104 protein-coding genes (2 of these 104 only partly in view) are annotated in these 112,862 nt (G+C 60.7%); 55 read left to right on the plus strand and 49 right to left on the minus strand.

Annotated features, from left to right (window positions below):
* The 7 genes from WKI89_RS00550 to WKI89_RS00580 all read left to right on the plus strand — a co-directional run.
* Positions 1-925, plus strand: the 3' portion of a protein-coding gene (locus WKI89_RS00550) for a site-specific DNA-methyltransferase (protein ID WP_337867262.1). It extends 2 nt beyond the left edge of the window; the window shows 925 of its 927 coding nt (coding positions 3-927); only part of the start codon is in view: it crosses the left edge, with 1 base visible at position 1; it ends in the stop codon at positions 923-925.
* On the plus strand, positions 922-1,470 hold the full coding sequence (locus WKI89_RS00555) for a BglII/BstYI family type II restriction endonuclease (RefSeq protein ID WP_337867263.1): 549 nt from the start codon (positions 922-924) through the stop codon (positions 1,468-1,470). The genes WKI89_RS00550 and WKI89_RS00555 overlap by 4 nt, the downstream gene beginning before the upstream one ends.
* A 58-nt stretch (positions 1,471-1,528) precedes the next feature.
* Complete coding sequence (locus WKI89_RS00560; protein WP_337867264.1) at positions 1,529-2,545, plus strand: homoserine dehydrogenase; 1,017 nt, start codon at positions 1,529-1,531, stop codon at positions 2,543-2,545.
* 231 nt (positions 2,546-2,776) lie between these two features.
* Positions 2,777-4,105: a threonine synthase gene (thrC, locus tag WKI89_RS00565; protein WP_337867265.1), complete on the plus strand. Its 1,329-nt coding sequence runs from the start codon at positions 2,777-2,779 to the stop codon at positions 4,103-4,105.
* A gap of 54 nt (positions 4,106-4,159) precedes the next feature.
* Positions 4,160-4,471, plus strand: a complete 312-nt coding sequence (locus WKI89_RS00570) for a hypothetical protein (protein WP_337867266.1) — start codon at positions 4,160-4,162, stop codon at positions 4,469-4,471.
* A gap of 19 nt (positions 4,472-4,490) precedes the next feature.
* Positions 4,491-4,838 carry a hypothetical protein gene (locus WKI89_RS00575; RefSeq protein WP_337867267.1) on the plus strand — a complete coding sequence of 116 codons (348 nt, stop codon included), beginning with the start codon at positions 4,491-4,493 and terminating at the stop codon, positions 4,836-4,838.
* The gene (locus WKI89_RS00580) at positions 4,835-5,602 is read left to right on the plus strand and encodes a nitrilase-related carbon-nitrogen hydrolase (RefSeq protein WP_337867268.1); all 768 of its coding nucleotides are present in this window, start codon (positions 4,835-4,837) and stop codon (positions 5,600-5,602) included. The genes WKI89_RS00575 and WKI89_RS00580 overlap by 4 nt, the downstream gene beginning before the upstream one ends.
* Here WKI89_RS00580 and WKI89_RS00585 read toward each other — a convergent pair.
* From WKI89_RS00585 to WKI89_RS00610, 6 genes are all read right to left on the minus strand, one after another.
* Positions 5,569-5,919 carry a hypothetical protein gene (locus WKI89_RS00585; protein ID WP_337867269.1) on the minus strand — a complete coding sequence of 117 codons (351 nt, stop codon included), beginning with the start codon at positions 5,917-5,919 and terminating at the stop codon, positions 5,569-5,571. The two genes, WKI89_RS00580 and WKI89_RS00585, sit on opposite strands and share 34 nt — an antisense overlap.
* A gap of 37 nt (positions 5,920-5,956) precedes the next feature.
* Positions 5,957-6,235 (minus strand): hypothetical protein, encoded by a 279-nt coding sequence (locus WKI89_RS00590; RefSeq protein ID WP_337867270.1) that lies wholly within the window; start codon positions 6,233-6,235, stop codon positions 5,957-5,959.
* Between the two features lie 270 nt (positions 6,236-6,505).
* Complete coding sequence (locus WKI89_RS00595) at positions 6,506-6,910, minus strand: hypothetical protein (RefSeq protein WP_337867271.1); 405 nt, start codon at positions 6,908-6,910, stop codon at positions 6,506-6,508.
* Between the two features lie 371 nt (positions 6,911-7,281).
* On the minus strand, positions 7,282-7,683 hold the full coding sequence (locus tag WKI89_RS00600) for a hypothetical protein (RefSeq protein ID WP_337867272.1): 402 nt from the start codon (positions 7,681-7,683) through the stop codon (positions 7,282-7,284).
* Positions 7,684-7,801: 118 nt separating this feature from the next.
* Positions 7,802-9,826, minus strand: a complete 2,025-nt coding sequence (locus WKI89_RS00605; protein ID WP_337867273.1) for a protein kinase — start codon at positions 9,824-9,826, stop codon at positions 7,802-7,804.
* The gene (locus tag WKI89_RS00610) at positions 9,823-10,581 is read right to left on the minus strand and encodes a protein phosphatase 2C domain-containing protein (protein WP_337867274.1); all 759 of its coding nucleotides are present in this window, start codon (positions 10,579-10,581) and stop codon (positions 9,823-9,825) included. The genes WKI89_RS00605 and WKI89_RS00610 overlap by 4 nt, the downstream gene beginning before the upstream one ends.
* A gap of 22 nt (positions 10,582-10,603) precedes the next feature.
* Here WKI89_RS00610 and WKI89_RS00615 point away from each other — a divergent pair, with 22 nt between their 5' ends.
* The 7 genes from WKI89_RS00615 to WKI89_RS00645 all read left to right on the plus strand — a co-directional run bounded on the left by WKI89_RS00615 (position 10,604) and on the right by WKI89_RS00645 (position 16,400).
* Complete coding sequence (locus WKI89_RS00615) at positions 10,604-12,403, plus strand: hypothetical protein (RefSeq protein WP_337867275.1); 1,800 nt, start codon at positions 10,604-10,606, stop codon at positions 12,401-12,403.
* Positions 12,404-12,744: 341 nt separating this feature from the next.
* Entirely contained in the window at positions 12,745-13,944 is a 1,200-nt protein-coding gene (locus WKI89_RS00620) for an MFS transporter (protein ID WP_337867276.1), read from the plus strand.
* Positions 13,945-14,297: 353 nt separating this feature from the next.
* Positions 14,298-14,612, plus strand: coding sequence for a YbaB/EbfC family nucleoid-associated protein (locus tag WKI89_RS00625; protein ID WP_337867277.1), 315 nt, complete (start codon positions 14,298-14,300; stop codon positions 14,610-14,612).
* A gap of 69 nt (positions 14,613-14,681) precedes the next feature.
* Positions 14,682-15,269: a recombination mediator RecR gene (gene recR / locus WKI89_RS00630; RefSeq protein ID WP_337867278.1), complete on the plus strand. Its 588-nt coding sequence runs from the start codon at positions 14,682-14,684 to the stop codon at positions 15,267-15,269.
* A gap of 144 nt (positions 15,270-15,413) precedes the next feature.
* Positions 15,414-15,746 (plus strand): roadblock/LC7 domain-containing protein, encoded by a 333-nt coding sequence (locus WKI89_RS00635; protein WP_337867279.1) that lies wholly within the window; start codon positions 15,414-15,416, stop codon positions 15,744-15,746.
* A gap of 10 nt (positions 15,747-15,756) precedes the next feature.
* The gene (locus WKI89_RS00640; RefSeq protein WP_337867280.1) at positions 15,757-16,110 is read left to right on the plus strand and encodes a roadblock/LC7 domain-containing protein; all 354 of its coding nucleotides are present in this window, start codon (positions 15,757-15,759) and stop codon (positions 16,108-16,110) included.
* A complete protein-coding gene (locus tag WKI89_RS00645) occupies positions 16,107-16,400 on the plus strand; it encodes a DUF3467 domain-containing protein (protein WP_337867281.1) in 294 nt (97 codons plus the stop codon). Before WKI89_RS00640 ends, WKI89_RS00645 begins: the two co-directional genes overlap by 4 nt.
* A gap of 397 nt (positions 16,401-16,797) precedes the next feature.
* Here WKI89_RS00645 and WKI89_RS00650 read toward each other — a convergent pair whose 3' ends face one another.
* The 4 genes from WKI89_RS00650 to WKI89_RS00665 form a co-directional block, all read right to left on the minus strand.
* Positions 16,798-17,058, minus strand: coding sequence for a hypothetical protein (locus WKI89_RS00650; RefSeq protein ID WP_337867282.1), 261 nt, complete (start codon positions 17,056-17,058; stop codon positions 16,798-16,800).
* Positions 17,059-17,140: 82 nt separating this feature from the next.
* Positions 17,141-17,533, minus strand: a complete 393-nt coding sequence (locus WKI89_RS00655) for a transposase family protein (protein ID WP_337867283.1) — start codon at positions 17,531-17,533, stop codon at positions 17,141-17,143.
* Between the two features lie 325 nt (positions 17,534-17,858).
* The gene (gene infC, locus WKI89_RS00660; RefSeq protein ID WP_337867465.1) at positions 17,859-18,416 is read right to left on the minus strand and encodes a translation initiation factor IF-3; all 558 of its coding nucleotides are present in this window, start codon (positions 18,414-18,416) and stop codon (positions 17,859-17,861) included.
* Positions 18,417-18,512: 96 nt separating this feature from the next.
* Positions 18,513-20,207: a M14 family metallopeptidase gene (locus WKI89_RS00665; protein ID WP_337867284.1), complete on the minus strand. Its 1,695-nt coding sequence runs from the start codon at positions 20,205-20,207 to the stop codon at positions 18,513-18,515.
* 53 nt (positions 20,208-20,260) lie between these two features.
* Between WKI89_RS00665 and WKI89_RS00670 the strand changes: the two genes are divergently transcribed.
* Positions 20,261-21,037 (plus strand): enoyl-CoA hydratase/isomerase family protein, encoded by a 777-nt coding sequence (locus WKI89_RS00670; protein WP_337867285.1) that lies wholly within the window; start codon positions 20,261-20,263, stop codon positions 21,035-21,037.
* A gap of 48 nt (positions 21,038-21,085) precedes the next feature.
* Here the strand turns inward: WKI89_RS00670 and WKI89_RS00675 are convergent, their stop codons facing one another.
* From WKI89_RS00675 to WKI89_RS00710, 8 genes are all read right to left on the minus strand, one after another.
* Positions 21,086-21,484 carry a DUF2089 domain-containing protein gene (locus WKI89_RS00675; protein WP_337867286.1) on the minus strand — a complete coding sequence of 133 codons (399 nt, stop codon included), beginning with the start codon at positions 21,482-21,484 and terminating at the stop codon, positions 21,086-21,088.
* A gap of 24 nt (positions 21,485-21,508) precedes the next feature.
* Positions 21,509-21,865 (minus strand): hypothetical protein, encoded by a 357-nt coding sequence (locus tag WKI89_RS00680; protein WP_337867287.1) that lies wholly within the window; start codon positions 21,863-21,865, stop codon positions 21,509-21,511.
* A 52-nt stretch (positions 21,866-21,917) separates the two neighbouring features.
* Positions 21,918-22,361, minus strand: a complete 444-nt coding sequence (locus WKI89_RS00685) for a hypothetical protein (RefSeq protein ID WP_337867288.1) — start codon at positions 22,359-22,361, stop codon at positions 21,918-21,920.
* A gap of 301 nt (positions 22,362-22,662) precedes the next feature.
* The gene (locus WKI89_RS00690; protein WP_337867289.1) at positions 22,663-23,448 is read right to left on the minus strand and encodes a hypothetical protein; all 786 of its coding nucleotides are present in this window, start codon (positions 23,446-23,448) and stop codon (positions 22,663-22,665) included.
* Between the two features lie 26 nt (positions 23,449-23,474).
* On the minus strand, positions 23,475-24,398 hold the full coding sequence (locus tag WKI89_RS00695; protein WP_337867290.1) for a DUF4097 family beta strand repeat-containing protein: 924 nt from the start codon (positions 24,396-24,398) through the stop codon (positions 23,475-23,477).
* Positions 24,399-24,445: 47 nt separating this feature from the next.
* Complete coding sequence (locus WKI89_RS00700) at positions 24,446-25,126, minus strand: hypothetical protein (protein WP_337867291.1); 681 nt, start codon at positions 25,124-25,126, stop codon at positions 24,446-24,448.
* A 5-nt stretch (positions 25,127-25,131) separates the two neighbouring features.
* Complete coding sequence (locus tag WKI89_RS00705) at positions 25,132-25,335, minus strand: hypothetical protein (RefSeq protein WP_337867292.1); 204 nt, start codon at positions 25,333-25,335, stop codon at positions 25,132-25,134.
* Between the two features lie 81 nt (positions 25,336-25,416).
* Complete coding sequence (locus WKI89_RS00710) at positions 25,417-27,183, minus strand: M3 family oligoendopeptidase (protein WP_337867293.1); 1,767 nt, start codon at positions 27,181-27,183, stop codon at positions 25,417-25,419.
* A 188-nt stretch (positions 27,184-27,371) separates the two neighbouring features.
* Here WKI89_RS00710 and WKI89_RS00715 point away from each other — a divergent pair, with 188 nt between their 5' ends.
* Positions 27,372-27,776 (plus strand): thioesterase family protein, encoded by a 405-nt coding sequence (locus WKI89_RS00715; protein ID WP_337867294.1) that lies wholly within the window; start codon positions 27,372-27,374, stop codon positions 27,774-27,776.
* A gap of 404 nt (positions 27,777-28,180) precedes the next feature.
* Here WKI89_RS00715 and WKI89_RS00720 read toward each other — a convergent pair whose 3' ends face one another.
* Both WKI89_RS00720 and WKI89_RS00725 read right to left on the minus strand, forming a co-directional pair.
* Positions 28,181-29,449, minus strand: coding sequence for a S41 family peptidase (locus WKI89_RS00720; RefSeq protein ID WP_337867295.1), 1,269 nt, complete (start codon positions 29,447-29,449; stop codon positions 28,181-28,183).
* Between the two features lie 58 nt (positions 29,450-29,507).
* Positions 29,508-30,227 (minus strand): hypothetical protein, encoded by a 720-nt coding sequence (locus WKI89_RS00725; protein WP_337867296.1) that lies wholly within the window; start codon positions 30,225-30,227, stop codon positions 29,508-29,510.
* Positions 30,228-30,405: 178 nt separating this feature from the next.
* On the opposite strand from WKI89_RS00725, the gene WKI89_RS00730 reads away from it, so the two are divergent.
* Both WKI89_RS00730 and WKI89_RS00735 read left to right on the plus strand, forming a co-directional pair.
* The gene (locus WKI89_RS00730) at positions 30,406-31,899 is read left to right on the plus strand and encodes a peptidase S10 (protein ID WP_337867297.1); all 1,494 of its coding nucleotides are present in this window, start codon (positions 30,406-30,408) and stop codon (positions 31,897-31,899) included.
* Between the two features lie 31 nt (positions 31,900-31,930).
* Entirely contained in the window at positions 31,931-32,452 is a 522-nt protein-coding gene (locus WKI89_RS00735) for a DJ-1/PfpI family protein (protein ID WP_337867298.1), read from the plus strand.
* Positions 32,453-32,496: 44 nt separating this feature from the next.
* Here the strand turns inward: WKI89_RS00735 and WKI89_RS00740 are convergent, their stop codons facing one another.
* Positions 32,497-32,694 carry a hypothetical protein gene (locus WKI89_RS00740; RefSeq protein ID WP_337867299.1) on the minus strand — a complete coding sequence of 66 codons (198 nt, stop codon included), beginning with the start codon at positions 32,692-32,694 and terminating at the stop codon, positions 32,497-32,499.
* 114 nt (positions 32,695-32,808) lie between these two features.
* On the opposite strand from WKI89_RS00740, the gene ychF reads away from it, so the two are divergent.
* A complete protein-coding gene (gene ychF, locus WKI89_RS00745; protein ID WP_337867300.1) occupies positions 32,809-33,927 on the plus strand; it encodes a redox-regulated ATPase YchF in 1,119 nt (372 codons plus the stop codon).
* Between the two features lie 2 nt (positions 33,928-33,929).
* Here ychF and surE read toward each other — a convergent pair whose 3' ends face one another.
* Positions 33,930-34,664, minus strand: a complete 735-nt coding sequence (gene surE / locus WKI89_RS00750) for a 5'/3'-nucleotidase SurE (RefSeq protein ID WP_337867301.1) — start codon at positions 34,662-34,664, stop codon at positions 33,930-33,932.
* Between the two features lie 102 nt (positions 34,665-34,766).
* On the opposite strand from surE, the gene WKI89_RS00755 reads away from it, so the two are divergent.
* From WKI89_RS00755 to WKI89_RS00770, 4 genes are all read left to right on the plus strand, one after another.
* The gene (locus WKI89_RS00755) at positions 34,767-35,486 is read left to right on the plus strand and encodes a glycosyltransferase (RefSeq protein ID WP_337867302.1); all 720 of its coding nucleotides are present in this window, start codon (positions 34,767-34,769) and stop codon (positions 35,484-35,486) included.
* Between the two features lie 104 nt (positions 35,487-35,590).
* Positions 35,591-36,553: an ABC transporter substrate-binding protein gene (locus WKI89_RS00760; RefSeq protein WP_337867303.1), complete on the plus strand. Its 963-nt coding sequence runs from the start codon at positions 35,591-35,593 to the stop codon at positions 36,551-36,553.
* Positions 36,554-36,805: 252 nt separating this feature from the next.
* A complete protein-coding gene (locus tag WKI89_RS00765; RefSeq protein WP_337867304.1) occupies positions 36,806-38,287 on the plus strand; it encodes an ABC transporter permease subunit in 1,482 nt (493 codons plus the stop codon).
* 40 nt (positions 38,288-38,327) lie between these two features.
* Positions 38,328-39,305, plus strand: a complete 978-nt coding sequence (locus WKI89_RS00770) for an ABC transporter ATP-binding protein (protein WP_337867305.1) — start codon at positions 38,328-38,330, stop codon at positions 39,303-39,305.
* 9 nt (positions 39,306-39,314) lie between these two features.
* Here WKI89_RS00770 and WKI89_RS00775 read toward each other — a convergent pair whose 3' ends face one another.
* Positions 39,315-41,204 (minus strand): polyphosphate kinase, encoded by a 1,890-nt coding sequence (locus WKI89_RS00775; RefSeq protein ID WP_337867306.1) that lies wholly within the window; start codon positions 41,202-41,204, stop codon positions 39,315-39,317.
* A gap of 257 nt (positions 41,205-41,461) precedes the next feature.
* Between WKI89_RS00775 and WKI89_RS00780 the strand changes: the two genes are divergently transcribed.
* The 3 genes from WKI89_RS00780 to WKI89_RS00790 are packed head-to-tail and all read left to right on the plus strand — an operon-like array spanning position 41,462 to position 44,005.
* Entirely contained in the window at positions 41,462-43,027 is a 1,566-nt protein-coding gene (locus tag WKI89_RS00780; RefSeq protein WP_337867307.1) for a Ppx/GppA phosphatase family protein, read from the plus strand.
* Positions 43,028-43,058: 31 nt separating this feature from the next.
* Positions 43,059-43,532: a hypothetical protein gene (locus WKI89_RS00785; RefSeq protein WP_337867308.1), complete on the plus strand. Its 474-nt coding sequence runs from the start codon at positions 43,059-43,061 to the stop codon at positions 43,530-43,532.
* 2 nt (positions 43,533-43,534) lie between these two features.
* Complete coding sequence (locus WKI89_RS00790; protein WP_337867309.1) at positions 43,535-44,005, plus strand: histidine phosphatase family protein; 471 nt, start codon at positions 43,535-43,537, stop codon at positions 44,003-44,005.
* Positions 44,006-44,370: 365 nt separating this feature from the next.
* On the opposite strand, the gene WKI89_RS00795 is transcribed toward WKI89_RS00790, so the two are convergent.
* The gene (locus WKI89_RS00795) at positions 44,371-45,234 is read right to left on the minus strand and encodes a type II CAAX endopeptidase family protein (RefSeq protein WP_337867310.1); all 864 of its coding nucleotides are present in this window, start codon (positions 45,232-45,234) and stop codon (positions 44,371-44,373) included.
* A 5-nt stretch (positions 45,235-45,239) separates the two neighbouring features.
* On the minus strand, positions 45,240-46,229 hold the full coding sequence (locus WKI89_RS00800; RefSeq protein ID WP_337867311.1) for a hypothetical protein: 990 nt from the start codon (positions 46,227-46,229) through the stop codon (positions 45,240-45,242).
* A 43-nt stretch (positions 46,230-46,272) separates the two neighbouring features.
* Between WKI89_RS00800 and WKI89_RS00805 the strand changes: the two genes are divergently transcribed.
* From WKI89_RS00805 to thrS, 3 genes are all read left to right on the plus strand, one after another.
* Positions 46,273-47,439: an MFS transporter gene (locus tag WKI89_RS00805; RefSeq protein ID WP_337867312.1), complete on the plus strand. Its 1,167-nt coding sequence runs from the start codon at positions 46,273-46,275 to the stop codon at positions 47,437-47,439.
* Between the two features lie 388 nt (positions 47,440-47,827).
* On the plus strand, positions 47,828-49,066 hold the full coding sequence (locus WKI89_RS00810) for an MFS transporter (RefSeq protein ID WP_337867313.1): 1,239 nt from the start codon (positions 47,828-47,830) through the stop codon (positions 49,064-49,066).
* Between the two features lie 817 nt (positions 49,067-49,883).
* Complete coding sequence (gene thrS, locus WKI89_RS00815; protein WP_337867314.1) at positions 49,884-51,842, plus strand: threonine--tRNA ligase; 1,959 nt, start codon at positions 49,884-49,886, stop codon at positions 51,840-51,842.
* Between the two features lie 8 nt (positions 51,843-51,850).
* On the opposite strand, the gene WKI89_RS00820 is transcribed toward thrS, so the two are convergent.
* Both WKI89_RS00820 and WKI89_RS00825 read right to left on the minus strand, forming a co-directional pair.
* Entirely contained in the window at positions 51,851-52,534 is a 684-nt protein-coding gene (locus WKI89_RS00820) for a DUF3800 domain-containing protein (protein WP_337867315.1), read from the minus strand.
* Positions 52,535-52,832: 298 nt separating this feature from the next.
* Complete coding sequence (locus WKI89_RS00825; protein ID WP_337867316.1) at positions 52,833-55,196, minus strand: penicillin acylase family protein; 2,364 nt, start codon at positions 55,194-55,196, stop codon at positions 52,833-52,835.
* A 303-nt stretch (positions 55,197-55,499) separates the two neighbouring features.
* Here WKI89_RS00825 and WKI89_RS00830 point away from each other — a divergent pair, with 303 nt between their 5' ends.
* The 7 genes from WKI89_RS00830 to WKI89_RS00860 all read left to right on the plus strand — a co-directional run bounded on the left by WKI89_RS00830 (position 55,500) and on the right by WKI89_RS00860 (position 68,784).
* Entirely contained in the window at positions 55,500-58,976 is a 3,477-nt protein-coding gene (locus WKI89_RS00830) for a tetratricopeptide repeat protein (RefSeq protein WP_337867317.1), read from the plus strand.
* Positions 58,977-59,486: 510 nt separating this feature from the next.
* The gene (locus tag WKI89_RS00835; RefSeq protein WP_337867318.1) at positions 59,487-62,027 is read left to right on the plus strand and encodes a C1 family peptidase; all 2,541 of its coding nucleotides are present in this window, start codon (positions 59,487-59,489) and stop codon (positions 62,025-62,027) included.
* Positions 62,028-62,055: 28 nt separating this feature from the next.
* Positions 62,056-62,838 (plus strand): hypothetical protein, encoded by a 783-nt coding sequence (locus tag WKI89_RS00840; RefSeq protein WP_337867319.1) that lies wholly within the window; start codon positions 62,056-62,058, stop codon positions 62,836-62,838.
* A 42-nt stretch (positions 62,839-62,880) separates the two neighbouring features.
* Positions 62,881-63,075 (plus strand): hypothetical protein, encoded by a 195-nt coding sequence (locus WKI89_RS00845; RefSeq protein ID WP_337867320.1) that lies wholly within the window; start codon positions 62,881-62,883, stop codon positions 63,073-63,075.
* 151 nt (positions 63,076-63,226) lie between these two features.
* Positions 63,227-64,840, plus strand: a complete 1,614-nt coding sequence (locus WKI89_RS00850) for a tail fiber domain-containing protein (protein WP_337867321.1) — start codon at positions 63,227-63,229, stop codon at positions 64,838-64,840.
* A 22-nt stretch (positions 64,841-64,862) separates the two neighbouring features.
* The gene (locus WKI89_RS00855) at positions 64,863-65,075 is read left to right on the plus strand and encodes a hypothetical protein (RefSeq protein WP_337867322.1); all 213 of its coding nucleotides are present in this window, start codon (positions 64,863-64,865) and stop codon (positions 65,073-65,075) included.
* A gap of 22 nt (positions 65,076-65,097) precedes the next feature.
* Positions 65,098-68,784: a PKD domain-containing protein gene (locus WKI89_RS00860; protein WP_337867323.1), complete on the plus strand. Its 3,687-nt coding sequence runs from the start codon at positions 65,098-65,100 to the stop codon at positions 68,782-68,784.
* Between the two features lie 511 nt (positions 68,785-69,295).
* On the opposite strand, the gene WKI89_RS00865 is transcribed toward WKI89_RS00860, so the two are convergent.
* Positions 69,296-70,549, minus strand: a complete 1,254-nt coding sequence (locus WKI89_RS00865) for a CaiB/BaiF CoA-transferase family protein (RefSeq protein WP_337867324.1) — start codon at positions 70,547-70,549, stop codon at positions 69,296-69,298.
* Positions 70,550-70,753: 204 nt separating this feature from the next.
* Here WKI89_RS00865 and galE point away from each other — a divergent pair, with 204 nt between their 5' ends.
* Together galE and WKI89_RS00875 are read left to right on the plus strand one after the other, a co-directional pair.
* A complete protein-coding gene (gene galE / locus WKI89_RS00870) occupies positions 70,754-71,758 on the plus strand; it encodes a UDP-glucose 4-epimerase GalE (RefSeq protein ID WP_337867325.1) in 1,005 nt (334 codons plus the stop codon).
* Between the two features lie 122 nt (positions 71,759-71,880).
* A complete protein-coding gene (locus WKI89_RS00875) occupies positions 71,881-72,696 on the plus strand; it encodes a hypothetical protein (RefSeq protein ID WP_337867326.1) in 816 nt (271 codons plus the stop codon).
* Between the two features lie 69 nt (positions 72,697-72,765).
* Here WKI89_RS00875 and WKI89_RS00880 read toward each other — a convergent pair whose 3' ends face one another.
* Entirely contained in the window at positions 72,766-73,797 is a 1,032-nt protein-coding gene (locus tag WKI89_RS00880; RefSeq protein ID WP_337867327.1) for a pectin acetylesterase-family hydrolase, read from the minus strand.
* Between the two features lie 90 nt (positions 73,798-73,887).
* Positions 73,888-74,286, minus strand: a complete 399-nt coding sequence (locus WKI89_RS00885) for a VOC family protein (protein WP_337867328.1) — start codon at positions 74,284-74,286, stop codon at positions 73,888-73,890.
* A 101-nt stretch (positions 74,287-74,387) separates the two neighbouring features.
* On the opposite strand from WKI89_RS00885, the gene WKI89_RS00890 reads away from it, so the two are divergent.
* Both WKI89_RS00890 and WKI89_RS00895 read left to right on the plus strand, forming a co-directional pair.
* On the plus strand, positions 74,388-74,603 hold the full coding sequence (locus tag WKI89_RS00890; protein ID WP_337867329.1) for a CDGSH iron-sulfur domain-containing protein: 216 nt from the start codon (positions 74,388-74,390) through the stop codon (positions 74,601-74,603).
* Between the two features lie 60 nt (positions 74,604-74,663).
* On the plus strand, positions 74,664-75,623 hold the full coding sequence (locus WKI89_RS00895) for an aldo/keto reductase family protein (RefSeq protein ID WP_337867466.1): 960 nt from the start codon (positions 74,664-74,666) through the stop codon (positions 75,621-75,623).
* Here the strand turns inward: WKI89_RS00895 and WKI89_RS00900 are convergent.
* The 4 genes from WKI89_RS00900 to WKI89_RS00915 form a co-directional block, all read right to left on the minus strand.
* Complete coding sequence (locus WKI89_RS00900) at positions 75,613-76,710, minus strand: glycosyltransferase (protein ID WP_337867330.1); 1,098 nt, start codon at positions 76,708-76,710, stop codon at positions 75,613-75,615. The genes WKI89_RS00895 and WKI89_RS00900 overlap by 11 nt on opposite strands.
* A gap of 191 nt (positions 76,711-76,901) precedes the next feature.
* The gene (locus WKI89_RS00905) at positions 76,902-77,318 is read right to left on the minus strand and encodes a hypothetical protein (protein ID WP_337867331.1); all 417 of its coding nucleotides are present in this window, start codon (positions 77,316-77,318) and stop codon (positions 76,902-76,904) included.
* A 417-nt stretch (positions 77,319-77,735) separates the two neighbouring features.
* Positions 77,736-78,134 (minus strand): hypothetical protein, encoded by a 399-nt coding sequence (locus tag WKI89_RS00910; RefSeq protein ID WP_337867332.1) that lies wholly within the window; start codon positions 78,132-78,134, stop codon positions 77,736-77,738.
* Between the two features lie 122 nt (positions 78,135-78,256).
* Entirely contained in the window at positions 78,257-78,688 is a 432-nt protein-coding gene (locus tag WKI89_RS00915; protein WP_337867333.1) for a hypothetical protein, read from the minus strand.
* Between the two features lie 162 nt (positions 78,689-78,850).
* On the opposite strand from WKI89_RS00915, the gene WKI89_RS00920 reads away from it, so the two are divergent.
* The 3 genes from WKI89_RS00920 (at position 78,851) to WKI89_RS00930 (ending at position 81,352) form a co-directional block, all read left to right on the plus strand.
* Positions 78,851-80,194: an FAD-binding oxidoreductase gene (locus WKI89_RS00920; RefSeq protein ID WP_337867334.1), complete on the plus strand. Its 1,344-nt coding sequence runs from the start codon at positions 78,851-78,853 to the stop codon at positions 80,192-80,194.
* 126 nt (positions 80,195-80,320) lie between these two features.
* On the plus strand, positions 80,321-80,536 hold the full coding sequence (locus WKI89_RS00925; protein WP_337867335.1) for a hypothetical protein: 216 nt from the start codon (positions 80,321-80,323) through the stop codon (positions 80,534-80,536).
* A gap of 174 nt (positions 80,537-80,710) precedes the next feature.
* Positions 80,711-81,352 (plus strand): HAD hydrolase-like protein, encoded by a 642-nt coding sequence (locus tag WKI89_RS00930; RefSeq protein WP_337867336.1) that lies wholly within the window; start codon positions 80,711-80,713, stop codon positions 81,350-81,352.
* On the opposite strand, the gene WKI89_RS00935 is transcribed toward WKI89_RS00930, so the two are convergent.
* The 10 genes from WKI89_RS00935 to WKI89_RS00980 all read right to left on the minus strand — a co-directional run bounded on the left by WKI89_RS00935 (position 81,342) and on the right by WKI89_RS00980 (position 93,443).
* Positions 81,342-82,358, minus strand: coding sequence for a hypothetical protein (locus WKI89_RS00935; RefSeq protein ID WP_337867337.1), 1,017 nt, complete (start codon positions 82,356-82,358; stop codon positions 81,342-81,344). The genes WKI89_RS00930 and WKI89_RS00935 overlap by 11 nt on opposite strands.
* Before the next feature lie 72 nt (positions 82,359-82,430).
* Entirely contained in the window at positions 82,431-82,964 is a 534-nt protein-coding gene (locus tag WKI89_RS00940; RefSeq protein WP_337867338.1) for a YceI family protein, read from the minus strand.
* 9 nt (positions 82,965-82,973) lie between these two features.
* Entirely contained in the window at positions 82,974-83,606 is a 633-nt protein-coding gene (locus WKI89_RS00945; RefSeq protein ID WP_337867339.1) for an SDR family NAD(P)-dependent oxidoreductase, read from the minus strand.
* Between the two features lie 364 nt (positions 83,607-83,970).
* Positions 83,971-86,457, minus strand: a complete 2,487-nt coding sequence (locus WKI89_RS00950) for an EAL domain-containing protein (protein WP_337867340.1) — start codon at positions 86,455-86,457, stop codon at positions 83,971-83,973.
* Between the two features lie 360 nt (positions 86,458-86,817).
* Positions 86,818-88,383: a cryptochrome/photolyase family protein gene (locus WKI89_RS00955; protein ID WP_337867341.1), complete on the minus strand. Its 1,566-nt coding sequence runs from the start codon at positions 88,381-88,383 to the stop codon at positions 86,818-86,820.
* Between the two features lie 3 nt (positions 88,384-88,386).
* Positions 88,387-89,676 (minus strand): alpha/beta fold hydrolase, encoded by a 1,290-nt coding sequence (locus WKI89_RS00960; RefSeq protein WP_337867342.1) that lies wholly within the window; start codon positions 89,674-89,676, stop codon positions 88,387-88,389.
* A gap of 92 nt (positions 89,677-89,768) precedes the next feature.
* Complete coding sequence (locus WKI89_RS00965) at positions 89,769-90,419, minus strand: DUF4397 domain-containing protein (RefSeq protein WP_337867343.1); 651 nt, start codon at positions 90,417-90,419, stop codon at positions 89,769-89,771.
* Positions 90,420-90,642: 223 nt separating this feature from the next.
* A complete protein-coding gene (locus WKI89_RS00970) occupies positions 90,643-91,302 on the minus strand; it encodes a DUF4397 domain-containing protein (RefSeq protein WP_337867344.1) in 660 nt (219 codons plus the stop codon).
* A gap of 188 nt (positions 91,303-91,490) precedes the next feature.
* Entirely contained in the window at positions 91,491-91,859 is a 369-nt protein-coding gene (locus tag WKI89_RS00975; protein ID WP_337867345.1) for a hypothetical protein, read from the minus strand.
* A gap of 282 nt (positions 91,860-92,141) precedes the next feature.
* A complete protein-coding gene (locus tag WKI89_RS00980) occupies positions 92,142-93,443 on the minus strand; it encodes a deoxyribodipyrimidine photo-lyase (protein ID WP_337867346.1) in 1,302 nt (433 codons plus the stop codon).
* Between the two features lie 132 nt (positions 93,444-93,575).
* Between WKI89_RS00980 and WKI89_RS00985 the strand changes: the two genes are divergently transcribed.
* On the plus strand, positions 93,576-94,568 hold the full coding sequence (locus WKI89_RS00985) for a membrane dipeptidase (RefSeq protein WP_337867467.1): 993 nt from the start codon (positions 93,576-93,578) through the stop codon (positions 94,566-94,568).
* A gap of 36 nt (positions 94,569-94,604) precedes the next feature.
* Positions 94,605-95,381, plus strand: coding sequence for a sulfite exporter TauE/SafE family protein (locus WKI89_RS00990; protein ID WP_337867347.1), 777 nt, complete (start codon positions 94,605-94,607; stop codon positions 95,379-95,381).
* A gap of 983 nt (positions 95,382-96,364) precedes the next feature.
* Here the strand turns inward: WKI89_RS00990 and WKI89_RS00995 are convergent.
* Together WKI89_RS00995 and WKI89_RS01000 are read right to left on the minus strand one after the other, a co-directional pair.
* Complete coding sequence (locus tag WKI89_RS00995) at positions 96,365-96,985, minus strand: ArsR family transcriptional regulator (protein ID WP_337867348.1); 621 nt, start codon at positions 96,983-96,985, stop codon at positions 96,365-96,367.
* An 8-nt stretch (positions 96,986-96,993) separates the two neighbouring features.
* The gene (locus tag WKI89_RS01000) at positions 96,994-98,043 is read right to left on the minus strand and encodes an Mrp/NBP35 family ATP-binding protein (RefSeq protein ID WP_337867349.1); all 1,050 of its coding nucleotides are present in this window, start codon (positions 98,041-98,043) and stop codon (positions 96,994-96,996) included.
* A gap of 198 nt (positions 98,044-98,241) precedes the next feature.
* Here WKI89_RS01000 and WKI89_RS01005 point away from each other — a divergent pair, with 198 nt between their 5' ends.
* From WKI89_RS01005 to WKI89_RS01045, 9 genes are all read left to right on the plus strand, one after another.
* Positions 98,242-98,679, plus strand: coding sequence for an ester cyclase (locus WKI89_RS01005; RefSeq protein WP_337867350.1), 438 nt, complete (start codon positions 98,242-98,244; stop codon positions 98,677-98,679).
* On the plus strand, positions 98,672-99,142 hold the full coding sequence (locus tag WKI89_RS01010) for a Rieske 2Fe-2S domain-containing protein (RefSeq protein ID WP_337867351.1): 471 nt from the start codon (positions 98,672-98,674) through the stop codon (positions 99,140-99,142). The genes WKI89_RS01005 and WKI89_RS01010 overlap by 8 nt, the downstream gene beginning before the upstream one ends.
* Before the next feature lie 117 nt (positions 99,143-99,259).
* Positions 99,260-99,907 (plus strand): ferritin-like domain-containing protein, encoded by a 648-nt coding sequence (locus WKI89_RS01015; RefSeq protein WP_337867352.1) that lies wholly within the window; start codon positions 99,260-99,262, stop codon positions 99,905-99,907.
* Positions 99,908-99,979: 72 nt separating this feature from the next.
* On the plus strand, positions 99,980-100,471 hold the full coding sequence (locus WKI89_RS01020) for a CHRD domain-containing protein (RefSeq protein ID WP_337867353.1): 492 nt from the start codon (positions 99,980-99,982) through the stop codon (positions 100,469-100,471).
* Positions 100,472-100,553: 82 nt separating this feature from the next.
* Entirely contained in the window at positions 100,554-101,231 is a 678-nt protein-coding gene (locus tag WKI89_RS01025; RefSeq protein WP_337867354.1) for a GGDEF domain-containing protein, read from the plus strand.
* A gap of 18 nt (positions 101,232-101,249) precedes the next feature.
* Positions 101,250-101,396: a hypothetical protein gene (locus WKI89_RS01030; RefSeq protein WP_337867355.1), complete on the plus strand. Its 147-nt coding sequence runs from the start codon at positions 101,250-101,252 to the stop codon at positions 101,394-101,396.
* 604 nt (positions 101,397-102,000) lie between these two features.
* Positions 102,001-104,994 carry a tetratricopeptide repeat protein gene (locus WKI89_RS01035; protein ID WP_337867356.1) on the plus strand — a complete coding sequence of 998 codons (2,994 nt, stop codon included), beginning with the start codon at positions 102,001-102,003 and terminating at the stop codon, positions 104,992-104,994.
* A 446-nt stretch (positions 104,995-105,440) separates the two neighbouring features.
* Positions 105,441-106,256, plus strand: a complete 816-nt coding sequence (locus tag WKI89_RS01040; protein WP_337867357.1) for a hypothetical protein — start codon at positions 105,441-105,443, stop codon at positions 106,254-106,256.
* Positions 106,249-108,855, plus strand: a complete 2,607-nt coding sequence (locus tag WKI89_RS01045) for a valine--tRNA ligase (protein WP_337867358.1) — start codon at positions 106,249-106,251, stop codon at positions 108,853-108,855. Before WKI89_RS01040 ends, WKI89_RS01045 begins: the two co-directional genes overlap by 8 nt.
* Positions 108,856-109,094: 239 nt before the next feature.
* Here the strand turns inward: WKI89_RS01045 and WKI89_RS01050 are convergent, their stop codons facing one another.
* Positions 109,095-109,661 (minus strand): hypothetical protein, encoded by a 567-nt coding sequence (locus tag WKI89_RS01050; RefSeq protein WP_337867359.1) that lies wholly within the window; start codon positions 109,659-109,661, stop codon positions 109,095-109,097.
* 169 nt (positions 109,662-109,830) lie between these two features.
* Between WKI89_RS01050 and WKI89_RS01055 the strand changes: the two genes are divergently transcribed.
* The gene (locus tag WKI89_RS01055) at positions 109,831-110,499 is read left to right on the plus strand and encodes a hypothetical protein (protein WP_337867360.1); all 669 of its coding nucleotides are present in this window, start codon (positions 109,831-109,833) and stop codon (positions 110,497-110,499) included.
* 49 nt (positions 110,500-110,548) lie between these two features.
* Here the strand turns inward: WKI89_RS01055 and WKI89_RS01060 are convergent, their stop codons facing one another.
* On the minus strand, positions 110,549-112,510 hold the full coding sequence (locus WKI89_RS01060; protein WP_337867361.1) for a DHH family phosphoesterase: 1,962 nt from the start codon (positions 112,508-112,510) through the stop codon (positions 110,549-110,551).
* A gap of 163 nt (positions 112,511-112,673) precedes the next feature.
* Positions 112,674-112,862 carry the 3' portion of a LapA family protein gene (locus WKI89_RS01065; RefSeq protein WP_337867362.1) on the minus strand. Its footprint extends 123 nt past the window's final position, so the window shows 189 of its 312 coding nt (coding positions 124-312); its start codon lies off the right edge, out of view; the stop codon is at positions 112,674-112,676.

A 112,862-nucleotide genomic window follows, 5' to 3' on the forward strand; every position in this document is an offset into this window, starting at 1 on the left:
GACAGAACTGAGCATTAAGAGCAGGTTTGACTCAGAAGCATATGTGGTGATCTATCCTGGCGACTGTGCAGAGTTGCTCAAAGAAATTCCAGACGCCAGCATCTCTTTGGTGATCACCTCGCCCCCCTACAACATTGGTAAGCCCTACGAAAGCCGTCAAGCCTTGGATGCTTATCTGGCCTGGCAAGAAAGCATTGTCAAGGAATCTGTCCGCGTGCTCAAACCAACCGGCAGTCTGGTGTGGCAGGTTGGGAATTACGTGGATAACGGTGAAATCCTCCCGCTGGATATACTTCTTTTTCCTATCTTTACCAATTTAGGACTAAAGCTTCGCAATCGCATTGTATGGGCGTTTGAGCATGGGCTTCATGCAAAGCGTCGTTTTTCCGGACGTTACGAGGTGGCTTTGTGGTTTACCAAAACTGACGAGTACACCTTTAATCTGGACAGTGTACGGGTTCCGCAAAAATATCCCAATAAAAAACATTTCAAGGGCCCCAAAAAGGGTGAACTCTCCGGCAATCCCCTGGGCAAAAATCCTGGTGACGTGTGGATATTTCCTAATGTTAAGGCCAACCACGTAGAAAAAACCGGCCACCCGGCACAGTACCCCGTGGAGCTGGTGGAGCGTTTTGTCCTGGCCTTAACGGAAGAAGACGACTGGGTTTTGGATCCGTTCGGCGGATCGGGAACCACCCTCATTGCTGCCTTGATGCACAGAAGGCGGGGGGCCATGGCCGAAATAATCCCCGATTACGTTGAAATTGCTCATCAGCGCCTCCGTGAAGCCTGGGAAGGCCGTCTGCGGGTAAGGCCCATGGAGCGCGAAGTGTATGATCCTTCCGGTAAAGGCGCTTACATTCCCCCTCGTGCCGTTGATCTACAAGCCATCTGGAACCCCCCCTTGCTGGTAGAACCCAAATGAAAATCGTCTATGAGTACTCCCATTTAGGCGGTCGAGAGATTCTCCAGGTGCGTTTTCCAATAGTGCTGGAAGAAATCTATGCCGTTATCAAAGAGGTAAGTGCTGTTCGGGGCAAAAAAAGTAAAGAAAAAACCAAACTGGGTAAAGAACTCTACGCACCCAAAATCATAAACCAGCGCCTGAAGGAGGCCTTCCACAAGCGAGGTTTTCGCGAACTCAGGGACTACTACGAGATTCGGCTGCCAGGCCAGGAGGAGCCGGTGGTTCGCGGAGCCTACAAGCAGATAGATTTCTTCAAAGAACGGGTTCTCGTCGAGGCTCAGTTTGGGAAATACGCATTTATGTTCTACGACATGGCTAAGTTCCAGTACTTCTTCAACGAAACCAGGGCCGATGTGGGGGTCGAAATTGTACCGGCTTATGCGCTGCACAAGGAAATGTCCTCGGGTGTGGCTTACGGTGAGCAGCTCATCTACGATATCGAGCGGCTAAAACGACACTTTCCCGCCGTGCCCGTTCACATCATTCTGATTGATGCGGACTGATTTGTTGTCATAGGCGTGCCTCTTTCGCAACGAGGCCAGTAGCGGTAGGCTTACCCCTATGGAAACCGTGCGTGTGGCCCTGATGGGGGGGGGGACAGTCGGGAGCGCTTTTGCACAGCTTTTGCCCGCGCACCAGGCCCGCTTTAGTGCGCTGGGCGTCAAGGTGGAGCTGGCTCGAGTGCTGGTGCGCGACATAGAGAAAAGCCGCCCTGGCATTCCCTCGAGGCTCCTGACCAACAACCCCAAAGGTTTTCTGGACGATGTGGACGTGCTGGTGGAGGTGGCCGGGGGCACCACCACCGCCGGTGACCTGGTCTTGCAGGCGCTGGAGAGGGGCCTGCCGGTGGTCACGGCCAACAAGGCCCTGCTGGCCGAGCGCTGGGACGAGCTGCGCGAATACGCCGAGCAGGGCGACCTGTATTACGAGGCCAGCGTGATGGCCGGAACACCCATCATCGGGGCCTTGCAAAGCCTGTGGGGCAACCAGACCCTGGAGATGCACGGCATTGTCAACGGCACCTGCAGCTACCTCATCCGGCGCATGGAAGAAGGCGCTACCTACGAACAAGCCTTCAAGGAAGCGGGCGACCTGGGCTACCTCGAGGCCGACCCCAACCTGGACGTGGGCGGCATTGACTCGGCCCACAAGATTTGCGTGCTGGGGCGGCTCACGGTGGACCCTGGGCTTTCCTGGCCCAAGGTCTTGCAGCGCACCCGGGGCATCCAGCACCTCACCCCCGCGATGCTCCAGCAAGCCAGGGCCGAAGGCCACGCCATCAAACTGGTGGCCAGCCTCTACCCCGAAAAGGGCGAATGGGTGGCGGCGGTACGTCCGGTGCGCCTGCCCGAGTCGCACCCCCTGGTCAGCATGGGCAGCGGGCGCAACGCCCTGGTCTACAAGGGCGACCCAGTGGGACAGTTGGTCTTCGCTGGGGCCGGGGCCGGGGGGGGCGTAACGGCCAGTGCGGTGCTAGGCGACCTGTACCGGGCGCTATTGGGCACACCCGGCCACCTGCCCATACCTGCAGCCGCGCCCATACCGGCGCAGGAGGTAGAAAAGCTCGTGGAGGTCTGAAGCCAACGAAAGTTTATGGGCTTTATACCGTTTCCGCTTGAATCCTTCACCGTAGGACGCAGTCAGAGGTGAAGGATTCAAGCCGACCGAAGGGAGTAGAAAAGCATTTCGGTAGTATCGTTTAGGCTTGTCAAAGTGAACGATACTGCCGAAATGCGTATTAGATGTGCTCAGCCGGCCACCCCTTTGCCCTGAGCCCAGCCTTTTGTCCAGGTATCATGAATACCCACTATGGTTCGCTATTACAGCACCCGTGACCCCCATAAAAACCTGGTACGCTTTGAGGAGGCCCTGCTTAAGGGGCTGGCCTCGGATGGGGGTTTGTATATCCCCGAGCGCATTCCTCAAATAGAGCCGAACGCCTGGATCAAGGCTAGCTCCCTCGCCGAGTTAGGGGTGGCGGTCTTGGGCGCGTGGCTCCGCGAGGACCTGCCCCCCGCCGACCTGGAAGCCATCGTGCGCGACGCCCTGAACTTCCCCTGTCCGCTGGTAAAGCTATCGGACGACCTGTACGTGCTCGAGCTCTTCCACGGCCCCACCCTTTCCTTTAAAGACTTTGGGGCCCGCACCATGGCCCGCCTGATGCAGTATTTTCTGCGCCAGCGGAGCGAGCGTCGCATCATCCTGGTGGCCACCTCGGGCGACACCGGCAGCGCCGTGGCCGATGGCTTCGCCGGGCAGGAGAACATCGAGGTGGTCTTGCTCTACCCTAAAGGCAAGGTGAGCGAGGTGCAAGAACGCCAGCTGATTACCCAGCGCCCCGGCGTGCGCAGCTTTGCGGTGGAGGGCACCTTCGACGACTGCCAGCGCATGGTCAAGGAGGCCTTCGTAGACCCCGAACTGGCCCACCTGCCCCTGAGCAGCGCCAACTCCATTAACATTGGGCGCCTGCTGCCCCAGGCCCTCTACTACCTGTGGGCCGCCTGTCAGATCAACAGCCTCCCCCTCTCCCCTACTGGGGGAGAGGGCCGGGGGGTGGGGGTGGACATCAATTTCTGCGTTCCCAGCGGTAACCTGGGCAACCTGATGGCCGGCATACTGGCCGCGCTGATGGGGCAGCCCGTCCACCGGTTCATCGCCGCCCACAACGACAACCACTTCTTCCCCGACTTTTTGCAAGGCAAGGTGGAGGCCTACCAGTTCCACCCCACCATCGCCACCCTTTCCAACGCCATGGACGTGGGCTCGCCCAGCAACTTCGAGCGCCTGTACACCCTACTGGGGCCGGAAAAGCTGCGGGCGTGGGTCTGGGGTACCGCGGTCTCGAATGAAGCCACCCTCGAGCGCATGAAAAAAACCTACGAGGCCACCGGCTATATGGCCTGCCCCCATACCGCGGTGGGCCTGGAGGCCCAGGCCCGCTACCGCCAGCAAACCGCCGACCCCACCCCTATCATCAGTCTGGCCTGCGCCCATCCAGCCAAGTTCCCCGAGGCCATATTGAATGCCCTGGGCCAGGAACCTACCAAAGAAGAGATGTTGGAAATCCTTTACAGCCGCCCAACCCTAGTCCAGACCATCAAGCCCACCCTGGAAGCCCTCAAGGCACAGTTGCTATAACTCAGAAGTGCCGAAACCCTCTAAAAACGGTAAGCTAGAGATCAGGTATAAACCATGGCAGAAAAAGCAACAGAAAAACCCAACAAGGAACCCTTTCCAGGCGCCTACTTGCTAGGTCTGGTGATTACCTTGGCCCTCCTGATTGTCATTGTGGCTGTTGGAGCCGGATTGCCCCCGGCCATTTCGGGCTTGCTGGTATCGGTGTTGCTGGGCCTGACGGTCAACCCCAAATATGCCCTTGGCTTCCTGAGTGCGGGGGTGCTGGCAGCTGTGTTGGGCCTTGCGGGCAGTGAACCCCAGGTGGCCTGGGGTGGTATCGGACTCATTTTATCGAGCCTCATCGTCTGGCGGTTTATTAAATCCTGATACCCTTTGGAGGCCGGGTTTGAGCAAGTTGGGCACATTCCTGGAGCGTTCACTGGCACCCGACCGCCTGGCCCGCACCCTGATCTACGCCGGCATCGCCGGTTTCATCTGGTTCTTCTTCCTTCAACCCAGCCCCTTTGGCTCCACCCTTTCCGTGACGACCCTGGTGGGGGCCGGGCTGGTGCAATACGGCAGCGATAAGCCTTTTATTATCCCCCTGTACATCTACGTGTTGGCGGCTTTGGTGTTGTTGCAACTGGTCGGGCTGGTACTGGGGGTGGGTGGACAATTAGGGGCTGCACTGCTGGGCAGCGCCCTGGGGCTGGGCCTGCCCTATCTGGCCTACCGCTTGCGGGAGAAAGCATGAAAATCGCACTGATCCATTTAGCCACCCGCGAAACCCCCCAGGCCACCCTGGAAAAAGCCCTCGAGCTCCTCCACCAGGCCCACCAAGCCGGGGCAAAGGTCGCGGTGTTGCCCGAGCTGTTCTCGAGCGGCTACCGCTACGGCGATGCCCTCTATACCCCCACCCTGCTTACACTGCTTCAGAACTTCTGTGCGCACAGCGGAATGATCTTGGTCGCTGGGGTGTTGGAACAAGCCGGTGAGCGTTACGCCAACCGGGCCAAGGTCATCGGGCCTGCAGGGGTACAGGCCAGCTACACCAAAACCCACCTGATTCCGGCTTTTGGCGAGCCCGAGACCATGATGGCGGGGCAGGATTTGGTCACGCTCGAGCTGGGGGGCTTCAAAGCTGGCATTGCCATCTGCTTTGATCTACGTTTCCCCGAGCTCTTCCGCATCTACGCGCTGCAAGGTGTAAACCTGTTCCTGATTCCCTCGGCCTGGCCCGCCAGCCGCGCTTACGCCTGGGAGCTTTTCTGCAAATCCCGCGCCGCCGAAAACCAGGCCTACCTGATCGCCGTTAATCACGCCGAAGAACCCTTTGGTGCAGCCAGTTTGGCCATAGACCCAATGGGCATGGAGATGCTGCGGGTCGAATCTGAGGGCGTTGGGCTAATCGAACTAGACCAGGCCTTCCCGGCCCGGCTGCGCCAGGAGTTCCGCGTGCTCTCCGAGCGTCGCCCCGACCTCTATCAAGGTCTCTTGAAAAACCCAACCAGCAAATAAAACCCTGCCCCCAGCATCAGGCCCTCGCCCCAGGCTGGGAAATAGGGCCACAGCATTTGCATCTCAAAACGACCCGCAATCAGCAGCGGCCAGGGCAGCAGGGCCCAGGCCAGCCCGTACTGCCGGAAACCCGTCGCTAGCAGAAAAGCCAGCCCCACCCCACGCAGGTAGAGCAGCCAGCCCTGCCCCAGCTCGTTTTGGTAGACAAACCACAACAGGTTGAGCCAGACCCCTACCACCCCCCAGGCCCAGCCCCAGCGGCGCACCGCCACGAATGCCAACAAGAACAATCCCAGCCCAACAAAAAAATCCAGCATTGCGGTTCATTCTATCGTGCGTATCTCTATTCTGAAGTTACGCAGCCCCAAGGAATCGTTGCAGCTCGAGCTGGGAGACCTTGAGCTTGCCGGAGATGAGCTGACGTCGCAACTTGTAGGGGGTGTTACGACGCTGGGATTTCTGCTGATCCAGGAAGAGGAAGGCCATCAGCCCCAGCGTGAGGTGACGGCGGTACGACGATACCGTCCTCTGCTGTACCCCCTCCCAGCCGCACGCCTGGTTTAGAATCTTGATTGCGGCGTTTGTAAAGCCCCCGCACTGCAGGCCAGTCCAGCTCCAGGTCGCTGCTGGCATAGAACTGGCTCCCTCGCCGGTACACCACCACCGGAATATGGCCCCTGAGATACCCCAGCCCTGACCAGTAATACCGTTTCCGCTTGAATCCTTCACCGTAGGACGCAGTCAGAGGTGAAGGATTCAAGCCGACCGAAGGGAGTAGAAAAGCATTTCGGTAGAATCGTTTAGGCTTGTCAAAGTGAACGATACTACCGAAATGCGTATAAGGCCCTCTGCGGAAATAGCGGAGCTGCCGACCATTCAAACTGCGGTTCTTCCTCCGTCGGGTCACAAAGGGCCAGCCTTGCTCCTGGAGGTAGTGCAACAAGCGGGCGCTGGCATACCAGGCATCCAACAACACATACGCCGGCTCGATGCCCAGCCACTTGGCCTGTCGCAGCAGTTGCAGGGCCAGCTCATGCTGTACTTTTCCTTTCCGCGGTAGAGGTGAAAACCCACCGGCACGGTGATGGTGCCATTCGTCCACAGCAGCACCACCTGTATCCCCAGAATGAAGCCCCCGGTTTTGCTATCCCTAACCTTGTGCGTACAGTCCAGACCCGTGGTGAACTTCTGTAGGGTGGTATCGTCCAGAATCAGGTATCCACCTTTCTGAACCAGCTTGTTGACCAAGCGTTGGAGAATCGCCAGCAACGGTATCTGTCCCGTCAGCAGGCGATGGAGTACCGGCATCGCCGGGGGCCTAGCGGCCCTTCACTGGAAGGTGTCGTGGCAGACGCCTTCAACTGCATCGGCAAGACCTACGCATGTGTGGTTAGAGACCGCAACCAACAAGGCTGAAGCTACTTTGCGACCGGTGCTAGACTCATCTGGGGCCTCCTGTAGCGGCAGGAAGCCCTATTTTATCGCTTTATACCTCTGTGCGTAACTTCAGCTTACACAAACTTCTACACGTAATTCCTTACACGACCGATTTGAGCGCTTCATTTTGGGAACTTCACAGCATATCAATCTTTAAACTCTTGACTTACCAAACCACTAAGCACAGCAATTGATTGTGTGGGTTGTGGTTTTGAAAGTTTACAATCCAGCACAGCCACGGTTTATGGCTCTTTGGAGTCATGGTAGTCGGCCTGTTGCGCCCGGCGCAAACGCGCACGCAAGGCCGCAGGGGTGTAGGGGGTCTTCTGATGCACAATAGCCCCAAAGCCCGCCATCAGCAGGGCTGGAATGAGCAACAACAGACCCTGAAGAGGGTCAGGCACATAGGGCATAGGAAACTGGGCCACCGAAGCCCATAGTTGTACCAGCGGCAGAATTCCCCCCATCAGAAGCCCGCTGAGCCACCACTGCCGGGGCCACCACCACCCCAGCAAAAACCCGGTCAACAGCAGCAGCGTTCCGGCAAAAAGCAGATCCACATTGCCCAAATCGCCCAGTGCCACCAGCAGGCCAACGCCGGTTGGAATAAGGTAGCGGAACGATTTCCGAATGTCTGGCGTCATGGTCTTTACAATACCCTGGTTTGGCCTAGGGGAAGTGAGCTGCCCGGCGAAGCAGCCTACTCGAGCGCCGATGTCCAGCACACCTGTAACGAGCCCTACAAACTAGATTGGAACCTATCTAATCAAAGGCCTGAGCTGAGAGATCTATGGGTGGTTCGGCCTTGGCCTTCAGGGTGTTATGCCAGAGCGCGATCCCGCGCAAGGGGGCGTAGACCTCGAGGCTCGGGAGGGATTGTCCACTGAGCTTTATGCGGTGAATTTTGGTGCCACCCCGCCGGATGGCATAAATGGTGTCGTCCAGCACCGCCATCTCGACCTGGCTGGTGGGGTCTTCGCCTTCGGCTACCGGCAGCGGCAGCGAGAGCAAGACTTCCCCCTCGAGCGATAGCTTGCGAATCTTCTGGCTGTCCGAATCGTAGATGAGCAGTTGCTCGTCGGGGGTCAGGCCCAGACCGCCCAGCAGCCGCAGTTCCTGGGATTCTCGGCTCTTGCGGAAAGCATAGCGCGAAACGTACTGGCCGCTGTGCTCGAGGCGCTGTACCTGGCGGTTGCCGTAGTCGAGCACGAATACATAGTTGCGGCTGGCCAGCAAGGCCCTGGGCGACTCAAAAGTACCCCGGCCCTGTCCCGAGCCGCCAAAGCGGGCTACGGGGTTGCCTTCCTGGTCGAAACGGGTGATGGTGCAGGCCTCGCCATCCAGCACCAGCAAGCCATCGGACATGGCCGCCAGCGAGACTGGATAGAGCAGCTCGCCCAGTTTCATCCCGTAGGGCGCAACCGAGTGGGTAATTTCGCCGTCCACATCAAAACGGTGTACCAAGCGAACCGCACCGCCACCGTACTCGAACAGGCTGATCCAGAAACCCCCATTCTTGTCTACTGCAATCGAGAGAGGGGGTGAGGGGAACATTCCGCGTCCACTGCCCACCCCGCTCCACATGCGCATCAGGGTGCCGCTCAGATCCATCAGGCGCAGGGTACCCTTCTTGGTCTCGACGGCCAGAGCCAGGTACACCGGCGCGGTGAGGCCAGGGTCTTCCTGCCACTTACCGCGCAACACTTCCAGCACCGCCTCCAAACTAGGGCGTTTTTCGGGGTCTTTCTCGAGCATCCGGTAGACCAGATCGGAGAGCACCTGGGGAATGTCAGGGTTGACTTGCTTGGGGGGGGCCGGCATCTGGGTGATCTGTTGATGAATCACGGCTTCGTAGGCACCTTGGAAAGGCGGCTGACCACACAGCGCTTCGTAGAACACCACCCCAAAGCTGTAGATGTCGGATTTGTGGTCAATGCGCTGGCCCTTGGCCTGTTCGGGGCTCATGTACACCGGGGTGCCGATGCGGGCCCCGGTGATGGTCAGGCGGGTCAAGACCTTGCCCGCTGCAATCCCAAAATCCATCAGGCGCACCCCACGGGCGTCTACGCTACCGTCGTCGCGCACTGCGTTCTTGAGCACCATGATGTTTCCAGGTTTGATGTCGCGGTGGATGATGCCCTGGGCGTGGATGTGCTGCAGGGCCTCGGCCACCCGGCTCATCACCTCCACAATGCTCTTGATGGAGAGGCGTTTGCTTTCAATCAGGCGATCGAGCCCCTCACCATCAAGGAATTCCATGGCGATGTAGTGGGTGTCACCCTGGTTGCCGTGATCGTACACCTTAACGATGCCAGGGTGGTCGAGGTGGGCCAGCAGCTCGGCTTCGCGGTGGAAGCGCCGCACAAAGCGAGGATCGCCCACATATTTTTCCTGGGGAATCTTGAGTGCAATCAGGCGACCATCTTTCTTGTTGCGGCCCTTGTAGACGGTAGCCATGCCGCCGATACCGACTTTTTCCTGGATATCGTAAAGGGCCTCGAGGCCCGTAACGCTGTTGCCCAGCGATACCTTGGGGTTGGGCTTGGTCTTGGGAGGGCGGGGCGCGGGCTTGGGACGCGGCTGGAAAGCCACCCGCGTGGATTTGGGAACCCACATCGAAGCCAACCCCAACAGCAACGCTGTAGCCAAGAGGAGTGGTTGGGCCCCCAACACCAGCAATCCACCCAGCGTCAGCAAAATCAACACAAACATCAGCCAGGTTCGCCCAGTACGCAATATTAGCGCTGTGGAAATGACGACCAACAACAAAGCAATCAGGTAGCTCATTTAAACCTCGCTGCAACCACCGTGATGTTGTCTGTTCCACCACGCACCAAAGCCTTGCCGACCCAGCCCTCGAGGGCCGCTTGCAGGTCGCCCGTGATTGTCCATTCCTCCGGCGGCACCAACCCATACAGTCCGTCGGTAGCCAGCACCAATACCTCACCTGGGGCAAAGTTCACCGCGGCAATATCGTGCCGCACATCGGAAAGGCCCAGCGCCTGGGTCAGCATGTGCTTCCAGGGGTGATCCTCGGCCTGGTCGGCGGTCAGCACCCCCTGGCGCACCTGCTGGGCCACCCAGGAGTGATCCTGAGTCAGAAGCGTCCAGCGCCCCGAGGAGTAGCGGTAGGCCCGGGTATCGCCCACGTGCCCGATCACCGCTTGCCGGTTCCACTCGGTCAGCATGACAGCCGTGAGGGTGGTACCCATACCTTTGCGCGACGGCACCCGTTCCCCCTCTTGCACAATTCGCCGCTGGGATAACTTGAAGGCTTTGTCCATGACCAGGTTGAGCCCCACGCCTGGGCGGCCAGTTGCAGCATGTTCGGCATACGACTTGGCTGCCGAGCTAACCCCCTCGATGGCTAGCTTGCTGGCCAACTCGCCCGCTTCGGCCCCGCCCATGCCATCGGCGACCGCCAGCAACACCAGGTTGCCGATAGGGGTCGGGTGTACCGCAACGCGGTGGAAGTCCTCGTTGTTTCGACGACGACGACCAATATTAGATTCTGTGGCAATTTCGAGCCGTGCCAATCGCATGACACCTTATAATACCGTCTGAATGAAGGCGGGCTTGGTTGAATTACTCGAGCTATATGAATACAAGGTGGACGACCTTGTTGCAGGCAATGAACCCAAAGGGGGGATGGCCGGCTTGACCCGTCTGCGCCAGACCCTAATCCAATCGAACCTGCCGGGCCCCCTAGCCAAGAAATTCCGCGATATTGACGGGCGCTTCAAAGCCCATCGGCCCGGCTACAAGACCACCGTGGACGAGGGCACCGCTCCCGACCTGGGCATGATCTTGATCGAAGAGGAAGGCACCGATGCCAGCCCTGAGCGCGAGGTGTTGGAGAAGCTGGCCGAGGCCGTGTACTGGAGCCGGCTCGAGCGCGACCTGCTGCGTACCGCCAAGTCGTTCAATCATGGCAAACGCGACGAGTTGCGCATGACCTATGCCATCCTGCAAAACCTCGAGGCCTATTCCAAAAGCCCACAGTTTTCCCAGGATTACAACCTTTCCCGTTTTGCCCTGGCCCACCCCATTCCCAGCGTTTCAGATCCGCGGGTACACCTAGAAAACCCCGATATCGCCAAAAACATGCTATTGGAGTTGTTCCGCGAGGCCTATAACCTAGCCGGTAAGCTCAAATTGCCCCCCGAAGAAACAGTGCCTTACCTCAGACGGTTTGCCCGACGTATACTGGAAAGTGAAGGTTCGCTCAAAACCAGCATCCGGGGCCCCAGCCTTGAAACTTTGCGCCGGGCGCTCGAGGAGGCCCATCGCCAGAACCTGAGCATTGGGGAAATTCGCACCCTGGAGGAACGCCTCCAGGCCGCCGCCGCTGAGGAGCGTCGTATGTCGCTGGTTATGGAGGACGATCGGGGCCGGTTCTCGGCGGCCATCGAGCGGCTGACCACCCTGCTTGCCCGCTACCTGCCCAGCCCCAGAGGAGAAGCCAGTTGGCCACAAATTCCGCAAAAAATTCTCGGCAGCCAGAGTGCAGAATATGGAACCCAGAGCGTTCCGTCGGATGCCAAGGCCCTCAACCTGCGCCTGATGCCGCAGCGCTTCTACTTCTGGAACCACGAAATTGGCATCTCGCAGGCGGGCAAGCTGTTTGGTCTGAGTGTGGATGGGCAGGAGCGGATGATCGAAGAAAACGCTGCTTTCAGCCTAACGCTACCCGATGCCGAGCTGCATGTGATCCGCTTCCAGGACTACCTGCACCTACGCCTCGAGCCCCGCGAGGCTGCCACCCTCTCGAACCTGTTGGCCGAAGGCCGCATACTGGCTTTTCTAATGTGGCCCGAGAACCACTTCGCCTACCTGCGCTTGCTGCGGGCGCTTTCGGCCCGGTTCAAGGGCGAGGTCAACTATGCGGTGTTTAGCCCCGAGTCCGCCAGCAAGTACGGGGAAGCTCCCATAGACAACCTTCAAGACTTTGCGCGCAAGGGCCTCGAGGTAGTCAAGGGCCGCATCGAAAAGAACTCGAGCTGGACAGCCTATCTGGCCGAGGTGGCACGGGTGCTCGAGCTGGAAAGCTACGCCCAGGTCCTGCGGCTCGAGCTCGCCGAATGGCTGGGATTCAGCCCTCCCTCTCGCGACACTCTGGGCGAGAACGTAGGCTCCACTACCGTAGGCGACAGCCCCAGCACAATCAAAGCGGGCAGTGCCGTACTTTCCCTCCGCTACCAAGACGACGCGGTATACGTCTCCTCCACCGGTCTGATCCCGCGCAAGCTACACGACTTGATGATCTGGATGATCCCCGAGGGTGGGGTGGTACTGGCACGGGAAGGGGCACGGGTGGCGCATAGCCTGGTCACCATTCAACCCCAGAATCGCGCAGTGCTCTAGTCCGCTTTTGCGCCAAAACCGAGCCTGAACCAAGCACTGGTTCCGCCAAGCCCAGCAAGGGATATAGATTAGGTTTCACAAAGACGCGCCGCCTTTTTGGTTTGCGTGGTTGTCTTTGTGGTAGTTATACCGGCTCCGCTTGAACCCTCACCTTTGGGTGTAAACAAAGGCGAAGGTTCAAGCCGATCAAAGGGAGTAGGAGGAATGTATTCCGGCAGAATCGTTTAGCCTTTCGGAAGTGAACGATACTGCCGGAATGACTAATATTCCTGTTAAGAAAAGCTGACTGTACTCAGTCTATGTTTACGATATCAGGTTGACAAGTTATGATGTACCCACCTATGTGGAGCGCATTACAACACCCTGGATTCCGCTGGCTGTTCTTGTCGAATCTGGTTTCCCTGGTTGGTAGCAAGATCCACCGTATTGCTTTGCTCTTTGTAGCTTATCAGGAGACCCAAAATGCAGTCTGGATATCCCTGATTTTGGGAGCCCAATTCTTGGCCAGCGCGGTGCTCGGGCCGCTCTTGGGACCGCTGGCCGACCGCTACGACCGCCGTATCCTGATGATCGTTTCCAACCTGGTACGGGCCCTGCTGGTAGCCTGCATCCCGCTTTTTGCCATCGGCTCGATGCCCCTCTTGATGGTCATCGCTTTTCTAATGGCAGCTTTTGAATCGGTGCACTACGCAGCCAGCAACAGTGTCATCCCCGAGATGGTGCCCGAGTCGGCGCTGGATGGAGCCAATGGCCTGATGGTCTTTGTGAACCGTTTTGCGGATGTGGCTTTTGTGGCGCTGGCAGGGGTGCTGGTTGCCAACGTGGGGCCGGTTCCGGCTTTCTGGATTGATGCCGCCTCCTACCTGATTGCCGCCGGGCTTCTGCTCCTCCTGCCCCCATTGCCCGGGAAAGCCGGCAAGGGTGGCTATTTTGCGGCGGTAGCAGCCGGAATTCGCCCCTTGTGGCAAAATCCCATCCTCAGGCGAACCATTGGGACGCTGGCTCTGGCCGCGGCTTTTGGTTCGGTGGAGTCGGCCCTGGGCATTGTGTATGCGGTGGGAGCCCTCAAAATTGGGGTGCAGGGCTTCGGGGTGTTGGAAGCGCTCATGGCCGGGGGGGCCATTCTGGGGTTGTGGGTGGCCATGCCGCTAATCAAGCGATGGTCGCGCGAATCGGCGTTTTTGTTTAGCCTGGCCGTATGGGGCCTGGCCTTCGCCTCGCTGGGCCTATTCCCCAACGTAATCTGGGCCGGCATCGCCACCTTCTTGATGGGGGTCTTGAACACCATGTTCATCGTGCCTGCCCGCTCGATCATTCAACTGGCGGCGCCTGCCGAACTGCGGGGCCGGATTATGGCTGCCTTTGGCGCCACCATGCAGAGTGCGGTTCTGGTGGGAACCTTTTTGGCCGGGGTTTTAGAGCCGCGGCTGGGGGTGCTGACGGTACTGGTGGTCTGTGGCTCGGCGGTATTTTTGGCCGTCTTTACAGTGTTCCTGCTGGGCGGCATCCCGCGCCAGCCCAGTGAAGCCAAGCCAGGCTGATACCAGATTCGGTTGGTTCTTCACCGGTGTAATACGCATTCCGGCAGTATCGTTCACTTTTGATACCAGATTCGGTTAGTTCGTCACCGAACGGTGGCGAACTAACCCGACCGAAGGGAGTGCTCTAGGATTCAAAAAGATAGCCACTCAAAGCTTATTGTTCGATGACTATCTTTTTGAATCCGGTATGAAAGCCTAAACGATACTGCGGGAATGCACTTCTACTGCCTTCGGTCGGCTCGAACCCTTCGCCTTTGGGTGTCATCAAAGGTGAAGGGTTCAATCGGAACTGGTATAACACCACGAAGCCTTGCTTGATGCAATAATGAATGGCGTTGTTGCGGAGGAACTGAATGAACATCCAGAAAATCATGAAAGAGGCCCAGAGGGCCCAAAAGAAAGCCGCTGAGGTACAGGAGAAGCTGGGCAATATGATGGTAGTGGGCAGTGCCGGGGGGGGCCTGGTGGAAGTCACCGCCAACGGTCACGGGCAGATTCAGGGGGTCAAGCTTAAGCCCGAAGCTGTAGACAAGGACGACCTCGAGGCCCTGGAAGACCTGCTGCTGGTGGCCATCCAGGACGCCCAGAAAAAGGCCCACGAACTCTCGGAAAAAGAGATGAGCCGCGAGCTGGGCGGCATTGGCAACATGCTGGGCAATATGTTCTAAGCTCGCCGGTGGCGCATAGCCTATAGCAATTTGGCTAACGGCTATCCACAACGAGTTATCGGCTTACTTATGCGCTACCCCGAGAGACTCCTCAAACTGGTGCGGGCCCTGGCGGGTCTGCCGGGGGTGGGGCCCAAAAGCGCCCAGAAGCTAGGGTTGTTTTTGGTGCAAAACCCCGATACGGCCTCAGAACTGCGGGGCAGCCTGGAAGCGGCCCAGGCCCTGCACCCCTGTCCGGTGTGCGGCAACCTGGCCGAGGACGCGCTGTGCCCGATCTGCGCCGACCCCGAGCGGGACAGGACGGTCATCTGTGTGGTCGAGACCATTTCTGACCTGATGGCCATCGAGCGCAGCGGCGAATACAACGGCCTCTACCACGTGCTGGGAGGAGCGCTCAACCCCCTCGAGGGGATTGGGCCAGAGCAGCTCTACCTCGAAAAGCTCTTTTCCCGCCTCGAGGGCGTGAGGGAAGTAATCCTGGCCACCGGTATGACCGTCGAGGGTGAGGCCACCGCAGGCTACTTGGCCGAGCGCCTGGGCCAGCAAGGCATCCGCTCGACCCGACTGGCCTATGGCTTGCCGGTGGGTGGAAGCCTCGAGTACGCCGACGAGGTGACCCTGGCCAGGGCGCTGGAGAACCGTCGGGGATATCAATAGAAGGGGCCCGCGCGCGCTGGCCGTTCGCTGTGGGCTGCTGTTTCCATTCCCACGTAACGCTTGGCTGTGCAAGTGCGCAGAACCCTGGCATGTGCTGTGCTAGTCTAAACCCTGTATGGGTTGGGATTTGCATGGGGGTAGTGCATGAAGATGCTCGAGACCCTCGTACCGTTGGGGGTGCGCCAGGCCATCCTGGCAGGCCAGGATGGATTGGTTATCGAAAGCGCAGGCAAAGAAACACCCGAACCTGAGCTGTTGGCTGCCGAGCTGGCCTCCCTCGCAAGGGCCAGCCGAACCCTGGCCAGAAGCCTGGGGGGCGACCTGCGGCGCTTCACCATCGCTACCGAACACCGGGAGGTGCTGGTGGTGGTTTTTAGTGGCTACTGCCTGGCAGCCGTGGTTGAGAAGGGTGCCGATCGCAAGAGCATCGGCCACGAGCTCTCACGTCTGGCCTTACGCCTGGCTCAAACCATTTAGGAGTGAAGATATGGTTCAAGAAGTGCTTGGCGAACTGCAAGTCACCAAAGGGGTGTTGGCCTCGGCACTGGTAGCCGAGGATGGTTTTGTGGTCGAGAGCGTCCGGGCCGATCAGGCCCCGGATGTGGATTTTTTAGGGGGCGCAGCCTCCACAGCGCTGGCTTCTGCCAGGGCTTTGTCGCAGGAGCTCGAGCGCGGTGAGGTGGAAGAAGTCATGGTAGAGTACCCCGAGGGGCCGCTTCTGCTGGTTCCGCTCGAGGGTGGGTACTTGCTGGTGGTGCTGATGGACTCCGTGCAGAGCCTGGGTCGGGTGCGCTTCCAGCTCAAAAAAAGTATTCCACGCCTCCAGGAGGCTTTATCGTGAGTGAAGTTTCACAGGTACCCGAGCTGCGCGTAGATATTGATCGCGAAACCGCCCTTGGCAAATACGCCAATTTCGCCATCTTCTCACACCAAAAAAACGAGTTCTACCTCGACTTCGCCCTGATGCAGCCCGGCGGACAGCCCAATCAGGTAGTGGCTGTGGTGACCAGCCGCATTATCACCAGCCCCCAGCACGCCAAGGCGCTGCTGCGCAGTCTGGCCGAGAACATCCAGCGCTACGAGGAGACCTACGGGGTCATCCCCGAAGAGCTGCCCGGCAACCGGGCGTAAAGCTCAAAGTAGAAGCTAAGGGACGCAGCGAGCTGCGTCCCCTGCTGTTTTGTGAAATGGTTGTTGTGAAGATTAAGAGGCGGATCGGTCAGGCCTTTATCACATACACCCATCAAGCCAGCGAAAGAGGGGCATGGGATTGGTGGAGAAGCTACGCACACTGCGAAGCACGGGGGCAGCAAGCTGGTACAGGAAACCCAGTAGCAGGTTGCGCAGGGCGGCCAGGGACTGGGCTGCTTTGCGGGTACGACAGGCATCCTCACCCAGGACGGTATCCCTTTTGTGACGCAGCCTGTTCTAGCTGGCCCAGTGGCCGCGGCTGAGGGAAGCCAGGGTGGCGGCATCGGCCTGTGCAGGGCTGGGGCTGGTAATGGCCAGGTCGCTTTCCTCGCAGGCTTCACCGGTACGTTTGTGGGTCTTGTTGCAGGCCAGGAAAGCCTAGCGCCGGGTCAGGTGGGATTTGGGCGGTGGTACGAACCCGCCAGACCCATAGCGCCCCGCTGCGCACCTGGTGGTAGCAGTACACATCGTCCGGCGGGTACTGCAGCAGGTGCGCTGCCCCATCCTTCAGCTCCGCCTGGTTATCCTTGAGCGCGAGGAAGTAGTGCCCCCCTTTGCAGGATCGCCTGGGCGGTCGGGGCCTCGGTATGGGCCGCATCACCCGTCCACACCCAGGGAATCCCGGCCTCCGCCCAATCAGCCCCAACCGGCTCAGATAAGCCGAGACCAGTACGATGGCTTTATCCCCTCCACCCCCCCGCGCGCTGCCCTTGAGGTGTTTGCCATCCAGGCTGACCTCCAGCAGTCCCCCTTCCTCGTGTTGCCCCAGGGTGCTGCAGGGCCTTTTCCAGGGCGACCACTTGCTGCTCCAGGGCCCACAAGAAGCGGTAGATAGTGGCCTGGGCCGGCAGGGCCGTGCGGGTTTTTCTTCGACCAAACCCCATCACCAACGGCCAGTCCCGCTGATCTTGCATCCACTGTGCGATCGCCAGGATGTTGGTGCGCCCGCTGCCCAAGGCCATCAGCACCAGCATGAACAACATCCGCCAGTCGTAGGTGGTGTTGTGGACCCGCAGGTCAGGTACTTGCAGCAGGTAAGGAATGGGGCTGGGTATGGGTTTGTTCAGTTTCATGCTGCATATAATAAGAGCCTGGCAACAACCCCAAAACTTTTGCGTTCACCTGTAGTCCCCCAAATTGATGTGCTTCCAAATTAATATGGCATTATGTTTAGGATTGTTTCTAAAACCCGGCAACTCAAAAAGCAATCCGGGAGCAAGCCAGCCATGCACACGGTTCGCGTATGCATCTCTGTACCCCACGGGAAGCTCCGCTTCTTGGCCCATCGCAGCAAACTGTGCTTCTGCGCGTCCCACGGGGCTCGAGGATTTGGGGAAAATCAGTGGTAGGGCACTTGAGAAAAACCCGCTCTCCCGAACCGGGTCTACTCCGGTAGCCTTATGCGGGATTGTTTGGATTAGCCGCGGGAGCGACCGCAGCGGAGGGCTTGGAGCCAGGAGCCATGACCATGTTCATGTCGCGGCCCAGCATTTCTGGGCGCATTTCTACAAAACCAATCCCCTCCAAATCCTTGGAGATGCGCTCCAAAAGCTTGTGTCCTAGCTCCTGGTGGGCCATCTCACGCCCCCGGAACATAATGGTGACCTTGACCTTGTGCCCTTCCTCGAGGAAGCGCCGAATATGCCCCACCTTGGTGTTGTAGTCGTGTGCCTCGATTTTGGGGCGGAGCTTCATGCTTTTGAGCTCGGTGCGCTTGGCTTTCTTGCGGGCCTCTTTCTCGGCCTGCTGCTGCTCGTAGCGCCACTTACCGTAGTCGAGCAGCCGGGCCACCGGCGGAACCGCGTTGGGTGAGACCAACACCAGGTCATATTCGCGCTCTTTGGCCATACGCAAGGCTTCGCGGGTATCCACAACCCCGACTTGTGTCCCCTGCTCGTCAATCAGGCGTACCTGACGCACCCGGATTCGTTCATTAACTGGAACATCTCTGGTTATAACTTCACCTCCGCAGGCAACAAACCCGGCTGAGTTTGGCTACCTACGCCCTCGAGTGTACACAAAAACCATAGCCTGGGGCAATTCAGACCTCGATCACTCCAGCCGGATCACCGCTCGCACCGTGCCTGCCCGCTGTCCAACCGCTTCCAACTGCACGCTGGTTCCTGCTGGAGCTTGCACCACCCACTCCAATTTCTTTTCCTGGTCGCCAAAAGGAGACCCAAACACCGTTTCAAACTTATTGGAGCGGCCTTCGATGTGGCCTACATCCGAAACTGCCTCGCCCGCAACCAGTCTGGCCCCTTCGGGTACTAGAAGCTTGACCCGGATGCCCTCCACCGCTTTTTTCTCGAGAGCCTTTGCGCTCGTGTAGGTCGGCAAAAAACCGGTGTTCTCCAGTATCACAACAATACGGAAGATATCGTTTGCGGCTCGGTCAACCTTGATTAGCCTGATGTTGAGCTTGGGTGATACTTCAGCATGCAAAAGGGAAAAGAGGGTGTTTTTGTGGGCGATTTCAGGCAAAAACTGGGCCGGGGCATTGCCCCAGAAGCGCTTGTAGTCCCAGCCACCAATCTCGACTGGCCCCAGTTGGGGGTGCTCAAAAGCGGTCCAATTTTTGAAGCCGTCCAGACCGTGTGCATCGTTGAACTGGAGGAGCTTCAAATCATCGTCTTCTGGATGGAAGCGGAACCAGCCAATAAAGTCGCGCTTGAGGATGCCGTTGGGCTGTTGTTCGCCAATCCCGGCCAGACTCACCACATCCCAAAGCTCGGTGGAGAAACCAAAAATACCCAGATCCTCGTAGAGCCAGTCGAAAAAACCACCTCGCAAAGTGGTCTTGGGGTCGTAGCGAAAACCGTGGTACACCGAAGTATCGGGATAGCCAGTAAGTTCCGTGCCCTTTTTGCCCAGGTGTTTGTAGACCGTCAGGTCGTGGGTGGGAAAGGCGTCGTCGGGCTTGCCCGAGTAGGGGCGCAAAATGACCCCCGAATAGGTGTGGTAGGCTTGTACACCGTTGATGTTTTTGTGTTTAGCAAAGAATTGTGCCAATGCCTGGGTCTCGGGTTCGGACACCGGGAATGGGCCCGCACCGCGCTGCTGGCTTTCGGGCCCCCAGTCGGCTGGAAACTGGCGGTTCAGATCTAGACCGTGTTTGGGCGGAGCGGCTCGAACGGTATAGCCATCGAAATTGCGTATCAAACCCTCAGGATAGAGGTGATAGTAGGTGCCTCCTTCGTCGCCCACTTCCCTCGGGCGCATCAAACGAGAATCCTTGTCGGAGACCTTCCAGGCTCCCTTGGGGTCTGGAAGGCGCATCTGCAAAATGCGCCCATCGCCATCCACATCTTCCAGATACAGACCTTCGCGCTCGTCCTCGAAGGGGTAGGGCCGTACCGACGAGCGGGCCTGGTAGGGGGTAGTCAGGTATTGCTCGACTCCATCAGGTGAAACCCTGGGACAGATATAGAACGCACTGCGATCGAGCAAGCGGGTCACCTGGGCATCAGAGCCGTAGTTGGAAACCAGGTACTGGATGGTGTACTGGGCCGTTGCCCCTCCCGTCACTTCCCCTGCATGGATATTGGCATCTATCCAGTAGGCCGGTTTTTCAGTATCCGAACCGGTGGCAAAGTTGGTCAGGGTGATCACCCAGATATCGCGGCCCTGGTAGCTCTGGCCGATGGATTCCAGTTTGGTCAGATAGGGATATTCGCTGACCACGTCGTTCAAAAAGGCCGTTAGCTCGTCGTAGGTATAGTAGCGACTCAGATCAAGTTTGGGCATCGTTTACCTCTGATATTTAGACCATACGAGTATAAGGCCGGTAGCATGGAGGCATGACGGTCACTGCATCCGACCATGAGGGTACCCGTATCCTGACCCTGAATGACCCCACCCGGCGCAACCCGCTTTCACCCACCCTGGTGAAGGACTTGCTGGAAGCGTTGGAAACTGCCGAGCGAGACGAGGCCATCCGAGCGCTGGTGTTCACCGGGGCCGGCCAGGCTTTTAGCGCCGGGGCCGATTTGGAATTCCTCAAGAGCGTGACTACTGCGGGCGCCGAGGCCAACTATGCCCACTCCCGCGAACTGATGCGCCTCTTTCAGCGGGTTTACACCTTTCCCAAACCCACCATCGCTGCCATTAATGGCCCGGCAGTGGCGGGCGGGGCCGGGTTGGCGACGGCCTGCGACCTGGCCATCATGAGCGAGCAAGCCCCAATCGGCTACACCGAGGTGAAAATTGGCTTTGTGGCCGCGCTGGTGGGGGTAATTTTGGTGCGCAATGTGGGCGAGAAACATGCCAAAGAACTACTCCTGACCGGCAAGCTGGTCTCGGCCCAGGAAGCCTACCGGATGGGGTTGGTTAACCGGGTAGTACCACCGGAGCAGTTGATGGAGGAGGCCCTGGCCCTGGCCCAAGAAGTCGGTGCCAACGCCCCCACCTCGCTCTCGCTGACCAAAGAGCTGCTGAATGCCTTGCCCGGAATGGGCCTCGAGGATGGCTTCCGGCTGGCCTCCATCGCCAATGCCTGGGTGCGCGAGACCGGTGACCTAGCCGAGGGCATCGCAGCTTTTTTTGAGAAACGACCTCCGGGATTTTCGAAGAGGTAAATTGGGTCGCACGCTAGGATATTTGGCGTTCAGCTTTGAGACACAACTTCAGCGTTTTTTCAAAGCCCGTAGCTGCTCGGCCGCCTGGGCCGCGCTGATCTGGCCTTTTTCCAAAGCAGCCAGGATGGCCTCTTTTTCTTCCGGAGAGGGGCCGGTTTCGGGGATGTCTTGGTACTCGTAACCCAGTACTTTGAGCAGCGTCTCGAAACGGGCCCGGATGGTGGGGTAAGACAGCCCTAAAATTCGCTCGACTTCCTTGAGGTTGCCCCGCACCTTGATGTAGAGGCGCAGGAATTCCAAATGTTCAGGCGGCAACAAGGCAAACTCGTTGGGCTGAAACTCGCCCCGAATCTCGGTACGGCATTCCGAACAGACCAGTCCGGTCACGTTCAGGCGCCCGTTGCAGCCTTGCACCGGGCATTGGGTAGGCATGGGAAAAACTCTCATACAGATTCCAAACCGGGCCTCTCCTCACCACAAGCCAATCTTGACATAGACCTGTTGAGGGGCTTTGACATCAAAGGCTTTGGGCCTCACTTCCACCTCCACCAAGGCAAAGGGTGGCATTTTGCGCAGTTCCCAGGTCTGGCCCCGCAGCGCCTGTAGGGCCTGCAAGGCAAAATCCATCTGGGGATCTCGAGTTACCGACTTGCGGATCAGCCAGGCGCCCAGCATCAAGAAAAACTCGAGCATCACCAACGGAGCAAACAAGAAGATGGGCAGCGGGATTTCTTTTACCCGCACCCACAGATACACAAACCGGGGGCGAACCAAGTTCAGTTTGCCTAGGAAGTCGAGTTCAGGAACCGCTCGAGACACTGCCACCATACTAATCGCTCCATAAGGGGATAGGGAGGGGCCAAAGACCCCTTCTTATTGCTCAGACCACTTCGATCAAAACCTTCATGGGGCCAGATATTTTGGATTCGCCATCGCTCATCTTAGCCACGTCGTTGATCTCAACATCCACCAGACGGCCTTCGGGCAACTCACCTTTGAGCATGTCGAGAATGCCCGCAATGTCAATGCCCTGGGCGGTCAACTGGCGTTGCGCTTCGGGTGGGATAAAGTTGGAGGCAAACTTGGCGAGTGCTGCGGGGATATTGACCTTGATTTTTACATCCTCGCCATCCACTACGATGCGAACCATCCGGGCAATACCCCTGGTGGGCGGGGGGGTGGTGGCGACCGCGTAGGCGTATCCTGCGCTGGGCGTAGCCGCTTTGGGTCGGCCTGACTCCATGGCTTCCAACAAACGAAGGGCTTCTTCTACCGTGATCTTGCCTTCCTTGACCATATCCATGATGCGCTTTTTATCTTCCATATGCGGCTCCTTGTTTAGCGATTGGGATGAGTGTTGGCTGAACGCTCTTTCGTTGATGTTGCCTTATCTAGGCTTATCTTGAACCCTGTCGCGAAGCGGGGAATTTGAATCCAGATGAACCACACTGACTCAAAATCCTAGGCACAGGCTTCCCGTAGGGTTTCTAGAGGATTGCAAAGAAAAAAACCGTGGGCAGGGGACTAGGGGCCATAGACCGTTTACGTTTGCTTTTGGGTCGTTTGGCTGTTCCCCCCTGGATAGGGGCTGATTTTATAGAACCTTTGGCTACTTTGGTCATGACCTACCTAGCCCTTGCTTCCAGATTGCCCATGCGCACCGAAACCTCGAGGGTAGCCTTGCCCTCTCCGACTTGTCGAACCTCCGACCCATCCGCTGCATAGCTACGGCTAAAACCTCTAGTTTCCAGGTTACCTAGGCTGACCCCTGGGCTAAGCTGGACGCTGCTGCCCGGCAGCAGATCGAGCTCGGCGTTGCCCATCGAGACCCGTAGGTGATGCTGGCCTTCCCGCAGCAGCAATGAGCCCTCGATGTTGCCCGCCGTGACCTCGAGGTCGAGCCCCTCCACAGCCTTGAGCTCCACGTTTCCGGCGGCGACCCTGCCCTTGAGGAAGGCCACGCCCTCGACTTCGACCTGGGCTGCCCTGCTGCTCAAGTCGAGGCCCCAACCCGCAGGCAAACGCAGTTCCAGCGAGCCCAGCCCACCCAGCAACCCACCCAGGAAGCTGCTGTTGACCATCTTGGGGGTGATCTCTAGGTCGGAACCCACCTGCCGCACCTCGGCTTGGCCGTCCGCCACCGGCATCTGGAGGCTGGGATCGAGCTTGACCTCGAGCTGGCCCGCTGTGAGCTTGACTCGAGCCCAGCGCAGCCCTTGCGGTTGCCAACCGGTCTGGCTGGATGAGGCAGACGGAGCATACTGGGGCTGGCCCACCGTTTCGTTGATCGTCTGATCGGCTTGCCGAGCAGCTGCATCACCTTCGTCCAGTGCAGAAAGCAACAGATCGGCTTCTTGTTGGGTGATCCTGCCAGCTTGTAAGAGGGCTTGGATGCGTTCTTGTTCAGACATGGGAACCTCCTGTTTGGGATTCATACTCAAACCTCTTCCTCTTGGTAGTGGCTCTGGTCTTCCAGGGTCAGGTCACCGTTGTGGATCACGACGCGCAGGTGGGCAGTGCCTTCGCCGACCGTACCCGACACCTTGCGCTTGTGCTTCTCGAACTGGCCTTGGGCGCTGAAGTCACCGTGGAGCAGCCTGCCCTCGACCCGCACTGAGCTATCCAAAAAGGTGATGTTGCCGTCGCCGTCGAGCAGCTCGAGGTTGTGCTGGCCCTCGGTCAGGCGCAGCTCGGCGTCTAGGTCGCCAGAGACCACCTGTAAATCCACACCGCCCACACTCTGCAAGGAGACGTCACCGCTCGTCACGCGGCCTCGCACAAACGGGATACCTTCCACCTTAAGATCGCCGCTAAAGACCTCGCAGGCCAATCCCCAACCCTGGGGCAGCCGCACAGTCACGTCGTCGGTAGCGATTAAATCCACGTCGCCCGGGGCCTCACCGTATAGCTTCTCCAGAACCTTCTCGACTATCTCTCCACGCATTTTCAAGGGGCCCCTGCGACGGCCCCGTAGTTGTACCTCGCCCTCTACCAGGGGTTCTGTCCGGCTTGGCTCCAGCACAACCTCGAGGTCACCGCTCATCTGCCGCACCTTAAACCACCGGAGGTGGCTGGGGTATGAGACAGTGACGGGTTCGCCCACCCCCACCACTGGGTCTAACTCCTCGGCCACCCGGCGACCCATTTCCTCGGCCCGGGCACCCAGTTGGCGGGCGGCCTCGCTCAGCCGCTCGAGCCGTCGGCTGCCCCCCTCGCGGGAATCAAGCGGTTCGGGCGGTACGAAGCCGAAGCCTCGAGCCGGGGCCTCCACCTCGGCCAGGGCTTGGAGCAGCATGGTGGCCTCGTCGGGGGTAATTTTGCCGTCTTCGACCAGTTTTAGGATACGGCTACGCTCGTTCACAGAGACTCCTTCGATTCGTAAGTTGGATGATCTCAAGCTAGGCCATTTCAGTCCATCCAGGGAAAGCCGTTGGGGTCGGCCTTGGCGCGCTCGAACAGCACTGCGTCGTTGTGGGGGCGAATTTTGTGCAGGAAGGGGAAATCGCCGGGCTGAACGCGCAGCCGGGCCAGCGGCCGGACGGGCCTGGGGTTGGCCCAGTGGTGGGTGTGCACCCGGATCATGCCGCGCTCAATGGGGCCTTCCTCCTCGAAGCCGTCGCGGGGCAGCACATAGACCACCCCCTCGCGCCAGGGGCGGCGAGAAAGCACATGGTCGGTCATGGAGAAAAAGTAATACGGCTCGGTGGTCTGGCCGCTGGGCAGTTCTAGCCGGATCGCGGCATTGGAGATGGACATAGGGTAGTTGACCCGGTCTATGACCGCGAAGAACATCGCCCAAATCCCGTCACTGGCGGCATAGACTGCCCTGCGGTTGCCGAACTCGCCCACATCGTGGGACTGGCGCGGTTCAAAACAGGCAATCCGGGGGTCGCCGGTGCCATGCAGCAGGTGGCCCTTATGGTCGGCCAGCCAGCACAAAAGCTGCCAGGCCGGAACCGGGAGTTTTTTGCGAATCCAGTCCCCCCGGCCAGGGGCCACCGCATGGGCATAGAGCGCCTCGAGGCGCTCTTGGGTCGCTTCGTCCAGCGCTAGCGTGGGCCGGGGCAGCCAGTAGGCAGGCAGTTCCATGCAGCTCAGGCTCCGCGCAGGCGCTTGCTGGTTCGGGAGAAGCTGGGGGTTGGCTCCAAAGCCTCGGCCCAGGCCCGAAGCTGCTGGGCGATGCGGCGGCGGAAGGAATGCTTGGGCATTTGGCGTCGCTGCTCGGCCTCCTGGCGATAGGTGGTTATCTTGTCCTTGATCCCGGCCACCAATTCCTCTTGGTTGAAGTGTCCAAACATAGCTAACCTCCCTGGTCATAACTATAAACCAGAGATTTACATTTTGTCAATATTAACTTTCTATTTTGTTAAATCTCTTTTTCAATTCTCCGCAACGATTCTCTCAAAACGCTCGATTCTCTCGACCAGAACAGCAATACCACCTTGCCAGAACTCCTCCGATTCCAGGTTGAAACCATACCGGGCCGCCAATTGCTCAGCTGGGTAAGTGCCCACCGAGGCCAGCAATTGATCGTATTTGGCCACAAAGCCTTCCCCCTCTTCCAGGTATTGCCTGTAAAGCGCCAGACCAAACAATAGTCCAAAGGCATAGGGAAAATTGTAGTAGTTCGATCCGTAATAATGCCCCTTCACCGCCCACATATAGGGGTGATAGGTTGCCAGGGCATCGCCGTAGGTCTGGGCCTGGGCTTCCAGCATCCACTGGCAGAACTCCTCTGGCGCGAGTTCTCGCTCCCGCCGTTTGGCAAACACCGCTTGCTCGAACAAAAAGCGTGCATGAATGTCGACAACTACCTGAGCTGCGCTCTGAAGTCCACCCTCCAACACCGCCAGTTGGTCGGCAGGCGGCAGTACCTTCAGGGCCGCCTCTCCTACAACCGTCTCGTTCATGATGGAGGCCGTCTCGGCCAGGGTCATGGGTTCCTGGCGCAACAGATAGGGCACCTCGCGCAGGCAGTAGTTGTGGTAGGCGTGGCCGAGTTCGTGGGCCAGGGTGGAAATAGACTCGAAGCTATCCTCGTGGTTGAGCAGGATGCGCGAGGCCCCCTGCCCCACCGGGGTGCAGTAGGCCCCGCCCACCTTGCCCTTGCGGGGCGGGGCGTCCATCCAGCGTTCGGCATAGGCCCGCTCGGCCAGGCTCGCGGCAGCCTGCGAGAAGCCCGACAGGTGCTCCACAATAAAGCGCCGGCCCTCTTCCCAGCTCCACTTTTTGGGGGTCTGGCCGGGCCGCACAATGGGGGCGAAGAGGTCCCACCAGTCCAGCTTTTTCTTTCCCAGCGCCCTGGCTTTTGCCTTGAAATAGCGCCGCCAGTGGGGAAAACTTTCCACCATCGCCTTCTGCATGGCTTCCAGGGTCTTTCGCTTGATCCGGTTATCAAAGAGTGCTGGGGCTAGGTCATCCACCCAGCCGCGCCTGCGATTCAGGGTCGAGATTTCGCCCTTGTAGCCATTTAAGGCCGCCGCGATGGCGATCTCATTGGCTTTCCAGGCGCTCAGTTCGGCTTCATAGGCAGCTTTGCGCACGGCCTCATCCGGGCTCATGGCCAGATTGCGAACCGCTGTAATGGGCAGTTCTTCCCCATTCACCACCGCACCGATCTGGCTGGTCAGGTTGCCGTGCAGCTTGACCCAGGCCCGCCCACCCGAAAGCGAAAGCTCCGAGGCCAGAATTTCTTCAGGCTCGGAAAGCATGTGTTGGGCCTGCACCTTGGCCTCGTCAATCAGGATTCTGTAATCTTTGGCTTCTACTTTTTCGGCGTCTAGTCCAGCCAGCCAATGATTCAGACGCGGGCGCAACTGCTGATAGTTGAGGTACAGCAACTCGAGTTCGGAAAGTTTAGCTTGGGCTGCCATATCCGCGCTGTTGCTGTCTACTAGCATCAGCACGTAGGCGTAAAGCGGGGTCAGGGTCTCGCCAAAGGTGTTGAGCTTGCCGATCAGGGTCTGGAAGGTTTGGGCATCGGTAGCGGGCCCATGCTGCCCGATGCGTTGGGTCTGAAAAAACTGCTCGAGGTCGGAAATCTGCCGCTGGATGGTGCTCCAGGCGGCTTTGAATTGCTCCGACTCGAGGCCAGGAAACAGCGAGTCTAAATCCCACGTGGGGAGTTCGGCTACGGCTTGGCTCATAGAACGGAGTATAGACCACTCTTCACATTTGTTGAGCCGCTCACAACTCGATTGCTTTGTCCTTCACAGCCGTGGCCCCCGGATGGGAGGCCACGGCTGTGAAGAGTGCGATCCGCTGTCCATGCTCGAGGTTGCCGAGAATCCAAGAGGAACCGGAGGCAGGTTGCTGTAGCTTTAGAATCTTGGGGATGAGCTTTCCCCTGCGTCTCCCGATTGAAGTACGCTTTAGCGACCTAGACACCCTCAAACACGTCAACAACGCAGTTTATCTGACCTACGATGAAATTGCCCGGGGCCACTACCTGAGGCGGGTGGGTGCAGCCATTGATGGGGGCAATTTCGTGATGGCCAGGGCCGAGGTAGATTACATCCGGCCCATCCTATTTGGTGACTCGGTAGAAATTGCCATCCGCGTCGAAAAGGTGGGCAACTCGAGCTTCCGTACCCTCAGCGAAATTTGGGCCAGCGGAGATCTTGCCGCCCGCATCAAGGTGGTGGTGGTCTGGCTGGAAGACGGCAGGCCCGCCCGCATCCCCGATTGGTTTCGCAATGCTATTCGGACTCTGGAAAGCGAGCCGGTAGAAGGTCTGTGATGATCAAGCCTGATCCAAGACCAACTCTACACGTGAGGGACGCTAAACGCGTCAGTTAGGTTCCGGCTATGCTAGTGCTCTGCACCTAGTGCTCTGCACCTAGTGCTTCGCACCAGAATCGCGCAAGCGACTTTGCCTAGGGCGCATTCAAGGGTCTCTTTCATCAACATTTAGGTCATCCACAGACAGATTTGGCATATCGCGGTTCCCTCTATTTTTGCCGCTAAGACTAGCAGGAAAAAAACGAGTTCAGCATAGTTTTTTGACTTTTGATACCAGATTCGGTTGGTGCACCGTCGAAGGGTGGCGAACCAACCCGACCAACGGGATGGCTGGGTTCTTTTCGAGAACCGCTCTGAGTCGCTACTGCCTACACACCGGCATTTCGGCAACGCTGTACAACCTCATTCTTCATCTACGCCCACATTCACACCCATCAACAGCTCAACGGCCTTTTCCAACATCACATCGCGCCCCTCAGCCAGGGCTTGCCAGTCGTCGGAAAAGCTCAGGGTAGGCGTCACCCGGTCGGGGTAAAAGCTACCATCGCGGCGCTGGGCCCTCGAGGTGGTCACTTGCAGACCAGAGCCATCGCTCAAGCGCAGAAAAATGGTAGCGGTGTTGCCCACACCGGCTGTTGGCTGTCCAATCACCTGGGCCTGGCGGCCTTCTTGCAAATCGAAGGTGAAGTATTCGGCACACGAAGCGGTACGCTCGTTAACCAGCACCACCACTGGGGCCGTCCAGCGGACGGCCCGTACCTCGTATTGAGGGCGTTCCCGGCCTCCCGAACGGAAGTAGTAATAGCCCTCTTTGTAGCCCTGTTCGCTAGAGCGCATGTTGTCCTGCAAACGACGATAGGTTTCCTCTACAAAAGCACCCGCCCCCACCAGACATTCGCTCAACACCCCTCCCCCATTGTTGCGCAGGTCAATCACCATGGCTTTGGCCCCGGCCGCCTGGGCCTGGCGCACCAGTTCGTGAATGCGCGGCCCCACCTGCTGGTAACCGCTGAACGAGGGGATACGCAACACCGCTACCCCATCCGAACGCAAAGCCAGCGAGGGTAGCTGGCGCAAGGAAATGATCCGGGGGCGCACCTGCACCTCGAAGCGCTGCTGCGCCCGTTGAATGGTAAGGTTTACCGGCTCGCCAGCCCCCAAACGATCGCGTAAAAAGTTGTTGCGCTCCGATTCAGCCTGTGGCAAAGCCTCGCCATTCACCGCCAGGATGCGATCTCCTCGGCGCAAACCGGCTTCCTCGGCAGGCGTTTCGGCACTTACCTCTACCACCAACAAGCCTTCCAAGCCCGGCACCAGCTGTAGTTGCACCCCTAATTGTGGGCGGTTGCTGCTCGTTCCGGCCAACCGACGCTGCACTTCGGCATAATCTTCCGGGGTGAAATAGCGGGTGTGACGATCCCCAATTTCGGCGATCAGCGATTGGATCAAGGGGAATACTTTGTTGGTCGGACAGGCTACCTCCCCCGCGCAGACCTTATCGAGTTCCCCCTGGTATTTCTGCCTTAGTTCCTGCGGCCTGACCTGGGAAAAACCTCCATAGTAATCATTCAGCAAACGACTTACTTCATTGAGCAAATCCTGCGCCGGGCTGGCAAAGCTCAGCCCAGCCCACAACACCAACACAACCCCCCAAAGCCGCCGGTTGTCCATGCTTTATTTTTAGCGCCTATTTCTTAGGTGTGGGTTGCTTAGGTCACATCTTGACCCATCACGGCAGCTTGAAGGTCTCGGGCCCCAGTACCGGGTTTACCCTGGCCTCGCGTACCCTGGCTTCTGCAAACAAGATTCCATCGGCATAAAGACGGGCCTGGAAAGGGATGCGAATGCCTGAAACCATTCGCAGATCGGAATACAGCACCGTCAGTTGTCCCTGGGTGTTCTGGTAGCGTTCGGCAATCAGTTGGTTTTGGGAACCTACCAGATAGGTGGTCTTGCTTCCCTGGGTACTCACCACCACGGCTTGTCCGGTCACATCGCCAAACGTGCGTCTTCCTTCAAGCCGCGCCAGTTCACGCCGGGCTCCGCCAAAACGCAGGCCATACCAGGTCTGGAAAAGCCCGCTCCGCAGCTCCTGGGCTAGGGCGGGCTCGAGGGCCTTGCTACCCGAAACCACACTCCAGCTCTGGCCTCCGGTAGGTGATACCTGGATCACCTGTATCAGGTTAGTGCCATCCCGGTACTCCACCCGCAGTCTTTGGGACGGAAAATCTACATATGATACGACTGTTAGCTGCTGCTCCGGTTGCGGCCCGGAAAAAGTAGTGAGGATCGCGGTTTCCTGGTAGGTTCGCAAATTTGCCAGGGCTTGTCCACCATGGGCCAGACGCATCTTCTCCAGCAACTGTGCCGCATCGGGAGCTACCTGGGCCAGCCCCAAAGCCCCTGCTATCACCAACCAACCCACGAGGTATTTCCACTTCAGCGCCATCCCGGTCAGGTTATCGCAATATTCTTTGCATTAGATAAGGATTGGCCAAGAACCAAGAGCAGCGGGCCAATACCCAGCTGTAAGCAGTTTTGTTGACCCCGGCCCCTTGCCTTGGCTTTTCTTGGCCTGCCAGTCCCAAACCTCCTGGCACCCACCTTCTACCCATTAGTATTGACCCATGCCAGAAGAAAGCAAACCCAGCCCCCAAGACCAGCTTTCCATCACCCAACACAGCATCCACGCGGGAGGGAAGGAACTGCGCTACAGCGTCACCTGTGGAACCATGGTATTGAAGGAGGAATCGGAAAAAGAGGGCACCGCCGAGGGCCACAAACCCAAAGCCACCGTCTTCTTTATCGCCTACACCATGGAGGGTGCGCGCGACCAGAGCAAACGCCCCATCACTTTTTCCTTCAATGGGGGGCCCGGCTCGTCGTCGGTCTGGCTGCATCTGGGCTTGCTGGGCCCCAAGCGGGTAGAGATGGGCGATGCCGGGGCGCTCACACCGCCGCCCTACCGGCTGGTGAACAACGAACACACCCTGCTCGAGGACAGCGATCTGGTGTTTATTGACCCGGTGGGCACCGGCTACAGCCGCATGCTGGAGGGCGAGAAAACCAAGGAGTACCACGGCTTCAAGCGCGACCTCGAGAGCGTCGGGGAGTTCATCCGCCTCTACACCCACCGCTACGGGCGCTGGGCCAGCCCCAAGTACCTGATTGGCGAAAGCTACGGCACCACCCGGGCGGCGGGCCTGTCGGGGTATCTGCAAGAGCGGCACGGGATGTACCTGAACGGCATCATGCTGGTGAGCAGCATCCTGGACTTCAGTACCGCCCGCTTCAACCCCGGCAACGACCTGCCGCACATCCTGTTCCTGCCCACCTTTAGCGCCACCGCCTGGTACCACCGCAAACTGCCCAGAGACCTGCAGCAAAAGCCGCTCGAGGCCCTCCTCAAAGAAGTGGAGGCCTTCGCCCTGGGCGAGTACACCCTGGCCCTGATGCAGGGCAGCAAGCTGCCGGCAACCGAGCAAAAGCGTATCGCCCAGAAACTCGCGCGCTACACCGGCCTCTCGGAAGCGTATGTGCAGGCCTGCAACCTGCGCTTCGAGATCATGCGCTTCACCAAAGAACTCCTGCGCGCCGAGCGCAAAACCGTGGGACGCCTGGACAGCCGCTTCACCGGCACCGACCGCGACGCCGCCGGGGCCACCTTCGAGTACGACCCCAGCTACGCCGCCATCCAGGGGCCCTACACCGCTACCCTCAACCAGTACGTGCGGCAGGAGCTGGGCTTCCAGAGCGACCTGCCCTACGAAATTCTGTCCAACCTGTACACCAACTGGAGCTACAAGGAGTTCGAGAACCAGTACCTGAACGTGGGCGAAACCCTGCGCAAGGCTATCTCGATGAACCCTTTTTTGCGGGTGTACGTGGGCAGCGGCTACTACGACCTGGCCACCCCCTACTTTGCCACCGACTACACCCTCAACCACCTGAGCCTCGAGCCCCACTTGCAAAAAAACATCCAGGTGCACTACTACCCCGCCGGCCACATGATGTACGCGCACCTGCCCTCGCTGGCCCAGCAGGCCGCCGACCTGAAGAAGTTCATTCAAAGTACGATCCCAGGCCAGCCCAAGCGCAAAGCGCCCCGCTCCAAAACTTGACCCCTCAACAGGCACCCCCTAGCATGGGCCCATGCGTTTAGGCGTTTTAGTCACACCGGGGTTCCTGGAAGCCGAGGCGGCGCTGGTGATGGAGGCCGCCCGGCTTTTGGGCTGGGAGCGGTTTACCGTGGCGCGGGGCCGCACCGCGCTCGAGGGCAGCGCGGGCGCGGTCTGGACCCCCAAGTACACCTTTGTGGCACGGCCCGAGCTGGACGTGCTGGTGATTCCCGGCGGCCCCAACATGCGCAAGCTGGGACGCGACCCCGAGCACCAAGACTGGCTGAGCGAGGTATGGAGCAGCCTGCGGGCGGTATTCACCGGGGCCAACGCAGCTTTACTGCTGTGGGAGGCCGGCCATGTTTCGGGCCAGGTGGCCGCCCACCCCATCACCGAACAAGCTCTGGCCGGAACTACTTTAGAGCGCAGCCAGGCGCCCTACCACTGGCAGGGCAAGGTCTGCACCACCCAGGGCTACCTGGCCCTGGCTAGGGCCATGCTGGACTGGGCCGGTTTTGCCGAGGAGGCCAGGGCCCACCTTGGCCTGGTCGGTTGAGCGCCTTGGGTTGTTCGACCATCCCTGTAATCCTGCACAACAGCTTACTGCGGAGCAACATAAAGCAAGACTGCTGTAGCCAGGCCGGCGATCACGACCATTGCCAGCAGAGCGACCAGCACGTAGCTCTCGTTGGTCAACACATCGGCGGGCTGTTTGGGCGGGTTTTGGGTATCGAGGCCAAATTGCAACATCAACAACACCGCTGCCAGCGCGAGCATGATCAGCAGCACCGTCACCATAAGCACCCCCTCGAGACTGCTTTGATTGTACCGGGCCGGGCTTGGGGCTTTTGCCTCCCCTGGGGTAGAATGTCCGCTTGTGTGCAGGCCGGAGGGCCTGACCAGAGGAAACCCATGGCATCGCTCGGAGTCGGAATCGTCGGTCTTCCCAATGTGGGCAAATCCACGCTGTTTAACGCCATCACCAAAGCGGGCGCTCTTGCGGCCAACTATCCCTTTGCCACCATTGACAAGAACGTGGGGGTGGTCACCCTGCCCGACCCCCGCCTGAATGCCTTGCAAAAGCTCTTTATCAAGGGCGAGCGGGTGCCGCCCATGGTACCCACCCACGTGGAGTTTGTGGACATTGCCGGGCTGGTCAAAGGCGCGCACAAAGGTGAGGGGCTGGGCAACCAGTTTCTGGCCAACATCCGCGAGGTGGCGGCCATCGCCCACGTGGTGCGCTGTTTCGAAGACCCCAACGTGGTGCACGTGGCGGGTAAGGTAGACCCCCTGGACGACCTCGAGACCATCAACACCGAGCTGGCCCTGGCCGACCTTCAGACCATCGAAAAGCGCCTGGATAAGCTGCGCAAAAGCGCCAAGAGCGACAAGGACGACAAAGCCCTCCTGGAGACGCTCGAGCCCCTCATAGCGCACCTCTCCCAGGGGCAGCCCATCCGCACCCACACCGGGACCGACCCCGAACTGCTGGCCCGGGCGGCCCGCGAACTGGGCCTGCTCACCTACAAGCCGGTGATTTATGTGTGCAACGTGGCCGAGGAAGACCTACCGGAGGGCGCACAGAACCCCCACGTGCAAAAAGTGCGCGAAGCGGCCATGCAGGAGGGGGCCGAGGTAGTGGTGGTCTCGGCCAAGATTGAGGCCGAACTGGCCGAACTCTCCGAGGAAGAAGCCCAGGAGTACCTGCGCGCTTTGGGCCTGGAAGAGTCGGGCCTCAACCGGCTGGTGCGCACCGCCTACCACACCCTGGGCCTGCAAACCTTCTTCACCGCCGGCGAGAAGGAGGTGCGGGCCTGGACCATCCGCAAAGGCACCAAGGCCCCCCAGGCCGCCGGGGAGATCCACTCCGACCTCGAGCGCGGCTTCATCCGGGCCGAGGTCATCGAGTGGCGCAAGCTGGTGGAAGCAGGCGGCTGGGCCAGCGCCAAAGAAAAAGGCTGGGTGCGCACCGAAGGCAAGGATTACGTGGTGCAGGACGGCGACGTGGTGCTGATCCTGTTTAACGTTTAGCCTCAATCGGCCAGGGCCGCTAGCTGAAACGCCTGGCTCAGGCGGGCCTCGTCGGTCAGGTCGAGGCGCAGGGGGGTTAGCGCAATGAAGTGGTGGCCCACCGCCCAGCGGTCGGTGCCCTCCTCGGGCTCGTGGTCGGGGTGGGCCACAAACCAGAAGTGCGCCCGGCCCATAGGGTCGGTGCCGGGCACAATCCGGCCCTCGTACCGCCGCACCGACTGCCGGGTCCAGAGAATGCCTTTGGGTTTGGGTGGCAGGTTGACGTTGATCAGGAAGGGCCTGGGTTCCCGCAAGAGAGCCTCGAGCACCTTCCCCACCCACGGCTTGAGCAGGATGAAATCGGGCTCTCGACCGTTCATGAAGGCGCTGAAGGCAATGGCCGGAATCCCCAGCAAAGCCGCTTGCTTAGCCGCGGCCACCGTACCGGAGTGCCAGATCTCGTGACCCAGGTTGGAGCCTAGGTTGATGCCGGACAGCACCAGATCCACCTTGTCCCAGTGGTGGGTACCCAGGGCCACGCAGTCGGCGGGGGTACCGTTGACCCGGTAGGCCTCGAGGCCCCCCAGAGGGGCGGCGCGGTAATGCAGAGGCCGCCCAATGGTGATAGCGTGCCCCATGGCCGACTGTTCCACATCGGGCGCCACCACCCGCACCTCGCCAAAAGCCGCGGCCACCTCGGCCAGCGCTAGCAGGCCGGGGCTGTAGATACCGTCGTCGTTGGTGACCAGTATTCGCATCGTCTACCTCACAAGCCTGAGCTTGGTTTGCCCCCGTCAAGCAAATGTCAGGGAGCGCACCAACCAGGTCTGACAAAGGCGCTTTAATTTTGAAATCGAAGCATGGTCAGCGTGCTGATTCCCACCTACAACCGCCCCCAACTGCTACTGCGGGCGCTGCGCTCACTCCAGCTCCAGCTCTACCCCGACTGGGAGGCCGTGGTGGTGGACGACGGCGATGGCTCGGGCATTCTGGCCGCCCACAGCCTGCGCGACCCCCGGATCGTCGGGGTGCGCAACGAGGGCAAGGGCCAGGTCGAGGCCCGAAATACCGGGCTGGCCCACGCCTCCGGTGAGATTATCGCCCTGCTGGACGACGACGACTGGTGGCTCGACCCCACCCACCTGCACCGAGTGGTGCGCGCCCTGCGGACGCAGGCCGGTCTGGTCTACCGGGGCGGTTACCTGGTTTTGGAACGCGATGGCCTTGAACTGGAGCGCATCCCCTTCGACTTCAAGGCCAGCCCCCAGTCGCTCCGAAGCGACAACCTCCTGCTGGCTACTGGCGTGGCCTATCCCCGCTTCTTTCACGACCAACTGGGGCTATTCGACCCGGAGATGTCGGACTACTGGGACTGGGACTGGTATCTGCGGGTGATCTCGGCGGGCTACCCCCTCATCCAGCTACCGGGCCGCGGCGTGGCGGTTGCGATGCACGGGGCCAATATGTCGTACGCGGCTCGAGCCCAACAGCGCCAAAAAAACCTCGACAAACTCTGCGTCAAACATGGCCTCAGCGGAATCACCCTCAAGGATCATCGGATCATTGCCGGCGCAGCTTGAAGCCTCCGGCGCCGTTTGCAGCCTGGAACAAAATTTGTCCTGACACCGGGATGACAATAATCAGGGCATAATCTGCTACAGGGTTATCCCGTTACGGAGGCTTCATGCAACGACTCATTCTGGCTTCTTTGCTGGCTCTTGGCCTGGCTTTTGCCCAGCCGCAAACCCTTACCCTCTACACCTCGGAGGTGCTGACCAACGTCAACCCCATGATTGAGCTCTTCAAACGGGCCAATCCGGGCGTCAATGTGCAGGTCTTCCGCAGCGGTACCGGCGAGGTGATCACCCGCCTGCGGGCCGAACTGGAAGCGGGCAACCCCCAGGCCGACCTCTTATGGGTGGCGGACGAGACTTTTTTCCGCGAACTAGCCGCCGCCAACCGTTTGCGTCCGGTGCGGGCCACCACCCCCGGCTTTCCAGTCAAGTTTGCCTACCAGGGCGGGCGTTACTACGAAGTGCGGCTGCTCTACAACGGCATTGCGGTCAACACCCGCAAGCTGGGGAACCTCCCCGAGCCCCAAACCTGGCGTGACCTGCTCAAGCCCGAGTACCGCGACCTGGTGGGGATGCCCAACCCCAACTTCTCAGGCGCAGCCCTCTCCACGCTGGGTACTTTCAGCCAGCGCTTTGGTTTTAGCTTCTTCGAGCAGCTCCAGCGCAACGGTCTCAAGGTCGAGCAGTCCAACCCCATCCTCCAGCAAAAACTGGCTGAGGGGCAGTATGGAATTGCCATCATCACCGACTTCGGCATCCGCGACCTGATCCGTCAGGGGGCCCCCCTCAAGGTCATCTATCCCCGCGACGGCGCAATTCTGGTGCCAACCCCCATCGGTGTAATGGCGGGCAGCCGCAACCCTGCCCTGGCCGAACGTTTCATGCGCTTCTTGCTGTCCCCCGAAGCCCAGGCCCTGTTCGCTCAGCAAGGCTATATCCCGGTCATCGCCTCGGCCCCCCGCCCCGCTGGGGTGAGCGGTGAGGTGCTCTCGATACCTTCGGCCGCCGACTTCATTCAGGCCAACCGGCAGAATCTACTGACCCAGTTCAACACCCTGTTCAACCTGCGCTAAGCGCCAGGTGGTGAAGGTAAGGCTGCGGTCTGAGGCGTTCTCTTCGACACGCTCAGGGAACGCCTCGCACCCATGGGCTTCGATGGCGCAAGCATTCGATCCGGGTAGCCCGCCCTTCGCCAAGATGGCGTCACCCAGGGGTAAAGAACCTCCCTCAAAACTGGACGATAGCCACCGGGCTGGGTGGTAGAACCTGCGAAGATATCGGGAACTGCTGTAAATCCCCACCTGGAGCGGTAATATACCCTGCGGATGAGTCCCCATCGTCTTGCCACTGCCACATTCTGGCTGCTCCTATCGTTAGGGGTGGCGCTGCCCCTGCTGGTGCTGGCCTGGCGGGGGTTGGGGGATGTGGCCATTCTGCCCAGGGTGCTCGACCTAGCCGGGGTCTCGTTGCTGCTGGCCTTGCTGGGAAGTTTGCTTTGCCTGGGGGTGGGGGGCGGGCTGGCCTGGCTGGCCTTCCGGGCAAGGCTGCACCATGGCTGGGACGCGTTGCTGCTGCCTGCCTATCTGGTACCGCCTTTCGTGGGGGCACTGGGCTTTTTGTACGCTTTGCAACTGGCGGGCCTGCAACCCTACGGGGTGGGCGGCATCCTGCTGGCCTGGACGGCCCACTACGCACCGGTGGCCTACCTGCTGCTGCGCCCGGCCCTGGAATCGAAGCTGGCCCCGCTACTGGTAGCGTGCGAGGTGCACGGCGTGACGGGCTGGCAGCGGATGCGGGCGCTGGTGCCACCCCTGTTCCCGGCCCTAATCGCCGCCTTCGGGGCGCTGTACCTGACCCTGCTGGGCAACTTTGGAGTTCCGGCGGTGCTGGGGCTGCCAGCGCAGGTCTACACGCTGCCAACCCTGGCCTATGCGCGGCTCTTCTCCCCCGCCAGCCCCGACCCCCTGGGCGAGGCGGCGGCCATCGGGCTGCTACTGGGACTGCTGGCAGTTCCGGCCCTGCTGCTCTCGAGCCAGCCCAGCGGCGAACCCTCCCCCCGGCCGCTGCGCCCCAGGCTGGTATGGGTGGCCCGGATTGGCTTTGGGCTGTTTGCACTGGTGGCCGTGGTCTTCCCGCTGGTGGGCCTGCTGCGCCGGGCTTTGTTCAACACCTTTACGGGGGCTTTTCAGCCCGCCTTTTGGGCGGCCTGGGAGTTGCCCCTGGTGCGGCAGGGGCTGGCCAACTCGGTGCTGCTGGCCCTGGTGGCCACAGGTTTGTTGCTTTTGCTGGGGCTGCTGATGGCTCCCCAACGCGGGGCCATGAAGCGCCTGCGGCAGGTGCTGGATATGCACTACCTGCTGCCCGGGACCCTGCTGGCCATTGGGCTCATCCTGCTGCTGGCCCCCACCCCGCTCTATGCCACCCCCTGGATTCTGCTGCTGGCCTATCTGCTCAACTTCGCCGCACTAATGCTACGCTCCATCGAGGCGGGGCTGGAAGCGGGCATCGAGCGGCTGGTGGGGGTGGGCAGGCTGTTTGGCCTGCGGCCTGGGTGGGCCTGGTGGAAGATTGGCTTCCCCCTGTTGCGGCCTTACCTGGCGGCAGGGGTGTTTTTGGTGCTGCCCCTGTGCCTGGCCGAACTCACCCTGTCGGCCATGCTGTATGCACCCGGCAGCGAGACCCTGGGGGTGGCGGTACTCTCGGCCTTGAACGGCGGGCTGTTCCGCGAGGCCGCCGCCATCGGGCTGATGCTGATGGCCTTATCGCTGCTGCTGTTGTTGGTTCCGCGCCGGGGGGTGGTTGGGTAAGCCCCCCCAACCCTGTGCAGATGTTCTCTGGGCCCATGCTATGCTGCGACTGGAACACGTATCCAAGAACTTTGGCAAGGCGGGGGTGTTCGAGGTCACCCTCGAGCTCGCCCCCGGCGAGATTATGGCGGTGCTGGGGGCTTCCGGCTCAGGCAAGACCACCCTGCTGAACCTGGTAGCGGGGCTGCTAAAGCCCGACACCGGCCGCATCTTTCTGGGCCCGGACGAGGTCACCCACCACCCCCCGGAGCAGCGCGGCCTGGCCTATGTGTTTCAGGATCATGCGCTGTGGCCGCACCTGAGCGCGCTGGAACACCTGCTGCTGGTCATGAAAAAACCCAACCACGAGGCCGCTCATGAGCTACTCGAGCGGGTGGGCCTGGCTGGGCTGGACGCCCGCAAGCCGCACCAGCTTTCCGGCGGGCAGAAGCAGCGGGTAGCCCTGGCCAGGGCGCTGGCCGCCAAGCCGCGGTTGCTGCTTTTAGACGAGCCCTACTCGGCCCTCGACCCGGTGCTGCGCGAGGAGTTACGGCTCGAGGTGGCCTCGCTGCTGCGGGCCGAGCACGTGAGCGCATTGCATGTCACCCACGACCCCGACGAGGCCCTCGCAGTGGCCGACCGGGTAGCGGTGATGGAGGGGGGGCGCATCGTGCAGGTGGATACCCCCACCCAGGTGTACGCCCATCCCCAGGCCCTCTCGGCAGCGCGGGCCTTCGGGCGCTTGAACCTTCTGCCAGTGCAGGTTCAAAACAGTCGAGTTCAACTCAATGGTCTGGCCTGGGAGGTAGAAGGGTTGCAAAGCGGGCCGGGCCTGCTGGCCTTCCGCTACGAAGACCTACAGCCAGGGCCCCTGGGGCTGCCGGCGAAGGTGCTGGCGGTGTATGGCGGTCGGGGTGAGCGGCTGTGCCGGGTGGATTTGGGCCTGGGGGAAGCGGTGGTAAAGCTGCAAGCCGAGCCGGGGGAAGTGGTTCGGCTATCACCAGCGGGCAAACTCAGGGTATTCGAGGCCAACCGCTAGCATAAATTCTTACAGCTTGCCCAGCCGCTGCCCGTCCCGCTTCCCTCCCCAGCGCCGCTCCTGCCCGGTGGGCATGAGGATGAAGCTGTTGCGGTCATCGGCGATCTGGGCCTGCAAAATCTCCAGCACCTTGCGCTTGGCACGGGCGTCCAGGATGGGGAAAAACAGCTCGTAGCGGCGGTCGAGGTTGCGCGGCATGGCGTCGGCGCTACCCGCCCAGACCCGCCACTTGCCGTTGTTTTTGAAAGCGGCGATGCGGGCATGCTCCAAAAAACGCCCCGCGATGCTCTTGATCTCCACACCCTCCCACAAGGTGGTGAGGGTGCTGCGGGCAATCAGGTGCAGCTTGGCACCCCGGTTGAGGGCTTCTTCCAGCGCGGTCAGGATGGCGGGATCGGTGAGGTGGTTGAACTTCAGGATGATCTGGCCTTTTTTGTGGGCTTCGCCCTGGATGCCCTCCAACAACACCTCGCGGATGGCGCTGGCGGTGCGGAGGGTGGGCAGGGCCGGGCTGTGGCGGCTTTCCAGGGCAGTGAAAAAGGTCTGCACATCGGTGGTGAGGAGCGGGTTGGCGGTAAAGAGCGAAAGGTCGGTGTAGAGCCGGCCATTGATGGGGTTGTAGTTGCCGGTGCCCAGGTGCACGTAGGCCTGCCCGGCCCGGCGCACGTAGAGGGCTTTGGCGTGCACTTTTTTGCTGGGCAGGGGCAGCACCCGTACCCCGGCCCCGGCGAAACGCAGGCTCCACTCGAGGTTGGCCAACTCATCGAAGCGGGCCCGGCCTTCCAGCAAGACCGCCACATCCTTCCCGGCCTTGGCGGCCTGGATTAGGGCCTGGGCGATACCGTTCTCCTGGCCGATGCGGTAGAGGGTGGCCCGCAGAGCCTCTACCTTGGGGTCTTGTGCGGCGGTGAGGGCAAAAGCCTCCACCGCGCCGTAGTCCTCGAAAGGGTGATAGAGCACCAGGTCGCGGCGGTTCAGATAGGTGAAGGGGTCTTTGGCGAAGCCCTTGGGTTTCTGGGGGACGATGGGTTTGAATTTCTCGGTAGCTGGCCCGCTCGAGACAATGGTCGAGACAAAACTCAAGTCCAGCGGGGGGGGTAGTTGGAAGACTTCCTGGGGTTCCAGGCCCAGGGCAATGCGGATGGTCTCGGCCCATAGGGGGGGAAAGTCTTCTTCCAGCTCGAGGTGGCTCACCTTGCCATCCAGGCGGGTCTCGAGGGCCTCGGGCAGCTCGTCCCAGTCGGCACGGGAGCGGGCCAGCTGGGCCAGCCGCACAAAGCGGAACTCAAAGAGGGGATGCTTCTGGTTGCCGGGTAAAAACAGGTCGCTGCGCATTCGCACCAGCGCCCCCAGCCGCACGAAACCCCCTTCGCGACCGGGCACCTCCAGCAGCCGGGGCACGCTCTCAGGCAGCCGGATCAGGTGCTGCAATAGCCCCTCGCCCGAAGCAAAATAGAGCGCCTGGCTGGCCAGTTCGGGGAGGGCTTCGGGCCGGATCAGGTCGGTGAGGGGAGCTACCTCTTCGGCCAGATAAGCCCCAAAGTATTGCTTCTCGGCCTTGGTGAGCTGGGAAGGCTCCAGGATGTGGATGCCCAGCCCTTCCAGCGCCTTGAGAAATTCCAGATAGAGTCGGCTGGCTTCCTCGGTCTGATCCTGGGCTTCATTCATCAAGGACAGATAGCTGGGGCTGCCCCGCTCCTCGGCAAAGGCCCGCGAAATTCGCGCGGCGTAAAACTCATCCATGTTGGAGGCCCAGATGGAGAGAAAGCGCAGGCGCTCCAGCAGCGGAAAATCGGGCCGTCGGGTCTGCTCCAAGACCCGGCGATTGAAGGAAAGCCAACTGGCCTCTTGCGTAATGTGGGTAGCAACATAGCGTGGCGCTTTGACTTTTTTGGGCATCGCCTCCAAGTCTTGGTGGGCTCTGTCAGGGGACGGTAAGGCTTTCTTTTTGGCCTTGTTTTTCTTCACCTTGGCCTGAGTGTATCGCTCGGAGGAAGCAACGAAAAGGTGAGAGGTTAGGGGGAGCAAAGAACCGCCCCATAATCTAGAACGCCCACCACCTAAAATCAGACTTCTGGGAAAGTTGCCGACCCCCATCCTCTCTGCCCTCCACCCCACCTGATTCCCCTCTGACATCCCCAGCCCACACTCGAGGTATGCGCTCGGCCCTGACAGAACTTGAGCCGATGGCACTAAAGGTCTACGATGGGGCGGTGCAACGTCTGGGCATCGTGGATCTGGGATCGGGAACAGCGCGACTGGTGGTCTATGTGTACGAACCCGGAAAGCAATTCCGGCTGGTGGACGAGATTCGAGAAACCGTGCGGTTGGGCGAGGGGCTGGCTACCCAAGGTCGCCTGAGCAAAAATGGAATGCAAAGAGCTTTATCGGCCCTGAAGCTCTACGCCGATTTTGCCCAGGCCACCGACTTAGACGAGATGCGGGTGATTGCCACCAGTGCCAGCCGCGACGCCGAGAATGGCGCGGAATTCATGCGCGAGGTGCGCAAGCTGGGGCTACGGGTACAGGTGCTTTCCGGGGAAGACGAGGCCCGCTATGGGGTGCTGGCGGTGGCCAATTCGTTCAATTTCCAAGATGCCTGGGTGATGGATCTGGGCGGGGGCAGCGCGCAGCTTTCGCGCATGGAGGGCCGGGCCTACCGCGAGGGCCGGGCCTATCCGCTGGGCGCAGTACGGCTAACCGAGATGTTTCTGAAGTCAAACCCGCCCAAAAAAGGGGAGGTGGAAGACCTCGAGCGCTTCGTGCGGCGCGAGATGAAGGAAGTGTTGGCCCAGGTGCGCGATAACCCGCTGCCGCTGGTGGCGATGGGCGGCACGGTGCGCAACCTAGCCAAGCTGGCCCAGCGGCGCCGGGACTACCCACTCGACCTGGTACACGGCTATTTTCTGTCCCGTGAGGAACTAGAAGAGGTGGTGGCCATGCTAACCCAGCGCACCACCGAGCAACGCCGGCAGCTCGAGGGCCTGCAATCCGACCGCGCCGACGTGATTGTGGCCGGTGGATTGGTCTACCGCACGGTGCTGCGCGAGGGAGGGCTCGAGGGCCTCTGGATTTCCGGGCAGGGGGTGCGCGAAGGGGCCTTCTACCGCGAGTTTCTGCCCTCGCCCCATCTACTGGGCAATGTGCGCGGGTTCTACGTGCGCAACCTGTTTGCCCGCTACCCACAAGACTACGGCCACACCGCCCGGGTGCGCCACTTCTGCCGCTTGCTGTTTGGGCTGCTAGCCCCCCTGCACGGCTACGGCCAGGCCGAGGAGCAGCTCCTGGACGAGGCGGCCCTGCTACACGACATCGGTATGAGCGTGGGCTACTACGACCACCACAAGCACGGCGAATACCTGGTCATGAGCGCGGCCATCCCCGGCCTGACCCACCGCGAGCAGGTTTTGCTGGGGCTGCTGGTGCGCTACCACCGCAAGGGCGAGCCCCGGCCTGGGGCCTACCGCTCGGTGCTGCAAGACGGCGACACCAAGCGCTTGTTGCGGCTAGCCACCATCCTGCGCATCGGCGAGTACCTCGAGCGCAGCCGGGCCGGGCGGGTGGAGGGTCTGGAGATCGCCATCGGCAGCAAACAGGTGCGCCTAACCCTACGGGCCGAAGAGGAGCCCTGGGTGGAAATCTCCGAGACCGGCAAACAGGCCGGGTTGTTCCAGCAAGCTTTCGGGCGCGAACTCTTGGTCGAGTGGAGTGCCTCGGCCTAGACTCAGGGATAGGCGCTGGCTGGCCGGGGTTATGCCGCTGGGAATTGCCCTGACCAAGCCGATTACACCAAGCAACTGGCGTAACCACCCACAGATTGTGGAGATTCGAGCCGTCTATCAGCAGGTTCTAGCGCTGGTTCAAACCGGGCGGCGCTACAAAGCAAAAACCTTTGCTTACTGCCCCAGCCTCGACCTGGTGTGCCGTTTGTATACCGATGGACGCGGTGTGGCGAGGCGCTATGCGGTAAGCGGGGGCGGCGAAGACAGCAGCTACAGCTTCGATCACATTTACGACTCCCAAGGGCGCTTGCGCTTTGTGCTGGTGATAGGGAGCGCAGTAGACAAAAGTTTCCTCGAGTTACGCTACTATCTGGGGGTGGACGGGACTGTTTTGTGGGTAGATCGGCGGCAAGGCGGCCCTGGTTACACTTGGATTGTCAACCCGCTCGCGTTCTTTGCCCGCCAGCCCCAGCAGGCATTTGCGGCGCCCGACCCCTGTAAATGACTATGGAACTCTACCTGGTTCGCCACGCCATCGCCGAGGACGCCCTGCCGGGCCAGCCCGACGATGCCCGTCCTCTTTCGCTCGAGGGCATCGAGAAATTCAAAGGGGTGGTGCGGGGGCTCAAGCGGTTGGAGATCGCACTCGATCGCCTTTATCATAGCCCCAAGCTACGGGCAGTACAGACGGCTGAACTGCTGCTTCCTTTGCTCAACGGTGAAACCATCGTCACCCCCCATCTGGCCGAAGGTCCCAGCCCCCAGTTGTTGAAGGCCATCAAGGGCCAGTCGGTAGCACTGGTGGGGCACGAGCCCTGGCTGAGTGATCTGTGCGCTTGGCTGCTGATGGGGCAGATGGAAGGTGGGCAATTCCCCTTCAAAAAAGGCGGGGTGGCGCTGCTGGAGGGCACGGCCAAACCCGGCAATATGAAGCTGGTGGGTTTCTGGTCGCCCAAGATGTTACGTAACCTGGGATAGGTGATGCACAGATCGTCAAGGCGAAAGCCGTCCGCGAAATACCAGACTCGGTTCGTTTGGTGGCGAAAAACCCCATTGGAAACGGCTTCTAGAGCGCTCTTCACAATTATTGAGCCCTTCAAAACTCAATGGCTGTGTCCTGCACAGCACAGTGGCCTCCCATCCGGGAGGCAACGTCTGTGAGGAGTGATACCCTTTCCGCTTGAATCCTTCAGCGTTGGACGCAGTCAGAGGTGAAGGATTCAAGCCGACCGAAGGGAGTAGAAGTGCATTCCGGCAGTATCGTCTAGGCTTTCAAAAGTGAACGATACTGCCGGAATGCGTATCACCAAAGGCTTCCTGATTCAAGCAGGCAATCTCCCCAATCAAAACGAAGCATCGTAGGTCTCGATCAGGGCAAAGGCAAAAGCCAGCCCCAGCCCGATCAGGGTGAGCAACAAGGGCAGCGAGCGCTCCGCACCCAGAGGGGTTGGGTCTTTGGGTAGCGGGTTACGGCGAAAAAACAGATAGGTGAGCAAGATACCCAGGCCCAACAAGATCAAGGCCGAGGTAGGCTCAGCGGTGAATTCCGAGGCCAGCCTGCTCCCCTCTTGGTCGCTTGATCCCAGAGCTATCCACACAAAGGGCAGCGAATTCCCCACCGCATGAGCAAAAATGGTCGTCCACAAACTGCCGCCTTTGGCCATGTAGCGTCCCCAGATCAGACCTGCCCCCAGCGCGTAGGGCACCACTGCAGGCAGCACATGGGCTAGTGCGAACACCCAAGCGCTCAGCCACACCGACGCCCCTACCCCATCGTTGTAGCGAAAAGCCCGAAAAATCCAGCCGCGAAACAGGGTCTCTTCGGCCAGCGGTACCACCAGCGCAATCACCACCCACAGCGGCAACAACTCACCCAGCCCCGCACCCGAGGGCAGATCGAGGTTGCCTTCGGCTCTGGGCAGCAAGGCAAAGGCCGCCCCAGCAAAACACCACGAGATGGGCACGCTCCACAGCGGCAATCCCAGCAGCTCCCGCAGGCCAGGCCGCCGGAAAAGCGATGGGGCTTCCCGATAGAGCCAGCGCATCAGCACGATGGCAAATATAAGCAACCCCGTACCGGCACCGATTTGCTCGAGAAAGCCCACCTCCCCACAAAAGCCCACCTGGCAAGGAATCAGCCACAACAGGGTTCCTGCCGCCGCTGCCAGATAAAACAGCCACAGCAAATACACTGCGCGGCTTACCATAAAGCTCAGACCCGATCAGGCTGAAAGGGGGTTTGCTGTCCGGCCAGGGCAGTTTCTTTGGCCTCTTGAGGAACCCAGGAAAGCCCCAGCACCGCCTTGTAGGCGCGTAGCGCTTTGTCGCGCTGTCCCATCAGGTCAGCCAACTGCCCATACCGGGCCAAGGTGTAGCCGGGCAGGTATTCGGGGTGCTGGAAATCGCTGTGCACCAACTGCTCCAGCAGTTCAAAAGCATCCTCGGCTTGTCCGGCTGCTAGGTAGATTTGCGCCGCGCAGTACAGAGCTTCGGGGCCCTCCACTTCTTGCAATTGCTCCAACAAAATGGCCCAGTCGTCCGATTCGCTCAGTTGCCAGGCCCGATCTAGTACGCTGCGCTGGCGCTCGAGCTCGGTAGGGGCATGCGCCCCCGGTAGCTCATACTGCCCCGGCGGAAGGTGCTCGAGCAGCAAAGGGTACTCGAGCACATCCACCAACACCACCCGTCGCCCTTGACCCAGGCTCAAGCGCTCGGCTACCCGCTGCATACGCATCCGACGGAAGCCGGTAGCAGGCCCTTCGCCAAACGCCAGCACATAGCCCTGGTGGTAGGCACGCAAAACCTGCAGCAGCGAGTCTTGGGCGAAGTCTTCTGGAGTGCGAGGGCTGCTAAGAAGCCACTGTAGGCTTTCTTCCAAGGCCTGCACCTGCTCCAAAGCCTGCTGGCCTTTAGGGTACTGCCCTAGCGCTTGACGGAATAGCTCGGCCTCTTTCTTAAGGTGGGCCTGGGCATCCAGGGCTTCCACCGCCACATTTGCACTTTCAGCCCAGGGCAAAACATGAAACAATGAGATATCGTTCTGGTCGCGCCAGCTTTTGGCCGCCAGTTCTTCAGGGCCATAAGACGCCAGGAATATTTTCTCGGGCTGGTGTGCTTTTACGAGCTCTGCCACCGTCACCCCGTTGTAGCGTGGGTGCAGTATATGAAAGGGGCCTAGCGTAGGAATGACCAAGACAGACACGCTCGGTATTCTAGACCTCCGAGACCGTAATTACCGTTTTGCAATGCTCAATGGCTGGTTCGTGCTGTTGGGCGACGCTTTTTTTAATGGCTCCATCGTGCTGGCTTCCTTTGCCGCCAAGCTGGGGGCTGCCAACTGGGTGATAGGGCTGCTGCCAGCCCTGCTCAACGCTGGCTCGATGGTTCCCCAGGTTTTTATCGCCCCCTATGTGGCTCGCCTACCGGTCAAGGTAGACCTGTACCGGCGGATGGCTCTGCTGCGGGTAGCTAGCTTGAGCATGGTGGCGATAGGGGGGTTTGTGCTGGGCCATCGCCCCGACGTGTTGCTCTGGGTATTTGCCATTGGACTGGCCCTCAACGGCTTCTTTACTGGATTTTCCAGCCTTCCCTTTTGGGAGGCCATCGGTAAAACCATCCCGATGGAACGCCGCAGTGGGCTGTTCTCTGCGCGCAGCCTGGTAGGGGGTGCGCTGGCTTTTCTGGCCGGCTTCCTGGTTCGGTTCATTCTGGAATTGCCGCTGGCGTTCCCCTATCCGTATGCGATATTGTTCGCCCTGGGTACCCTGGCCTTTGCTTATGGCTGGCATGCCTTCGGCCTGATAGATGAACCCCCCGACAAACAGATCCGTACCGAGCGCATCTCGCTCAGCCTGCCTTTCCGCGATTTTTATTTTCGCCGCTTTCTACGGGTGCGCATCTTGCTGGCGGTCGCCAGTATGGTCGAACCTTTTTACGCGGCCTATGCGGTGCGAATTCTGGGCCAAAAGGGTGAAATCGGGATTTATCTGATGGTCTACACTTTTTCATCGGTGCTTTCAAACCTCCTATGGGTGCGAATTTCAAGGCGCTACGGCTCACGCAGCCTGATCCTGATCGGTGCCGCACTGGGCACCATCGCCCCTATTTTGGCCTTGTTTCTACCCCATTCGGCTTTCTGGATTGTGTTTGTGTTGCAAGGGGCCTACCTTTCATCCATTGGCGTAGGTACCGCAACCTATCTGGTCAACCTGGCCCCAACCGATGCCCGCAGCTCGTACATTGGCCTGTCCAACACCATTGTGGGATTGTTGGCTTTTTCGCCGGTACTGGGGGGATTGCTGGCCGACCGGGTGGGTTATATCGGGCCGATGGCGGTGGCTACCATCTGCTATGCCTGGGCCTTGTATGCAGGGCGCCGTTTGAAGTTGCTCGAGGGTGTACAGCCTCGCTAAAAACGGTGTCGAACCGACCTATTGGCTCTGCAGGCGTTGCAACTCATCGCGGTTGCCACAATCACGCTACCACCAGGTGGCATATTTGATCCAGAACTAAAAAACCCTCGTAATACCGGTTCCGCTTGAACCCTTCACCTTTGGGTGTAATCAAAGGTGAGGGGTTCAAGCCGACCGAAGGGAGTAGGAGTGCATTCCGGCAGTATCGTTTAGACTTTCAAAAGTGAACGATACTGCCGGAATGCGCATAAGTCGTAATTGGTATTCGTAGGAACTTTTCTGGTTAGGGTTTGCGGTATTGCGTCTGATGATGTACCTAAGCACTATCCCCCTCGAGGGTGTCCCTTGGACAAAGCCTTGGTTTGACATATGATTTCCAGGGTCATAAATGGAACCTATCAAAGGAATTCCCATCCAATTTCGCAACCTATTGTGGGGACAGAGTAGCGTTACTTTTGGGGCCGTGGTGTTGGAAGTGGCGCTGCCGCTATTGGCTGCCGTCACCTTAAACGCAACCCCGACCCAAATGGGCTTGCTGGCAACTCTGCAAACGCTGCCGTGGCTGATCATTACCCTATTTGCGGGGGTATGGATAGACCAGGGTTCGCCCAAGCGCATCATGACCTGGGCCAATTATGGCCGGGGCTTATTGCTGCTGAGTATCCCCCTGGCCCAACTGCTGGGCTGGCTCAGCATCGAGTGGTTGTGGGTGGTGGCGTTTGGGTATGGCATGCTGCGGGTGTTCTTCGATCTTTCGGTGAGCGCTTTTGTACCCAGCATCACCGAACGGGAGCAGCTTGTTGCGGCCAATAGCCAGCTCGAGAGCAGCCGTCAGGTGGCTACCGTCGCGGGCCCGGGGGTGGCTGGCCTCCTGGTGCAATCCATCGGCGCACCCCTCACCATCTTGCTAAATGCCGTACTGTACTGGGTTTCGGCCTTTCTGATTAATCGCATTCCCAGCGACGAGACCAAGAGGGTGCGTGGCCCCAAACTCATCTTTAGCGAGATTGCCGAGGGCCTGCGGCTGGTCTTTTCCGACCCCTATCTGCGGGCGCTGGTCTTATCCAGCGCAACTTTTAACCTGCATATCGGTATGCTGGTGGCCCTTCAGATTCTGTTCCTAAACCGCGAACTGGAAATCCCGCCGGCTTGGATTGGCATCGTCTTTGGCGTGGTGGGGCTGGGCGCCCTGATCGGAGCCCTCACTGCCGCTCGCTTCACCGCCTGGCTAGGGCTCGGTGGGATCATCATTCGCATGCAACTGATTTCCTCGCTCACCGGGGTAGCATTTGCGCTGGTGTTGGAACCGCCCATGGTGGCGGCCATCCTAGTCAGCTTGATCTTATTCATCAAAGCCGTTTCCACGGTGGTGCGCAACGTGAATGCGGTGAGCATCCGCCAGGCCCGAACCCCCAAACACCTGCTGGGGCGGGTGGGTGGAACCAGCCAGTTTGTGGGCATCGGGGTGGGGTCACTGGGCGGCATTCTGGGTGGGCTGCTGGCCGAGTTGTTGGGCATCCGCGAGGCCACCCTGATAGCCGGTCTGATTGCCATGCTCTCCTTCACCTGGCTGTTCTTCTCCCCCATTCGCAGCCTGAAGGATCTGCCAGAGCCCCTGCAGGGCTGATCCGGATTGGGTTTTTGTAGGCAGCGGCTAAACAAGCACAACTGCCTTGTTGTTTTCCTTCCTGCAGGCCCCAGCAAGCGCCGAAAAAGGGATGCGGTTGATTCATAGACGCAATTTCCATCATCGGGCACGGGGGTATGCAGATATGAATCCAAAAAGCCCCGGTAGTAAATGAGAAAAAGCGGAGGGCGTAACGCCCTCCGTAACACTATTGCTTGTAGCCAATTAGCTAGATTTAGTCGTTCCAGATGGTGATACTGCGAGTAGTCTTTTTCATGTTTTTTCCTCCTGGCTGAAACGATATCCCATTGCGTTACGGTTGTAAACCTCTTGACAAATTCGCCGGTTTATGTATTCAATAAAATTACCATAGTTTATACTTGATATAAAATTATGGATAGAGGCAACCCCTGCAAGGGAGCGCGATGAAATGGGTGTTTATCGTGATGCCCTTTTAAAGGATTTGTACTTGGTTTAGTTTTTTGTCAATTTGCTGATTATTAAGATTTTTCCCCTCGAGGCCCTTAGTGGTTTGGTAAGTTAAAGATTGATATGCAGTGAAGTTCCCAAAATGAAGCGCTCAAAGCAACTTCCAGATCTTAGGGGAGCCAGATCCATCCCAGGGATTAAGTTACCGGAGCCCTTAGAGCCCACCTCCCTATTGGGCTGGATTTGACTCCCCTCCCGCACAGGCGTACACTTCTAGGCAAGATGTGGGCTCGGCTGACTACTAGACCTGGGGGGAACTTCTAGCCATACGGCGATGGAGGTTCTCCCGGCTCGTGGTTGAAGGGCCGGGATTTTTTTTGAGGTGACTATGAACGCAGTGCTTCCCGACGGACGAAACCTGGAGCTTAAGCCCGGCGCGACCGCAGCCGATGCGGCCCGAGCCATTGGCCCTGGTCTGGCCAAGGCCGCCATTGGCGCGATTGCCAACGGCGAACTCTACGACTTGATGAAGCCCCTGCCCGACGGGGCAGAATTGCGCATCCTGACCGAAAAAGACCCCGAGTATGTCCAGCTCTTCCGGCACACCCTGGCCCACGTGATGGCCCAGGCGGTGCGCGAACTGTACGCCGAGAAGGGCTTCGCCCCGGAGCAGGTCAAGCTGGCCATTGGGCCGGTCATCGAGAATGGCTTCTACTACGACATAGACGCCCCCGAGCCCATCCGCGAGGAGGACTTGCCCGCCATCGAAGAGAAGATGCGCCAGATTGTGGCGGCGAACCTCCCGCTGGAGCGCTTCGTGCTCTCGCGTGAGGAAGCGCTGAAGCGCTATGCCGGTGTGGATCCCTACAAGACCGAGCTGATTCAAGACTTGCCGGTGGGCGAAGAACTCAGCTTCTACAAGCAAGGCGACGAGCAACATGGCTTCACTGACCTTTGCCGGGGGCCGCACGTACCCAGCACAGGCCGCATTCCGCCGCACTTCAAGCTGACCAGCATCGCCGGGGCCTACTGGCGGGGCGATTCTTCCCGGCCCCAGCTCCAGCGCATCTACGGCATCGCCTTCCGCACCAAGGAAGAGCTGGAGCACTACCTGTGGCAACAAGAAGAGGCCAAGCGTCGCGACCACCGCAAGCTGGGGGCTGAGCTCGACCTCTTCACCATCACCGAGGAGGTGGGCAAGGGGCTACCGCTGTGGCTGCCTCGAGGGGCTTTCATTCGGCGGCAACTCGAAAACTACATGTACGAGAAGGAGCAGGAGCATGGCTACCACTATGTCTACACCCCCCACATCGCCAACGCCAAGCTCTACTACACCTCCGGCCACCTGCCCTACTACAAAGACGACATGTATGCCCCCATCGAGATTGAGGGCGAGGAGTACTACCTCAAGCCCATGAACTGCCCGCACCACCACATGATTTACAAGGCCCGGCCCAAGAGCTACCGCGACCTGCCGCTTCGCCTGAACGAGTTCGGCACCCTCTATCGCTTCGAGCTTTCGGGCACCCTCTCGGGCCTCACGCGGGCACGGGGCTTCACCCAGAACGACGCGCATATCTACTGCTCGAGGGCCCAGGTCACCGAGGAGTTTATCCGGGTGATTCAGCTTTTCGACGAGGTCTACAAAGACTTTGGCATCTCGGACTACTGGTTCCGCCTCTCCCTGCCCGACTTCGAAAACAACCCCGAAAAGTTTGGTGAGGAAAACGATAACTGGCGCGACGCCATCGCGGCCATCCGGGTAGCCCTGGAAGAGACCGGGGCCAAGTACGTGGAGGGCATCGGCGAGGCCACCTTCTACGGCCCCAAGCTGGACGTGCAGATCAGGAGCGTACTGGGCAAGGAGGACACCATCGCCACCAACCAGCTCGACTTTATCGTGCCCGAGCGCTTTGGCCTCGAGTTCACCAACGAAAAAGGCGAAAAAGAGACCCCAGTGGTGATCCACCGCGCCATCATGGGCAGCTTCGACCGCTTCTTTGCGTTTTACCTGGAGCACACCGCCGGCGACTTCCCGCTGTGGCTCTCCCCCATCCAGGCCGTGATTGTACCGATTGCCGACCGGCATCTGGAGTACGCCCAGAAAGTAGCCGCCGAGATGCGCAAAAACAAGCTCCGCGTGGAGATTGACGACCGCAGCGAACGCATGAACGCCAAAATCCGCGATGCCGAGCTGCAAAAAATACCCCTGATTCTGGTGGTAGGCGACAAGGAAGCCGAAGCGGGCGCGGTTAATGTGCGCGAGCGTCACGTAAAGGAGCAGCGCACGCTTTTGGTTGGGGCGTTGGTTGAGGAGATGAAGGAGCGGGTGGAGAATAGAAGGTAAACTTTTCGTCACTTGGTCACATACAACCCATGGACGATACCTCCGTGACTATCGAAACGCCTCTCGATAATAGAATAAAACCTCGAATCGCCATGTTCGAAGTATCTGTAAATTGCATAGGCAATCAAATCTGCCAGTTGGATCAATCGCGAGGCGCGAGAGTCCAAAAATAATGGCACCTCAGAAAAGTTGCGAATAACGCCCCAGGTGTGGCCCTTGGTTCTAAAGTCTGTTGCTAAACTCTGAATTGCAGTCTCGTAAGTTGTTTTGTCAAAAATTATCAACCCACGTTGTGTGTCGTTCTGCTTATGTAGTCGTTTGAGGTACATATCAAAACGGCTTGCAAGTTGTTCGAAAGCAAGCTCAACGGGATCTTTATTTTGTTCGGCACTTTTCTTTATAACACTGGCAAATAAGCGATTGCTGGGATGAGATTCTGCAAATATGCGCAAGGCGTCTTCTATTGCTGTGCGTCGTAAATTTTCATCGTACTGTCGCCAAATTTTTTTTCCTGTGAACATCGGATTTCCGTGCAGTTCAACTGACGCAGGATCCGCAGCATTGAATCTTTCAGCTATCTTTTCAAGTTGCTTCGATAACCACCAACCTTGCCGCTCGAAAGCACAAAATCCAGCTAGAACAAAGTGCTGTTGCTTTGGATCAGAAGTTGAACCCGATTCATCTGCATACAAAAGGTACATGTTACAAAAGTACCAAAAAAAGTCAGTCGAGGAGAGACCTTGCTCTCGCGGTCTGAAAGTCAGACCTCTCGACTGCTAAGTGTAGTATAGCAGACTACAGACTATTAGACTAGTGCCACCTAGTCACTTTGCCGAATGGATGCCTTCAACAAGGCAAAGCACACCTTTGTAGCCTACTGCAATGCGATATGACTATATGAGCCAACAGCGAGAGGAGGGCAAAGCATTCGGGCTGAGCAACCTGTATGCTGCCTCGAGAACGCGAAAAAAATAGCTATCGTTATACACACTATGGCCTGAGTTCAAGCATCCAGGTACTGCCCCAGTCGGCAGGGCGGGTGCTGAGGGGGATGTACTGCTTGTCGCGCCAGAGCCAGAGCAGATCGTCGAAATGCGGGCTAAACAGGTCGGCAGACTGGCCCATGGGGTAGATGATGCGGCTGTTGTCGGGGTCGGAAAGGTCGAAGAGGGTGCGCAGGCTGGCCCCCGAGGTGTGCTGGAAGGTGTCCTGGTTGTAGTTGGCTACGTTCACGGTGTGCATCGAGCCGGGGGTGGGGATGTTGCGGTTGAACAGGCCGCCGATAAGCGGCGTGGAGGCCAGGGCAGAGGGAAGGCTGGCCTGGTGCAACCGGCCCCACTGCCAGCCAGAGGGGTCGGGGCCTAGACGGCGCTCGAGCTCGGCGCCGGCTTTCTCCAGGGCCTGGGCCGTGAACTGAGCGCAGTTCCGAATGCCCGCGCTGGCATTCTGGCACCAGCGGCCATCCTCGCGCAGGGTTTTGATGAAGGTATAGGGCACCGGTGGGTAGCGCAGGCCCAGCTCGTCTTCCAGCATCCGGGAGATCTCACGGTAGTAGAAGGCAAAGGCCGTGGCCCCCACCGAGTCCAGCTCGGCCCGCAAGTCCCAGTTGCGCACGGCGTTTTGCAGACGTCGGGCCGCCTCGCTCTGGGGCTGTAGGGCCAGCAGGCCCGGCAATAGCTCGCGGGCAATGATGGAGTAGGTATCCCCCTGCCAGCGGGCCATGTCCTCGAGGCTGGCCCTGGGCGTGGCCAGAATCAGCTCGCGGATGCGCTGGGCCCGGAACACCTCGGTAGTGTAGCTGGAGATGTCCGGCCCGCCGTGCGGCAGTACCCGGTTGTTGGCGCTCGAGACAAACCCCTCCTTGGGATTGACCACCTGGGGCAGCCGCTCAAAAGGCAGGTAACCCTTCCACTGCTGCCCCTTGCTGGCGCTGGCCGGGAAGCGCCCGTCCCAGTCGCGTATGGGAATCCAGCCCGGCGCGAAGTAGCCGATGGTGCCCTCCACATCGGCATACACGAAGTTCTGCATGGGGGCCACGTAACGCCTCAGGGCCTGGCGGAACGCCTCGGCGTTTTGAGCGCGGTTCATGCCCAGGTAGGCGTCCAGGGTGGTGTCCTGCGGGTCGAGGCCCGTCCAGCGCACCGAAACCGCCTGCTTTTCCGTAGCGATGGCAGTGCCCGCCGTGAGGCCAGGCCGCAGGAAGACCAGGCCCAGGTCGGAGATCACCGGGCCGTACTCGCTTTCCCGCACGGTGAAGGTCACCGGGTCGGCCCCCCGCACCCGGATGGTCTCCTGCCGAACCCGTAGTGGAACCAGGCCCAGCGGGGTGCGGTACGACTCCCCTTCCAAGTCCAGCACAAACAGATCCATCACATCGGGCCGCACGTTGGTGGCCCCCCAGGCCACCCGGTCGTTGCGCCCCAGAAACACCCCCGGCACCCCTGGAATGGTGGCCCCAATGGCCTTGTAGGTGGGGCCGCGCAGGTCGGCGATGTACCACAGCGCAGGGTTTTGCAGCCGCAGGTGGGGGTCGTTGGCCAACATTGGCTTGCCGGTGGTGGTGCGGGCGCCGCTCAGCACCCAGTTGTTGGAGCCTTGGTCGGGGTCTTGGGGTGCGAGGCTGAGCTGTCTGGAAAGCGCGGCCACCTGCTCGAGCTGCCCTAAAATGCTCGAGGACAGTGCGGCCGGCTCGTATACCCGGCGGTTCTGGGCGCGCTCGTCCAGGCTGCGGAGGTCTTCGGGCTGGAGGATGGTGGGCCAGCCCTGTGGATAGGCCCCGCGCAGGTCGTTGAAGCCCTCGAGGCCCACCTTGTTCAGGATGAAGGTGTTGTCAATTTCGTCCTGCCAGACCTGCCCCAGGTCGTAGGACTGTAGCTTGCCCCAGGCCAGGGTGTCGGCGGGGGTCCAGGGCTCGGGGGTGAAGCCCAGCAGGGCGAAAGGAAGGGGCAGGTTGCCCTCGCGGATGAACTGATGGACCCCAGCGGCGTAGGCCTCGAGGGCCCGGCGGGTGAACTCGGTGTGGTTGGGAAGGGAAGCCAAGGCGGCCCGGTAGAAGCCCCAGGTGCGAAAGAAGCGATCCTGCTCGATGGCCCCACTGCCCAGAATTTCGGCCAGCCGCCCCTGCGCGGCCCGGCGGCCCAGCTCCATCTGAAAAAGCCGGTCGCGCGCGTGCACATAGCCCTGGGCAAAAAACACGTCCATATCGCTGGCCTGGGCCCGGATGTGCGGAACCCCCCAGCGGTCGAAGGTAATGCGCACCGGCCCCGCGAGCCCCTGCACCTGCTGAACCTGGTTAATGGGAACACAAGAAATCAGCGCCAATAGTCCTAACATCCACACCCAACGCCCACGCATAGCCAAACCTCCAGACAGGCTTTACTTTACAGGCCATTCCCCCAGGTGTGCCGTGAGAGGCATTGCTTAAACCTTTCCGCACGGCTTGATTTGGAACCCGGTGCAATTCCCATAGGGCTAGAGACAAGGAGATTAAAGCGGTCTTTTATACCCTTCAGAAGGCATAAACCCAATGCAAAGCGATTGCCAAGCAATTCCACTGCTCCAAACATCCAGCATCGGCTCCCTGGTAAAGCTCACTGGCTCCGCTCTTGGCAGCACATAACGGGGCTGTAACGCCTTTGGCTGCATACTGGAGAAGGAATGCTCGCTTCATCGCCCAACCCGTTGCTCGAGCTGCGGCTGCTTGGCGTACCCCAGGTACTGCAGGGCGGCAGGGAGGTGCGGCTCCCCGTCAAAAAGACCCTGGCTTTGCTGGCCTATCTTGCCCTGGAGGGCAGTACCGCGCGCTCGAGGCTGGCGGGCCTGTTATGGACGGATTTGGATGAGGCCAGCGCAAGGCGCAATCTTCGCCGTGAGTTGCATCGGTTACGCGAGGCGGGATTAGGAGAATACCTGCAAGGCGACGACAAGCAGATCTGGCTCGAGGGCTTCCAGACCGATGTGGCGGCCTTCGAGCTGGCGGTGAACTCCAGCCACTTCGAGCAAGCCCTGGCGCTATATGGAACCCTGCTCGAGGGCATCGAATTGCCAGCGGCGGGCTTTGAGGATTGGCTGGAGCACCAGCGCGAACGTCTGCACGGGCAATGGCGCAAGGCCATGCTCTACCACGCCGAAGCGCTGGAAACCCGCGGGCAGTGGCGTAAAGCGCTGGAGCTTCACTTAAAGTTGCTGGCCGAAGATGACCTGCAAGAGCGCCACCACCGCGAGGTGATGCGCCTGCACTACTTGTTGGGTGAACGTGAAACGGCCCTCGAGCGCTACGAGCATTTGTGCAGCGCCCTCCAGAACGAGCTGGGCTTGGAGCCGCTGCCCGAGACCGTGGGGCTGGCCGAGCGCATCCGCAAGGCAGCGGTGCTCGAGCCCGCCGCGCCGGTGCAGACCCGAACCATCGGCAAACTTAGCCCACCGCTGGTGGGCCGCCAGGAGGAGTTGGCCCAGTTACATCACTCTAAAACGCTGACCCTGCTGCTAGGCGAGCCAGGGGTGGGCAAGACCCGGCTGCTCGAGGAAGCCAGCCGGGGGGCGCTGTGGATTCGCTTTGGCGAACTCTCGAGCCAAACCTCGCTCTATGCGGTCGCCGAAGCCATCCGCGCTGCTCTGAGCGGCCCTGGGCGGGAACCCTTGGAAGGCCTCGAGAAAATCTGGCGCACCGAGGCGGCCCGGCTGGTGCCCGAACTCGAGCCCGAGACGCCGCCCGGCCCAGTCTTGCCGGAGGCTCGGGCACGGTTTCTCGAGGGGCTGGCCCGTACGCTGTTGGCCCTGGGTGGGCGCGGCCTGGTTTTCGACGACCTGCAATGGGCCGATCCGATGAGCCTGGAGTTGCTGGCCCACCTGGTGCACCGGGTGGCCAATCCAGTTGAAGTGCGCTTGTGGGCGGCTGCGCGACCGCTTGAGCTGGAAGATAACCCGGCCCTCGGGCAGATCCTGGAAAACTTGAGCAGCGAGGGGCGTTTGGAGCGCATCCGACTCCAGCCCCTCCCCGAGCCGGCGGTGGAGGCCTTGGTGAGCCAGTTGTCGGGAGCAGGCCCAGCCCCCCTGTTCTCCAGTCGCCTATACCGGGCCACCGCGGGCAATCCTTTTTTCTTGCTCGAGACCTTGCAACATCTCTTCGAGACCGGCGACCTGCGCCTCGAGCCTGGCGGCGGGTGGAGCACCCCCTACGACCAAACCACTCGGGACTACCGCGAGTTGCCCATCCCGCTCTCGGTGCGCCAGGCCGTGCTCAACCGGGTAGACCGCCTGGGGAGTGCGGCCCGACGCTTGCTGGAAGCAGCCAGCCTGTCAGAGGATGGTTTTACGCTTGAGGAAATTGCCCCGGCCACCGCGCTCTCGGAGTGGGAAGGTTTGGAGGGGCTGGAGCGCACCGTGAGGGCGCAGTTGCTCGAGCATTCGGGGGCGGGTTATCGCTTCGCCCACGACCTCACCCGCAACGCCCTCCGCGACAGCCTGAGCCCCGAGCGGCGGCGACTCGTTCACCTTAAGCTAGCTGCCAACCTCGAGCGCCTGGAGGGGCCAGTGGCCCGGATCGCGCTGCACCTCGAAAGCGCCGAAAAACCTACTCTGGCCGTTCCCTGGCGAGTCAAGGCTGCCCAGGCGGCTGCGCGGACTTATGCTCAGCAGGAGGCGCTGGCCCACTATGCCGCCGCACTCCCTCACGCCAGCCCCGAGGAAGCCTTCGCCATCCACGAAGCCCGCATTGACCTCTTCAACCTGCTCGACGACAACGTAGGCCGGGAGGCAGAACTGGACGCGCTCGAGCGCGTAGCCCATCAGCTCCCCGACCCCCGCTTCGCCGCAGCTGCCGCCCTAGCCCGTGCCCACCTAGCGATGCGCCGCGCCCAGAACGCCGAGGCCCTGGAGCGGGTCGAGCGGGTGCTGGCCGTGCCAAACCTGCCTACCGCCCTGCGCCAGCAGGCCCTGCATATGAGCAGCGAGGCCCTGCGCAGGCTGGGTCGCCTAGACGAGTCCGAGGCCCGCCTGCACCAGGCCCTCCCGCTGGGGCCGGACAACCTGGTGCTGGTCGGGCGGATTCACACCGGGTACTCCGTCCTTGCCGGGATGCGCGGCGACTGGGCGCAGGCCCAGACCCACTTGGAGCAGGCACGAGAGGCCTTTCGCCAGGCTGGACAGGTTCAACTCGAGATGGAGGCCACCGTCAACCTGGGGGCGCTGTCGCAGCAGCAGGGCCGCTTCGACCAGGCGGTGGCCTTCGGCAGCGAGGCGCTGGAGAAAGCCGTGGCGCTGGGCGCACGCAGACACCAGCGCATGATCCATGTCAACATCGCCGCTGGGCACAGCAGCGCAGGCAGGTTCGCTCAGGCCCTGGCCCACCTGCAGCAGGCCGAGGCGCTGTTCGCGGGCGTGAGCGACCCGGTCTTTGAGCCCTTTCTGGTCAACAACCTGGCCGCCGTCCACTACCGGCTCGGCCAGTACGGCCTGGCCCTGGGGGGTTTCGAAAAGGCCCTGGAAATGGCCCGGCGCCACAGGGGGATCGAATACCGGGCCACCCGGCAGGCCGATGTGGGTATGGTCTACCTCAGCCTTGGCGACCCCAGGACCGCCAAAGCCCATCTAGACGAGGCACAGGCGCTGTTGGACTCCTCCGGGGTGGAGGTAGCAAGGGCCGCCCTCCAGACCAACCTGGCCCGCCTCGAGCTGCTGGAAGGCCGCCCCCAACAGGCCCTGGCGAGGCTCGAGCGAGTACAGACTAAAACCAACGAAGACGGCGTTTATCGGGGGTGGATTCTGGGGCTCACCCGCTTGGCTATGGGCGATTATCAAGGCGCCCTCGAGGCAACCCAAGACCTGCAGGCCACCCCCAACGAAACCGCCCGTCTGCTGGCGGTTCAGCTCACTGCCCTGACCCGTCTCGGACTGCCCCTAGAACCAACCCTCCGCGAAGCGGTCGCCCACCTCGCCGACCACAAGGTGGAACCCCTTGAAAAGCTGGAACTTCGCCGTACCCTGGCTCGAGCCTACCAAGCCCTGGGCCAAACTCGGCAAGCCCAAAGGTTTCGCCGCGAAGCCGCCAAGCAATTCCAAGAAATGGCCGCTACCCTGGAGAGCCATCCTCCGGTGAAGGAATCCTTCCTTGCCATGAACCGCGACCTCCTCTAAGGCGATCTCGAAAATCCGTAAACCAGTCTTTGCCAGCCTTGGGCACCGAGGCCGGCAGAACACCCTCCCCAAACCCAGCGCACCCGGGACGGCCAATACGTACACCTCGTCGCTTCCTCCCGTGCGGCAGCAGGTGTTGCGGCCATCTCGCCGCTTCCTCCCGTGCGGCAGCAGGTGTTGCGGCCATCTCGCCGCCTCTTTTGAGGTCACCAAAGGTCAGGGGCACCGCCGACCCCAAAAAAACGCCGGGGGGGGTTAACCTCTTGCCTTGGGCATTTCAACACAGTGTCCAGAGGTCTGGATGGTAATTGCAAGCAGGTTCGCCGTAAGCGATGCCTTTGCGAGAACCCACCGCCAAATACCCACCGGGACGCGCCAGCACGCCTCTACGGCGGGTTGGCCTTTGGCGCAATCGCCCTGAACCAACTTCCCGCAACGCTCCCGCAACGCCCCCTCGTCTACCCTGGGGCCACGGTGAATCCAAAACACCGGGTAGAGGGGGGATACTTCATGGCCCGAGCGATAATCAAGGTATTTCTAGTGGGTTTGGCTGTCCTGCTGGCCGCGTGTTCCAGCGGAGGGGGTGGTGGGATCTTCACGTCCGACAATGCCTTTGGCGGGCCTGTTCCAGCGGGGGCTAGTCTGGTCAGCCCCGAGGAGTTCCAAAGGCTCACCCAAGACCCCGAGTTCCGCTGGGAGTCCCAGATCGCCCGCCAGACCCGCAAGAAGCTGGCCGAAGACCAGTTCAAAGCCGACCAGGTCAGCATCCAGAGCCTGGTGCAGCAGCGCCCCAGCCTCCAGGTGTTCCTAAGGGAGCCCAACCTCAACGACCCCGACATCAAGAAACTGCCAGGGGACAACTACCTCATTACCTTCACCAATAGGGCCGGTCAGAGTGAGCAAGTCATCACCATGGGCCAGCACGCTGGTCTGCGCGACCTGCTCGCCGCACACGAGCGATTCATGCAGGTGGAGAACCAGCTCGGAGCATACAGCGAGGCCTACGCCGCGCTGCCAGACAACCTCAAGGCTGGGCTGCCCACCCCCCAATCGCTTCAGAACAAGAGTTTTGCCGAGGTACGGGCGGCGCTGGCCCAGCTCGAGCAGCAGCTCGAAGGGCAGATGAATGCGCTGGAGGAGCGGGCGCTCCAGGCCCTCCAGGGACGGTTTGGGGTTCGCTCCCAGGCCGACCCCTACCAGCCCCCCGGATTTCCCGCCACCCCAGCCAACGAGGAGCGCTCCGGTGAGGGCAGCGACCGTACAGGTCAGTTATGCGACTACGCTAGCGGGGGGCTTTACAAAAACCTGCACTGGCCGCAAAAATACTTCACCACCAGCACCAAAAACCAGCGCCGGCGCGGAAGCTGCACCGGTTTCGCCCTGACCTCGGCCACCGAGACCCTGGTGGCCGTGCGAGATGGCAAGTGGGTCAACCTCTCCGAGCAGTTCCTCTACCACAAGATCAAGACCGCCTGGGATGCCGACGACTACGACGAAGGGGCTCCTACCGCAGACGTGGCCGAGGCGTTCAGCGAGAGCGGCTACCGCCTGCCCTTCGAGGATCAGTGGAACTACAACCCTTCTCCCGAGCGTAAAGTGGGTGACAGCGCCGACGAGGAGGCGGACTTTGTAGGCTCCTGTAACGGCTATGATGAGCGCTGCTCCAACACCACCCATCAGGGCCAGTTCCTATGTACCCAGGTGAACGGAAGCACCTACTGCGGTAGCAAACCCCCCAGCAACAACGAAGGGTACAAGATCAGCAGTTCGTACCTGCTCTGGGAGAACGGCGACGACCTGCCGCTCAACACGATCCGCAACCTGCTGGCAAACGGGCGACCAATGGTAGTGGCCCTCAATGTCACCCGCGGGATGCGTGGGAACCGCCTCAACGCGGACGGTTTCCTGGTGGACTACGACGACGAGGTGCTGGGTGGGCACGCCATCCACCTGGTGGGATACCTTTCCAACAGCAAGATTCAGGAAAAGCTTCCCAACGCGCCTACGGGTGCGGGCGGCGGTTACTTTATCCTCAAGAACTCCTGGGGCACCTGCTACGGTGACGGTGGGCTGGTATACATCCCGGTGAACTGGGCCAAGACCTACTTTAAGAACATCACCGTTTTCAGCGTTTCAAAGTCCAACGTCTTCAAAAACAACCCCCCCACCATCCAGATCGCCGCACCCGCCAACGGGAGCAGCTTCCCTTACAAGCAAAGTGTGACTTATACAGCCATTGCCTCCGACCCTGACGGGGATACCCCGGTTGTTAGCTGGAGCTCCACCTTAGACGGCGATATGGGTAGTGGGGCCAGCATCACCTTCCACTTAAACTCTCCCGGAGGGCGCGTGATCACCGCTACCGCTCGCGACGCGCTGGGCTTTACTGCCTCAGCCACGATCACGGTCGTCGGGGTCAACCAAGCGCCCACCGCGCAAATCTTGGAGCCCCCCGCCGGTTCGGTCTACGTGAACTCCACCCTCACCTTCAGGGGCAAGGGCCTTGATGGCGACGGAGCTTTTCCGGTGGAACTGCCCTGCTCGGCCCTCTCCTGGAAGAGCAGCAACCCCAGCGACACCCTGGGTACTGGCTGCCAGTTCACTGCCAGCTTCGCCACCACCGGCCCCCGCACCATCACCCTCACCGCCACCGACGCCCACGGGGCCAAGGGCACCGCCACCGTCAGCCTGAACGTCCAGCCCCTGCCCCCCAGCGGCCCGCCGGTGGTGGAGATCCTGGAGCCCGACGAGGGCGAGCAATTCAACGCTAACGCCAACATCCAACTGGCTTACCGGGTCAACGCCGACCCCGGCGGCGGACCGGGAACCCAGTACACCGCGGTCTGGCGGCTCACCTATGGCAGCCAGAACTGGACAATAGTGCCCAAGACCTGCACGGTGAGCAGTTTCTCCTACCCCTGCTTCAAGCCCAGCGATTACGGCATCAGCAACAACGGGGTCAAGGTAATGCAGCTTCAGCTTTCGGTCACCGACCCCGAGGGCCTGACCGGCACCGACCAGGTTGGCATCAGTATCGGGGAAGTACCCTAGAGGGAACTCCATGGGCACAGTAGGACGGATGTTCAGAATCGTGGGGGGGGCCATGCTGATCTTAGCGGTGGCGCTTCTGGTGGGGGCCTTCTTCCTGGGGAGTACAACCTCGCTAACCCTCAACATCAGCGGGATCACGCTAGGGCTGACCGGACTGATTTTTGCCGGGGTGGGGCGGTTTTTGGGGCGGATGGATACCTCCGACCTACTCAAAAGCGGCCAGCCCGCTACCGCCAGGGTATTGGCCGTCCAGGATACCGGTTGGACTATCAACAAGGTCAATGCGGTGTTGGCGCTCACCCTGGAAGTCTACCCCCCAGACGGTCCAGCCTATACCGCACGCAGTCAGGTTTTGTTGGGGCGCACCCAGTGGGGCCTCCTCCAGCCCGGCATGGTGGTACAGGTACGCGTAGACCCACAAAACCCCCGGCGCGTGGCGCTGGAAAGCATCACCGCCGGGCAGGCTTCACAGTACTACGTGGCTGGGGTCATGCGGGCCGAGGACATCGTGTCACAGGGCCTCCACGCCGAAGCCGAGATTCTGGGTGTGCAGGCCACCGGGGCCCAGGCCGCCCAGCTCAGTCCGGGGCAGGCCCTCCGCCCCGAACAAGCCGACGACCCGGTGGTGGTGGTGCGGTTGCGGGTAGATCCGGTTCAGGGCGCGCCCTTCGAAGCCGAGGCGGCCCTGCGGGTTCCCGATGGCAAGGCCCACGCCCTGGTGGTGGGGCAGCGGGTTCCAGTGGCCTACCTACCCGACGACCCGGCCCGCACCACCACCCTTCACTGGGCCCGGATTCCCACCAGAAGCTGATGTATGGGTGCGTTGAACCCAGCGCCAAGGAAGATTTAGACCATGAACACAACCCGGCCCAACATCCCCCAACTGCTCCGGGAGTACCGGCTCTGGGTCTACCCCGAGGCCCAGGGCCAGCCCTGGCACGCCACGCTGGAAAAAGTAGACCAGTCCGAGCGCTTGGAGTTCGACTCACCCCTCGAGCTGGCCCGGTACCTAGCCAACCTGCAACCCGTACGAAAGGGTGGGTTTTAAGACCGGCGTGAGGAGGCAAAGATGAGACCAATACTCTGGCTGATTCTGACCGTGGCACTGTTGTTGGCCGCTTGCGGGTCGCCCGCGCCACAGGGCTCGAGCTGGGACACGGGCCGCTGGGACGAGGCCCGCTGGCAATGAGGAGGGAACCATGCGTGGACGTGACCTTAAGTTTCTTTTGATCGGTGCCTTGCTCACCCCCGGAGCGGTGTGGGCGGTGACCAGCCTCCCGCACACCTTCAAGGCGGGCGACCCCATCCGGAGCGCCGAGGTGAACGCCAACTTCTCGGTACTGAAGGCGGCGGCAGACGCCCTCGAGGCGGGCAAGCAGGCCCGCGTGAGTGCCAAGTGCGACGACGGCTCGAGCATCAAGCAGATCAACGCCGATGGAACAGTGGCCTGTGAGCTGGATGACGTGGGCTCCGGCGGGCAAAGCTACACGGCAGGCATCGGCCTAGCTCTGAACGGCACCCAATTCAGCCTGGCCGACGGCGGCGTGGGCACCGCCAAGCTGGCCGAAGGGGCGGTGACGGTAACCAAGTTGAGCCTGCCGCTCAGCCTGAGTTCGGGCCTGTACCCAGTGCTCAAGGTGAACGCCACCGGCACCCCGCCCACCATCGCGCTGGTCGCCGGGGACTCGGGCGGCAACTTCTGCGCCCCGCAACCGAACCAAAAGATCGGAATCTGCGCCGATGGCACCATTGGGCTGCTCAGCGGAGGCAGTCCGGGTGTGATGGGGGTTTCCCCTGGCACCGCCGGAACCGGAATCCAGGGCACGGCAGGCGCGAACGGCACCGGCGTACTCGGCAGGGCGGGCACCGGTGTCTTCGGGCAGAGCGACAACCAGATCGGCGTCCGAGGCCGCAGCGGCACAGGTACCTTCCCTAGTCCTAGTCCCATCGGGGTTGGCGTCCTCGGCGAGGCGAACTCCGGATATGGCGTAATGGGCGTGAACATCGGCTCGAGTGGCGGAAGCGGTGTACGCGGTGAGAGTTTTGCCCCCCTGGGCACCGGTGTATCGGGCGTGGGCAGCACCGGGGCGGATAGCCGGGGTGTGACCGGATTCGCCGCGAACGGAATAGGGGTAGAGGGCAACAGCAGCACCCGCATCGGCGTCTACGGGGAAAGCTCGAGTGGTGGCACCATCAATCCCCCCAGTGTGCCGCACGGCGTCTACGGCGTGACCAACTCCAACGCAGTGGGGGCCACCGGGGTCACCGGCGTCCGCACCGGCGGCGGCAACAACGGAGCAGGCGTGCAGGGCTTCCACAACGGCGGCGGGCAAGGGGTGTACGGATTTTCGCAGAGCGGGCGGGGCGTGGAAGGCAGCAGCGCCAGCGGCGTCTCGGCCTACTTCTCGGGCGGCGGCGGCGGGAGCGGGGTGTGCTCGTTCAACGGCGGCGCGGGCTGGAGCTGCACCTCCGACCGGAATGCCAAGGAGAACTTCCGGGCCGTTGACACCGCCCAGGTGCTGGAAGCCCTCGCCAGGATGCCCATCGCTACCTGGAACATGCGGGGCGACCGGAGCAAGACCCAGCACCTAGGCCCCACCGCCCAAGACTTCAGGGCTGCGTTCGGGCTGGGCGAGGACGATAAGACCATCAACTCTGTGGACGCCCAAGGCGTGGCCCTGGCCGCAATCCAGGGGCTGAATCGGAAGCTGGAAGCCGAGAACCAGGCGCTTCGCGCCTCGCTGGCGAGGCTGGAAGCCCGGCTGGCACGGCTCGAGGGCCAAGCCCAGGCGACCAAGCCCACAGAGCGTTAACCCCTCCCACGAAAGGACAGGGATGAAAGAGTCCATCCGCAAAGAGGTCTACTTCGAGCTGCGCGTCCGGCCCCAGTCGGCCTCCGACGCATGGCACGCCACCCTTAAGCCGCTGATGCTCCAGCAGGAGATTCCCCAGGGGAAACTCGAGCGTTACGAATTTGATTCCCCGCTCGAGCTGGCCCGGTACCTGGCGAGCCTGGAGAACCCGGCTCCCAGGGGAAGGCTTCGCTAGTGCTTTCACAGGAGAAAAGCCCATGAGCCGATTGTTGATTCTAACCATAATCGGAGTTCTGGCGGCCTGTGGCGGCCCCGCCAAAGGCCCCAACCAACCCCCCACCGCCGCCTTCACCGCCGGGGATAGCGTGCAGGCCGGTACGCCACTGGCCTTCGACGCCTCGACCTCCTCCGATCCCGATCAAGACCCGCTCTCCTTTAGCTGGGAGTTCGGCGACGGGGTGCGGGGCGGGGCGGCCAGGATCGCCCACATCTTCGGCGAAGCCGGAACCTTCACGGTCAAGCTCACCGTGGGCGATGGCCGGGGCGGGACGAATAGCACGGAGAAAACCGTCACCGTCACCCCCGGCCCGGCCCCCTCCAAAACCGTCAGTACCCTGGCCTTCGTGACCGACTCCAGCGGTAACCCGCTCTCCGGTGTATCGGTCAGCGGGGCGGGCGGCAGCGCCACCACCGACACCAGCGGCAAGGCCAGCGTTCCGGGCGTGGGGGTGGGGGTTCCGGTCACGCTGAAGTTTTCCAAAGCCGGTTTTGCCGACCAGTTCAAGGTACTCGAGCTACCCGCCTCCGCCGAGTCGGGCTATGTAGAGGCCCGCCTGATGCCCCGTGAGCCCGCGCAAAACCTGGATGCAGGAACGGGTGGGAGCCTGACCGGGAAACAGGGCGCGAAGCTCACCCTCCCGGCGGGTGCACTGGTGGACGGCAGTGGCAACCCGGTGAGCGGGGCCGTTCAGGTCAACATTTCGCCGGTGGACGTGGGCACCAACCTCGAGGCCTTCCCTGGTCGGTTCCAGGGGGTCGGGCCGACCGGTCAGCAGGGCTTCATCCTCAGCTATGGCACGGTCGAGTATGCGCTATCGAAAGGTGGACAGCCGCTCAATGTAGCTCCCGGCAAGAGCGCGGTCATCGAGATTCCTGTTTATACCAGCCTCAACCGGGATGGTTCGCAGGTAAAGGTGGGGGATAAATACCCCCTGTGGTCGCTCAACGAGAAAACCGGGAAGTGGGTGCAGGAAGGCGAGGGAACGGTGGTCGCCAGTTCCGCCTCGCCCACCGGCCTGGCCCTGCGCGGCGAGGTGACCCACTTTAGCTGGTGGAACCACGACCAGTTCGACGGCCCGCCCTACAACCCCAAGCCCAAATGCCTGGTGGACACCGACCACGATGGCAACCTGGAAGACCTCACCGGCACCGGCTTTTGCTGGCACTACGGCACCGGCCCGGATCAGCCGCCCCAGTTTGGCGGGGCGCGGGTGGGCCGGAGCGCCACTGCCCCTCACATCCCAGCGGTCGCCGCCGAGGGTTCCACCCCGGTGGGCGGCGGTCAGGTGCTGCCCATCCCGGCAGACCTAGACATCACCTTCCGCTCCTACGCCAAAAACGGCACCCTTGCGGGCCTTACCGTGCTGCGCGGCCCGGCGGGCAAAGAGGAGGACGTGACCATCGTGCTGTACCCGGTGGGCAACGGCGGCTCCTGCGACGCACCCCCCAACCTCAGCGTCCCCCACGACAAGATTTATAGCTTTGCCCGGACGGGCGAGACCCAGTGCTTTAACCTAAGCGCCACCGCCGCGCAGAGCTTCGAGGTGCGGGTCAGCCGGGCTACGGGCTCGACCCTCACCGGGACGGTGCGGGTGATCAAACCCGGTGGCAGCGCAGATCAGACCGATTTCGGAGCCCAGGTGGGCTCGGTGGTGGTGGCCAATGCTGCTGCCGGGGTTCATCGCCTCGAGGTCAAGGCGGGAGCCAACGCACCGGGCGGGTATCGCCTCGAGCTGCGCCCCCTGACCGGCAGCACCTGCACCAACCCCCCCAGCCTCGCCTTGCCCCACGACCAGACCTATAACTACAACGCCTCCACCACCGTGCAGTGCTTCAACGTAGCCCTGAGCCCCGGCGAGGCCCTCGAGGCCCGGCTGCCCAGCTTTTCCCCCGGCGGTGTACAAGGCCTCTTCCGGGTCTATGCGCCAGACGGGCAAAAGATCGCCGAAGACGCTTTTGGCGGCACCTTCAGCACGGGGTTGCTGATCTTCGGGGCGGCCCAGGGCGGGGAGCACCGCCTGGAGGTGGTATTCACCAACGCCTCCAGCGGCAACTTCCGGCTCACCGCCAGCAAGAGCACCCCCGAGGTGCTCGGCGTGCCCGACAGCCGCACGGTGAGTGGCACGGCGGTGGGGGGCCGGGTGCGCTACCTCCTAAACGCCCCTCCGGGAAGCCCGGTGGGCCTGATCCTCACCGCGCAGAACGGCCAGCACGGGGTGGCGGCCTACCCTTCAGGGGCCTTCATCTACGCCAGTTGCCAGTCGTGCGCCCAGCCCGGCACCGAGGCCTTCGTGCAGAAGACCCCGCCTTCGGCCCGGATGGTGCTCGAGGTCTTCCGCAACAACGGCTCGAGCACCTCGCAGTTCACCCTGGCCACCCGCACCCCCACCCCCATCGCCCTCGACACCGATGTGAACACTACCCTGCAGGCCGGTCAGCTCGACCTCTACACCTTCGAGGGCAGCGAGGGGCAGGAGGTGAGCCTGGGCATTGCCTACGCGCAGAGCGCGGTCAACTTCCTACCAGGCTTTAGGCTCCTCGGCCCGGACGGCGGCACGGTCAACAACGGTGCGCAGTCGGGTATTTCGACCCTGCCCAAGAGCGGGATCTACGGCCTGGTGGTGCGCAGCGGCTTTCCCGGTTCGGGGGCCTACACCCTGCGCCTCAACGCAGCCAAGCCACCACAACCCCTCACCTTGCAAGACCCGCTCACCGAGGTGAGCACCGGCTTGGCCCTGGGGGAGCGCAGGCGCTATACCCTGAGCCCCAACCTGGCCCAGGCCGAGGTCTTCGCCCTGAAGCTCACCACCACCCAGACCTCCTACGCCACCGCCTTGGTGAGCGGCCCGGCGGGTGGGGTCTACGATGCCCTCGTCAACATAGACTCCGGGGGCGGCGCCCAGACCAAGGTGAGCAACGGCATTTACGTGCGAACCGCGGGTGCTTATACGCTCGAGCTCTACTCCACCGAGCGCTACCAGGAGCGCCTGGGCGGGACGCTGACGGTGGGCCTGGTCAAACCCACGCCCCAACCCGCCAGCCTCGAGACCGCCCAAAACGGCACCCTGGGCCTGGGGCAGATGGCGGCCTACCGCTATAACCTGCCTGCCGAGGGGCGCTACCTGTTGCGGGCAACCTTCAGCTCGCCTACCTGCTGTCTCTACGCTACGGTCTGGGCCCCGAGCACGCCCTTCAGCAACTACACCGGCGAGTTCACCGCCAGCAACTCATCCTTCTCGGAGGAAGCCAAAGGGCTCTTGAAGGCGGGAACCCACACCCTCACCCTGCTCAACCCCATCAACCCCAGCAACACGAACTTCACCGCTCGGCTGGTCACCCTCGATCCCCCCACCGACCTCACCCCGGGCGGCCCGGCCCAAAACGGCACCATTGACGTGGCGGAGCGCGACTACTACCGCTTCACCGCCGGCGCGGACCAGAACTTCACCGTGAGCGTCAGCGGCGGCTTTAGCGGAACCGTGCGGGTCTACCCGCTACCGCCCAACGGCGACTACACCGCGGGGGGTAACCTGACGGAGTTCAACCCCCCCAAGGCTTTCGGCAGCCACAACTTCACCACCCCCACGGCGGGGACGTACATTCTCGAGATCGATGGCAGCGGTGAGGCCAGCGGGAGCTACAGCGTGAGTCTGAGCAGCCCCTAACATCTGGCTCTTTTCGGGCCTTCCAGGTTTGGCAATAGGTTTATTACTAAGCGGGTGAACAGTCACTGCTCGGGAGACTGTTCACCCAAACCGACGGGACGATCCCCTTCGGGACAGACGACTAGCGTCGCTGTTCACCGGACGGACGATCCCCTTCGGGACAGCGGCCCTGCCGCCGTACACCGGACGGACGATCCCCTTTGGGACAGACGACTAGCGTCGCTGTTCACCGGACGGACGATCCCCTTCGGGACAGCGGCCCTGCCGCCGTACACCGGTGGGACGATCAGGGGTTCATCTGTAGGTCTACGCTTGCTTCGCCGAGCGCAGCGAGAAGCCAGTTCGGCAGTATCGTTCACATTTGAAAGCCTAAACGATACTGCCGGAATGCATGCCTGAACCCCTCACCTTTGACTACACCCCAAGGTGAAGGGTTCAAGCGGAACCGGTATGAACGCTCACAGGGTGGCTTCTCACGGATGCCCTGTATGACAAAAACTGTTTTGCTGGATCAATTTTGGTTTGCGGTGGAAGGCGCTCCAGGTACAATCGCGCCTGCCTGCTCCAGACTTTGCAAATCCTGCTCGCTGAGGCCCAGCACCTCGGCCAGAACGGCTGCGCTGTGCTCGCCCAGCAGCGGTGGGTGCGCCCGAACCTGCGCCGGGGTGCGCGAGAAGTGGGCCAGCGGAGAGCCCAGCAACGGAACCGTCCCCAGCCAGGGGTGCTGCACCTGCTGGCACATACCCCGGGCCTGGGCCTGGGGTTCGGCCAAAGCCTCGGCCAGATTATTCACCGGCGTGACCGGAACCCCGGCCTGGGTGAAGCGCTCGAGCCACTCCTTACGCGAACGGGCCTGCAGGATGGCCTCGAGCCTCGGCAAAAGCTCGGCGCGGTGGGTGACCCGGCCCGCGTTGGTCTGAAAGCGCGGGTCTTCCCACAGCTCCAGATGCCCGATAGCCTCGCAGACCCGCCGGTACTGCTCGTCGTTGCCGATGGTCAGCATGAACCAGCCGTCCGCCGCTTCAAAGGCCCCATAGGGGACAATCTGGGGGTGGGCGTTGCCCAGCCGCTCCGGCAGTTGGCCGGTCAGCAAATAGCTCTGGGCCAGGTTGACCATGGCCGAAAGCCCCACATCAAACAGGGCCAGGTCAATGTGCTGCCCCAACCCGCTCTTTGCCCGCTCCTGCAAGGCGGCCAGCACCGCCACGGCCCCATGCAGGCCGGTCATCAGGTCAATCCAGGCCACCGGTATGCGCATGGGCGGGCCCTCCGGCGCCCCCGTGACCGACATAATGCCGCACAGGCCCTGCACCGCAACATCGTAACCGGGTTCCTGGGCGCGGGGGCCGGTCTGGCCATAGCCGGTAATGGACAGATAGATAAGCCGTGGGTTCAACCTGGAAAGGCTGGCGTAGTCCAGCCCGTAGCGGGCCAGGTCGCCGGTTTTGTAGTTCTCCACCAGCACATCGGCCTGCCGGGCTAGATCTTGTACCACCTGCTGGCCCCTGGGGTCTTTGAGGTTGACCACCAGGCTCTTTTTACCCCGGTTGCAGGAGAGGTAGTAAGCACTCTCCCCATCTGCCGCAGCCTCCCAGCCGCTCTCGCACTTGCGCACAAAAGGCGGCCCCCAGCTACGGGTGTCGTCGCCCTTGGGGGGCTCGATCTTCCAGACCTCTGCCCCCAGGTCGGCCAGCATCTGGGTACAGAAGGGGCCGGCCAGAATCCGCGAAAGGTCGAGTACCTTGAGACCATTTAGTGCGCCCATGTTCCAGATACTAATACCAGACTCGGTTTGTTTGCCGCCGAACGAACCCCACCAGCGGCAGTTATCTGGGATTCAAAAAGGATAGCCTCTCATACGCATTTCGGTAGTATCGTTCACTTTGACAAGCCTAAACGATATTACCGATCGATTGGGCGACTATCTTTTTGAATCCGGCGTAAGGCTTTTACGGGTAGAATCGGCGGCATGAAGGTTTTGATCACAGGCGGAGCAGGGTATATCGGCAGCACCATCGCCCACGCACTCCTCGACACCGGCCATACCCCGGTGCTCCTGGACTCGCTGGTAACCGGGCCCAGGGTCTTTACCGAGGGCAAAATTTTCTACCAGGGTGACATCGCCGACCGGGCCCTGCTAGAGCGCATCTTCCGGGAACACCCCGATATTCACAGCACCATCCATTGCGCCGCCCTGATTGTGGTGCCGGAGTCGGTGGAGCAGCCCTACCTCTACTACCGCGAAAACGTCTGCAAGAGCCTCGAGCTCTTCAAAAACCTGGAAGAACTTGGCTACCCTCGAGTGGTATTCAGCTCCTCGGCCTCCATCTACGACGCCGTGCCGGGGTTCAAGGTTACCGAGACCTCGCCGCTCAAGCCCAGCTCCCCCTACGCCCGCACCAAGTACATGATGGAGATGGTGCTGGAAGACCTGTCCAGGGCCACCCGTCTGCGCGGCATTGCCCTGCGCTACTTCAACCCCATTGGGGCCGATCCCAAGCTGCGCTCGGGCATTCATGTGCGCGAACCCAGCCATGTGCTGGGCAAGATGGTAGATGTGGCTTTGGGCAAACTACCCGAGTTCACCATTACCGGCGTAAACTGGCCTACCCGCGACGGCTCGGGCATCCGTGACTACATCCACGTGTGGGATCTGGCCATGGCCCACATCAAAGCAGTGGAGCAGTTCGACCGGGTCATTGAAAAAGTGGGCAGCCCCTACGGGGTCATCAACCTGGGCACCGGCCACGGCGTCACTGTCAAGGAGCTGGTGGCCGCCTTCGAGCGGGTCTACGGGCGGCCCCTTCCCAAGCGCGAAGCCCCGCCCCGCCCCGGCGATGTGGCCGGGGCCTACGCCAACGCCGACCGGGCCCTGGAGCTTCTGGGCTGGAAGGCCGAACACTCGATTGACCAGGGCATCGCCAGCGCCCTGGCCTGGGGCCAGAAGCGCAAGGAAATACTTGGCTATAGCTAGAGCGGTTCTCGGAAAGAGCCCGGCAATCCTCCACGCTCAAAAAACCGTGCCAGCCTGGTTTTCTGCCGCCAGGGCTGGCGGTATAAATGGAGGGAACCACGGTAGAAAGCTACAATCAAGCTGTGCAGGCCCTTCCCCATCCCCATATCACTCTGCAAGCTTCCGAAGGCTCGGTGCTGCGGGCCAGGGCCATGCAGGCGTACCTGCTAAGGGTACGTTCTAGCCTCGCCCGCTACCTCGAGGTTCCCCCCGTGCACCTGATGGTGCTGGGCGAGGCCGACTGGAAGGCCCGGGTCAAGCACCCCTATGGCTTCCCTTTCCAGCGAACCAGCCTGAGAGAGGGGCTCTATTTGTTCCTGCCTGCCCGCTACCCCGAACGCTTTATATGGCGGCTGCGCGAGGCCTTGGTTCCGGCCATCAAAAAAGCCGGAAAGCCGCCCGGCCAGCCCGGCGATTTTCTAGACCTCAACCTCGGGCACGAATACGCCCACGCCGTCGCGGTGGCCTGGAAGCTGCGTACCCGCTCGAGGTGGGTGGATGAGTTCCTGGCCAACTACCTCTACCTTCTGGCGTTGCACCAGGCCCTGCCGGAGCTCTACCCCAAGGCCAAGCAGTGGGGCGTTCTGCTGGCTCACCTAACCCCCAGCGAGCCCAGCCTGGGCAGCTATGAGACCAAGCCCAAGGGGCTCACCGACCAGCTCTGGTTTCAGGGCCAGTTCACCACCGAGGCCGCGCGGCTGGTAGAAGCAAAAGGCGATGCCCTGTTACAGGGCCTGCTGCAAGCTGCCCCCCTCAAAAAGTCCACCGTACACAAACTGCTGGTAGGCCTCGAGCCCCATCTGCGCGACTGGTTTGCCAGCTTTGCCCCGCAAAAGAGCCTCGGTTCTGAAGAAATCACCCAGGCGCTGCGTTGGCAGGAGCTCGGAGAAAGGTCCTGAGCAGCCCATCCACCGCAGGCTGCAAAAACCCACCCACCCTGTGCCAGGTTCGGTGGCTATCGAATTGCTCTACCTGGGTGGGGCCACGTCGCCGGGCTTTCCGTCCGTTACCAGCTTTCGCACCCAGTCGGCGAAGGAGACATCCCCGACCTTGGTGGTATAGAACTCGGGCCGCCCGATGATGCAGTGTTGCGCGCCGGGGGCTAGGTAGCTATAAAAGTTAGGGGCCGATTGTTTGATTGAAGCCAGATTCGCCAACGCACCCTGCGCCCATTGCTGGGCTATTTCCGGGGTAGGGCGGGGCTGGCCCAGAATCAGGCTGTAGAAGAAGATTTGCACCTCGTCCAACAGGGTGCTGTACTGCGCAAAGCTGCGGTTTGGGTAGGCCTGGGCAAAGGCTTTATAGAGGTCGTTGGAACCCAGCTTGGTTGGATCTAAGCTGCCAAGCCAGCCCGGCAATGCGCCCTGGGTTCCCCAAGCTGCCGAGGCAACCGGAAAAAAGGACTCTGGTGCAACCCCCACAGCCGCATCACCCAACTGCACCACCCTGGCGGAGGGGTAGCGGCGCATGAAATAGGGTGCCCACATGATGGAGCCGTACCCACCTGCACTACAGCCCGTGACCATAACGTTCTGCGGGTTGGGAATGTTGTTGAAGACCCACAGCACGGCCTGCCGGGCATTGACGGCCCCCCTGTGCTGGATGGTCAGGTCGCCGTAGCGAGCGGTATTGTTGCCCCAGTGGAGGTCGGCGGTACAGTAGGGCACGAAGACGTGGGTCCAGTCGCGGAAGGGGTTCTCGGGGTTGTTGCGGTTGAAGACCCCCTGGCCGGCCTGCAAGTCCTGGATTTGCAAGCGGGTTGTGTAGAGGCGCGATTGTGGATTGCAAGTAGCGGCATCCCAGCAAGCGCCACCCCCTTGAAAATTGATGATTACCTTATCGGCGGCCCCCTGGGCCACATAAAAACGCCAGGGCGAGCCATCCGAGCAGACCGCCGCCCCTCCGGGCCGAATTTCCTGCCAGCCTGCCGGGGCTTGGGTCGAGTTCTGAGCCAGCGCAAGACCCATCAACGCAACGACAACAACCAGCCAACGCTGCATACTTTCTCCTTTTCGCATTTCAGTTTACTGCTTGGGCGGTTCGATACAAGAGCCGCACGCAGCGTCGTTTGCTGGCCCAACAACCCAGCCTCAGAGCGGTTCACTCTCCCCACGCCAGAAGGCCCGTCCACCCGACTTACGGCGATCCAAGAACAGCTCAACCGTGTTGCCATCGGGGTCTTGCAGGCTCAGCACCCAGGCAATCCCCCGATCCTCCAAGCGATAAGGCACCCCCTCGAGCCGCACAAAATCCTGGGCTGCTTGGAAGTCCTCTTCGGACAGGACGGCAAACCCCAGCACCACCGAGCCCGATGGCGCACCTTCGCTAAGGGCCAGCTCGTAATGGGCCGGATTCTCCGAAGAGACCAGCAGTGCGGTTTTTCCGAAGCGCTCGGAAAGCTGTAAGTCCAGAAACCGGGTGTAAAAAGTGACGGCGGCCTCGAGGTGCCGCACGTTTAGGTGTATGTAGGCCAGTCGGGTGGTGTACATCCAGAGTATTCTGGAATGCCGGAGCCCCCAGGTCAAACCATCGGGTATTTGTATATCCATGCCCATTTTGCAAGGCAGGCGGCCTGGGTACAATTGCAGCCATGAAGATCGAGTTTCGTGAAAATGGCTCCATCGGTATCGAAACAGGCGGCAGGTACGTCTTCCGGCAGGGCGACCAGGAGGTGGTCATCGAGAAGCCCCGGGTCTCGCTGTGCCGCTGCGGCCACTCGGCCAACAAGCCGTTCTGCGACAGCACCCACAAGTCGGTGGGCTTCGTGGCTCCGGCTGCGGTGATCGAGCTCGAGGAGCCGAGGTAAACCAAATTCCAATCGCAGGTGTTGCCCACGATAAGATGGCGGGCGGAGGTTACTATGCCCATGCGCTATCGCAAACTTGGTCAGTGGGGCTTAAGGGTTTCGGAAATTTCGCTGGGGGCCTGGGTCACCTACGGCGACGCGGTGCAGGACCTCGAGCGCATCAAAGCCATCACCCGCATCGCCTACGAGGGCGGGATTAACTTTTTCGACAACGCCGACGTCTACGCCAAAGGGCTGGCTGAAGAGCTGATGAGCAAGGCCCTGCTGGAGCAGTTCCCCCGCCACGAGCTGGTCTTGTCCAGCAAGGTTTTCTGGCCCACCAGCGACGACGCCAACGGCCGGGGCCTCTCGCGCAAGCACGTGCGGGAAAGCCTCGAGCGCAGCCTAAGGCGCATGGGCACCGACTACCTCGACCTGTACTTCTGCCACCGCTACGATCCCGAGGTGCCCATGGAAGAGATCGTAAGCACCATGAGCAACCTGGTTGACCGGGGCCTGGTGCTGTACTGGGGTACTTCCGAGTGGCCGGCGGCCCGCATTGTGGAGGCCGTGCAATTTGCCCGCAACAACGGCCTGCATCCGCCCGCCGTGGAGCAACCGCAGTACTCGATGCTCTACCGCGAGCGCGTGGAGCAGGAGATCCTGCCCGAGACCGAGCGCTTCGGAATGGGTATGGTGGTCTGGAGTCCGCTGGCCATGGGCATGCTCACCGGGCGCTACGACCAGGGCATCCCCAAAGACAGCCGCTTTGAGCGCTACCCGCAGTTCGGCAACCGCTTCCTGACCGAGGAAAACGTCCAGAAGGTCAAGGCCCTCCAGGAAGTGGCCAGCGAGCTGGGCCTCACCCGCACCCAACTGGCCCTGGCCTGGGTCTTGCGGCAAAAAGGCGTGAGCAGCGCCATCACCGGGGCCACCAAGCCCGATCAGCTCGAGGAGAGCCTGGGCGCGGCGGGAGTAGACCTGCCCCAGGAAGCGCTGGAGAAAATCGAAAAGATTCTCGGCGAAAAGCCTAAAGCCTGAGGATATACTCGGCCAGCCGCACGATATCGTTTTGCAGGTTGAGGGTTTTGCGCTCGGGAGGCCGGTCTTTGAGTTCCCGGATTTTGTCGGCAATTTTGCGGGGCTGGCGAATGTAATACCCCAGCTTCTCGTGCCGGATTAGCTCGACGTTGCCGTACTCTTGCGGCCATACATAATCGCAGACGATCAGGTCTTTGCCCTGGGAGAGCACCTCGGCGATGGTCGCAGGGCCGGCCTTGGAAACCACCACGTCGGCGACATTAATCAGTTCGTACATCTGATTGGTAAAACCGAACACAATCAGGTTGGATAGCTGGTTTTTCTGCTTGAAGGCCTCGAGCTGCCGGTAAAGCCTCTGGTTGTACCCACACACCACCACCACGTTGACCCCCTCGATCCTGACCAGCTCCCGCACCAGCTTGAAGCTGATCTTGAGGCCAGCCCCACCCCCCGTCACCAGCACGGTGTAGGGGTGGATGAGGCGCCATTCCTCGCGCAACCGGGCTATCTGGGCGGGCTCGAGGGGCTTGTTGTACTTGGGGTCTATGAGGGTCTGGAAGTAGTGCAGGTTTTCCGGGGGCACCCGGTAGCGTCGGGCGATGCTGTAGGCTTCGGGGCTGGCCACCACATACTGGTCTTTGGTGTCTATGAACCAGTACAGGTGCGGGCTGAAAATATCGCTCACCACGGTGAGGGTTTTGGGCTTGTGCTTGCGCACATAGGGCAGCCGGCGAAAGCCGTGGTTCACCGGGTAACAGTAGATGATTTTATCGGGGCGAAATTCCTCCAGATACTCGTTGATGGCCGGCGCCAGGCGCATCCCTAGCACCCGCGCAAAAGACTGAATGGCGGGGCGGGTCTGATAAAAAGCCTGGAAAACCGTGAACAGCCAGCGCTGCTTGTTAACCGAAAAGTTGTAGCCGTCCTGGATGGCCTGGGCAATCCAGCGCGGCCCCACGTCGAAAAAATTGAACAGGCGAACCTCGGACTCGGGCTCGAGCTCAGTCAGCAATTTATGTAGGTTTTGTGCCAGGGCCAGATGCCCGCCACCTGCTTTTGTGTAGACCAACAAAATTCGTTGCGACATAAAGGGCACAGCTTGTAGCTGCGCCTTTACAGATTAGAACATTTTTCGACCAACAGTGCAGCATCCTACAGATGGATGTACTGTGCTCAAAAAAATCATGGGAATTCGCCGGTACGGCAAACAGCTCGTCCATCCCGGCATAGCCAAGCTGCACAAAGACTATTTTGTCAAACGGTAATTCATGTAAGCCGTTAGCGAATCATGCCAATCCGGTCAAGCCAGCGGAATTTATCCTGCGTGCTGGGTTGGTGGAGTTCTTTGGCCCCTACCAGGGTCTCGTGCATCTGGTCGTAGTCGTCCAGCAAATACCAGGCTTGGGCAATCGCGGCCAGGCTGTACCATTCATAGCAAGCCTCCGACTGCCAGCGAAACCGGGTTAGAGCAGTGGTCAAGCGTTGCACGGCCTCGTCGGGCTGGTGGCGATCCAGGGCATTAACTCCAAGAATCAGTTGGGTCATGGCAAAGGCGGTCTCGAGGCCCAGATTGCGGGCCTGTTGCTCGGCCTCGAGGCCCAATTTCCAAACGGTATTTTTGTACTCGAGATCTTCCTCACGCTCCAACAGCAACTGCCAGGCTCGAGCGATCAAAGCCTCCACCTTTGCACTCATTGCGCCACTTCCAACCATAGATGTGGAACTCACTTCCTACTCCTTTTTGCCGTGAAGAACGCTTTGTAAACGTTTCCACGGCAACCCCCTAACTATAGCAGGAATAGACGTCACGATAAAGGCCATTTGTACTTAACATCCAGCAGAAACGCCGATATTATTTGCGCAGCAGATTAATCGCACGTTCGCGCAAACTCTGTAGACAAAGAATTGAGAGTGTGATTAGGCCAAATTTCGCAGCTTTTTCACAGGCATTACAAAGTTGTGCAAATGGCTCTTATCAATACCAGGCTTCGGCGTGGATACCGCAAGCAACGGTCGGTACCAAACACCACGCAGCTATCGTCTAAATTCCAGCCCAAAACGGGTGTACATCTTCTCTGACGGGTCGGCATACCACCGAAATCTGCCGTGAAATCAGCCCAGTGGCTGGTGGCAAAGCCACACCCCACTTCGGGCGCGCCAACCCTCTGATAGCTCAATGTTCTTTGCAGGTGGCGGAACTGCTATCACCTTATGCCCGACAATGCTGAACTCAATCGCGGTAAACAGCTTGTCGAGCGCCTGCCCGAGTGGACGGGTTTCCAGTGGACTGAACCGCAAATGGGGCAGCTTGGCCTCGAGGCTCTTGCAGCCCGCATAGGGCAGCAACTCGGCAGGGTCGCGCCAGCGCCGCGGAGGCCCCACCAACAACTCCGCCAACACCAGCGCCAATCCCGGATGGCGCCGCAAAAACTCCTCGGGGTCGAACTCGAGCGAAAGCTCCAGGTTGACCTCAACGTCTTGCCATACTTCGCGCTTTACAGAACTCGCCATATCCCAGCTTCCAATAAATTGAAGGGGAGGTCAAGGGCAAATAACCTGTTCCAGACGAACAATATAGCGACTTTCGCTTTGACACTTTTCGCCTATAAGTGTCAAAGCAGGTGCAAAAAAAGTCAGTGGGCAGCAAACCAGTGTAGCCAGCGGGCCTTGGCAGCGAACTCGGCATGGCGCTTGAAAGCATTGGCGTGGGAATGGGTCTCGAGGGCTTGCGCAGCATCACCGGCATAGCCCCAGGCCAGGGCAATGGCTTTCAAACATGACCACTGTCCTTGCTCATCGTCTAGAAAACGATAGACCGCCAGCGCCCTCGAGAAGAGCGCAATGGCCTCGTGGGTATCCCCTGCGTACAAACTGGACACCCCCCAGATAAAAAGGCTCTGGGTCCAGGCTCGGTTGTCACCCTTTCGCCGCGCCAGGTGTTCTGCCCGACGGGCTGGTATGGCAGCCTCCAAAGGTTGTAGTTCAAGCATGATCCACGCATCTCGGAGAAGTTGTTGCAGGCTTTCACGCACAGTAGGGTGGTGGATGTCGGTCAAGGTGCTCATCACTCTTGGTCAGGGTAGCAGTTTATAGGGGGTTGCTCTGCCCATTCGTCACCAACGGGTTTTACTTAACGCTCACCGGCAATTCATGGGCTAAATATCACCAAACTCGAGGGTTGCAAGACACGCAGCCCACTTCCCGCCTTGTTCGGGTAGGCTAGTGCCATGGTGGAAAGCCTAAAACACCTCTTGCCCCAGAAGGTCAGCACCGCCCCCGCCGACCTAGAGACCCACGGCAAAGACGAGAGCTATCCGCTACACCACCCACCTATCGCCGTGGTCTACGCGGAGAACCTTTCCGACATTCAAACCACCCTGGCCTGGGCCCAGCAAAACCGCATCCCGGTGGTTCCCTTTGGGGCTGGAACCAGCATCGAAGGGCATGTGATCCCACAGGGGCAAGCCGTCTCGCTGGATGTTTCGCGCATGAACCGGGTGCTGGAGGTTCGCCCTGAAGATTTCATGGCCGTGGTGGAGCCGGGCCTGACCCGCAAAGCCCTGAACGAAGCCCTCAAAGGCACCGGCTTATTCTTTCCCGTAGACCCCGGTGCCGACGCCAGCCTGGGGGGCATGGCGGCCACCAACGCCTCCGGAACTACTACAGTGCGTTATGGGGGCATGCGGCAGAACATCTTGGCATTGCAGGTGGTGCTGGCGGGCGGCGAGGTACTGGAGCTAGGACGGGGGGTACGCAAGACCAGCGCCGGCTACGATCTGAAAGACCTCTTCATCGGCTCCGAGGGCACCCTGGGCATCATCACCCGCCTCACCCTGAAGCTGCACCCCATCCCCGAACACATCCACACCCTGCGGGTCTTCTTCGAAAACCTAACCGACACTGCCCAGGCCGCCTACGCCGTGATGGCCAGCGGCCTGCCGGTAGCCCGCCTCGAGCTCGTGGACGAGATCGGCCTCAAAGCCATCAACCACTACCTGGGCCGCAGCTATCCAGAAAAACCCGTCTTGTTCGTGGAGTTCCACTCCTCCACCCGCGCGGCCCTCGAGGCCGAATCCAGCCTGGCCATAGAATTCATGCAGGGGGCTGGAGCCATTCAGATCGATACCGCCCGCACCCAGGAAGAGCGCACTGCCCAGTGGGAAGCCCGGCATCAGGCCTACTGGGCTTTGGTCAATCTTTTCCCCGGCAAGGAGTACCTCTCCACCGATACCGCCGTCCCCATCTCCAAGATGCCCGATCTGGTGCAGTATTCCCACCGATTGCTGGGTGAAATGGGCCTTAGTGGCAACATCCTAGGGCACGTAGGCGACGGCAACTTTCACACCCTGGTGGTCTGCGAACCAGGCGACCCCAGGGGCGAAGTTTTTTCAGAACGGCTCGTCGAGCACACCCTGGCCCTAGGTGGCACCTGCACCGGCGAACACGGCATTGGATTGCGGAAGAAAAAATACCTGTTCAAAGAACACGGCCCTGCCCTGGGATGGATGCGCCAAATCAAACAACTCTTTGACCCCCAGAACCTGCTCAATCCAGGCAAGATTTTTGAATGATCGCCCTCAAGAAGTTTTTGGCATATCTAGGATGTGAGCAATAAACATCTCCGACAAGTCCGACAGTGATGCCTGGCCCTGCCCCAGACTAGTGAGCAGCCAAGCCAGGGAGCGCCGGCTTTCTTCGTGCGGAAGAAGAAGTGCTTCCTGATCCTGATGTACATGGACAACCACCAGGACGGGCGGCTGGCCATCTGGAGCGCCCGACCAGCTCTGGTTCAGAGCCAGCCCGCGGTGTCCTTCGTGCCGCCCTACGCCGGCCATCGGGGCTGGCTGGGTGTGCAACTCGACAAAAGACTGGCAACGCAGACCCTGGCCGAGTTGATCCTAGTGCTTCGGTAACTCAATTCCCGGGATGGATTTGGCTCCCCTAATATCTGGAAGTTGCTTTGAGCGCTTCATTTTGGGAACTTCACTGCATATCGATCTTTAGCGTACCAAACCACTAGTTGCATACTGCTGCATCGCGCCTAAGAAACTGATTGCCCAACTCGACAAGCCGGTACAATAAGCGCCGTGCGGATCACTACGCTGCTTTTCGACCTAGACGGGACACTCCTGGAAACTGCGCCCGGCATCCTGGGTTGCTACCGCCACACCTTCGACCAGTTGGGTGTGAAGGTGCCCACCGAACTGGACTTGCATGACTTTATCGGCCCGCCGATGAAAGACAACTTCCGCAGGCTACTGGATGAGGTGCAGGTAAACGCAGCCGTCGAGATCTATCGGCAGTGCTATAACCGACAGGGCAAGTTTCAGGCCACCGTTTACGACGGTCTACCCGAAGCCTTGCAGAAACTCTTTTCTACCCACCGCCTGGTGGTCGCTACCTCCAAGCGTCAGTCTTTCGCCCTGGAAATGACCGAGCACTTCGGGCTGGCCCCCTACTTCGGCGCAGTCTATGGGGTCAAAGAGGAAGACCTCTCTGAGCCCAAATCGGCGCTTATTGGGCGCATCCTGCAAGACCATCGGCTTACCCCCACCGAGGCAGTGATGATTGGCGACCGTGCGTTTGACATCCTGGGAGCAAAAGCCCACCGGATGCGCTCTATAGGCGTGTTGTGGGGCTACGGAAGCCGCGAAGAACTCCTTTCCTATGGCGCAGACCTGTTGTGCCAGCAACCTGCCGACCTGCCTGGCAGCATCGCTAGTTTTTGAGTCCTAGACCAGCAGCACAGTGGTTTCTGAGTAGCTTGAATTGGTTTTGAAAACCATCGCTCCGTTGCGACATCTGGATACCGATTTCGTCGTGTAGCGAGACTGTTTGCTTGATAGGGCCACCGGGTCGCCCAAAAGCATCAGTATAAAAGACCTCGGGGCCATTGCGGTTGTACCAGTAGACCGGGCCGTGGTAGGCTTCGCGGTCGCAGCCTCGTAGACCGCTGTAGCCTTGGAAAACCTGTTCGGTGTAGCGCAGTTGTGCACGGTCGGCGGGGTTCATGGTGGTGATGGGGTCGAAGACCGCGGTGGAAGCGATCACTTCCACCTTGTCGGCTAAACGCAGTTTGAAAGCCCAGATTTCGTAGAGCGAGCCAGGTCGGGCATCAAAGCATCCCGTACCCGGCAGGGTCATGACGGTGCGGCCAATATCGTTGTTGGGATCACCATCACTCAGCGTCGCGTCTCGCTCGCAAATGGAGCCCGCCAAGCCGGTATCGGCCATGCCCTGTACGCTTACACGGTGCCCACTGGGCGCTACCAGATCGAACATCAGCGAATGCATCCGCTCGGTATAGCGGCGTACCCCCCCGGTGCCCATGTGGGCTACGATGCGGGTGCTGGTAAGGGCGATGCGGTTCTCGTCGTTGCGGGTGCCCCGGTTGGACACAAACACCTTGAAACCTTCGTGGGCTTCGACCATCCCGGCCAGTTTGCCCACATAGCCAAAAGCAGGCCATTCGGGGTTGGCTTGGCTGGTGCGGGGATCGTCGCCGTGGTCGTGGTCGAAGTAGCACCTGTACTCTAGGTCTATTTGGGGGTGCCAGGTGGGGTACAGCTCGCCATCGGGGCCTTTGACCACGTGGCGGTTATGAACCCAGTCGGGGCAGGCTTGACCGACCACGGGCGTAGGTTGACCTGGCGGCACTTCTGGGGGATTGACATTGGGGGCGTTGCAGGCCAGCAGCGAAACCAAGGCCCCCAGCAGGATGGTGTGTTTCTGCATGGAAACCTCCGCTTCCGAGGCTATCAAGCCCCCAGCCCACAAAGTTCAAGATGTTCTTGAGCTTTGCTTTAGTTAACGCAGGGTGGCCCGTGCCTCCAGGCGCACCTCCACCGGGTCGTTGACCCGCAAAAAGAGCAGGCTTGGGGGGGTCAGCCTCCATTCCGAGAAGCTGGTGTTGAACCCCCCCACAAAGCGGTAGGCGCTGCCCTCGCGGGTGAGTTTGCCGGCTATGCGCACCGGGCGACGGGTTCCGCTAATTTCCAGCGTTCCTAGCAGCACGGCGTCCTCGCCGGTCTGGGTCAGGCGCTCTAGGTCCAGACAGCTCAGGGGAAACTTGTTGACGTCGAAGACCCCCCGCGCATCGGCATCGCGCAAGGGGTTGCCCGAATCGAAGCGGCCCAGCTCCACGCAGACCTGGCCCGAGGCCTCGCCGGTCTGGGGGTTCCAGCGCACCGTACCACGCACGCTGGTATTGCTGCCCTCCCAGCGGCCCAGGTTGTAGCTGGCCGCATAGGTCACGCGCCCCTCGATGGTGAACTGGCCGGTCTGAGCCTGGACACCGCCCGCCAGCAAAGCAAGCCATAGCAACACTAGCAGATTGCGCATCTTCCTCCCCTACCTGACCTCGAGCACGTCCAGCATGGGCTCACCCAGGACACTTTCTAAGATACGTGCCGCAGCCTCGTCTGGATGAAGGGCATTTTTGGGCGCACCTCCCAGGGGCGCCCATAGGCCGGTCGCTACGGCTGGCAAGCGTACCAAGCAAAAGCGCACCCCTTCGCGGCGGAATTCCTTGCGAGCCACGCTCAAGAGCCCCTCGGCCCCCAGCTTGGTCGCCACATATGCCGACAAACCTGGAACGGTAATTAGGTCGGGGTAAACCCCCAGCACCACCCCCCGGGCCTGCGGGTTGAAGGTGGCGTATTTGAGCACCAGGGCCAGGCCTGTAAGGTTGGCGGCGGAGAGGCGCTCGAGGTCGCCCATCCCCTGCTCGCGCAGGCTGGCTTTCTGCACCGCACCCGCTGCGTAGATGAGCAAGTCCAGCGGCCCTACCTCCTGGGCCAGCGCCTGCACCTCGAGCTCGTGGGCCAGCTCGGTAGGCACGGCCAGGGCTCCCAGGTCTCGAGCCAGACCAGCCAGAACCGCGCCATTGCGGCCCGAAAGCCACAACCGGCCCACCCGCCCGGCCAGCCCCCGCGCCAGAGCCTGCCCGATGCCCCCCGTCGCGCCCAACAGCAAGGTATTCATGGCCTCAAGTTACGTGTGTTTGCTGCCAAACACCGTGAGGCAGAAGCAAATCCCGCAAGAGGCTGCTTCATCACAAGGAGCTCAGGTTAATCCCGGCCTCAGGGGAGCAGACCAACCAGCAGTGTTTCCCACCAAGTTATTGAAAGCAGACTCGAGATTGGGCTCGAGGGGAAGAACTTGAGGCCCAGCCTACCCAGCTTATGAGGGAACCAAAACGGGGGATTTGAGCCTACCCCAAAATGATGACTCGAGCACCCCCCAAAAGTAAGGCTCGAGGGTTATTCTTATCAAAAATCGAATACTGCAACCCGGAACCGCTATAACCTGTTCTAGCCGCCCAAAATTGCTTTGGGCAGGATTTTAGTCAATACGCTTTGGTAAAAGCAGCCTCAACCGCCTGTTCCACCGCAACCGGCAGGCCGATGTAGTAGCCCTGGGCATAGTGGCAGCCGTGGCGGGCCAGCCACTCGAGCTGGGCCCGGTTCTCCACCCCCTCGGCCAGGGTCTTGAGGCCAAAGGCGCTGGCCAGTTGCAGCATGGCCCGCAGGATGTCTTCCGAGGCCTGGCTCTGGCCAATCTCCGCCACAAAGCTTTTGTCAATCTTGATCAGGTCTACCGGCACCTGCTTGAGATGGGCCAGCGAGGAGTAGCCCATGCCAAAGTCGTCCAGGGCTACCCGCACCCCCAGCCCGCGCAACGCCACCAGCCCCCCCAGCCACTTTTGCCGCTCGGGCAGCAGGGCTGACTCGGTGATCTCGAGCCACAGCATGCTGGGTTGCAGGGTCTCGTCTACCAGCGAGCGCACCACCTCTCGCACCCAGTTGGGATGGGCCAGCGTGACGGCAGAGAAATTGATGGTCAGCTCGCCGCCCAAGCGCTTCTGATCCTGCACGGCCTGTTTGAGCACCGCTAGGTCGAGTTCGCCGATCAGGCCAGACTCTTCGGCTAAGGGGACAAATTCGTTGGGACGCAGCAGACCCCGGGTAGGGTGCTCCCAACGCACCAGGGCTTCCCACTTGCTCACCACCCGATCCGGAATGCTCAGAATGGGTTGGTACTGAATCAGGAAGCAACCCTCCTGGATGGTCTTGCGCAATTGCTGCACGGTCTCGAGGCGCTCGAGGGAGTTGAGGTCTTGGGCGGGGTCGTAGATGGCAATACCGGTGCGGGCTTGCTTGGCCTGGTACATGGCCACATCGGCCGCACGGGCCAGCTCATCGAGGGTCTGGCCGTGCTCGGGGTAGAGGGCCACCCCCAGACTGGCCTGGGCGTGGATGGCTTGGTTGCCCAGGGTAAAGGGGGTATCGAACACCCCATTCACCCGGCGGGCAGTGGCGGTAGCGGAGATGCGGTCTGCCGAGGCCAACAGCACCGCAAACTCATCCCCACCCATACGGGCCAGCAGGTCGTCCTGGCGCAAGACCTCCTTGATACGCAGGGCAATCTGGCGCAGCAGCTCATCACCTACCTGATGGCCCAGGGTGTCGTTGACCACCTTGAAATTATCCAGGTCAAGGTAGATCAGGGCGGGGGTTTCGCGCTTGCGACGATCCGCCACAAAGACCGTTTCGGCCACTGCCCATAGCTTGCGGCGGTTGGGAAGGTCGGTGAGGGGGTCGTGGTAGGCCAGATACTCGATGCGGGCTTGCTGACGCTTGCGCTCGCCCACGTCGCGGATGGAAATCATGACCTGTTTGTTGCCGGCAATCTGCACCAGTACCCCCAGGGCTTCGACCTCGAGCTCGCGCCCATCTCGGGCCAACAGACGAATCTCTTCCACGTCATCGGGCTCCCCCCCCAGGATGCGCTGAATGCGCTCGGCCACCCGGGGCAGCGATGCCGGGTGAACGAACTGGGTCAGGGGCTGTCCAACCACTTCGTCCAGCCGGGTGTATCCCAGTCCACGCAGGCCCACCGGGTTGAGATAGAGCACCTTGGAACCATCGTAAAGGGCGACCGAGTCGGGTAAGGTTTCCAGAAGGGTGCGGTAGAGGGCTTCCTGTTCGCGCAGGGCCTCGTAGACCTGGGCCCGGTCTATGGCCAGGCTGAGCTGCCCCGCCACCCCTTCCAGAAAACCCACATCGCGCTGCTCGAGGTCGAGCCTACTGCTACTGGCGACCAACACCCCCTGCACACTGCCTTTCACCAGCAACGGCACGGCAATCAGGCTCCGCTCCCCCACCAGGCCGGCCCTGCTGCGCTCTTCGGTACTGTAGAGAACCACGGTTTCGGCAGAGCGGGCCGCCCGAAGGACAATCTCGTGGGAGGGGCCAAAATACCCAGGCAAGGTTTGCCGCCCCCCCAACCAGACCAGCCGCAGTTGATCGCCCTCGGGTCTGTAGGCGGCCACGCTGTCAAAGCGAGGATGTTCTTGCAGGGTGTCTACCACCCCACGCATCAGGGACGGGGGCTCGAGGTCGCGGGCCAGCCCGTCGCGCACCTTGGAGAAGAGGGCCAGCTCGAGGTTGCGATCCTCGGCCTGGGCCTGGCTTTTCTTCATCGCGGCTTCGGCAGCCCAACGGCGGTCGTACTGAAAGCGAAACAGCCCCATCGCCAGACAGGCCGCCAGCCCAGTTCCGGTCATCAGGTGAACGATTCCACGGAGCCCTGCATCCCACTGGGCGCCTCCTAGATTGAGCAACAACACCTGCACGGGAATGTTGAGCAAACCCACCAGCGCCGCCCCCCACAAGCCCAGGCCCCAGCTCAAGAGCACCAGCCCAGGCAGCGCCAGCATTAACAGGTTGTTGCCAAAAGTTCGATATAGCTCGGGAAAGAGCAGCGCGTAGAGCAGAAGGGCGCCCAGACCCGCCAACAGCTCGAGCTGGCGCAGTCTCAACCAAGCCATCATCTGCGACAAAAATCAATCCCCCTGTGCATAAATATAAGTCCAGTTTACCTAGGAAAACCCGCGGCTATGGGGAACAAAACAGGGGTTACTGGGTCAGAAAGCTTGAAAAAAACCGACCATTTCACACCGTGGTTTTCTAGCAAGAAACACCCCTCCTGCTTCGACCAAACCGTACTTTGTGAGTGTACTCGAGAAAAATACACATCGGCGCGTTATTTACATGGCTTGCTCAAGTAACGCCAAAACCAATTCTTGCGTCACGTAGCAAACCTCCACCCACACAAGCATTGGCCCCTGATGGCCAGCGCATGGGTATTTGCAAGTAACGTTGGGTTGACCCTTCCTTGAGCCGATTATCATTCAAACTTCACCCTGGGCCATACGCTGGCGCAATTGCTGGGCTTGGTGGCGAACCGCAGCTTGCTCTTTTTGGTTGCGCTTATCCCAGGTCTTGTACAGCACCCCCAGACGAGGGTTGGCCTCAAGGCGTTCGCGCTGCCCTGCCATGAAATCCCAGTACAGGCTGTTGAAGGGGCAGGCCCGTTCGCCCAAGGTCTCCTCTACCCGAAAGCTGCAGTGCTGGCAGTGGTTGCCCATGCGGGCGATGTACTTCCCGCTGGCCGCGTAGGGCTTGGAGGAAAGCACCGGCGAGGCAAACACCCCCATCCCCAACACGTTGGGGGCCATCACCCAGTCGGCGGAGTCCACGAAGGCCGCGATGAACCAGGTGTTGAGTTCCTGCGGATTAACCCCATACAGCAGGGCAAAGTTGGCCAGTACCATCAGCCGCTCGATGTGGTGGGCGTAGCCGCGCTGCCGCACCCGCTCAATTACCGTAGACAGGCAGCGCATCTGGGTGGGGGCCCCCCAGAAAAGTGGGGGCAGGGGCCGGTGGGCTCCCATCTGGTTGGCCTGCCCCAACCCCGGCATCTCGCGGCGGTAGACGTGGTAGATGTATTCCCGCCAGCCGATAATCTGCCGCACGAAACCCTCAATGCTGGCCAGCGGGATGCCCCCTTTTTCGTACTCGGCCAGCGCCCGCTCCACCACTTCTTGGGGGTGCAGCAAGCCCAGGTTAATCGCAGGCGAGAGCAAGGAGTGGTTCATGCTCCAGCTCTGCTCTACCAGGGAATCCTGGTAGGGGCCAAACTGGGCCAGCCGGTGCAGCACGAAATCCTCCAGGGCTTGCAGGGCCTCCTGGCGCGTCACCGGCCAGTCGAAGCCCTCCAGCGCCCCGAAGTGGCCAGTGAATTTCTCCTGCACCGTGGCCATGGCTTGCCGGGTGAGCGCATCCGGGCTGAAGCGCAAGGGGGGCGGGGGCCGGTAGCTTGGCGGAGGGGTTTTGCGGTTCTCAGCATCGTAGTTCCAGGCCCCTCCCACCGGCTGACCCCCCTGCATCAGGTGGCCGGTGCGCTGGCGCATGAAGCGGTAGAAATACTCGAGGCGGTAGGTTTTGCGGCTACCCGCCCAGCGGTCGAACGCCTCCGGCGGCAACAGCCACAGCGGGTTGGGCAAGAGCCGGTACGCGCCGCCCAGCCCCTCCACCAAGGCCCGCGCCCGCTCGGCAAACCCGTAGTCGGCAGGCTGCATCTGCACCAAAGTCTCGCCGGGGTGAGCGCGGAAGAACGCGGCCAGGGCTTCCGCCAGGGTCTCGGCCTGCAGGTAGATGACCTCGAGGCGTTCATTTCGGGGCGCTTCGTGCGGGCCAACATTCCGCCCAACTGCTTCCTTGGAGGGCGCCTCGAGGCCGCCCTCGCGCAATTCTTGAGCAAAGTGGCGCATGGCGCTGAAGAACAGCACCAGCTTCTGGGGGTGCATGGGCGGGGTGCGCCCCAGTTCGTAGGCTTCGACCAGCAAGACCCGTTTTGGGGCAAGCCGCCGCACCGCTGCGTGGTTGAGCTGGTCGCCCAGCACCCAGAGCGTCATGGGCTAGCGCACCCCCTGCAGGTACTGGGCGATGGGGCCCACCGCATCCCCCCTGCGGCTGGTGAGGATGTCCAGGTGGGTCAGGCCGGGCAGGATGCGAATGTCCAGGCTGGAGTTGGGGAATACCTCCCCCACGCTGCGAAAATTGCTCACCTGCGGCAGTAAGCCCCGCCCCGCCCCCAGGGCCAGCACCGGATAGGGCAGCGAGCGCGGTTTGAGTTCGGGCATGGCGATGTCATAGGCCGAGATATCGAGCGAAAGCCGGTAGGGAAAAAACCACTCCGAGAAGCCCGTAACCGGGTTGGCGTAGGAGGTGATGAACTCCAGCGGGTCGGTGGCCTCGCCGCTGTCGCGCCACTCCACCCGCCCACCCCGCGGGCCCCGGATGGTGTAAACCAGGCTGCCCACCACCAGGCTCAGCAGGTTGATGCCCTCACGCCCGGTAGCCTGCCCCACCGAGACCGCAAAGATGGGCGAGAGGGCGTAGCGCTCGTCCACACGGTACAGGGCCGCGGCCAGCCGGCTGGCCCGGAAGGGTGCCCAGCCGGAAGGGGCGTCGGCCTGGGGGTTCTGTGCGGTCATGAAGGCCTGGGCCTCGGCCTGGGCAAAGCCCACCGGGTTCAGCCCGAAAGCGTTGATGTAGGGGGGCGCTTTACCTTCCAGCAGCTCATTGAGCCCGGCCAGCCGGCCAAACCCCCCTTCGGTTCCGCCAAAATACTGCTCGCGCGTAAGGGGAATCAGGCGGGATGAGCCGTCGAGCAAAATCAGGCCGCGGATGGTATCGCCCCGGTACAGGGCGTAGAGCGAGGCCAGGCTGGCCCCTAGCGAGTGCCCGGCCAGCACCACCGGGCCGCTTGAGCGGGCCTGGCCCACCACCCACTCGAGGTCCTCCAGGTGTACCCGCAGCCCCCAGTCCTTGAGGAAGGGAAAGTCGGGTAGTTTGTAGTTCTGGTAGTAAGCCCAGGGGTCGGGCGTGGTGAAGCCCCGGCGATCCTCGAGGCCGTTGGCCCGCCGATCCCAGGCCCAGACCGCCCAGCCCGGCGCGGCCAGCACCAGCCGCCGGGCCAGGGCATCAAAGTTGGTGGCACCCCCCAGGAAACCCGGCACCAATACCAGGGTTCCTTGGGGTGTACCCTGGGCTGGATAGACCAAGATATAGCTTCTATCCAGCGTGGCCCCTGCCGCTGTAGCGGCTCCTGCAATGGCCCGATACTCAGGCTGGCCGGGCCAACGCGCGCTTTGGGCCAGTCCCAACCCCAGCAATGCAGCAACCACAGCAATCCATACACGCATGATCCTTATCGTGCGGCTGTGGATGGGTTCAGACTTGGCTGAGGCATACAAAAAGGTGGGCCGAAGCCCACCCAGTTTAGAGGCTTGACGGGCTATGGGCTCCCGAAGCTGTCCTCCACCACGATGACCTCGAGGGTTTCTCCAGCCAGCAAGCCCACCGCAAACACACTGTAGACCTTGCCGGCCTCAAAGGCTACTCCTTCAAGTGGCAGGGCTACCGTGGTCGTGCCGGTGGGGCGCACCTCGAGGTTATACACTCCGGCCGGAACCGTGCCGTAGCCCGAGAGCTGGTTGAAAGCCAGGTTGCGGAACAGCACCGGCCCACCTTTGAGGGCTACGTCCACTGCCGGGGCGTCCGGTGAGGCGTGCACAACGCGCACCTTGGCTACCCCCTCGGCGGGGGCGATGCGGTCTTCCACCAGACGAGCCTTGAGCGTGGAGGCCGTGCCGAGCGCCATTACCGTGTAGTACTTGCCCGCCTGCACGCGGATGGCTACATCGGCCACCTTGGCCGGGTTCTGACCAGTGGTCTGCACAGTTAGGGTCAGGCTGCCCGCAGGCACCTCGGCGTAGTAGGTGACATCTTTGAACGCCTGGGCTTCGAAAACCTTGTTGCCCCCCGAGACAATATCCACCGCAGGTGCATCAGGCACCAGGTGGGCAAAACGGACGAAAGCAGTGTTGCCCTGAGCCAAGGAAAATCCCATCAAAGCCAGCGCCACTAAAACGAGCCACTTTTTCACATCAACACTCCTTTCATACTATCCAAAGCCGAGAAACACCCGTGTAGCCTGACAGGCGCATCCAGCTTTGTACTGTTGCAACGTCATCATACTGTGAGGCTCGGCGTATGAACAGCGAAGCAGCAAACAAAGCAGTGGTCCGAAAACAGCAAAAAAACGGGGTGGCCCCGTGATGAGCCACCCCGCGCAACTACGACTAAGATTGTCTGGATCGGGATAAAACCTATTTATCTACGGCCACCACTACGCTAAGGGGTTGGGTAGTGGTGCCACCCACAGCGAATACGGTGTAGATCTTGCCCACCTCCAAGACCACGTTGTTGAGCGGCAGGGCCACGGTGGTGGTTCCGGCAGCGCGCACATCAAAGTTGTACGAGCCTGCAGGCACGGTCAGGTAGCCCGAGGCCTTGGGAAAGGCCAGGTTGGGCACTACCACTGCACCACCACGAATCGCCACGTCCACGGCAGGGGCGGTGGGCGAGGCGTGCACTACGCGGATCCCAGCCTGACCGGCAGCCAGGGTGGGCAGTACATCTTCGATGATGGTGGGGCCAAGTTTGGGTTGGTTGCCGGTTGCATTGAGCAGACCGGTGGCCGCAATGGTGTACATCTTTCCGGCCGCGATGGTGGCTTTGGCATCAATCACCCGAGGGGTGGTAGCACCCGCGGGCACTACCCAGACCGTAATTTCTCCTGCGGGCAAAGAGAGGTAGTTGCTAACGGCCTTGAAGGGCACGTTTTGCAGGGCTCGAGCGCCATTAATCCAGACATCCACGGCGGGAGCGTCCGGCGAGAGGTGAGCTACGCGCACCATCGCATTGTTGCTTTGCGCGAAGCCTAAGCCGATAGCCAACACAACCAGTAGAGCAAGTAACTTCTTCATGGTTTGCCTCCGTTACAGCCAGGGTTTTTGGCCCTGCAGGTAGGTTCGCAGCACTGTGGTTGTAGAACGGTCTCGAGTTGGACTATTTTTGTCACGCCCTTGACTTCGCCTACTGCAACCCTGCGCCTACCCTTGTACGAAAGCAATCTACTCGTACAAGATGAGTACAGCATTTGTCTAAATTACGTTCAGATTTGTAGGGCATGGAACAGGTCAAACAAAAACAAGAATAAGCCCTGAATTGCGATAGCGAAGCCAAAACCCTTGAGCATCGGCCTGGGGCGCATCCATAAACCCAAACCAACTGCCATGTACAAGATGTCCAACCCGGCATTAATCCAGAGGAGCTGGCGAAGGCTGGCCGGATTGGGTTCAGCCCCCAGCCAACCCCCATAGGCAATGGCCGCGTTGACCAGTGCCCAGACCCCGGTCATAAGCCAGAACGGCCTCCAGAAAGCATGGCCGCTGCGCCACAAACCAAAAACCGCGGCCATCAGACACAAAAGCGCCCACAGCATGAGTTGCTGGGCTATGCGTTCCCCTGCCAGTTCGCTCAAACCAACCTCCCTTTTGCTTGGCTCTTGCAGCGCTGGGAGCAGTACTTGACCTCCTGCCAATTCTTTGCCCATTTTTTGCGCCACTGAAAGGGCAGGCCACAAACAGGGCAGACTTTAGCGGGTAGGTGGGATTTGAAGCCTTTGTAGCGCATCCTCGAGTCCAACCAGTGCTCCGGTAACTTAATTCCCGGGATGGATCTGGCTCCCTTAATATCTGGGAGTTGCTTTGAGCGCTTCATTTTGGGAACTTCACTGCGTATCAATCTTTAACTTACCAAACCACTAGCCCTTGGCAATCTTCTCCGCAGCCGCCAGATACCGCCTGCGGGCCGCGTCCAGGTCAATAACCGGGGTTTTGTAGGGATGGGCACGCCCCCCCGACTCGGGCACCCAGCGCTTTAGCCACACCCCCTGGGGGTCGTGGGTCTCGGCCTGGGTAATCAGATTGAACACCCGGAAGTAGGGGGCCGCATCCACCCCCAGCCCCCCCGCCCAGTGCCAGCCCTGCAGGTTGGAGGCATTGTCGCCATCCAGCAGCAGGTTGCGGAAGGCCCGCTCGCATTTCTGCCAGGGCAGTAAAGCCAGTTTGACCGCAAACTGCGCCACCACCATGCGCCCCCGGTTGGACAAAAAGCCGGTGGCTTGCAGTTCGCGCATACAGGCATCCACCACCGGAATGCCGGTCTGGCCGTGCAGCCAGGTCTCGAACAACTCGCTATCGTCGTTCCAGGGCAGATCGTTCCAGCGGGGGTCGAAAGCCTGGGTCATCATCTGGGGGCGGTGGTAGAGCAGGTCGCCGCTAAAATCGCGCCAGCACAGCTCGTTTACCCACTTTCGGGCTCCTTCCCCCCCTACTTGCAGGGCTTTCTGGGCGGCCAACCGAGGCGACAAAACCCCCAGGGTGAAGTAGTAAGAGAGCCTCGAGACCCCCTCGCCGGCCAGCCCGTCACGGGTCTGGTGGTAACTAGACAGTTTGTCACGCAAGAAGACCTCGAGCGCCCTTAGCGCGACCTCCTCGCCCGCCGGCGGCAGGGGCACGTCCGAGGCTTCCTGGGGGATGCTGCCCAGGTTGTAATCGGGCGGCAGGTTGAGAGGTGGAAAGTGGGTGGGGGCCTCGAGCAGAACCGGTTCGCGGGCTGCCCACCAGCGTTTGGAATAGGGTGTGAAGACGGTGTACGGCCCTCCATCGGGCTTGACGATGGCATCGGGTTCATGGATGTACTGCCCGTCAAACCAACCTATCTGCCCCTTCAGTGCATTTGCGACCTGGGTGTCGCGGTAGCGGGCATAGGGGGTGGAGTTGTACACCGCAAAGACTTTCTGGATACCCAACTCGGCCACTGTCTGGGGCAAGACCTCCCAGGGCAAGCCGGTGCGAACCAGCAAGGTTCCACCCCGCTGGGCATAAGCCTCGCGCAGGGCCGCAGTGTTCTGGTAGAACCAGGCCCGCCGCCGGGGTGTGGTGTTGTGCAGAATCTGAGAGTCAAAGACCACCAGTCCGATGGTAGGGCCGGATCGCAAAGCTTCAGCAAGGGCCGGGTTGTCGTGCAGGCGAAGATCGGCACGGTGCCAGACTAGGTTCATAAACCCGGTTTTAAGGGCAAAACCCTTTGGTTGCAGGGGTGTGCCCTACAAACTCCCAAACCTACACCTTGTGGTGTATTGGAGCCACGCTACAGCGCAATCGTCGGACAGGAAGACGATAGTATGGTGGGCATGATCGTGGACGCCCACCTCGACCTAGCCCACAACGTGGTGGATCTGGGGCGCGACCTGACCTTGCCACTTCCAGAGCTGCGCAGGCGCGATGCGCATACCGATGTGCCTGTCGTGACCCTACCCGCACTACAAGAAGGGCTTGTGGGGGTCTGCTTTGCCACCCTGTGGGTAGACCCTCGCAAGTACGCCGACCCCAAAAGCGCCCATACCCAGGCCCTCAAGCAGCTGGATGTGTATCTTGGCTGGGAGGAAAAGGGTCTGGTACGCATACTGCGTGACCAGGCCAGCTTGCAAGGGCATCTGGCCTTGTGGCCACAGGACAAGACCCCCGCACTGGTGATCCTGATTGAAGGTGCCGAATGCATCCGCGAGCCCGGTGAGGTGGCATTCTGGAAAAGCCACGGCGTGCGGCTGATTGGGCCTGCCTGGAACCGCACCCGCTACTGCGGCGGAACCCGCGAGCCCGGCGGCCTGAGCGCGCTAGGGGTGGAGCTGCTGCAAGCCATGAACGAGCAGGGGCTGGCCCTGGACTTTTCCCACATGGACGAGCAGGCTTTCTGGGAGGCCTTGGAGGTCTTCCAAGGCCCGGTCTGCGCTACCCACAGCAACCCTCGGGCCCTGCTGGGGGGGGAAGGGCTCGAGTTCTCCAACCGCCACCTCAGCGACGCGATGATCCAGGCCATCGGGCAGCGGGGAGGGATGATCGGTACGGTGTTGTTTGGCTTTTTCCTCGACCATACCTGGAAGCGCGGTATGGAGCGGGTGGAATTGGAGGTAGTGGGTAAGCATATGGCCCACACTGCCAGTCTAATTGGTTGGGACAAGGTGGGCCTTGGCTCCGATTTCGACGGCGGCTTTGGGATGCACGAGAATCCCAATGGCCTAAACCAGCCGGGCGACCTGCAAAAAATCGCCGATCTGGTGCCCAAATCTTTCCAGCAGGGCGTGCTAGGGGAGAATTGGCTGCGGTGGCTGCGAAGTATATTTTGAATCTAAAATCTTGTAAATCGTGGTATAACGGAGGCTGTGAATCCTTCCAGCTTGTGGATCGGCTTGGTGGCAGGGGCCTTTGGGGGTTTGGTGGGCTTGGGTGGGGGCATCGTGGCAATGCCCCTGATGGTGGCCTTCCTGAAACTCACCCAGCATAAAGCCGTGGCAACCAGTCTGGTAATGGTGGTCTTTACCGGACTGGCGGGTGCCCTAACCTACGCGACCCAGGGTACGGTGGACTGGGTAGCAGCCATGCTGATCTTCCCTACCGCCATGATCACCGCCCACTTTGGGGCCCGCTTCGCCAATCGGTTGCCCGAATGGAAGCTCAAACGGGTGTTTGGCTGGTATCTAATTTTTGTGGCCCTCTCGCTTCTCTTGAAGCCCTACATCCCTCACGTGGAGGAGCCGTTGCAGGGTTGGGTGCGGGTGTTGCCCTTGCTCTTCACCGGCGCGGTGGCTGGCTTTGCATCGGGCCTCTTAGGCGTGGGAGGGGGAACCATTACCGTGCCGATTATGGTTCTATTGGTTGGGCTGGAACAGCACACCGCCCAGGGTACCTCTTTGCTGGCCATGATTCCTTCGGCGCTGGTGGGGTCTTATGCGCACTACCGCCACGGCAATCTGGCGCAGGAGTTTGTGCCGGGGCTGGTGGTGGGCATCTTGGTAGGAGCCTTTGCGGGAGGTCTGGTGGCCAATCAACTGCCCGAATTCTGGTTGCGGATGGTGTTTGCGGTGGTATTGATCTGGACAGCCACGCGTTATGTGAGCGCGAGACCCAAGTCTCAGGTTGAGCAATCGCTCACCGATTGAGCCTGGGCGGTGACTGCAAATCAGGGTGCAGTACCGCTCTATCACGGTTCCCTCTATTTTTGCCGCCAGGATCAGTGGAAAAAATAGAGTTCAGCACAGTTTTTTGACTTTTGATACCAGATTCGGTTCGTTCATTGCCGAATGGTGACGAACGAACCCGACCGAAGTTATCGGTGTAGCGGAGGGCAATACCGCCCCTTGGAAGTTATCCGCGTAGCGGAGGGCGATACCGCCCCTTGGAAGGGATACGCTGGTTTCGCCGAGCGCAGCGAGGGGTGTACTCTGCTTCGACAAGACCTCGGCGTGAGACCTCGGGATGAGCTCGGTCGAACGCTCAGCAACCGTGCTTCGACCAGCTCAGCAACCATAGGATTCAAAAAGATAGCCTCAGGGGTTTTTGTTTGAAAATTATCTTTTTGAATCCGGTATGAGGATGGCTGGGTTCTTTCCAAGAACCCTTTAGGTAGTTCCCCGAGGTGAAGCGGTTCGCAGCTATCTAGTTTCGGCTTATCAATACAAACCGATCCATGTGTTTCCGTAGCAGCATTGTGCAAAATAGATACCAAATCTCCTGATCCGCTCTCGGGACAGACCTCCCGCCGTCGGAGGCGGCAGCATACCCCAGGAGGCGGGGTCGGTGTAGAAACCGCAATAAATGTAACGGCTCGTAGCCACGTAACGGTTACTTGTGCATAAAAGGGAAAAGCAAGCTGCTAGACATATCACAAGGAGGAACTAGATGAAAAAGCTTGCGATTCTGATTCTTTTGGTAGCCGCTCTTGGTGGGGCTCTTGCTTCCCGTGGGTCTGTCAACGAACCTGTAGGCTTGCCCGCACCCGAAAGCCCAGCTCCCGGAACCATGGGTTTCAATTCATGGACTGGCTAGCACAACCCTAGCACCAGAATTACTAGCCAAAAGCCTCCTGTTGACCGGGAGGCTTTCACTTGGGATGAGATCATCAAGGGTTTCGGTTTTTGAGGCTCTAACTTTGAAGACCGGTTGCCTCAATACGATAGCGACAGCAGTCGCCTCCTGCGGCAATGCGCTCCTCGCGAACCACCGGAACGCCCAGAAGTTTTTGGTACATCTCGAGTTCAGCGGAACAAAACTCACTATGTTCCATCGAAAGGGCCAGTTTGGGACAGCGCCCTTGCTCTAGATACCAGGCTCCATTTTCAAAGTAGAAGCGGGCCTGATAGCCTTGCTCGGTCAGGAATTCAGCCAGGCGGTAGATTTTTTGCTCGAGGCTCAGACCCTCCATATGGGGGGCTAGTTCCTCGAGCAGCTTGTTGTTGCGCCGGGTCAGCACTTCCAGCACCAGCCCAGCCCCAAACAGCTCTTTGAGGTGGGTGAGCACATCGGCGCACATGCGGGCATAGGGGGCTTGTTCGTCTACGGCCTGGTAGACCTGTTTGGGACGGCCCCGACCCTCGTTTTTTTCCAAGCGGGCCCGTACCAGCCCCTCGCGCTCGAGGTCTTCTAAGTGCCGGTGCACTGCTACCTTGGAAATGCCCAGCGACTCGGCCAGCGAACCGGCACAACTGGACTTGGAGCGCAGGGTCTCGAGGATGCGCAACTTGGTCTCACCCATTCCCAAGGCCATAACACCCCCTAGGCCATCGGCAGCAGCAGGTAGGACTGCACCGACAACTGACCCGCCAAATTGCGTGCCGCCTGACGGAAGGCTTCGGCTTCGGACGACTGTGGCACGCCCACCAGCACTGGCACGCCGCTATCCCCACCCTCACGCACCGAAAGTGCAATGGGAATCTCGCCAAGGAAGGTAGTCTTGTACTGCTCGGCCATCTTGCGGCCTCCACCCTGTCCAAAGATGTAGGTCTTCTGGCCGCCTTGCTCAAAATAGGACATGTTTTCGATCACACCCAGAATATTCACCTGCACCCGCTTAAACATGTCTACTGCTCGCTCAGCATCAATCCGGGCCACATCCTGGGGGGTGGTCACAATCACCCCCCCCGAAAGCCGTGTGAGCTGGGACAAGGAAAGCTGTACATCCCCGGTGCCGGGGGGCAGGTCAATAATCAGATAGTCGAGATCACCCCAGGCCACTTCATGGAGGAATTGCTTGATGGTGCCATGCAAAATAGGACCGCGCCAGACCATGGCCTGGCCTGGTGGAACAATATTGGCGATGCTGATGAGTTTGATACCGTAGCGCTCTAAAGGAACCATCCGCTTCTGCTCGTCCACCATGAGCTTGCTGCCCTGGGTGCCAAACATCTGGGCCTGGCTGGGGCCATAGATATCGGCATCCAGCAAGCCCACGCGGGCTCCGTCCTGGGCTAAGGCAATGGCCAGGTTGGCCGCAACCGTACTCTTGCCCACCCCCCCTTTTCCCGAGGCTATAGCCACAAGGTGCTTGACCCCAGGCAAGGGCAGATTCTGTGGGGCCCGAACCTGTGCTCCAAAGTGCACTTCAATCTCGGCAGCACCCACCTTGCTGATGGCCGAACGCACATCGCCCTCGATCTGCCCCTTGAGCGGGCAAGCCGGGGTGGTTAGGTTGATTTTGACCGCGACCCTATCCCCTTCTACCACAATTCGCTCCACCATCCCCAGCGACACCAAATCCTTGTGCAACTCGGGGTCGTTGACCGTTTTCAGCGCTTCCAATACCTGGGCTTCGGTAAGCACACTCATCTCGTATTCAGATTATGCCCGGAAAGGCTCTGATGAACGGGGTTAGGGTCACATTACCGGATACCAAAAACACAATTTGTCAATCCACCCAGTGGTGGATGGGGTCTGCACTCGGCCCTCTGCTCTAGACTGCCCTGTTACCTTTGACGTTTTTTTTACGCCTGTTTTTGCACACTGGCGCACAGGAGGTTGAGGTGTGTGTCAGAGGTCAACAAAAGCATTGTGCGGCGTTTTGTGGATGAGGTGGTTAACCGTGGCGACCTGGGAGCGGTGGACGAACTATTATCCCCCAACTACCTTGACCACGACGCCCTGATTCCAGGTTTGCCAGGTGGACGCGAAGGAGCCAAGCGTTTGTATGCGCTACTTCACGCAGGCTTTCCCGACCTCGAGGTCACCATCGAGGATTTTGTGGCCGAGGGAGACCGAGTGGCACTGCGCAGCTTGTGGCGCGGCACCCACCGAGGAGAGTTTGGGGGTATGGCTCCCACCGGGCGCACCGTAGCTTTTGAAAACCTCGAGCTGTTGCGGTTGCAGAAAGGTCAGATTGTGGAGCACTGGAGCATTGTGGACAATCGCAACCTCCTGCAGCAACTACAACAAGCCCCCCAAAACAAAGGAGAAGGCCATGAGTGAAAACATAAATCGGCGGAAAACGTTACAGGTGATCGCGGCCCATTCGGTTGGGCTGGCTGTGGTCGGGCAAGCGCCAGCCCTGGCCCAAGCAAAACCCACTCCAGTGCGGATCGCCGCCCTCCAGGGTGTGCTGGCGAAAGAATGGGACACCCTGGAATACACCTTTGAGGGCGCAGCCGCCCTGCTGTTGCGGGTTCCCAAGCCTGCCGAGGGCGACCGGCGTGCCCTGCTGGTACGGCGTGGCAACGAAACGCTCTATCTGGTCTCTTACCTGCTGGTCTGTACCCACCAGGGCTGCAAACCGGCCCTGCCCAACCCTGAGCGCAATTTGGTGTGTCCCTGCCACGGCAGCACCTACAAAGCCGCCGACGGCTCGGTGGTGCGTGGCCCTGCCCGGCAGATGCTGGAAGGCATCCGGCTGGAAGTCCGCAACGGCGCCATCTTTGCGGTGGGTCTCCTTTGAAGTCCAGGGTTTGGAGTTGGGAACTTCACACACCCTTTGGCGCTGGTTCCCAAACGCCTGACCCTCGACCCAGTTAGCCCTCGACCCCAAGCCCTCTTGTCCCAAAAGGAGAAAATCATGTTCAACTTCGATCTGCTGGAAAACGACCAAAAAGCCAACCGCCGTCAGTTCGTCAAGGTCTTGACCGCCGGAGGGGTGAGCGCTGCCCTGGCCACCCAGCTCGGGCAGTTTGCCCTAGCGCAGTCTAGCAATGTCAGCGATCTGGACATCTTGAACCTGGCCCTCACCGCCGAGTACCTCGCGACCGACGTGTACACCCGGGCCCTCACGGTTCCCTTCCCCCAGGGCATCAAGGACTACATGGAAGAAGCCCTCAAGCAAGAAGAAGCCCACGTCAAGGCCCTTACCGACACCATCCGGGGCCCTTTCAATGCCATGCCGGTGGCCCGTCCGCAGTTCACCTATGGCAGTCTGGAGTTCAACCGGGCCAACCAGATGAAGGTACTGGAGACCATGATCGCCCTCGAGACGGCCTTCACCGGGGCCTACCTGGGGGCCATCCCGCTGATTCAGAACAAAGCCGTACTATCGGCGGCAGCGGCTATTGCTATGAACGAAGAGGCCCATCTGACCGTCTTGCGTGATGGGCTGATCGGCCTGGGCGGTAAGGTGGAAGGCCCTCAAGTACCCAATGGACGCCCCCTGGGGGTAGCCATCACCCCCCAACAAGCCACCGCTGCAGTGAGCAGCTTCATCCGGAAGTAAAGCGGTTTGAACCCTACCTCGCCGGTGTCTTGCCACTGGCGGGGATGGGGGCATCCGAACAAGGAGGATGTTATGAAACGCCGAAGTGTGATTCGCGGGTTGGGGTTCGCTGGTCTCGGTTTGATGGGCATGGGTCAGGCCCAAAGCACCACTGGTCTTGCCATCGTGCTCAGCGGAAACGAAATTGTTCCCACCATGGTAGAAACCCCTGCCTTGGCGGTGGTGCGGCTCGAGACCGATGGACGGGTGATATCCCTCCGAGGAGCGGTGGCCAATCTGGCTGGGGCTTTCCGCGACTATACCCGCGACCCGGTGGACGACCCCGCCCTCAACGCCCGCCTGACCAGTGCCATCCACCTCCACCGTGGTGCCAAAGGTCAAAATGGCCCCCTGCTCCAAGCCCTCAAAGCGGTATACAGCTCCGACGGACGTAGCGCTACTTTTGTAGATCGCCTCGAGCTTTCCCCCGAAGACCAGGCCCGCCTGCGTCAGGGCGAACTCTATTTCGATATCCACACCGCTGCATTCCGCGCCGGGGAGATACGCGGGCAAATTCTGCTCTAGCCCCCTCCACCGTATCGCAATAGGCTTTGGTGATGGTCAAATCGCACAAGCAGTAGGTCGGAAGCTGCATATAATCCGCGACATGAGCGCTGAGAAACTTCGCGACGAAGATTTGAAACTGGTGCAACTGCTCGAGCAGATGCAGAGCCAGATTGTGCACTCCAGCAGTAACCTCGAGTCCCTCAAGATGGCCCTCGAGTCGGCCCAGCGCCTGGTGGAAGAACGCAACCAAAATCTACTCAATGCCCGCAGCCCCCTGCTCGAGGGCTACGGAGCCGAAGACGACGACGAACTCACCGGACTGCCCAGTAAAGCGGCTTTTGAGAAAGCCCTCGAGCGGGTTTTTGCCAGCGGCGAAGTCTTTAGCGTTGTGACCTTCGACCTCGATGGCTTCCAGGCGATCAACGAGCGCTTTGGCAGTGGGGTTGGCGATGAGGTGCTGCGCCGGATCGGTCAGTTGGTTCGCAAAGCCCTCCGCGCCTCTGATGTGCCCGGGAGAACCGGCGGTGAGGAGTTTGCCCTGATACTGCGCGGCATCACCGGCGACCGGGCCTTTGGGGTCTGCGAGCGGTTGCGGGTAGCCGTGCTCAAATACCCCTGGAACCATCTGCACCCCGAACTCAAGGTCACCATCAGCCTGGGCTTTGCAGGCCGCGACGGCGAGCCTTCGGCCCAGGAAGTGCTCGCCCGTGCAGACCGCTTTCAAGCCGAAGCCAAAAGCTCAGGCCGCAATCAAACCTTCCCCGGACTTTACTACTAAAGCAAGGAGTGATTCGCCATGACCAGCCACGCCCATAACCCTCTCAAAAACCTCTTAAGTCACAACGAAAGCAAAGGTACATCGTCGCTGCGCTATACCATTTCGGTTTTTTCGGCGTTGTTGTTTCTAGGCTGGTTGATTCTGGAATTGGCCCTGGGCCAGTAGAAACCTCGAGGGTTTACGGGGCGGGTCATGCCCGCCCTTTTATCGCAACTGCAAACCACCATCAAGTTAGCCGCGAAAGGCACGCCATTGTGGGAAGCCTGGTAGCGATAGAGCTGCTAGGATGCGCGGCAGGCAAAGATGCTTACGCAATTCCGGAATAGCCGGAACCTACCGGCAAAGTTGCTCGCGCGATCCTGATATAAAGCACCAGCCAGGCCAAAACCTAGCGGCGAAACGCACGACAGGAGACGTGTTTATCGTCGCTTATGCACAGCGTTGATATGATTACAGTCCTGGGGGGATTTACAGCACTCTTCACAACTATTGAGCCACACACAACTTGATGGCTTTGTCCTGCACAACACAGTGGCCTCCCGGATGGGAGGCAACGTCTGTGAAGAGTGCGATAGTAGAGATTGCGATAGAATACGGGGTAAAGTTATTGCGGCTCACTCTATTTTTTGCCGCTGATCCTAGCGGCTAAAAACGAGTTCCGCACAGTTTTTGACTTTAGGGGATTGCTGGGTTCTTTCCGAGAAACGCTCTGGGTTGTTGAGAAAAAGCTTATCCACCGAGAAAATCACACGAATGGCCTGTCCGAATCATGGAGCAACCGACGCTCAAACTTTTGCTGCTGGGGCCGCCGAGTTTGGAGCAGGGGGGTCAGTTGGTTCACCTGGCCACCCGCAAGGCGTTGGGCTTGTTGGCTTATGTGGCAGTGGAGCGTTCGGGAGCCAGCCGCAGCCAACTGGTTCACCTGCTCTGGCCGGAAAACGCCGAAGAACAGGCCAGGGCCAGCTTACGGCAGGAACTTTCTCGGCTGGGACAATCGTTAGGCAAAACCCTGCAAAAGCCCCATCAGCAGCTACTGCGGCTTGACCCAGCAGGCATTCAAGTGGATTTGTGGGACTTCTGGGATGCCATTCGTACAGGGCAGCATCGCCAAGCGCTGGAACTGTATCGAGGCTCGTTTTTGCAGGGTTTGCAGTTGCGTGAGACCGCTGCCTTTGAAAGCTGGCAAGAACAGATTCGACGAGAAACCCACCAACAGTACCTGCAATGCCTACTGACCCTGGCAATCGCCGAGGAGCAGACCGGCCATCTGACCGAAGCACTGGCGCTCTTGCGGCAGGCTATCGCTGCCGATCCACTGGCAGAGCACCCCTATCTAGAAGCCATGCGTCTTTCCGAACAACTGGGTGACCGTGCAGGGGCTTTGCGGCTGTTTCAGAACCTCGAGCAAACCTTGGCCAAGGAGCTGGGGCTCAAACCCAGCCCGGAAGCCCAAGCTCTGGTCAGGAGCCTGGGTCAGACCCCTTCCAGACCGCGCTTGCCTACCCCGCCCACCCCCCTGATTGGGCGCGATACAGAGCAGGCCGAGGTATTGCAACTACTGGGGCGTGCCGATTGTCGGCTGCTCAATCTGGTAGGGCCAGGAGGGGTGGGCAAGACCCGGCTGGCCCTGGCCGTAGCCGAACAGTTGGCAAGCCAGGATTCCACTTCTGTGGTCTATTGGGTCGCCCTCCAGGGTCGCCCACTCCTCTTTAGCATCGCCGAAGGGCTAGGCCTGCCCCTGATGGGCCAAGGCGATCTGCGGGCAGCGGTGTTGCACCGCTTGCACGAACAGCCCATCCGCTTGTTTTTGGACGAAGCTGAAGGGCTTGCTACGCCCGCCGAACTCGAGCACCTGCTGCGCGAAAGCCCCTCTACCCAGTGGGTGCTGACCTCGAGGGAGCGCTTTCGTCTGCGGAGTGAATGGGTCTACGAGGTCAAGGGACTCGATTACCCAGAGGAAGACCGCCTGATCCAGCGCAGCCGAGCCGCCGAACTGTTCCGCCGTAGTGCCGAACGGGTGGTGTCCCATTTTAGCCCCACCGCCGAAGACTGGGGCTCCATCGCCCGGATTTGCCGCCTGTTATCGGGCTTGCCCCTGGGATTGGAACTGGCTGCGGCCCTCACGCGGGTGATGTCCTGCCGCGAGATCGCCGACCGTCTGGAGCAAGACTTGGGGCTACTGGAGGATACCCTGGCCAACCTACCCACTCGTCATACCAGTCTGCGCACTGTGCTACAGAGCAGCCTGGCCCAGCTCACTCCAGCCGAGCAGCAAACCCTACAAGCACTCGCGGCCTTCGAGGGCAGCTTCAGCCTTCAGGCTGCCCATGCGATTGCAAACGCTGCCCTGCCTACCCTGACCACCCTGCTTGACCGAGCCTTATTGCAAAAACAACCCGAGGGCTACCGCATCCTCACCGTGATCCGCCAGCACCTGCTGCCCCACATCCCCCAGGCCACCCACCTGGCCCACGCCCACTACCATGCCGAACTGCTCAAAGCCCACGAGCAAGGGCTGCGCGGTGGCAACCAGGGAGAGACCCTGCCGATGTTGACCCAGCAGTACCCCGACCTCAAGGCCGCGTGGAACTACCTACTCCTACACGGCCACGAGGAGTTGGCCCTCCAGATGATAGATGGCCTGTTTTTGCTCTTCGAGCTGCGCGGCTGGTTTGCTGAAGGCGAGACCCTGATGGCCCAGGCGACCCTTTCACCCCACCGCGCCCTGCAAAGTCTGGCGCTGGGCCGTCAGGGGCGCTTGATGCACCGCTTGGGCGACAGTGCCGGTGCCCAGAAGGCCATCGAACAAAGCCTGCACCTGGGCCAGGGGGTGATAGACGAGTACGAGACCGCTTTTGCCCTCAACAACCTGGGCTTGGCCGCGATGGGACTGGGCCAGCCCCAAAAAGCCAAGCAACTCTTCAGCCAAAGCCTAGACATGCGCCGCCGCCAGCAGCGGCCCTGGGGCCTGGGCAACGCCCTGTACAACCTGGGAAACCTGGCTGTTCTCCAAGGCGATTTCCAGCTAGCCCAGCGCTACTTACAAGAAGCCCTGGAAACCTACCGGGGCCTCTCCGACCTGCGCGGTCTCAGCCTGGCCCTGACTGGGCTGGGCCAGGCCTGGACGGCTTTGGGCCAGTACGGTGTGGCGCGGGAAATGTTCCGCCAGAGCCTCTCGTTTGGCAGCCAACTGGGCGATCGCTTTGCCGAGTCGAACGCCCTCTTGGGGCTGGGCACGGTGGCGGGCATCGAATACAAAAACGAGGAATGCCGCGAACACTTGCAGGCCAGCCTCGAGGCCGCTCAACAAACCGGCGATGCGATTACCGTTGCCAAAGCCCTGCTGGGGCTGGGCCGCTTGACCATGCGCGACGCAGCGTACGAACGGGCTCTCAAACTCCAGCGCCAGGCCTTGGAACGCTTCGTCCAAAGCCACTATCCCTGGGGCGAAGCCCTGGCGTACAACCACCTGGGCCGCACCTTCTTTGCCCTAGGCGAGATGGCGGAGGGCAAGGCCTACTACCGACTGGCTTTGGAGCAAGCTTTACACTTGGGGGCCACTCCCCTGGCCCTGCGGGCTATGGCTGGCCTCACCCCGCAATTGCGGCCCTCTTTGGCCCAGGAAGTCTGGCGCTTGGTAGCCAACCACCCGGGCGCCGACGCCTGGGTACGCGAGGAAATCCGGCGACACGCCCACAGGCCGCTCCCGCCCACCCGTGTGCCGCTGGAAGAAATCGTCCAGCGCGTTCTCCAAGCGCTTTGAGTGAGCCTGTTGTATACTGGCCTCAGGCGTTGACCGGGAGGAGTAGGTTTTCCCTAGGCTCCCCAGAGAGGATCGCTCATAGGCTGGAAAGCGGTCTGGAGAACGAAAACCGAACGTCGCCCGCGAGCCCGCAGGAAGAACAGCCGATTGGCCCAGTAGAGCCTGCCGGGGGGTGCCCGTTATAGCACTTCCGAGTGCCTGAAGTCCCTACTGGCGCTTCAGGAAGCGCGGTGGTACCACGGGGTTTTCCTCGTCCGTGCAGCAAAGCCTGCAGGGGCTTTTTTATTTATAGGTCGAGGTGAGTATGAGGGAGCCGCAGACAGGCCATGAGCCAGAAGTCCATGATCGAGGTGGGCTGGGTGTGGGTTCCATCCTGGCGGCTGCAAGAAACCAATGGCCTGCCCTTTCTGTTCCAGTCGCTTTGAGGGTTTTAGAAAGGAGCTTTCATGAACAGCCTTCCTAAAGAATGGCAGCTCGAGCCCCACTATGAACCCGGCCTCCACTGGTTCAGCCGGGAGCCCCGGCCCATTGAGCTATTTGGAGAGGAAATTCCGGCCAAAGAGTCGGAGGAGTATCCCGGCTGGTACTTTCTCCAGCGCGGCGACCCCATGCGAATTGCGGATAGCCTCGAGGAGGCCCTGGCCGCCCTGAAGTCCCGCCTCAAGCACTGGAAAATGGAAGACTTACTGGGCCGACGTGCGCCCATTGAGGTCAGCGGTAAAGTCCGCAAGCAGATGGTCATCGAGTTGCTCAATACCCCCATCGCCACCCCCCCGCCCGGCTACGACCCCGACCAGGACGCGCCGCTACCCCCCTTGCTTTCGTGCAAATGGGAGCTGGGCGACTACCTGCTGGTCGCCAGCATTGATTACACCCCCTTCCGCCCGGAGTTCAGCACCCGCTTCGGCCAGCCCAACAACCCCATCCAAAGCCTGATGGGCCAGGTCTGCACGCTTAGCACAATAGACCTCGAGCTGCTCGATGAGGACGACCCGGATGACCTGGACGACCTGGATGAAGACGACCTCGAGCCCCTCGACCTTCTGGAGGACGATGAAGACTTTGAAGAAGAGGAGGAAGAGCAGGAGTGGAAGGAAATTGCGGTGGGCACGGTGAGCCTCGAGGGCAACCGCCTGACCGTGGGTTTCTGGAGCCACACCTTCGATGAAAACACTGAAGTGTTCGGGGTGGCCTACGAGGAAGCCAGTTTCGAGGATCAGGAAAAGAGTTATTACCTGTCAACGAGGGGAAGCGATGACTGAACCTAAGGAACTACCCAAAACCTACGACCCCCAGGCAGTGGAGCCCCACTGGGCCCTGGAATGGGCCAAGAACCCCCTCAAGCCCGAACTCAACGCCCACAAGGGCAAAGGCCCCTTCACCATCGTGATCCCACCCCCCAACGTGACCGGCAACCTACACCTGGGCCACGCGCTGGACAACACCATCATTGACACCATCATCCGCTTCAAGCGCATGCAGGGCCACGAGGCCCTGTACCTACCCGGCACCGACCATGCGGGCATCACCACCCAGGTGCTGGTGGAAAAAGAACTGGCCCAGGAGGGGCTATCCCGCCACGATCTAGGCCGGGAGAAGTTCCTGGAGCGGGTCTGGGCTTTCAAGGAGAAAAACGGCGGGGCCATCCTGCACCAGCTCCGGCGCATTGGGGCTTCGTGTGACTGGAGCCGCGAGCGCTTCACCATGGACGAAGGGCTCTCCCGCGCGGTGCGGCGCAGCTTTGTGGAGTACTACCACCAGGGGCTGGCCTACCGGGGTAAGCGCATTGTGAACTGGGATCCGGTGGCCCAGACGGTGGTGAGCGACCTCGAGGTCAACGTCGAGCCCACCCCCGGCAAGCTCTACACCCTGGCCTACCCCCTGGCAGGGGGCGGCGAGATTCAGATTGCCACGGTGCGCCCGGAGACCATCTTTGCCGATGTGGCCATTGCGGTGAACCCTGCCGACGAGCGCTACCGGCACCTTGTCGGCCAGAAGGCCCGCATCCCCCTCACCGAGCGGTATATTCCCATCATTGCCGATGAATCGGTGCTGATGGACTTTGGCACCGGGGCCCTGAAGATTACCCCGGCCCACGACCCCACCGACTTCGAGATCGGCAGCCGGCACCACCTGGAGATGCCCAGCGTAATTGACCTGAAGGGCTGCCTCGCGGGCGAGCTGGCGCCCGAGCCGTTCCGGGGATTGGAGCGCTTTGAGGCCCGCAAGCGGGTGGTGCAGGCGCTGGAAGAGGCCGGGCATCTGCGAGAAGTTCGCGACTACACCATCGCCCTGGGCTACTCCGACCGCACCAAGGCAAAGGTGGAGCCCCTCCTGCTCGAGCAGTGGTTCGTGCGGATGAAGCCGGTGGCCCAAAAGGTGCTGGAAGGCCTGGACAAAGGCGAGATGCGCTTCGTGCCCGAGCGCTGGGAGAAGGTCAACCGCGACTGGCTGGAGAACATCAAGGACTGGGCCATCGCCCGGCAGCTCTGGTGGGGCCATCAGATTCCGGCCTGGTACGACGAGGAGGGTAACATCTACGTGCCCGACCCGGACAACCCCGACCTCGACTGCGACCAGGACCCCCGCTACGCCCACCTCAAGCTGCGGCGCGACGAGGACGTCTTCGACACCTGGTTCTCCTCGGCGCTGTGGCCTTTTTCCACCCTGGGCTGGCCCGAGGCCACCCCCGACCTGAAGAAGCACTACCCCACCGATGTGCTGGTGACGGGCTATGACATCATCTTTTTCTGGGTGGCCCGCATGCAGATGTCGGGCTACCAGTTCACTGGCCGGGCCCCCTTCCACACCATCGTGCTGCACGGGCTGTACCTGGATGCCAAGGGCCAGAAGATGTCCAAAAGCAAGGGCAACGGCATTGACCCCCTCGAGCTCATTGACAAATACGGGGCCGACGCCTGCCGCTTCGCCTGGGACTACCTGGCCACGGGCGGGCAGGACATCCGCCACGACGAGCGGCGCTACGAGCAGGGGCGCAACTTTGCCAACAAGCTCTACAACGCTACGCGCTTCGTGCTGATGAACAAGCAGGCGGGCCTCTCCAGCGCCCCGGCCACCCCCACCCTGGCCGACCGCTGGATGGTTTCGCGCCTGAACCGGGGCATCGCCGAGATTACCGAGGCCTACGAGGCCTTCGACCTGGGCCGGGCCGCCCGGCTGGTCTATGAGCTGGTCTGGAGCGAGTTTTGCGACTGGTACCTGGAGGCCGCCAAGCCGGCTTTGCGCGAGGGCAACCAGACCACCCTGCACACCCTGGAGTCTACCCTGGCGACCCTGCTCAAACTGCTGCACCCCATCATGCCCTTTATCACCTCGGAGCTGTACGAGGCCCTCACCGGCGATACCACCCAGTTGGCCTTGCAGGACTGGCCCCAGGCCGGTGCGCGCGACCTCGAGGCAGAAAAAGCCTTCGAAACCCTGCAGGCCGCCATCACCGCCACCCGCAACCTGCGGGCCGAGCTAGGTATCCCACCTCAACAAGAAATTGCCGTGCAACTGGAAGGAGCTGGGGCCCCCCTGGTGATGGACAACCTGGCGCTGTTCCGCTTCCTAGGCAAAGCCCAGGCCTCTATAGGTAGCCCCGAAAAAGCCATTGCTCAGGTGACTGCTAACACCACCGTCTACCTCAAGCCCGAAGGTGACCTGTCGAGCTTCCTGGAGCGCCAGCGCAAGCGGCTGCTCGAGCTGGAAAAGCAGGTTAAGCAAGGGCAGAAAAAACTTGCCAACCCAGGTTTCGTGGAGCGGGCCGACCCAGCCATCGTGCAGGCCGAGCGGGAGCGGCTGGCCGAGAACCAGGCCCAGCTCGAGCGCATCCGGCAAAACCTGACCCGGCTAGAATAGCCGGTGTACCAGCGATAGAAATCTTGCTCAGGTACGCTGCCTAAGCGAAGGACACTGGACTCCCATCATACGCATTTCGGCAGTATCGTTCACTTCGGCAAGCCTAAACGATACTACCGAAATGCTTTTCTACTCCCTTCGGTCGGCTTGAATCCTTCACCTCTGACTGCGGCGGGCGGTGAAGGATTCAAGCGGAAACGGTATCACACCTGGATTTGAGGTGTTTCAATGATTGTGGTTCATCCCAGCAACGTCAGGTAGAGGTCGGACGTGGGAGGTGGGGCTTCGGTGACTGTATCGGCTTTGCTGAGGTGCACCGTTACAAAGTCAAACTGTTGGTCGGGCGGTGCATTGACGATAGGCTGCTGCTTTGGCATGCGGTAGAGCACCGCCCCAGACAAGGTCTGGAAGGGTTTGAGCACCGCCAGTTGGTCGGACAGACGGGTGTTTTTATGGATGTCTAGATCGCCCACCAGGATGTATCCCTCGAATAACAGGGCCACCCTTTTGCGCTCAAACAGGGCCAGGTTGCCTTTGGGCACCGAGGGACGACCGCCTACCATCCAGCAGATGTCTTCTTTGCTGACTGCCGTAAAGGGGGTATCGGCTTTGAGTTCGCTGGTCTGGGGGGGATGCTCGAGGCCCGCCATATACACCAGGGCCCCGGTTACCGGAATGTGGGTGCGGTTTTCGGTGTTCAGGAGGTCGGCCGTACCCCCCGCCTGTACCAGATAGATGTTGCCATAGATTCGATATTCGCGGGTATAGATCCGGGCTTCAAAAGAGTCTCTGGGCTGGCGGTACATAAGTTAAGGCATAACGCGAATCGTAGCGTTTCACACGTACCCGCTATCGCAGTCTCCCATCATGCGATACGTAACTGTCTCTTGGAAGGAATGCCTCGGTTCCCAGCGAGCACGAAGAACCGCGATAAATGCACACTCTGACCCCAGAGATGGCCTTAGGATGCCGAAGGTGGAACGGGGTTTCAAACTATCACATGGGGGCCGAAAGCGGCTGATTGGTCGCTGGAACGCACTGCTCACATCCCTCGAGATAAATCCGGGTGAGCATTTCTACATGCTGGACGACCTGCTCACCCGCCATACCGAACCTCAGCGGTACTACCACAATCTGGCGCACCTGGACACCCTTCTGGGACTGTTGCCAGCCAAGCCCCACCTGGAGTTTGCGGTGTGGTTCCACGATGCAGTCTACGACCCCACCCGGCCCGACAACGAGGCCCAGAGCGCCCTGCTGGCAGAACAAAGCCTTTTGCGGCTGGGGGTTGAGCCGCAGCTTATAGAGGCGGTGGTGGCAATCATCCTGGCCACACAAAACCACCAGACCCACGATCCCGACACGGCTTTGTTCCTGGATGCCGATCTCTCGATTCTAGGAGCCGACCGCAAAACTTACCAAGCCTACGCCCGGGCCATCCGCCAGGAGTATGCCTGGGTTCCCCAAACGCTTTTTTTGGAGCGGCGTGCGGCGGTGCTGCAAAAGTTTCTGGCTCGAGCGCGCATCTACCAGACCCAAGCCTTCGCTCGACTGGAGCAACCTGCCAGGGAAAACCTGCGGCAGGAGCTCAAGCAGATCGCATCCGCGCAACTCCTGGGCAAAAACCCCGCGCTTCCAGAGTGAGCGTTCCTGAAGTGCTGTCCTATCTCCAGCTTCAACGCTTTCGCAGTAGCTAAACCCCTGCCGGCAGCAGCGCCAAGGCCTGCCAGTAGCGCTTTAAGCTTTCCCCCAACATTCCGGCCAGTCCCAGCCTGTAAGCTACCGCTACCCGCTTACCAAAGGCCTGCACCAGCGCATCGGGGTTTGTTTCCAGGTTGGCCAGGGCTTTCTCCGAGAGGGCAATCTGCACCTTTTCAGGGTAAGCGGGGGCAGCGGGCAGGCTAAACCAGTAGGCAGCTTCTTCCGGCTGCACCACCTGCACACCCCGGCCAATAAACCAATCGGCCCCCTCGCGGTGCACATACACCCTGGCCCCTTCGGCCACGGCCTGGTGCACCGCCTGGCGAAAGGGAACCGGGACGGCCCAGTCCTGCCCCTCAAGCGGTGCGGGCGGGGTTGGGCGATACGCCGCAGCACGTAACTCCACCGTGCGCTCACCATTCCACTCGTTCAAAACCAACCCTGCTGCAAGATCGAGTGGGTCGGGCAGGTTTTCGCCGTTGTCACGCCACTTGATCACTTTGCTTCCGTTCAAGCGGAACGTCAGGTGCTTGCCCTCGCTCAAGAGCCGCACCTGCTCGGGCCTGCCCTGCAAGAAGAACAGCGGCTCGGGGTTGCCCTCACCCAGTGGCTCCAAAAGCTGCAAAGCCCGGTGCAACTCCCCTAAATCTTCCCCATCCAGCCAACCATCCAGCACGATTTCCGGCTCCGGCACCGGAAACTGCGCGGCATACTGCTGAATGGCGGCTGTGAAGGCAGGAATGGCCTCTTCGCGTATGGCGAAACCCGCCGCCTGGGCATGGCCGCCAAAGCGCTTGAGGTGGTTGGCCGCGGAGCGCAGGGCTCCCACTGCGCTGATACCAGGCGTCGAGCGCACCGAGCCTTTCCCATCGGCAATGATAAACACCGGCTTGTAGTAGCGTTCCAGCACCCGGCTAGCCACAATGCCCATCACCCCCGGATGCCCGGCGGCATCGTGGATCACCAGGGCGGGCTGGCTGGCGTCAATGGTGGGCCAGATGCGCTCCAGCATCTCCTCTTCGATGCGCTGTCGCCGCACGTTCAGTTGGGTGAGGTATTCGGCCAGCGGGCGGGCCTGGAGCAAGTCCTGGGTGGTCAGGAGTTGCAGGGCCACCTCGGCCTGGCCCAGACGGGATGCGGCGTTGATACGCGGGGCGATTCGAAAAGCAATCTCGGTAGCACTGAACTCTCTGCAATGCTCGGCCGCCAGTACCTTCAGGCCCAGGTTGGCCGAGTCGCGCAGGCGGCGCAGCCCTTCTTGCACCAGGGCCCGGTTGAAGCCCTGCAAGGGCGCCACATCGGCCACCGTACCGATGGCCGCGAGGTCGGCATACTCCAGGGGTGGGTCTCGACCCAAAAGTTCGTATACTTGCCACAGCAACAAGAAAGCCACCCCCGAACCAGTGGGGTGTGGCTGGCCTTGCAACCCGGGTGAGAGGGCCGGATGCACAATCAGGCCGGGCGGGGTGCTCGTCCCCGGCGAGTGGTGGTCGGTGATCAGTACCGAAACCCCGTTCTCGACCAGCTCTTTTAGCTCGGCATGGTTGGTAATGCCGCAGTCTACGGTGATGAAGAGGTCACAGGCCTCGAGGTGCTCCGGCACCCGATCCATCAGCACGCCATAGCCCTCACCTAGGCGGTGGGGGATGAAGGCATGGATGTCAGCCCCAAGCTGACCCAAACCATTGAGCAAGATGGCCGTGCCGGTAAGACCGTCGGCGTCGTAGTCACCGTGAACCCGGATTCGCTCCCGTTTATCCAGGGCCTCAACAATGCGCAAAGCTGCTGGTTTGAGGCCCTCGATGGGGAGGAGCGTGAGGGGGGGCTCGAGGTCTTCCTTACGCCGAAACCCTCGGTTCCAGAACACCGCAGCCGCCAGGGGCGGGATACCCAACTGCTCTACCAACGGACGCAGTTCGGCGACATGGGGCCATTCTCTAAATTTCCACTTCATCCAAACCTCAACCCTCGCAAACCGAATGCACCCTAGAATAAAGGCCGAAAGAAGCCTTTTCTAGCGCAACCTGGCAGCCCAACCCTTATGCAATCGAGAGGAGAGCGGCGGCTTGTTCCGTATGCAATCAGGCTATCCACAAGATTCACAGACCTTCCTTCACTCAGGGTTGGCGGTCTGGAATGACCGGGGTTTCTTCGGGGTGCTGCTTTTTGAGGGCCTCGAGTTCACCCCTGACCTGCCGCAACTCCCGGTTGCGCTTGTTCAGGGCAGCCTGGGCATTTACCCAGCCGGTAAGCACATACAAGCCCATCACCGCCAGCCCAAGCACGAAAGCCCCCAACAACAAGAA

This window comes from Meiothermus sp. (assembly GCF_037443965.1).
Taxonomy (GTDB): domain Bacteria; phylum Deinococcota; class Deinococci; order Deinococcales; family Thermaceae; genus Meiothermus.

Excerpts from the sequence above, each read along its gene's own strand:
- WKI89_RS00555 (WP_337867263.1), top strand. The coding sequence starts at position 922 with ATGAAAATCGTCTATGAGTACTCCCATTTAGGCGGTCGAGAGATTCTC.
- WKI89_RS00560 (WP_337867264.1), top strand. The coding sequence starts at position 1,529 with ATGGAAACCGTGCGTGTGGCCCTGATGGGGGGGGGGACAGTCGGGAGC.
- thrC (WP_337867265.1), top strand. The coding sequence starts at position 2,777 with ATGGTTCGCTATTACAGCACCCGTGACCCCCATAAAAACCTGGTACGC.
- WKI89_RS00570 (WP_337867266.1), top strand. The coding sequence starts at position 4,160 with ATGGCAGAAAAAGCAACAGAAAAACCCAACAAGGAACCCTTTCCAGGC.
- WKI89_RS00580 (WP_337867268.1), top strand. The coding sequence starts at position 4,835 with ATGAAAATCGCACTGATCCATTTAGCCACCCGCGAAACCCCCCAGGCC.
- WKI89_RS00585 (WP_337867269.1), bottom strand. The coding sequence starts at position 5,919 with ATGCTGGATTTTTTTGTTGGGCTGGGATTGTTCTTGTTGGCATTCGTG.
- WKI89_RS00590 (WP_337867270.1), bottom strand. The coding sequence starts at position 6,235 with ATGCCAGCAGCGACCTGGAGCTGGACTGGCCTGCAGTGCGGGGGCTTT.
- WKI89_RS00595 (WP_337867271.1), bottom strand. The coding sequence starts at position 6,910 with ATGCCGGTACTCCATCGCCTGCTGACGGGACAGATACCGTTGCTGGCG.
- WKI89_RS00600 (WP_337867272.1), bottom strand. The coding sequence starts at position 7,683 with ATGACGCCAGACATTCGGAAATCGTTCCGCTACCTTATTCCAACCGGC.
- WKI89_RS00605 (WP_337867273.1), bottom strand. The coding sequence starts at position 9,826 with ATGAGCTACCTGATTGCTTTGTTGTTGGTCGTCATTTCCACAGCGCTA.
- WKI89_RS00610 (WP_337867274.1), bottom strand. The coding sequence starts at position 10,581 with ATGCGATTGGCACGGCTCGAAATTGCCACAGAATCTAATATTGGTCGT.
- WKI89_RS00615 (WP_337867275.1), top strand. The coding sequence starts at position 10,604 with ATGAAGGCGGGCTTGGTTGAATTACTCGAGCTATATGAATACAAGGTG.
- WKI89_RS00620 (WP_337867276.1), top strand. The coding sequence starts at position 12,745 with ATGTGGAGCGCATTACAACACCCTGGATTCCGCTGGCTGTTCTTGTCG.
- WKI89_RS00625 (WP_337867277.1), top strand. The coding sequence starts at position 14,298 with ATGAACATCCAGAAAATCATGAAAGAGGCCCAGAGGGCCCAAAAGAAA.
- recR (WP_337867278.1), top strand. The coding sequence starts at position 14,682 with ATGCGCTACCCCGAGAGACTCCTCAAACTGGTGCGGGCCCTGGCGGGT.
- WKI89_RS00635 (WP_337867279.1), top strand. The coding sequence starts at position 15,414 with ATGAAGATGCTCGAGACCCTCGTACCGTTGGGGGTGCGCCAGGCCATC.
- WKI89_RS00640 (WP_337867280.1), top strand. The coding sequence starts at position 15,757 with ATGGTTCAAGAAGTGCTTGGCGAACTGCAAGTCACCAAAGGGGTGTTG.
- WKI89_RS00650 (WP_337867282.1), bottom strand. The coding sequence starts at position 17,058 with ATGCGGCCCATACCGAGGCCCCGACCGCCCAGGCGATCCTGCAAAGGG.
- WKI89_RS00655 (WP_337867283.1), bottom strand. The coding sequence starts at position 17,533 with ATGAAACTGAACAAACCCATACCCAGCCCCATTCCTTACCTGCTGCAA.
- WKI89_RS00665 (WP_337867284.1), bottom strand. The coding sequence starts at position 20,207 with ATGCCCAAACTTGATCTGAGTCGCTACTATACCTACGACGAGCTAACG.
- WKI89_RS00670 (WP_337867285.1), top strand. The coding sequence starts at position 20,261 with ATGACGGTCACTGCATCCGACCATGAGGGTACCCGTATCCTGACCCTG.
- WKI89_RS00675 (WP_337867286.1), bottom strand. The coding sequence starts at position 21,484 with ATGAGAGTTTTTCCCATGCCTACCCAATGCCCGGTGCAAGGCTGCAAC.
- WKI89_RS00680 (WP_337867287.1), bottom strand. The coding sequence starts at position 21,865 with ATGGTGGCAGTGTCTCGAGCGGTTCCTGAACTCGACTTCCTAGGCAAA.
- WKI89_RS00685 (WP_337867288.1), bottom strand. The coding sequence starts at position 22,361 with ATGGAAGATAAAAAGCGCATCATGGATATGGTCAAGGAAGGCAAGATC.
- WKI89_RS00690 (WP_337867289.1), bottom strand. The coding sequence starts at position 23,448 with ATGTCTGAACAAGAACGCATCCAAGCCCTCTTACAAGCTGGCAGGATC.
- WKI89_RS00700 (WP_337867291.1), bottom strand. The coding sequence starts at position 25,126 with ATGGAACTGCCTGCCTACTGGCTGCCCCGGCCCACGCTAGCGCTGGAC.
- WKI89_RS00705 (WP_337867292.1), bottom strand. The coding sequence starts at position 25,335 with ATGTTTGGACACTTCAACCAAGAGGAATTGGTGGCCGGGATCAAGGAC.
- WKI89_RS00710 (WP_337867293.1), bottom strand. The coding sequence starts at position 27,183 with ATGAGCCAAGCCGTAGCCGAACTCCCCACGTGGGATTTAGACTCGCTG.
- WKI89_RS00715 (WP_337867294.1), top strand. The coding sequence starts at position 27,372 with ATGAGCTTTCCCCTGCGTCTCCCGATTGAAGTACGCTTTAGCGACCTA.
- WKI89_RS00720 (WP_337867295.1), bottom strand. The coding sequence starts at position 29,449 with ATGGACAACCGGCGGCTTTGGGGGGTTGTGTTGGTGTTGTGGGCTGGG.
- WKI89_RS00725 (WP_337867296.1), bottom strand. The coding sequence starts at position 30,227 with ATGGCGCTGAAGTGGAAATACCTCGTGGGTTGGTTGGTGATAGCAGGG.
- WKI89_RS00730 (WP_337867297.1), top strand. The coding sequence starts at position 30,406 with ATGCCAGAAGAAAGCAAACCCAGCCCCCAAGACCAGCTTTCCATCACC.
- WKI89_RS00735 (WP_337867298.1), top strand. The coding sequence starts at position 31,931 with ATGCGTTTAGGCGTTTTAGTCACACCGGGGTTCCTGGAAGCCGAGGCG.
- WKI89_RS00740 (WP_337867299.1), bottom strand. The coding sequence starts at position 32,694 with ATGGTGACGGTGCTGCTGATCATGCTCGCGCTGGCAGCGGTGTTGTTG.
- ychF (WP_337867300.1), top strand. The coding sequence starts at position 32,809 with ATGGCATCGCTCGGAGTCGGAATCGTCGGTCTTCCCAATGTGGGCAAA.
- surE (WP_337867301.1), bottom strand. The coding sequence starts at position 34,664 with ATGCGAATACTGGTCACCAACGACGACGGTATCTACAGCCCCGGCCTG.
- WKI89_RS00755 (WP_337867302.1), top strand. The coding sequence starts at position 34,767 with ATGGTCAGCGTGCTGATTCCCACCTACAACCGCCCCCAACTGCTACTG.
- WKI89_RS00760 (WP_337867303.1), top strand. The coding sequence starts at position 35,591 with ATGCAACGACTCATTCTGGCTTCTTTGCTGGCTCTTGGCCTGGCTTTT.
- WKI89_RS00765 (WP_337867304.1), top strand. The coding sequence starts at position 36,806 with ATGAGTCCCCATCGTCTTGCCACTGCCACATTCTGGCTGCTCCTATCG.
- WKI89_RS00770 (WP_337867305.1), top strand. The coding sequence starts at position 38,328 with ATGCTGCGACTGGAACACGTATCCAAGAACTTTGGCAAGGCGGGGGTG.
- WKI89_RS00775 (WP_337867306.1), bottom strand. The coding sequence starts at position 41,204 with ATGCCCAAAAAAGTCAAAGCGCCACGCTATGTTGCTACCCACATTACG.
- WKI89_RS00780 (WP_337867307.1), top strand. The coding sequence starts at position 41,462 with ATGCGCTCGGCCCTGACAGAACTTGAGCCGATGGCACTAAAGGTCTAC.
- WKI89_RS00785 (WP_337867308.1), top strand. The coding sequence starts at position 43,059 with ATGCCGCTGGGAATTGCCCTGACCAAGCCGATTACACCAAGCAACTGG.
- WKI89_RS00790 (WP_337867309.1), top strand. The coding sequence starts at position 43,535 with ATGGAACTCTACCTGGTTCGCCACGCCATCGCCGAGGACGCCCTGCCG.
- WKI89_RS00795 (WP_337867310.1), bottom strand. The coding sequence starts at position 45,234 with ATGGTAAGCCGCGCAGTGTATTTGCTGTGGCTGTTTTATCTGGCAGCG.
- WKI89_RS00805 (WP_337867312.1), top strand. The coding sequence starts at position 46,273 with ATGCTCAATGGCTGGTTCGTGCTGTTGGGCGACGCTTTTTTTAATGGC.
- WKI89_RS00810 (WP_337867313.1), top strand. The coding sequence starts at position 47,828 with ATGGAACCTATCAAAGGAATTCCCATCCAATTTCGCAACCTATTGTGG.
- thrS (WP_337867314.1), top strand. The coding sequence starts at position 49,884 with ATGAACGCAGTGCTTCCCGACGGACGAAACCTGGAGCTTAAGCCCGGC.
- WKI89_RS00825 (WP_337867316.1), bottom strand. The coding sequence starts at position 55,196 with ATGCGTGGGCGTTGGGTGTGGATGTTAGGACTATTGGCGCTGATTTCT.
- WKI89_RS00830 (WP_337867317.1), top strand. The coding sequence starts at position 55,500 with ATGCTCGCTTCATCGCCCAACCCGTTGCTCGAGCTGCGGCTGCTTGGC.
- WKI89_RS00835 (WP_337867318.1), top strand. The coding sequence starts at position 59,487 with ATGGCCCGAGCGATAATCAAGGTATTTCTAGTGGGTTTGGCTGTCCTG.
- WKI89_RS00840 (WP_337867319.1), top strand. The coding sequence starts at position 62,056 with ATGTTCAGAATCGTGGGGGGGGCCATGCTGATCTTAGCGGTGGCGCTT.
- WKI89_RS00845 (WP_337867320.1), top strand. The coding sequence starts at position 62,881 with ATGAACACAACCCGGCCCAACATCCCCCAACTGCTCCGGGAGTACCGG.
- WKI89_RS00850 (WP_337867321.1), top strand. The coding sequence starts at position 63,227 with ATGCGTGGACGTGACCTTAAGTTTCTTTTGATCGGTGCCTTGCTCACC.
- WKI89_RS00855 (WP_337867322.1), top strand. The coding sequence starts at position 64,863 with ATGAAAGAGTCCATCCGCAAAGAGGTCTACTTCGAGCTGCGCGTCCGG.
- WKI89_RS00860 (WP_337867323.1), top strand. The coding sequence starts at position 65,098 with ATGAGCCGATTGTTGATTCTAACCATAATCGGAGTTCTGGCGGCCTGT.
- WKI89_RS00865 (WP_337867324.1), bottom strand. The coding sequence starts at position 70,549 with ATGGGCGCACTAAATGGTCTCAAGGTACTCGACCTTTCGCGGATTCTG.
- galE (WP_337867325.1), top strand. The coding sequence starts at position 70,754 with ATGAAGGTTTTGATCACAGGCGGAGCAGGGTATATCGGCAGCACCATC.
- WKI89_RS00880 (WP_337867327.1), bottom strand. The coding sequence starts at position 73,797 with ATGCAGCGTTGGCTGGTTGTTGTCGTTGCGTTGATGGGTCTTGCGCTG.
- WKI89_RS00885 (WP_337867328.1), bottom strand. The coding sequence starts at position 74,286 with ATGTACACCACCCGACTGGCCTACATACACCTAAACGTGCGGCACCTC.
- WKI89_RS00890 (WP_337867329.1), top strand. The coding sequence starts at position 74,388 with ATGAAGATCGAGTTTCGTGAAAATGGCTCCATCGGTATCGAAACAGGC.
- WKI89_RS00895 (WP_337867466.1), top strand. The coding sequence starts at position 74,664 with ATGCGCTATCGCAAACTTGGTCAGTGGGGCTTAAGGGTTTCGGAAATT.
- WKI89_RS00900 (WP_337867330.1), bottom strand. The coding sequence starts at position 76,710 with ATGTCGCAACGAATTTTGTTGGTCTACACAAAAGCAGGTGGCGGGCAT.
- WKI89_RS00905 (WP_337867331.1), bottom strand. The coding sequence starts at position 77,318 with ATGAGTGCAAAGGTGGAGGCTTTGATCGCTCGAGCCTGGCAGTTGCTG.
- WKI89_RS00910 (WP_337867332.1), bottom strand. The coding sequence starts at position 78,134 with ATGGCGAGTTCTGTAAAGCGCGAAGTATGGCAAGACGTTGAGGTCAAC.
- WKI89_RS00915 (WP_337867333.1), bottom strand. The coding sequence starts at position 78,688 with ATGAGCACCTTGACCGACATCCACCACCCTACTGTGCGTGAAAGCCTG.
- WKI89_RS00920 (WP_337867334.1), top strand. The coding sequence starts at position 78,851 with ATGGTGGAAAGCCTAAAACACCTCTTGCCCCAGAAGGTCAGCACCGCC.
- WKI89_RS00935 (WP_337867337.1), bottom strand. The coding sequence starts at position 82,358 with ATGCAGAAACACACCATCCTGCTGGGGGCCTTGGTTTCGCTGCTGGCC.
- WKI89_RS00940 (WP_337867338.1), bottom strand. The coding sequence starts at position 82,964 with ATGCGCAATCTGCTAGTGTTGCTATGGCTTGCTTTGCTGGCGGGCGGT.
- WKI89_RS00945 (WP_337867339.1), bottom strand. The coding sequence starts at position 83,606 with ATGAATACCTTGCTGTTGGGCGCGACGGGGGGCATCGGGCAGGCTCTG.
- WKI89_RS00950 (WP_337867340.1), bottom strand. The coding sequence starts at position 86,457 with ATGATGGCTTGGTTGAGACTGCGCCAGCTCGAGCTGTTGGCGGGTCTG.
- WKI89_RS00955 (WP_337867341.1), bottom strand. The coding sequence starts at position 88,383 with ATGACGCTCTGGGTGCTGGGCGACCAGCTCAACCACGCAGCGGTGCGG.
- WKI89_RS00960 (WP_337867342.1), bottom strand. The coding sequence starts at position 89,676 with ATGCGTGTATGGATTGCTGTGGTTGCTGCATTGCTGGGGTTGGGACTG.
- WKI89_RS00970 (WP_337867344.1), bottom strand. The coding sequence starts at position 91,302 with ATGAAGAAGTTACTTGCTCTACTGGTTGTGTTGGCTATCGGCTTAGGC.
- WKI89_RS00980 (WP_337867346.1), bottom strand. The coding sequence starts at position 93,443 with ATGAACCTAGTCTGGCACCGTGCCGATCTTCGCCTGCACGACAACCCG.
- WKI89_RS00985 (WP_337867467.1), top strand. The coding sequence starts at position 93,576 with ATGATCGTGGACGCCCACCTCGACCTAGCCCACAACGTGGTGGATCTG.
- WKI89_RS00995 (WP_337867348.1), bottom strand. The coding sequence starts at position 96,985 with ATGGCCTTGGGAATGGGTGAGACCAAGTTGCGCATCCTCGAGACCCTG.
- WKI89_RS01000 (WP_337867349.1), bottom strand. The coding sequence starts at position 98,043 with ATGAGTGTGCTTACCGAAGCCCAGGTATTGGAAGCGCTGAAAACGGTC.
- WKI89_RS01010 (WP_337867351.1), top strand. The coding sequence starts at position 98,672 with ATGAGTGAAAACATAAATCGGCGGAAAACGTTACAGGTGATCGCGGCC.
- WKI89_RS01015 (WP_337867352.1), top strand. The coding sequence starts at position 99,260 with ATGTTCAACTTCGATCTGCTGGAAAACGACCAAAAAGCCAACCGCCGT.
- WKI89_RS01020 (WP_337867353.1), top strand. The coding sequence starts at position 99,980 with ATGAAACGCCGAAGTGTGATTCGCGGGTTGGGGTTCGCTGGTCTCGGT.
- WKI89_RS01025 (WP_337867354.1), top strand. The coding sequence starts at position 100,554 with ATGAGCGCTGAGAAACTTCGCGACGAAGATTTGAAACTGGTGCAACTG.
- WKI89_RS01030 (WP_337867355.1), top strand. The coding sequence starts at position 101,250 with ATGACCAGCCACGCCCATAACCCTCTCAAAAACCTCTTAAGTCACAAC.
- WKI89_RS01035 (WP_337867356.1), top strand. The coding sequence starts at position 102,001 with ATGGAGCAACCGACGCTCAAACTTTTGCTGCTGGGGCCGCCGAGTTTG.
- WKI89_RS01040 (WP_337867357.1), top strand. The coding sequence starts at position 105,441 with ATGAACAGCCTTCCTAAAGAATGGCAGCTCGAGCCCCACTATGAACCC.
- WKI89_RS01045 (WP_337867358.1), top strand. The coding sequence starts at position 106,249 with ATGACTGAACCTAAGGAACTACCCAAAACCTACGACCCCCAGGCAGTG.
- WKI89_RS01050 (WP_337867359.1), bottom strand. The coding sequence starts at position 109,661 with ATGTACCGCCAGCCCAGAGACTCTTTTGAAGCCCGGATCTATACCCGC.
- WKI89_RS01060 (WP_337867361.1), bottom strand. The coding sequence starts at position 112,510 with ATGAAGTGGAAATTTAGAGAATGGCCCCATGTCGCCGAACTGCGTCCG.